Here is a 115,343-nt window from a genome sequence, read left to right on the forward strand (position 1 = left end):
CGCCAAGTCACGGTCTTTAGCATCAATCTTGTTCATTAGCTTTTCATCGACAAAGATTTCACCAGAAGTGATGTCTTCAAGACCCGCTAACATGCGCAATGTTGTCGATTTCCCACAACCAGAAGGGCCAAGAAATACCACAAACTCACCGTCATTTACCGTGAAATCAAAGTGCTTAACAACATCGACGTTTCCAAAGGATTTTTTAATGTTACGGAATTCTACTTTTGCCATTACTTGTTCTCCTCAGCGCGCTCTAGCAGCATGTTGCGATACGCGATAGCACTCTGCTTCAATGTTCTTTTTTGAGTTTCATAATCAACATAGACGATTCCAAAACGCTGTTCGTAACCAAACGCCCACTCGAAGTTATCCATCAAACTCCAGGCGAAATAGCCATCAACACGAACACCTGCACGAATAGCACTGTCTACTGCTTCTAGGTGAGTTTGGAAGTAACGAACTCGCTGTTCGTCGTTTACCGCACCATCAACGATGGCGTCATTCCCAGCCGCACCATTCTCTGTGATGTATATAGGCGGGACGTTGTCATAACGTTGATCGATTCTTACCAAAAGATCTGTTAGACCTTGTGGGTAAATTTCCCATCCAATATGAGTGTATTCAGCCCCCTCTGGTTTGATCGTTTCAATCTCATTGTTGTCATTGAAACGAGCCACATTTCGGCTGTAATAGTTAATACCAATGTAATCAACCGGTGCAGACATGATTTCCAAGTCACCTTCAAGGATCATTGGCATATTCGCCTGCTGTTTTTCTACGACTACACTTGGGTATTCACCTTTAAGTACTGGATCAATAAACCAATGGAATCCTTCCGCATCACAATAATCAGCAGCAGCTTGATCTTTTGCACTCTCTGGATAACTTGGTGCCGCGTTAAATACAACACCATGCTTAGATTCAGGTGCATTCTTACGAAGTATCGGCATTGCAAGGCCATGACCTAACATCAGATGATGAGAAGCTAAGAAGCCTTCTTTTTCCCCTTTAATGCCAGGTGCATGTTGGCCCCAACGGTAGCCCAAAAATGCCGAGACAAACGGTTCATTCAATGTGGTGTAAACATCAATTTTGTTACCAAAATGCGCACTTACAACTTCAGCATATTCAGCAAATTTATATGCCGTTTCACGGTTTAACCATCCACCACGGTCTTCGAGGTATTGTGGTAAGTCCCAATGGTACAAAGTTACATACACCTTCAGACCACGAGAATGGCACTCGTCAATTAACTGTTCATAAAATTTCAAGCCTTCTGGGTTAACCACACCGTCTTGAGGCAGAATTCTTGGCCAAGCAATTGATAGGCGGTATGCGTCTACGCCTAGGCCTGCAATCATTTCGATATCTTGCTGCCATAGATGGTAATGATCACAAGCAACATCGCCATTATCGCCTTTGTCTACTTTTCCTGGAGTCTTACAAAACGTATCCCAAATAGAAGGGGTACGGCCCCCTTCATTCACACCACCTTCAATTTGGTAAGATGATGTAGCGACACCAAAAACGAAATCTTGAGTAAGAAGCGCCGAGTCTTTCGGCAATTGGTATTTATTTATAGTCATAATTTTCTTTAACCTTTTACTGCACCAGAAGTTAAACCGCTAATCATCTGTTTTGACGCAAACAGATAGGTCACAACGAGTGGTAGAATCGAGATAGTGGTTCCTAGCATCACGGCGCCCCATGGTGTATTTGGAATACCTTGAACACTTCGTAATGCCTGAGTAATTACATAGTTTTCTGGTGAATTGAGTACAACTAACGGCTGCATAAACATATTCCAGAAGAAGACAAACTGAACGATGGCCAATGTTGCAAGGGCTGGTTTCATGAGTGGTAACACCACACTCCAGTAAGTTCTAAATTCACCAGCACCATCTAGCTTCGCGGCTTCAAGTAGCTCTTTAGGAATGGACGCCACCACGTGTTGACGCATTAGGAAGATACCAAATGGCGTCGTCGTGAACGGAAGCCATACTGCAACATGGTTATCCAACAACCCTAAGAACTTTACGATCATGAAGTATGGAATGAGGCTAAGTACAGGCGGAATCATCATTGAGCCAACAAGCATACCGAACAAAATGTTTTTGCCACGGAACTTAAAAACTGCGAACGCATAACCACCCATACTACAGAACAATAGCGATATCGTTGTTCCTAGAAACGCGACGTAAATCGAGTTAAACATTGCCTTCCAAAAAGGCATGATCTCTTGCAATTTGGCATAGTTAATTGCCAGGCTATCACCGATAGCAAAACTGATGCCTGTGCCAAAAATCTCACCGCGATCACGTGTTGATAACAGAGCCGACCAAAAAAATGGGAAGACAGTAATAATCGCCGAGACAACTAAAATCAGTCCCAGAACCACCATTAGAACCTTAGTAAAACGTTCGATAGCAATATCGCTAGGCTTAATAGCGGCCCATGCCGACGAGTTTGATGTAGTAGATTGAGCCGTCATGTTATTGCTCCCCTAACCCTTTTTTACCGAAGAAGAAGAATTGAACCAAAGTACAAGCAGCAATCAGGGCGAACAATAACCAAGAGATAGCTGAAGCCGTTCCCATTTCAAGCCATTCCCAACCTACTTTGTACAAGTACATAGAGATAGTCAGACCAGCTTGACCGGTACCACCTCCGCCACGGGTCAATACAAACGGTTCTTCGAACAACTGCAAGTTACCAATAATGGTCATCGTCACCGCGAAAAACACAAATGGACGAATCATAGGTAGTGAAATATTCCAGAAGCGGCGGAACGCGTTGGCACCATCCATACGAGCAGCTTCAAGAATGTCTTTCGGTATTGTCATCAAACCTGTGGTATACAAAACAATGTTAAAACCTGTGTACTTCCAAAATACCATGATGGCGATAGATGGTTTGATCAGCGTCGCATCATCTAACCAGCGAATCGGTTGGTAATCATTCACCCAAGCGAATGCCCAGCCAAACAGAGAACTGTCTGCTAGCGTCATCAACGTTTGGTTAATGATGCCTGAGCTTGGTGAATACATATTGAAAAAGATCAGTGACGCAGCGACCGTTGATGTAATGTACGGTAGAAAGTAAGCTGACGTTAACCAATGACGAATTCGATCACCCATTGATACAAGAATGTAAGCGACTGGAATGGCGATGAGATGTTGCGCCACACCCGATGTAATCGCTAACCAAAACGTATTATGTAGAGAACGCCATAACCACGGGTCAGTCAGAGCAATATGGTAATTTTCAAGTCCCACATACTCCATCGCACCAATCCCTTCGACAGGGTTCCATTCATGAAACGACAAGAAAACTGAAAAAAGTAACGGAAATATTCCAAATACAGAAAAAATAACTAAAAACGGCAACAGAAACGAGTACGGCGTAAGCGCTTTCAAATTTAGGCGAGAAAAAATACTTTCTCTTTTTGATGTTTCTACTGCGTTACTTATAGGAGAATTCATTGTAACAACCTCTTACCTAGGAGGCGCAAATTGCGCCCCCCAAATTTAAAACAACTTTGGCTTACAGATTGCGTGTACGACGCTTGATTAAGCGCTCTGCTTCTTCAAGTGCGGTCTTGATATCTTTGCCTTCATCCAGCACTTCCATCAATGCATTCTCTAGAACGATAGAACGCGCAACATGATCACCTTTTGCCGGTGCGACTGGCTTGATATTTTTCGCAACTTCAGCAAACAACAAACGCGCCTTCTGCCCACCTAAGAAAGGCATTTCTTCTTCGAATAGAGGATCATCGTAAGTCGTTACGTTAGCTGGGAATGCGGCAATTGTTTCAAAGTGTTTTAGCTGAACATCACGTCGAGTTGTCATGTACTCAATCAGTTTCCAAGCTTCATCTTGCTTAGTCGATTGAGTTGGGATAGATAGGAACGAGCCACCCCAGCTACCATAAATACCATCAGGTAGGTGTGATACACCCCATTTGCCGGCTGTGTCTGGAGCAATCCAGTTGTTCAAGTGACCAAGTAGCCAAGCGCCTGATAACTGAGTTGCAAACGTACCGTTACGGAAACCTTCGTACCATTCGTTTGACCAAGCTAGAATCTTGCCATCTAAACCTTTATCACGAATTTCCTTAGCAACTTCAAATGCGTGCACAAAGCGCTCAGAAGTAACAACTGGATTACCGTCTTTATCAAAATATAGACCTTCACCTTCAGGGACTGTGGTAAAAATAATTGCCTGAGCGACGTCTGCTGCTGAAGCAATCAACTGAACATTTTGCGCTTTTAGTTTTTCACCCGCTGCGATGTATGAGTCCCAATCTTTGATCGCTTCTTTAACATCAATACCAGCATTTTTGAAGATGTCAGTGCGGTAATACATCACACCAGGACCTAGGTCGACAGGCATACCATACACATCGCCATCCGCACCTTTTCCTTGAGCCCAAGCGTAAGGTGCAAAACTGTCAGCAAATTTATCCGCGCCATATTTTTCAGACAAATTAACTAAGCCACCAGAGGCAACGAAGGGACCAATTTTCTCCACATCAACGACAATCACATCACCCGCACCTGAACCCGTTGCAAGGTTAGTGGTTAGCTTGGTGTGGTGATCGCCATGGTTGTTCATCAGGTAATCAACTTTGATGCCCGTTTCTTTCTCAAATTCTGGCAGCAATACCTTCAAACTGCTGTCAAAGTCAGGGAAACCATCAAAACGGATCTCTTTATCTGCTGCAGATACTGATGCTGTTGTAGCAAGTCCCAATGCAATTGCACTTGAAAGTGCTAAGGTCTTAAATTTCATGCTTTATCCTTAGTGTAGTTATAGGGTACTCGTTTTATCCTTGACAGAATTTCGTACAACTAACGCAGGGCTTAGTTTGAAATTCACATCTGGTTTGGTCTTTTTAAGTTTTTGCAAAATGAGCTGTACCGCCTCAATGCTCATCTGCTCAATAGGAAAATTAATGGTGGTTAAAGAGGGGGTGAGATAACGAGCAAAGATGATGTCGTCAAAACCGACAAGTGAAACATCATCAGGAATCGAGTAACCCACTTCCCGCAACACCTCAAATGCTCCAAATGCCATATGATCATTTGACGCAAAAATGGCAGTGAATTGGCAATCCCTCTTCAGCAATTTTTGTGTCGCACTCACACCCGTTTCTTCAGTAAAACCCGCTTCAGAAACCAATACTTCGTTATACTCTAACCCCGCCTCTTCCAAGGCTTTTCGATAGCCTTGTAAGCGTCCTCTAGCATCAGACTTATCTAAAGGACCTGTAATGCAAGCAATTTCTGTATGCCCCATTTTTAAGAGATATTGAGTCGCGAGTTTCCCCCCAAACTCGTTATCAATATCAATACAGCTCCGACTCATCTCTGGGATAAAACGGTTCAATAAAACGACGGGGACACCCTGACTTTCCAAATTAATCAAGTAATCATCACTCAGACTCTGTACATGAAGAATCAAGGCATCAACCTTACGTCCCAATAAAAATTCAACCGCTTCACGTTGCTCCTTCTCATTATTTGAACCTGCAGTCACAACAGCATGGTAGCCGAAGCGACGCAGGTGCTCTTCTAGGCTATGGAGAATGCCCGAATAAAAAGGGCCACCGAGTTCTGGAACAACAATTCCAACGCTGCCAGTTCGACTCGACGCTAAAGCTTGGGCGATAGAATTAGGGCGATAGCCCAGCTCTTTTATCGCTTTTTCAACTTTTAACTTCTTGTCGTGACTCACCCGACTCGTACCATTAATAACTCTGGATACTGTCGCCTGAGATACCCCCGCATGCTCAGATACGTCTTTAATCGTTGCCACCGTTACCTCTACTCCCAAGACACTTGAAAACGCTTACAAACTAATTATTGAGTAATCATGGAATAGTTTTAGTGAGTATTGTCACACTAAATTTTTACGTTAAACTCAGTATTAAGAAACATTGAGAGTTATTACAGTTTTCCCCACTCCCATGAAACTGTTTCATGAATTAATATTCACTCTTCAAACCGCTTCGGTGATGACATCATTGTCACTCTTTTGCTTTTTATCCGTCTCTTCCTGCTGGCCACTCTCTTCCTGCTGTAAAATGAAACTTTCCGTCAGCTCAAATTGAATTTCCGCTAAACGCTCAAGCTTTTCACCATGCTCAGCAACTTGTGTTGAGCGCTGTGAGTTTTGCTCTGACAGCGTGTGAATTTGAGTGATATTTTCAACTACGTCACGAGCAACAGCTTGATGTGCACTCGTTGCTGACGATATTTGCTGACTGCGATGAGATACTTGGTTGAGAAGAACATGTAATTTAACGAAGCGCCCATCGACACGCTTGGCTTGTTGCATGCTTTGGTTCATACCTGAAAGGCAATCGGAAATCTGTGATGCTGCGAGATCCGTTTGTCGCTGCAAACGTTCAATTTTATTTTTAATTTCCTGAGCACTATTCGTGGTTTGGGCAGCGAGGACTCGAACTTCATCAGCGACGACAGAAAAACCGCGTCCATGGTCTCCCGCCCTTGCAGCTTCTATTGCTGCATTTAGTGCGAGCAAGTTCGTTTGCTCTGAAATGCCCGCGATGGTATCTAATATAGACGCAATACTTTTACTCTCTTTTTCCAACGCCAGATTTGTCTCTGTTACTTGATGAAGCTCTTCAGAAAGACGCTCTAACATGCCAACATTTTCAGTCATATCATTCTGAGCTTCATCAGAATGTTCAACGGCTTGCGTCACTAAGCTGAGTGTATCTTCGGTAGACTTGGCAATTTCGCTAACCGAGCACTCAATTTCCTCCATTGCAGACGCTACAGACACCGTTTGTGAGGTTTGCTCGAAGATGGCGCTATTTAGTTCCTTACTGATATTTTGATTGGTCAATGATGCACTATTGAGTTCCGCACTTGATTGACGAATTCGTTCAATAATGAGTGAAAGATGGCGCACAACCAAATTGACCTTTTCTGCCACTTGCCCAAACTCATTACTTGCTGAGTACTCTACCTCTGAAGTTAAATCTTTCGCGGCAATTTTATTCAAGGCATTAAGCAGTAACTTAGTCGCCCTACGAACCATATTCGTAAAACTCAGAACCAAACACACAGTGACCAAAATCGAGCCCAAAGAGATACTAATAAGCAGCGTGCGGGTTTCGTTAGATGCTTGTGTTGCTTGCTCAAAAAGTTGGTTAGCAATGTGATTTGCACTATGTGATAGGCTGTCAATGTTTGCTAACTGTGTATCGATATTTTCCTCTAAATCTAACCGAAGAGCACTACGGGCTTGTGTTTGCTCTACCACGGCAACATGCATTTTTATTGCACCTGTTGAATCGAATGCCAACTGTTTAAGTGCAGACATCGGCTTTTCAATTGAAGAATAGAGTGAAGAATACTTCTTGATTAGTAACTGCTCACTCTCTTCTAAGTAACGTTGGCGATTTTCTAGCCGACGCTCAACCGCACGAACCTCCGTCATATCTTGTAACTTGAACACCTCGCTAGCCTCATTTTGCAAAAGGCTAATTTGGCTGGATAAGCCGTCTAACGCTTTTAAAGCATCATCGGTTTCGGCTTGACTAAGTGCTCGCTGCAATGCATTACGAAGTTGAGCGTTTACCGATTGAAATTTAGATTGTAAAAAATAGCTCTGGTCGAGCTGATCGAGATAACGAGCATGAACAGCAATAACGTCCCTCAACAGGCTCAAGGTCTTCTCACTTTGAGCAGCAATTGGCTCAACAAAATCTTTTAGTTCTGGCCGCTGATTGGTCTGAGAAACAAACCAATTAAGTTGGGCATTATAGATCTCTATACTCTTTTCAATTGACGCAACAAATGGGGGAAGCTCATCCAAATATTGAGTAGACAAATAAGGCGTAAGGTTACGGTTTATATTGAGAAAATCGATGGTTAGCTGAGCTGAGCGTAGCATCAACGGAGTTGCATCTTGAGTAATAGATTCCATCTTTGCGGTAACATCCTGATTACCACTGACAGAAAGCCATGCTGAACTCAGCATGATCACAATTAAACACACACAACCAAAGTAGAGACGAGAAATTAACGTTTGAAAGGGCATAATCCACCAACCCATAGACAACTCCTGCCTTAATCAAAAGGACAAAAAAAGGGCACCTATGATAGTGCCCAAAAATGGAGTCAAGTTTGCTAGTATATCAGCCCCAATAAGCTGCCTTTGGGGCTAAGACATGAATGGACAATTAAGATTGACTGGTTTACCACCAAGCTTCGAACATCGCGCCGAAAGCAAGAGTATCCACATTTGTCGTTGAACCATCCGTTGTTTCAACATCACCTACTGTAGTGTAGAAGCGAAGCATTGGGCGGCTCCAAGGTAGACCACCTAGAGATAAGTTTTGAGAAAGTGTCGCTTTCCAACCGGTCACTTCTTTATCGTTGTCCCAGTCTTCCATTGCATAACCCGCTTCAAACCAAGTTGAGTGAACGTCAGTCCATTGGTATTGCGGACGCACGATAGCAGAGTATTCATTTTTCTCATCAGTATCGTTACCAGCGATATTTTTGTACGAGACAATGTAATCAATGATAAATTGACTCGATACGCCATAGTTACCTTCTAAACTGGTATATAGCACTTGCTTATCGCCTGCCAAATCAAACGCAGAATCGTCAGCACCATCAGCATACTTCACAAGGAGTTTGTTCGAACTGCCTAATCCTAGTACAGCACCTGCTTGCCATGAGTTTTCGTCTTTCTTATCATCGCCAGCTTCGTCAGAAGCAAAACCGTAGTTGAAGTAAAGATCAAGATTACCAATACCTGCATCAATACTGTGAAGTTTAGAAGTGATTGCGTAGACGCCTGTATCGTTGTTTAGACTGCCACCTTCCGCATCGACTTTACCGACAAAGCCCATGTCAAGTTTAGCACCGCCCAAGTTTAGGTTATTGAAACCCCCACCTTGACCATCGTGTGTGAATATAAAGTAATCGTTCAAACCTTGTTGTAAACGACCGTGGAAATCTCGACCAGCCCACATGTAAAGCTCTGGCTGGCTTTCAAATACGTTAGTGACACCAGCGTATGCTTTTTTCAAGCTCACACCACCATCAGAACCCCAGTCACGATGCGCCCACTCATCAATCATCACAACGAGGTTCCATTTAGCGCCACTGTCTGCTTGGAAAATTTTACCTAACTGGAATTCACCACCGTTAGCTTCGTTACCCAGACGGCCTACTGAGCGACCTGTACTACCCACATTAACATAACGGCTATCACCATCTGAATAATGCGCGCCATAACGAGCATAACCAGAGAACACAAGGCCTTCTGGTACTTTTGTTTCTGGAGTTAATACCGCTTGTTGTTGGTCATCAACATAGTCAAGCTGTACCGTTTTAGCTTCTAACTCTTGGATGCGTTTTTCTAAATCAGCAATAGTAGATTCAGCAGCAAATGCAGAGACAGAACTAAGAGAAGCGGCCACCGCTAAAGTTATTGGTAAGACTTTGAAGTTTTTCATCTTATTTCCCTGTTTTTTTATGTTTGTTTTTAATTCGATAAAATCTTAAGCAATGAAAGACTTGAAAACACATGTCGACTTCACATCCGAGAACAGAAGAAATCATCATGAAACAAACCAACAAACAGAAGAAGAAAAAACAAAATAACAATCAACAACTTAAATACATAATAGCAACAATTAAAATAATGAAATCGCTTTCTTTTCATGAGAAATGGAGAATTTTGTCACGAAATATAGCGGCAATATACGGCTAAAAAAGAACCCCTCTTTGAAACATTTCATAATCATGAAATATTCAAGAGGGGTTCTTAAATAACTCTTATTTAAAAGCTTTCTGTTATTAAAATTTGAATCTTATCCAAGTGGAAGATCGCCACCTAATGAGCATAATTATCCCTCGAACCCACTCGTCTAAAGCAATCGCCATCCATGCACCAAGAACACCATAGCCCCAGTGAATACCGAAAAGATAAGCACATAAAACGCCAATACCCCACATGCATACAATTCCAATTTGGACAGGGAATCGAACATCGCCAGCGCCTTTCAAGCCGGATATAAAAACCAAGTTAAACACCCGCCCTGCTTCCAAAATGATCGAGCCCAATAATAGTGACCCTGTCAAATAGAAGATGTCCGGTTGATCGGTAAATACCGAAACTATCGCTTCTCTAAAAAAGTAAATCGTACTCGCAGCAGTAATAGAAACCGCAAAGCTCACCAAGAAATAGATTTGAACGCGTTTAAGAATGCTTTCTATCCATCCTTTTCCTATATAGTAACCAGCCTGGATCTGAGTTGCTTGCCCTATGGCTAAAGCGAACGCAAACGAAAAACGGGCGATGTTCTGGGCGTAAGTAAAGGCAGCAAGTGAAGCCGTGCCCATTTGCACCACAAAATAAACAATCGCAATCTGAGCCATATTGTAAGAAAGGGATTCACCCGCATTCATGCCACCAATTTTAAGAATTCTGCTGTATACCGCTGGTGGAATTTGCCTTAGTGACCGCATAGGTAAGGAAATTGAACTTTTACTGAGTATCACTCCAAGAATCACCGTACCGAGTGCTTGGCTAATCACCGTGGCAATTGCAACGCCTTGCACGCCATAGACAGGCAAGCCAAAAGGTTGATATAGCGCGATGTAGTTACCAATGAGATTAATCAAACCACTGATCAAATTGACCACCATTGGCGAACGAGAGTAACCATAGCTACGCAAGATCGTCGTCAATGCAATACCAATCGTGACGTTGAACGTCATCGCGCCACTTATAATGAGATACTCTTTAGCGTACAGCTCTACTAACGCCTCAAGTCCATAAAAAGGTAGAAAATAGAATGCCCCCAGCACCGCAATCATACTCAACAACAGACCAACAGCGACAGAGAGCGCAATGCTAGCAACACCGACATCGGTCGAGTCTTGCGTTCGTTCAGAGCCATTGTATTGAGCTATTAGGATACCCGTTCCGCTACTCACGAACGTGGAAACAATAATCAGGAAAAACGACAACTGGGTAATGACACCAACCGCCGATACTGCTTTATCTGAATAACTTGAAAGCATGAATACATCACTGGTGCCTATTGCTGTTCTTAGCAGAATTTCCACTAAGATCGGCCACGTTAGAGCAACAATAGACATACGCTGATGAAGATTTTCGTTTTTGGACATCATTTTGACCTTGAAAAGAAATATGGAAACCGTCCCTGCATGAAACCGCGAGACATAGTCACTGGGCTAGATAAAAGCTTGGTAAACTCTAAACATACTCAAGTCACCTCAGGATGCTTGTTCAGCGAAAATTGATTCGCTCTTAGTAAGGCATTGATTTGAGTTTGATATCTTGGGGGTAATAAGAATATGATAGGGACTCACTACTTTCTACCAAAAACGCGACTGGAAAAAGGAAAATAGCGACATGAATACCACGTATCACCTGGAGCATCATCAACGATACCCTCATTTTAAATTTGCCTATCTCGACTGTTATCACGGCCAGGACTTTGGCTTACACAGGCATGACTATTCTGAACTCTTTTTAGTGATCAGCGGTAAAGGCAACCACTTAGTTTCGTCTTATGCTTATCCACTGAAGGCTGGTGATATCTTTGTGATCAATGGCAATATTGAACATGCGTTTCAAGATGTTGAGGACTTAAGGATTATTAACTTAATGTTTGAAGCGGGATCGCCATTTTTTGAGACGCCATCACTAAAACGACTTTCGGGCTACCAGGCGATGTTCAAAGTTGAACCTATCGCCCGTCAAAAGAATAAGTACAGAGCACAACTGACGTTAAATGACGAACAGTTGCCTATCGTGACTCAACTCATTCAAGCAATCGGCCACGAATATGAACAAGGCGAAACCGGTTTTGAAATGATGCTCACCAGTTTAATGCAGCAACTGGCTGTTACATTAGCTCGTATGTACCAGCAACAAACGCAAGACCTCCCTCAAACGACCATGGCATTAGGAAGAGCACTGATATTTATTGAACAAAATTTTACCAATATCAACTTGAATAGTCGTGATATTGCTCAAGCGGCTTTTACCAGCCAAAGGCAGCTAGAAAGACTGTTTAAACAATTCCTCAACACCTCCCCTAACCACTATTTACGAGAAATGCAGCTAAAGTATGCTTATGCACTGCTAACGAGTGGAAACGCCACTCAGATTCAAAAAGTTGCGGAACAATCGGGGTTTAGCGACAGTAATTATTTTTCCAAATGTTTTAAAAAGAAATATGCATTAAGCCCTCGCCAATATATGAAGCAAAGAATCAATCTCCAAACATAGATAGCTTAATTAACTGTAAATTTTCCTATCCGTAAACAACGAAGCACTTGTTCTTCAAAGCCTTCATCTAACGAATCAGCAATGATCTCAAGACGGCTTTCTGGGCAATCATCCAGCTCAAACTCCATCAGTCCGTCTTTCGTGAGATTGTAACCACAAATACCATTCCCAATGATCAAAACCGCTTTCCGACACTCTACTTTCAAGTCAACTAGCAGCAGTGAACCCAGTATCAATTTCCGTTTAGTCGTGAGTTGCTTATGCCGAGCAAGATAGATTTTTTTGCCTGATCCATAATCTCATCAATGCTCTTTATGTTTCGCATTTGTATAGATGACATCCAATGTAAGAAGTAATCGTCGATCAGGCTTATAAATGTGGCAGAGTACGCTCGGCACTGTTGATTACATTTATGCTCATAACTCTTCCTCCCAAACAGGAAATGGATCCGGTAACGACAGCCATGAGGCTTGACCCGCTGCGAACTCTTCGTCACTAAGTAGACAATCATCAAGTGCTTGTGTCATTGCTGTTTTATCTAATCCTTGCCCGATAAACACCAGCTCTTGGCGCATATCACCAAATGGCTCAACCCAAATGTCTTCTATAGATTTCAAATATTCAGGATCAGTTGGCCATTGCGTTTTGGGGATCGCTTTCCAAAACATACCAGCAAAACCATAGTCAGCGATTCCTCCAGCTTGGTTCCACTGTCCAGCAAATTCCGGACGGGATGCGAGCCAAAAATATCCTTTTGACCGAATTAACTTGCCAAAATGAGTTAGGTTGTGCAGCACCTGAAAGAATTTTTCCGGATGAAAAGGTCGACGAGCCCGATAACTAAAACTACTGATGCCATACTCTTCCGTTTCCGGTATGTGTTCGCCTCTAAGTTCTTTGAGCCACCCGGGCGATTGTTGTGCTCGCTCAAAATCAAATAGGCCGGTATCTAACACCTCCGAGATATCGACTTGCCCATTCTGTACCGCAACAATTCGTGCATCCGTATTTAGGGTTTTCAAAATCGCTTTTAAACGCTCAACTTCTTTAGTTTCAGCAAGATCCGTTTTGCTGATCAAAATCACATCTGCAAATTCAACTTGATCAATCAACAAATCAGAAACACTTCGATGGTCGTCTTCTCCTAGGTACTCACCCGTTTCCTGTAAAGATTGCGCCGCTTCATAGTCACGCAGAAAATTCATCGCATCGACTACGGTCACCATGGTATCTAACGTGGCGACATCTGACAGCGATACGCCATTGTCGTCGGCAAAAGTAAAGGTTTCAGCAACGGGAAGTGGCTCAGCAATACCCGTAGATTCGATAACCAGGTTGTCAAAGCGACCTTCCTTGGCCAGCTTGGTCACTTCGACTAGTAGATCTTCACGCAGCGTACAGCAAATACAGCCGTTGCTCATTTCTATCAACTTTTCTTCTTTATGATTCAACGACACCTCGTTTTTCACCGTTGCGGAATCAATATTGATTTCACTCATGTCGTTAACAATTACCGCGACCCGCTTACCGTCGCGATTATTAAGAATATGGCTTAACACTGTGGTTTTCCCCGCCCCGAGAAACCCCGAAAGCACCGTCACCGCAATTTTTTTCTGACTCATTTCACTCACTCCAAATTGATATTGTTATTATTGTATTAACGCTTTCGACGACTTGTTATTTATCGCGAACTTTCCAAATAATGCTCGATACGATAAATAGCCCAGTCACGATGAAGGCCACTACTGGGACTGTCGGTGTATCCTAAAATAAGGTCTTGACCAAATTTAGCGGTCCATGCCTATGCGAAAATCAACAGAGTGTTTAATCTCAACATGATTATCGCTTCGTCGAACCTTTGACCGCCCATACAGTTATGATACACCCTTGATAGAAATGTTATAACATAACACACAGAGTAATCAACTTTATGCCTTTGAGTCAGAAAAATTAGGCGAACGTTACGTTTAAACAAGCTCTACTTGGCGTTGTTATTCCTACGACAAGCGGTTTATGAACCACGAACAGGAGAAGTATCACGACACTCACCCGCCTTAAGCAGTGCTATCACTTGAGTGTAAGCGTTGAACTTCTTTCGATGATGAAGAAACGATGTAACCTGAGTGAATACACTTTTACTTGAATAACATAAGCATTAGGTTAGTTAATTACACTTAACCCTACATGAATTTTATTCACGTTGACTATAACAAAACTTCAATTGCACTCAGATGAATATCACGCAATCATTTAGCCATCTAGACGTATGCAAAATTAAGGCAATTTTATGTCGACGAACAATAATATTAATACCACCTCTACTCCTTTCTACGCAGACCAAGTTGGCAGCCTTCTTCGCAGTGCCACGTTAAAGACTGCACGTCTTCAGTACCAAAATAACGAAATTTCTTATCAAGATTTGGTTAGTGTTCAGCAGCAAGAAACGCGTCTGCACGTAGAGCAACAGATCAACGCAGGCTTAACAGCAATCACTGACGGGGAGTATTCGCGCGCATGGTGGCATTTTGACTTTCTAGAAGGCCTAAACGGTGTCGAAGGCTACACACCAGATGTGCCACTGAACTTTAAGGGTATAAAACCTAAAACCCACAGTATCAAGATTGTTGATAAAGTGTCATTTAATCCAGAGCATTCCTTCCTCAATGATTTTGAGTTTCTCGCTTCACTGTTAGATCCACGTGAGCATGTCGCCAAGCAAACAATTCCAAGCCCAAACATGCTCCTATTACGTGGCAAAAACGAATACGCATGCTATCAAAATAGTCGTGAACAATTCATTGCCGACCTCGCCAAAGCATACCAAGATGCGATTCAAGCATTTTATGAGAAAGGCTGTCGTTACCTTCAACTTGACGATACCGCATGGGCCTCATTCTTATCGGACGAAGGGATCTCCGGTCTCGAAGCACTTGGCTATAACACTCAAGAGTTACTCGTAGACTTTGAACAGCTTCTCAACGAATCAATCAAACATAAACCGCAAGATATGCTGATTACCATGCACATCTGCCGTGGAAACTTTCGTTCAACCTATTTCGGCTCGGGCAGCTACGACGCCGTTGCAGAAACCATTTTCGGTAAGCTTAATGTCGACGGTTTATTCCTTGAGTTCGATGACGAACGTTCCGGCGGTTTCGAAGGGTTGCAGCATGTAAAACGCGATGATTTGTTCGTAGTGCTTGGCTTAGTGACATCAAAAACACCTGAACTTGAAGATAAAGAAGCTATCAAAGCTCGCATCAATGAAGCGTCAAAATACCTTCCGTTAAACCAACTTCGTCTCAGTCCACAATGTGGCTTTGCCTCAACAGAAGAAGGCAATGTTCTATCGGAGCAAGAACAATGGAACAAGCTTAAACATGTCGTCGATATCGCCAAAGAGGTTTGGCAATAATCAGCGCTACTGACCATGATTTGAGGACAGGGAAATGTAGCAAAAAGGGTCAGACTGAGACTCTGCCCCTTTTGACTGAAATGCATTAAGAAATAGGCATTAAATTAAATTGTGTGAAAGTGGCTCTAAGCCAGGTTACATCCGCTTTAAAGGCTTAACCACGTTATCTAGGCCTTCAATTTTCAAGACTAAACATAACTTAAGCAAATCTCCCCAACTCTCCGCTGGGCCAGCCTTTTTATCGAGCCATAAAATAACAAATGTCTTTGGGAATTTTCTTTCGTTTCATTACTGTAACTCATTTGTGCCCCTTTATCAGTTAGGGCAAAAGCTCATTCATATGTTATTCATCTACTTTTAACTTACTAAACCTAATTGTACTGCGTAAGCAGCATTCTACCCTCCACATACACAAGTAATAATCACATAACAAGCTAATATTGCTTGAGTTGCATAATGGATACGAGCAAGATAGACCGAAAGCAAAGGCGGAAAAACTCCGTCTGAAAAGCGTTAGCTTATTCCCAAACCTAATATTTAAATCGGAGATAGAAAAAATGAACTTAGAGGTTATCAACCACCTAATTGATAATGAGCATTATATTATGGAAAAAGCTGCTGACTGTGGTTTGGATGGCAGTATTAGCTTAATTGTTGCTCAAATATTGAGAGGTAATAATGGCGAGTTATCGTCAATTAAGGGCAAACAAATTTACCATTATGAAAACGTAATTCGCCCTTTGCTTGAAGAAGTTGTTTGTGAAGGGCCAATAGGTTTCGTAGAGGACGAAGATGGTAACTATGAATCATCATGTATCAATGGTGGTATTGTTGATGATGAATCTTTATACCAAGCATATTTAGAAGAAGATTTTAAGTGCCAAACTTGTCGCTATGATGCAGAGAAGATGCATTAATAATGCTAGCAAACACTTCAAGAGGGACAGCCAACGCATGGCACTTTCAGTTCAAATGAGCAATTTTGCTTACGGCTGTTATGGCTGAGTTCCGTGGTTGTACGTTGTCTGCCTCTTAAGCGGACGTTATGTGATAAGGTAAATATGTCGTACAAGTTTGAAGATTGGCGAAATCGCTATTCAGAGCGTTCTGATTTATCAACTGGGCTGGTTCATTTAACACGAGCAACGGACAATGCGGCTGTTGCTGAACTTATGTTTAAAATACTGACGGAACGTACATTAAAAGGTAGCTCCACTGAGCAAGGTTTTATCGTTGGCAAACACACCGCAGTTTGTTTTCAAGACGCACCTTTGAGTTCAGTTTGTCAGAACACTTGGTTTGAGCAAAAACTTAGGACAAGCGGTCATACGAACAAAACAAGATATCATCCTTGCGGTTTCATGTTCTCAAAGCAAAAGATTTATACGAGTGGTGGTCGTCCTGTGATTTACGACAAAACTGCTGAAGCCAAGAAATACTTACCAGAGTCAGAATGGTGGCGTATTGTTAACTTTGATCTTTCAAATCCAGACTTCATCATTGACTGGACGCATGAGCGTGAATGGAGAGTCAAAGGTGACTTTGAGTTTGACGTTGATGAAGTAACATTACTTTTTACCAAGAGTACAACTTATAAGGCTTTTATTGAACTCTGTGATAAAAATGACCAACCTTTCTACAAGGTAGTTGCGGGAGTTATAAATATGCAAAATATCTTGTTCTAGAAATTGTCCATACAAACAGTTTAAGAGTGACTCCCCACGCTTGGCAATTTTGGTTTGGGTCTAGTTTAGTGTTTACGGCGTTCAATTTTAGTATCGTGGTAGCGTGGCTCATTCCTTAATTCGGCGTTAAGTGCCTAGGAGGATGTTTGAAGTTTATACGGCAATTTTGGATTTTTATCCTAACTGCGACAATAGTATTGTTGTCGTTGTACTTTGTTAATTTTAACGTGGTACACATTCCTTTATTCTCTGAAAAACAACAAGATTGGGCAAGTTTTGGTTCATATATTGGGGGTACACTTGGCTCCTTATTAGCGTTCTTAGCTTATTTGGGAATCAGAGAACAACTTTCAGAGCAACGCAACTCAATAAAGAAACAGGCTCGAGATAAGGCATTTGATGAACACGTAACTAGGATCAAAGAGAGCTTAGAACGCACCAATCAACTGTCTATCGAGAGTATGCTGCCAATTGAAAAGCATTTAGGTATTGAATTGGCTTTCTGTTTGGATAGTGAGCTTCAAAAGGTTTCTGAACAAGCTGAGCCAATTTATATTTTAGATGATGTCATCCACGCTTCACGGTTGATACAAAGTGCGGAATATATCTTTAGACGGTATCTATATCTGATTGAGCAATCAGCTAAAGATTTGAGTGAAGCCTGCCCATTAGATGAGCATAGGTGGAGTGCTGTTGTGACTTGGAGGTTGTTTCAGAAAAGAGCTAAGCTGCTTAACTATCTAGCACTGAAAGCAGAGCAAGAGCTGCTCGCTCCTAACCCTGAAATGTATAAACATGAGTATCAGGAAATACTGATGGCATTAGGGGCATATGAAAACTGGGAACGAGACTGGAAAACGATGGGTATAGGGTTTTAATTGACACGGCACTTAACAAATTGCTCAAGAGTGACGGCTAACCTTTGGCATTTTTGGTTTGGTTGAGTATGGTGATTACGGTGGCTTTGATTGGTTTTCGTGGTGTTAGCCGCACCTTAGCAAGGCGTTACTTTCCCATACCTCACCTAATCCGTTACATCCTAATTGAGCAATATAACTGACAAGGTTATGTCCAAAGGTGTGCTGACGAGGCATGTAACACGATAACGTTCTGACATGCCTAAGGTAAAATCTGTTCGCTGACTTAGTATCACCCTGAGGAATTACATCCGTTTCAAAGGTTTAACCACACTGTCTAACCCCTCAATTTTGAGAGCTAAACACAGCTTGAGCAAATCGCCTAGTTCACCACTCGGCCAGCCTTTTTTATCGAACCACAGTAAATACTCTTCTGGTAAATCAATAAGCACTCTTCCTGCATACTTACCGAAGGGCATCTGCATTCTCGCCAGTTTTATCAAGTTTTCTTTTTCTAACATAAGATTATCTGTTCAGGTGCGTTAGCAATGTTGTTTACTATTATACCCAAACCATCTGGATAGTTCTCCTGCATGATATTCCCATCCAATGTTCTCTTTATGCTAGAGTACGCGACATTAAGAACGAGTTATGAGAATAAAATGAAGTCACCTTGTCGTGCCGCATGCAAGAACAATGGCGGTATCTGTTCTGGTTGCCATCGGACAATTACAGAAATTATTCAATGGAAAGATAAAACGGATGAGCAGCGAGACGAGCTCATCGAGCAGATCACAGGTAACGACTCAACACATGACTGTCCTGAGTGTGGTAGCCAATCTCACTGCGATATCGAGGCAGGGAAAGAAACCTGCTGGTGCTTTGACGTTGAATCCAGAGAGCTACCAAAACCACAACAAGGGCAAAAATGCCTTTGCCGTAAATGCTTAGAGAAGAAGCCTATCGAATAATAAATTTTACCCAAACAACCCATGTATGGCCGTTGTTTGGGTAGAAACGTTTACTTCACCGCCAGTGCTTGGGCATCGAACTTCACACCATCCCACCCTGTTACCATAAAATTACGAATATTCTGATGGTCGTTGTTATCTGGGTGTTGTAAGACATCCTCACGGTAAAAACGACCAAAGCAAGCTAACGTCGCATCCTTGTCCAAACCGTTGAGTAAACCAAACGCAAAGATCTTACACGAACCATTATTCTCTCCGGCACCATTTTGTATCTCGCCGTTTATAAAAGACGTTGGCGTGAAATCGTAATTTGCCTCAATGACCGCGATTGTGGTTTCAAATTCGATTTTCTCTGGTTGTGACGCAAGTGCATCCAAAAATTGTTTCAGTTCCATGTAAATTCCAAATCCTCTTGCCACTGCTCTGTTTCGAACAACAAGTGACATATATGTTTCATAAAAAGCTAATACAAAGGTCATGAATAATACATACATTCAATGCGTTAACAAAATACGCTCAAGTCAATGCACCAACGTCTTTTACTCAAAAACCTGAATAATTATTCCATGCATTGAACTCTGTTGCATCAACTCAATTAGGAAAAACCATGAACACAACCGTTAAGGCAATCAGAGTATTCGCTCTTTCTTCCCTCGCCATTGCATGTAGTGTGCAAGCCGAAGAGGCAAACACAACGTACAGTTTACAATGTAAACCGACTAACGCACCGACTTCAACAGGAGTCCCCCTTAAGGGTCTAACGTTTGTCGGCACTTCAGTGGCAAGTTCGCCTTTTAACACTTCAGCGGCAGAGATTGTTACCTACGATGCGTGTACTGATAAGCTTTATGTAGTAAATGCGCAAGCACAACGCGTTGATGTGTTAGAAATGGATGACAATAGCGTACCTTCATCAAACACCTACATTGACTTAACAAGCGCTGGGAAATCAGCCGGGGTTGAGATCGGCGCCGCGAACAGTGTGGCGGTCAATGGTGGTCTCATCGCGGTTGCGATAGAAAACAGCAACAAACAACACAACGGCATCATAGCACTATACCGTTCGGACTCCCTTGAGCTCATCACAACCTATCCTGCTGGTGCACTACCAGATATGGTGGGCTTCTCTAAAGACGGTCGTTACATTGCGACCGCCAATGAAGGCGAACCCAATGGCGACTACAGCGTCGATCCTGAAGGTAGCGTCACGCTCATTGATCTAAGTACAGGCGTAAAAAGTGCGCAAGTGACTCAAATCGGCTTCAATGAGTTTGATAAAGGCAGGAAAAACGAACTACCAGAACATGTCCGCATTTCTGCGCCAAACGCAAGTGTTGCGCAAGACCTTGAGCCAGAATACTTAACGTTTGGAGCGAATGGAAAAATCTATGTCGCCTTACAGGAAAACAACGCCTTGGCGATCATCAACCCAGAAAGCAAATCTGTAGAGAAGATCGTCGCCTTAGGTGAGAAATCGTGGTCAGACTCTAAATTAGATGCATCAAACAAAGACAAAACCGTTGGTAACTTCAAAAGCTATCCTCAATTGGTCGGCTTATACATGCCAGATACGTTAGATAGCTATACGGTTAATGGGAAAACTTACATCGTCTCTGCTAACGAAGGTGATGGCCGTGAATACGGATTTACAACCACTCAAGAGCTGTGCGATCAAAAAGGCTTTAAGTGGGATGAAGATGACTACGCGGGTAGCGATGATTACGCCAGTAAACAAGGTACCTGTCTAAGCCATGTTGATGAAGTCCGAGGGAAAAAGCTTAACGTGGAGAGTGCTCACCCTCTTGCAGACGCGCTCAAGGACAACGACCAATTGGCACGTCTTAAAGTAATCAAGCCAGAAAAGACGTTGTCTGCCAACGAGAATGTACAGGCTTTTGGCGCGCGATCTTTCTCCATTTGGGATGAGAATGGCAAACTTGTTTTTGATAGTGGTGATGAATTTGCAACGTTCGCTTACCAAAATCAAGGTCAAAACTTTAACAGCACCAACGACAACAATAGCAGTGGTGATGACCGCAGCGATGATAAGGGGACGGAACCAGAAGCGATTGAAATTGCGCATATCAACAACCGCGACTACGCCTTTATTGGCCTGGAGCGCCAAGGCGGAATCATGGTTTACGATATTACCATTCCTGAGCAAGCTAAGTTCCTGCACTATGTTAATCACCGTGATTACGGCCAGCCTGTCTGCACCGAAGTTGACGACGGTGAATGTGCGAACGATACCTACAACCCAAAAGCAGGCGATTTAGGTCCGGAGTCGATCCATTACTTTACTCGCAATGACCATCACTTTATTGCGGTAGGCAATGAGGTATCGGGTACTACCTCTGTATATCGAATAGAATTCTAAGACGACAACAAATACGTAAAAAAACCACGCCCGCGTCGGTATGCGGCGTGGTACTTTGCTCTATGAGGGCAATACTATATCAGCTCATCGCACTTGGACGCACAGATAAAGTCATTCTTGTGTAACCCCTTAATCGAGTGACTCCACCATGTTACCGTCACCTTCCCCCACTCTAATAGAATTGATGGATGGTGAAACTCCTCTTCAGCCAACTCAGCTATCTGGTTGGTGAATGCCCAAGCTTGCTTAAAGTTCTTAAATTTATACACCTTCTCGAGTTGAGAAATGCCGTCTCTGTCTAGGATTTTCCAGTCTGACAGTTGCAGAAGTAGAGACTGTTGTTCCTCTGTATTTAAGGCGATGGCGTCGAGGCTACAAGCTTCGCATTTTTGTTCATTCAACATGAGCGGGTTCCTTTGGTTCAAAGAGTGGAGGAAGCAAACCAGCGTCAATCGCGAGATCGGCTTGCTTTAAAAGATTTAACTGGCTAATGCGATACAATTGTGAAAAATCATCTATCACATAATACTTGGGCTGCATGATATCGATCCGATAAGGCGTTCTTAACACCGTTTGTAAGTCGAATTCCTCACGAATCGCCTCATCGCTTTCCAATGCGTAGATGGTTTCCCCCGGAGAAGACAAAATACCTCCTCCGTATATTTTTGTACGGTTACCTTCTTTAACCAGGCCAAACTCAACCGTAAACCAATATAGACGGGCGAGATAGGCTCTCTGCTTAGACGTTGCCGCTTGACCGAGTTGCCCATAGTGTTCAGTAAATGCAGCAAAATCGGGATTGGTTAACATCGCACAGTGACCAAATATTTCGTGGAAAAAATCGGGTTCCTGTAAATAATCGAATTCCTCACGACTGCGAAGAAACGTAGCGACAGGGAATCGTTTGTTACCTAACAGATTAAAAAATCGATCGAAGTCAATGAGCGCAGGCACAGGCTCTACCTGCCAGCCTGTTGCCTCCTTCAACACTTTGTTTACTTCAGGGAGCTGGGGGACACGATCGGTTGGCAAGTTAAGCAACGCCAAACCGTGTAGATACGCATCACAAGCACGATCTTGAATCACACTCATTTGTCGGCTGACCAGATCGCGCCAAATCGCGTCTTCCTCTGGGCTCCATTCAACCTTCCCTTCCTGGTTGACAGGCTTAGAATGATACTGAGTCATGGCACACCTCGATTAACAATCCTTTTACATAAAGCCTATCCGGACTCATTGCAGCTTCCAATCCCATTGCGTCACTCTTAGCGCCTTCGCGCTGTAACATATTGTTTACAAAACTCTGTAACATCATGATTTTATTGACAGTCAATAAATTATCGCAAGTTTGACTTTATTAGATAATCCTCTCACACTTAACTTGTTAGCATTTTGTTATGAGAAGGGCAGAGGGACAATGCGCCAAAGCAATAAAGTATGGCAACCGAGCGAAAATCGTATCGACGAAGCCAACCTGACCCAGTTTATTGAACACGTAAACAAGCAGGGCAATAACATCCGAAGCTATTCGGAGTTACATCAATGGTCTTTGGACAATACCGAACAATTTTGGCAAGAGGTATGGTTGTTTTGTGACGTCATTGGTAACCCAGGTGATACAGTAAAAATTCAGGGAGACAGCAAATGGCAACAACCCATAGTGAATCGGGATACGATTTGGTTTCCTGACGCTCATATCAATTATGCCGAAAATTTGCTTAGCTTTGCGTACCAAAAGCCTGACGATTTAGCCATTTGGTTTGAAAACGAGCAAGGAGAAAAGCAAACCTATACGTGGCAATTGCTCTGCGATGAGGTATCCAGTGTTCAACAATGGCTCAAAGAATGTGACATCAAACCAGGAGATGTCGTAGCTGGATACCTGCCCTACCTACCCCAGACCATTGTCGCGATGTTAGCCACCACAAGTTTAGGTGCAACCTGGACATCAACGTCACCGGACTTTGGTGTTGACAGTGTTTTGGAAAGATTTGGCCAAGTAAAACCAAAAGTCCTATTTATCTGTGATGGCTATACGTTCAACGGTAAAACGTTCGACATGACAGATAAAAACCACAAGCTTGCAGAAAACCTACAAGGGCTTAAGCAAGTTTGTCAGATTAGTAACCTAAAGCCACATATATGCGAATGCGATGTATGTACTCAAGATTGGCAGAACGTCCTCAATCAATATTCGCCAGAATCTGTCTTTTTTCATCGCGGCCGTTTCAATGATCCATTGTTTATTCTCTACTCCTCTGGAACGACGGGAAAACCCAAGTGCATCGTTCACTCGGTTGGTGGCACCATCATTAACCATGTAAAAGAGCATCAACTGCATTGCGATGTGCAACCGAATGATCGAGTGTTTTATTACACAACGTGTGGTTGGATGATGTGGAACTGGCACGTATCCGCATTGGCAAGTGGCGCTTGCTTAGTCATTTTTGATGGTAGCCCAATCTACCCGAGCCACAAAGTACTTTGGACATTAGCGCAAAAGGCACAAGTCACTTTGTTTGGCACTTCCGCTAAGTACCTAGAAGCGATGGAAAAAGTAGGCTACTCACCGAAAGACAGCGATGATTTTCCATCACTGAAAACCATCTGCTCGACGGGCTCTGTCCTATTTCCCGAACAATTTGATTACGTGTACCGGCACATAAAAGAAGACGTTCATTTAGCGTCTATTTCTGGGGGTACGGACATATGTGGCTGCTTTGTTCTAGGTAACCCTATTTCTCCTGTTTATCGCGGAGAGTGCCAGGGCGCTGGATTAGGGGTGGATGTCAAAGTATTCAACCCGCAAGGTCACAGTATTGTCGGTGAACGTGGCGAACTGGTATGTGTTAATAGCATTCCCAACTTTCCATCCCAATTCTGGAATGACTTCGGTGAGCGCTACCACCATGCGTATTGGGACAAGTTTCATAATGTTTGGCATCATGGGGATGACGTCGAAGCAACCGAAACGGGTGGCTATATTTTCTATGGTCGCAGTGACACAACGCTAAATCCGGGTGGTGTACGAATAGGCACCTCTGAAATTTACCAGCAAGTCAATGCAATAGATGGCATTGTAGATTCGATTGCCGTGGGCAAAGAAATCGATAGAAATGAACAGATCTGGCTGTTTGTTCAGCTCGCAGACAGCGAGACATTGAGTGATGAATTAATTGCGAAGATCAAAACACAACTGAAACTTTCCTGCTCTCCTCGACACGTACCGAGTGCGATTTTTGCTATCAGTGACATACCGAAGACTCGGTCAGGAAAGCTCGTGGAACTCGCCGTTAAGCAAGTGATCAATGGCAGAGACGTTGATAACCTTGGTTCAATAGCCAATGCACATGTGTTAGATGAAATAAGAGCACGAATCTAGGCGTAGATCATGTTCGGGATTTAGCCTGGGTGTTAACGATAAGTAGACGTTAAAGACAACAAAAAGCGAGCGTTAAATCGCTCGCTTTTGGTTAATGTTCATTATTCAAAACTTTTGCTGGGGCGATATCTACGCCTGACTCTGTAGTCAAAACGCAATGCTTATCGCCTTAGCGACGACCAATACCCATTACAACCGCTATCGTTTGAGTATCTGAGGTAATGTCAAATACCTTTTTTGCTTCTACTTCTGAAAAGCCCGCTTTTTTCAGCGCTTGCTCAGAGCGAGCAACGGTAAAACCTTCACTTTCTGGATCCGCCGCCCAGTCGAAGTGCACAAAGTAACCACCGCAATTGAGGATAGAAAGTGCAATTTTTAAAGAAGCGTCCAAATCATCGACAAAGGCTAGAACTGACGAGGCGACCACAAGATCAAACTGGCCGCGAAACGCCGGATGCTGCGCGACTAAACCTCTCGACAGCACGTCTACGACCGGTTCTACGTTAGCAAGCTCTTTCTTGTCTAACTCTTCAATCATACTTTCTGATGCATCTAGCGCCACGATATCTTTTACAATCGGTGACAATAATTGGCTTAACTGTCCTGTCCCGCATCCAAAGTCTAGCACCTTAAGACCATTAAGCTGAGTTAATCGTTGTAACTGCTCAAATACTGACTGCGCAAATTTCTCTGTTGCTGGATTGGATTCCCAGTTTTTTGCTAAGCCGTCCCAATCTTGTGCCATCGTGGCCTCCATGTTCACTTCTTATGCCCCACATATCACCGTTAGACGTCAAGGTACTCACTAGCGCCTTGAGACTGTATAGGGTACCCCAAAATCGTTAAAAGGCCATAGACTTATCTGGCGAATTACTGTTTTTTTCGATAATCTTTCACAGCTTTGAGAGCACAGCGACACGCTGCTCTTCTTTCATATAAATTTTATTTTTGGTTATGTTAAATCATGAACTTAGCTCAAGTAGAAGCTTTTTGCGTTATTGCCGATTGTGGCTCCGTTTCGGAAGCCGCACGCCACCTTGAATGCAATCGAACCAAACTCAGCATGTCAGTTAAGGCGCTAGAAAAAGACCTTGGCGTTGAATTGTTTGTACGAACAGGGAATCAATTAACGCTGTCAGAAGCGGGCAAAGCGGTGTACAAAGATTGTGAGTACCTGTTGGTCACTGCGCAACGTATCCGTAAAACATGCGCTCAGGTTACTGAAGGCTTTAACGCAGAAGTCTGGGTAGCTCGTGATGACTCACTCCCTGATGACCTTTGGCAGGAGCTTTCGCATAAACTGAATAATCGCTACCCTTCTACGGCCTTTAACCTCATTTTGGCCTCTAGCGGTGACTTAGCCAACTTAGTGGTAACACAGCAAGTCGACTTCGCGTTTGGTGTTGACTATGAAAGAGTCGACGACCCGCATATTGTTTATAACCCTCTCGGCAAAATTCGTATGATGTCAGTTTGCAGTGCAGAGCACCGACTAAGTAAAATGCGCCGTGTATCCGACGAGGATTTACGCAGTCAAATGCAAGCACTGATGGTCTACTTGAATGAAAAAGACAATCCAGAATTACAACCTTTTTCAACACGTTACATTGGCTTTTCTAGCTTCGATTACATGCTAAATACCATTTTGGAAGAAGATGCCTGGGGGGTGTTGCCTGAACCACTCATCCGCCATTATTTACGTCAACAAAAACTGGCAGTCATTAAACACACTTACGGTTTAACGCAAGAAGATTACTGTATGTTCGCGCCTAATGGCCAAATCGAGCACCCAGCAATGACTTGGTTAGCTGATAAACTCAGTGATTATTTATTTGACTTCTAACTATTTCGCACTGACTGTCAATATTACTGACACCACAAATCTCACATAACTAGCTGTTTTTAAACAAATTAAATTAAACCACTCCTAATTCACTTGCTAAAAATAAAGTTAGTAGTTGCCTTAATTACCCCTAGCGACAAGAATACTGGGTAATAATACAACCAGGCATCTTTTATGTGTGACAGAACAAGTAAAAACGAAAACCACGTGCTCACTACCTCAGCCCTTTTAGCTTCGGGCTTTGCGGTCATGGGCATGGTTCTTGGCTTGGCTGTCGGCTCCATTGTCATCGTATTTGACGGTGTATATTCTTTGGTTAGCTTACTGTTAACATTATTGTCACTGGCCGCCTCTTACTACATCAACAAGCCTTCTAAATCAGTATTTCCTTTTGGAAAAGCGGTCTTAGAGCCTATCGTCATCGCGATCAAAGCCATCGTTATATTGATTGTGGTTTTGTTTTCTTTGTATTCTGCGCTCTCTGCGATTATGTCTGGTGGTCGAGAAGTTGATGCGTCTGCTGCTACCCTGTTCGGCATCGTGAATGTGTTAGGTTGTGGCTATGCGTGGTGGTTTATGGCTAAACGGAGCCGCCATTTTTCATCGGGCTTGATTGAGGCAGAGAAAAAGCAGTGGCAAATGGATACGCTACTCAGCGTTGCGGTTACACTTGGCTTTGTTTCGGCTTGGCTAGTATCGATATCTCCATTTTCCGAGTATGCTGTCTATGCCGACCCAATGATGATGATTCTTATGGGCTTTTATTTCCTTAAAGTTCCATTTGATATGCTGTGCGGAGCATTGCGTGAACTACTTATGATGGCTCCGAGTAAAGAGTTGTGCCAAGTGGTCGGGCACGATGTATTAGAAATAAACAAAGCCTCTGACCATCAGTTAAAAGTCGCGGGAATCACTAAAGTGGGGCAAGAACTACGAGTAAATATCGATCTGCGCGTTGACAATGACACGCTTGAGTTAGAAACGTTAGAGCAAACAAGACATCAGTTAACTAAGCGCCTGTCCAAGCACAAGTTTAAATTGCAGTTGCAATTAAACGTGGCGACTTTTTAGACCTTCTTTATTCCAAATCCCCTATCTAAGCTAAGCGACTAATTGGGCGCTTAGCTTTCCCCAATAATCTCACGCCGCCTCTTGGTATTTTTATTCTGCCGTTTGTTCTTTGATTACTACTCAACAGGAGATTAAAGCAATCAAGTTCATCCTAGGGCCTGTCAAAAGCAATGATTAACCCGACTTCAGATAATAAGTGCGACATTCAATGTGGTATTTTATTAAAGTGAAATTAAAAACCATACTCAAAGAGTGCTCTGGTGCTTGAACTGTATAGTGCTAGCACTCTATGCTGATTGAAACCAATGCAAACTTATATACAAGGAGTGGGAAAATGAAAAAAGTCGCAGTCATCCTCAGTGGCGCTGGTGTTTATGATGGAACAGAGTTACATGAAGCCGTTTTAGCACTCCATGCGGTTGAAAAAGCAGGAGCCACTTGGCATTGCTTCGCTCCCAATATTGACCAGCTCCATGTGATTAATCATCTCACTGGAGAAGAAACAAACGGTTCGCGAAATGTACTAGAAGAAGCCGCTCGAATCGCGCGTGGTAATATTGAGGATGTTGCCAAACTCAACGTCGACGACTTTGATGCTTTGTTGATCCCTGGTGGGTTTGGCGCAGCAAAAAATCTTACCGACTTTGCGGTCTCTGGCGCGGAATGCTCCATCAATACGCATGTTGCTCAAGCATGTCGCGGGTTCGCAAACGCCAAAAAACCTGCTGGTTATCTGTGCATTTCTCCTATCATCATTCCTATGATTTATGAGCAAGGTGTAAAAGGAACCATTGGCAATGATGAAGCGACCGCTACCGCCTTTAACCTGATGGGAGGCGAGCATATTGAATGTAAAGTGGAAGACATTGTTTTTGACGAGAAATACAACGTTTTATCGACACCGGCTTATATGTTGGCCGAAACTATTTCGCAAGCGGCAGCAGGCATAGATAAGCTCGTATCTAAGCTGATAGAAATTAGCTAATAACTTAAATCTATTCTGTGACCTCACGAAAGTGAAGTCTATTACTAACCAAACCCTCGAAAAACGTTCGGGGGTTTTTACATCTTTATACAGTTCTTTCCCTGACAAACTCCGTCGTTAGGTGCTAGCTTCTATTAATAAACATACTCAAATTGGAAGGAACCATGAGAACTATTGCTATAACTTTGCTCTGCTGCCTCTCTTTCGCAGTAAATGCCACGGAGTACAAAGTAAAAGAAATTGCTCAAGGATTTCACATTCCGTGGGGCATAGAGTTTTTAGATGAGCAGCAACTGTTGGTCAATGAAAAGAACGGCACAGTTTCATTACTCAACGTGGAATCCGGTCAGAAAGATAAACTGTTCACCGTTCCAAACGTCAATACCAGCGGTCAAGCAGGTTTGCTTGATGTTGCACTGGCACCGAACACCAATCCCAAAAAGCCACAACTCTTCTTTACCTATAGCAAACGGACTGCAAAAGGAAATACGGTTGCCCTAGCAACCGCAGAGCTTGAAGAAAGCGCATTAGTCAACTGGCGAGACCTTTTTATCGCTGATGCGTATACCGATACAAGTCGGCACTTTGGCAGCCGCATTGCGTTTGTTGAAGGTAAAGTCTATTTCTCTATCGGTGATCGTGGAGAGCGTGAGAACGGACAAAATACGCAAACTCATGCCGGCTCAATTCTGCGCCTCAACCTTGATGGTTCGGTTCCCGATGATAACCCTTTTGACGCATCGACCGCCCGTCCAGAAATTTGGAGCTATGGCCACCGAAACCCACAAGGACTCTTTTACGATAAGGCAACCAAGCAGCTCTGGTCTATAGAGCACGGTCCTCGTGGTGGCGATGAAATTAACCTAATCAAAAAAGGCATGAACTATGGCTGGGCCACCGTATCTCAAGGTCAGGAATACTGGGGCCCGCTTGATGTCGGAGACGCGAAGTCCTTACCGGGAATGGAAGACCCAAAACTGGTTTACATCCCGTCTATCGCCCCAAGCAATTTACTCGTGTATCGAGGAAATCAATACCCTGAACTGAATGGGAAAATCGTCGCAGGCGCACTTAAACTGACGCATATTAACGTTGTAAGTATAGAGAACAACAAACTGTCGGAATACACACGACTGCTGGAAGCTTTGGGTGAAAGAATAAGAGACATTACAACCAGCCCAGATGGACATATTTACTTTTCAACAGACAGTGGAAAGATATTCCGTTTAGAGAAGGCGTAGGCCGTATAATGCGTTCATTTAAGCGTAAGACACCTGTTCGTGTTAAACCATGTTTACGAGGTAACTATGACGCCCTTCCCTTTGAATATAGAGAGCATTAAAGCGGTCATTTTCGACTTGGACAACACGTTGGTCAGTTCGGATATGGACTTTAACGGGCTGCGCCACCAACTGGGCTGCCCTCCAACTGAGGACTTATTAACGTTTGTCGAACAGCTAGAGCATCCAAATCAGAGAGAACATGCACACAACGTCATTTTCGACCATGAGATCTCTGACGCGGAACATTCACATCCTTTATTGGGTTGTCACGAATTGTTGACCTATCTGAAAAGCAATCATATTAAGACAGCCATTGTGACACGTAATTGCCAAATAGCGACGCAACGCAAGTTGCAACATAACAACATTGAAGTCGAACTTGTCATTACGCGCGAATGTTATCCACCTAAGCCCGATCCATTAGCGCTGCAAATGTTGGCGAAAGAGTGGCGACTCATGCCCAGAGAAGTACTGTATGTGGGTGACTTTATTTATGATTTACAAGCCGCCTACAATGCAAAGATGCCATCTTGCCTCATCCATCATGGTAAGCAGCTATCGTTTCATCAATCCGCGTCACTTGCGGTGGCAGAGTTGTTAGACCTTCTTGAACATTTCAATGTAAAGCGTGTCATTGAAAATAACTAGAGCGTCATTAAAGTAGACTAAGGAGCACACCAGTGCTCCTTTGACCATTTTACGGATTTTAGCCTTGTAGATAAGCGTTAAGCATCCACATTAACTTTTCTTGCTCGCGAATATAATCACTCATTAACGCCGCAGTACCTTCATCTCCGGCTTCACTGGCGTTGGCTAGAATCTCGCGCTGACTAACAAGCAGAACGCTAAATCCGTCGACTAACCCTTTCACACAGTCATTTCCAGAGACAGCGTTCTGGTGCTCTTTTATCTTGCTTGATGCCAAATAGCGACTAAATGCGTGCTCTGGTGTGTGACCCAAAGTCAAAATTCGTTCAGCAAGCTCATCAATTTTGGTTTGAAGATCTGTATAAATCTCTTCGAACTTCAGGTGCAGTTCAAAGAACTGGTGTCCTTTAATGTTCCAGTGGTAGCCACGCGTATTCATGTACAGCACTTGGTAATGGGCAAGTAGCTGATTCAACTGCAGTGCTAGTTGTTCTGACTGTTGGCTATCAAGACCAATTAAGTTAACTTGTGTGCTCATCATCTAGCTCCTATGTATGATTCAATTTAAATTTGCAGCGTTTACTTCTCACTGCTGATGGAATCATTCTAGGATTGTGGACTGGGTAAAGGAATTCGGTTATGGCTATAGCTTCGATAACCAATATCAATGGATCTGTCGACGCACTTAAACAGACAATAAAATGGTATGTGAATCCAAACACTCCGCAAGACAACTGAAGAATGTTTGGCTATATGTTTACGCTGTATATTTACGCTGTTTTAAATGTGGCCATTTGCTGGTTAAGCTCTGTCACTTGTTGTTTGACTTGCATCGACGTCTCAGAGGCGTGTTGGCTGTTTGACGAAACCTGACTGACCGCGTGAGTGATATCCTCCATCAGGCCAGTAATCGATTCCGTTGCATGGGACTGCTGCTCTGCGGCGGCGGCAAGCTCAGCCATTTGTCCATTCAGCGAACTGATTTGCTCAGTGGTGGATACCAATTTTGTCACCGCTTGTTCAATATGTTCTGCGCCACGCTCTGCCAGTGACTGGCTATGCTCAATCTCTTTTACCACTCCATGAGTCGAGCGCTGAATCGCATGAATAATGCCATTAATTTCTGACGTTGATTCCGTAGTTCTTGTCGCTAGCATACGTACCTCATCAGCGACAACCGCAAAACCACGCCCTTGTTCACCAGCCCGCGCCGCTTCGATAGCTGCGTTGAGAGCCAACAAATTGGTTTGCTCAGCTAATCCTTCAATGACTTCCGTCACACGGCCAATGGCCTCACTCTCTTTACTCAACAACGTTACTTGAGTGCTCGCATTTTCTACACTGGTATACAAACTCTCCATCGTGGCTTTATTTTGCTCTAACGACTCGCGCCCCTGATCGATCTCACTGTTCGACTCAGACAGTTTGTGTACCGATTGATTGGCTTGATCGAGTGTATTGCGCGCAGCTATGGCGATTTCTTCAAGCTGCCGTCCCATTTCAACAATATTCGTTTGCTGCTGTTCAACATGGCTGGACGTGACTTGAGCCGACTGTAAAAGCTCACCCATGCTAAATTCGACTTGGCTAGCCTTACCACTGACCCCAGAAACAATACCAGCTAAAGATTCATTCATCCTATTGATGGCGTTAGTTAGAACAGAAAGCTCATCATGGCCAGTCACGGCTAATGCGGGCTGCGAGACATCACCAGAAGCAATGATTTTTGCTCTCTCGGATACCTTCTGTACCCGACGACCAATGTTATTACCCATAAACTTGGAGATAGCTATCGCTGCGGCTAAAACAAGCGCACCGGCAATCAACATAGAAGACAGCACATTTTGGATCGATTGATTGATCCCCTGTCCACTTTGATTGGCGCGTTCCTGTTGTTCGCGTACGACCGTTTCTAAGCTGTGATCAAGTGCATCTGCTGCTGGCAACAACTCGTTCGCCATCAACAAATTGGCTTTATTCCATTCAGCAGATTGGCGCAAAGCGATTACTTGCTTGGCGAGAGGAAAATAAAGTTGCTGCATTTCCTTAAACAGAGACCAAAGTGATTGGTCGTTGTCAGAAAGCCTATCAATTTTTTCATCGATTTCGGCTACTGACTGAGTATGGAACTTAATCAAATCATTATATTTATCAAGGTGATCTTGATTTCCATACAAAAGAAAATCACGTAGTGCAGACAAAGCATTTGCCAATGAAGTATAGCTGTCAGCATAGACTTTAAAAAGGCGTTTGCGATCTCCGCCAAAGGGGTTTCCAGACTCTTCATTGATCAAGCTTTGGATTTGATCCAATGCAACTTCAGCAATCGGTGCGGCTTCATTAATAAATAAATTGTGAGCTGGGAGGTTTTCTTCGCTATGACTCAACGCTATCAATTGGTTAAGTAGGTCCTTAACCGCGTTCCACTGACTCTGAATGGTTTGAAATTCCTGTTCAGGGATCAATGCTTGTAAAGTAGGCAAAGATTCATCGGTCGAAGTCATAATTGTTTGAACATTTTGGCTCAATTCTGTACCTGTCGCTTCATTTTCGCCTCCAAGCAACATATAGGCACGAATAGAGGATAACGAAGCGTGTACGGATTGCTGAATAGCCCGGCTGGTGTCTACAGTAGGCAAATCAGAAACAAGCAACGACGAAGCATGCTGTTCAACAACGGTAATATTTCGATAAGTAAATACCGATGATGCCACAAAAAGCACGGCCAACAACAAAAAGCTTAGCTGTAACTTTCTTGATATCGTAAGGTTCATCCATAAACTCCTGACAACGATGAGCGATTTAACCCCGGTAACTTCAAATTACAGAATGTCGTGCCTTATCCGTTGACAGATCCATCAGCCAAGTATTCTCGGAAAAACCAAACACCTTGAAGTTAAGTGAGTATAAATATACCAATATTTACAAAAATGTTAAATAAAATCATTGAAAATGAATGGTATTCAAGTTTTTCTTCGACTTTAGGCCCATTCATTAGCAAGATGAGCTGAACAACAAGACACCCAAACCATGACTGGTTCATGAATCAAATAAACGTGGAACCCATTGAGAGGAGCGTCGAGAATGAAACAAATCGATAACTTAACACCAGCGGAAACTAAAAAGCCCTATTCAAAATCCTCTTTAAAGAGTGCTTTGAATAGGGCTTTTCGCCTTTATGCTTCGCTTTCCGATTAAAACTTCCTTTCCCTTTCTTCGCTTTAACTACTCTCGTTTTAAACAGTTGGCTGGTGACGACGGCTTTTAGCGCGTTGTCTTTAATTTGCCCTCTGCCGAACTCAGTGTCTTGCTCAGTGACATTCAGCGGAGGTTTAGATTTATGCTTTGCCATAAAATCTCCTCAATGGTCAAACCAGATGGAACAAAAATTAAGACTTTGAATCAATTTTGTAGATTCGGTTGTATTTTATACTAAAAAAATTCACTTCGTTGTCATTTATTTGAAATCCAGTCAAAAACATGCTGGGTAAAAGGTGACTGGATACAAATAATTGACTTAAAGTGCCAATAAATGTTGACTCTCAGCGTATTTAACCTAGACTCAAAGCCGGCTAGAAAGAAAGTTCTTTGTTTTCACATTTCGTTGGATTTCTCGTGATTCCGTCGTCCTGTGGTACGCAATAGCAATTTATTTTTCCACGCTATAAGCGCCGTTGAGGCGAAAGATTACACGTTATAATTAGGAAATAGACATGTCTAACACAGCTACTGGCACAGTTAAGTGGTTCAACGAAACTAAAGGCTTCGGTTTCATTCAACAAGAAAACGGCCCTGACGTATTTGCTCACTTCTCTGCAATCACTGGTGACGGCTTCCGTACTCTAGTTGAAGGCCAGAAAGTAGAATTCGTTATCTCTCAAGGTCAAAAAGGCCCTCAAGCAGAGCAAATCAAAGTACTTTAATTTCTAAAGAATTTGATACGATAGCCAGCTTTTAAGCTGGCTATTTTTTTGCCTACTCCCAAGTAACCTGACATCAAGTGCGCTGTCACATAAACTACTGATCACGTCCATGGCTCTAAAACCAACCATTTATAAGTTTCGTATCGCGATTTCTGATATGAACAACGATTATTACGACTCCAAAAACCTGACGATCGCCCTTCACCCTTCGGAGAAGCCACAACGCATGTTGGCGAGAGTATTAGCCTACTGCCTGAATGCCCAAAATAACTTGGAGTTTACTAAAGGTCTATCCTCCATTGAGGAGCCAGATTTATGGCATGTCGCGGATGACCAAACCATTGTTGAGTGGATAGAAATTGGGGAGCCCGAGCCAGACAGAGTCAAAAAAGCCTCCCGCTTAGCGAAACAGGTCAAAGTTTACAGCTTCAACACCAAAAGCTCCGTATGGTGGGACAAAGTCATCAATAAATTTTCGATGCTGCCGGTCAGTGTATATAGCTTTGATTACGACGCTATCGATAGCATTTGTCATAGCCTTGACCGAGGGGCCAACCTGTCTGTTATGATTTCGGGTACGTCTATATTTGTTGATATTAACGATCAACATGTCGAAGTTACATTGAAGGAGTTGCAAAGCCATGACGCCTCTTAATGAATTGATTCAAGAGATGGGATTCACTGATATTCCATTTATCAAAGAGCATGCCGTGGCAAATCAACGTTGGCTGCAGCAACAAGCACCTTTATTCGAGCGTGTTTGTGAACACAAACCTAGTACCGCGCCAACTCTTCATCTTCTTGGCTTGCTAACCAAATCTCACATTGAAGCCAGTGCCTTGTATGAGCAACAAGCTCATTCTACTCAGCAGATGCAGCAAGTACTGACTGACACCTTAGGTGATGAACACGCAAGCAAGTTTACCAACCCAGTAACGGAAGATCTTATTCTTATCACCCATTTATGGCTTTACACGCAAGGGTATTTAAATATGGACTTCAGTTTGGCACACGATCATGCCCAGCAAACCCAACAGTCATTGCAACATGAACTTGTTATCAAGCGAGTTGATATCGACGCGTTTAGAACTGAGTTAATGCAAAGCTTTTACTTAGGTAAAGAAGCAAACTCAACTTCTAGCGACGGTATTTTGGGATGGGTAAAGCGGATCTTATCCTCATAAAAAGCATGGTTTTATCCATCTCGAACACCTGATAGACTCCCTCTCAAGACGCGACACGCACTCCTTATTCATGTTCATCAGGGACCTATCATGAAGTTTATTCGTTGGTTTTTAGGCAAGATCATCTTATTGCTCAATGCTGTTTTTTCACCGAGTGGGATCAAACGCAGCGCGGAAGAACAAAAAATCGTAGATGACAAAGCCAAGCAGTTTGCTCTCTATCAATTTGATGCCTGCCCGTTTTGTGTCAAAGTACGTCGTGCAATGAAACGACAGTCGGTCAAAATCGAGCTACGTGATGCGAAAAACGATGCACAGCACCGTCAAGAGCTTGAGCAGGGCGGCGGACGTATTAAAGTACCGTGTTTGCGTATTGAAAAAGATGGCGCAACCCAATGGCTTTACGAGTCATCCGACATTGTCGCCTACATCGAGAAAGAGTTTGCTTAATTTTCTCTTTCCAAACAACTGCTTCACTCAACCGAAAAGAGACAGCCAATATGGTTGTCTCTTTGCGATTTTAGCCTAGATAAAGATGAGTAACAGTTAGTCAGTCACAAGCAGCATCAGCTCAACACGTCGATTACAAGCTTTCCCACTCGAGGTCGCATTGGTACATTGCGGCACATGCTCACCAAATCCGCGCGAGAAAACACGCTGCTTTGGCATATTGGTGGCTAATAGCTGTTTCTCAACTTCACGAGCGCGTTTTTCTGATAGCGAGTCGTTAAAACTGGCAGCTCCAGTGCTGTCCGCATGACCATCAATAACAACATCCACATCACTACGATCTGCAAGGTAATACCCCAAGTTCTTTAACCAATCCCGTGATTGTCGAGATAACTGTGAAGAACCGGTCTGAAAGTGGACGCGATCATTGAGTCTCACCATTAAATGTCCGCCGCGAACCGTTTCATGGGCAATATTGTGTCTGTCCAAAAACATTTCTAGCGAAGTGACTTTCTGTGATTCCCCGACAGGCATACGTGACGCTTGGCGGACTTGAGGCGATGCAACGGCACGTGGCGCGCTGGCATACCCCCACTCTGGATGCCTCAACTCAGAGTTGGTTTTCGGGGCTGTATCCAGCATATTTCCGCCAGGCATCATTTCATCGCTGAGATTACTGCACCCAGCGAGAATGCCACATATGATTAAGATCCATTGTTTCATACCGTTACCAACATAGATAAATTCTTATTGATTGTGTCGACCTACAGCTTGATTTCTTTAGCTGTAGTCAAACACAACCCGTATATTCAGGCTTATTATACAGTTATTAAGTAATAGCCTGTCACCAATACGCATGCACTTTTTGCATATACTGTTAGCATATATTGTGCCATTGCAGACAATGAAAAATGGGTCATAGAACGATGCAATATTCATTGAGCCGTCCCCAACTTAAGTGTAACAAGTGGTTTTAATGGTTTTCGTCGCTAACGTTAACCGATAAACTAGTGAAAACATTCAAACTTAGATAAAAACATGTTTAAAACCGTTTCTAAAGGCCTAGCTATCATTGCCGCGATCGCTGCCCTGTCAGCATGTGACAACGGCAATATTCAGCCACAACAGGGTAAACAATATGACGTTTTGCCTACCTCACTCCAAGAGTTTGAGCTACCACCGCTTACTGAAGCTTTCTCTTTAACCTGTGGGCATTGCAGATCGATGGAAGAATACATTCCTCAAATCGAATCATTGACCAACCAACAGGTCCAAAAAGTGCACGTCACTTTTAATAAAAGCGCACAAATCAGCGCGATAATTTTCTACACAGCGGTAATGCAATTAGACGCAATGCCAGACAAAGCGTTTATGGCCGATCTTTTCTCTGCAGTACAAATGGGACCAGAAGCTTCAGCAGAAGAACGCCAAGCGGCAGTAGAAAACGCGTTTGAATCACGTAACCTGATTAGCCCTTATTACCTTGATGAGCCGCAACAAACGAAATTGTTTGACTACATAGAAAAAGCAGAAGCCATTACAAGCCAAGGGCAAATTAACTCCGTTCCAACGTTTATCGTTAACGGAAAATATCAAGTGCTCAGCGCTGGACATGAAAGTGTTGAAGCGATGGCCGAAACCATTAATTTTTTATTAAAACAACCTGATTAAAACTAGCTGAGTAGGCAAGGAGTTAACGTGTCTAAATTTTTGTTCCCTATTATCATTTTTGTTTTGGCGGCCTTTTTCATTTACCGCACCTGGACAAACCATAAAGCAGCAGACGAAAACTTTGCCAAAGGGCAAGCGTTCTTGTTAGAAAACGCCCAAAAAGATGGTGTCATCACGACAGAAAGCGGACTTCAATACATGGTGCTTAAGAAAGGCACTGGTGACGTTCATCCGACGGCGACCAGTAAAGTAAAAGTGCATTACCACGGCACATTAATCGATGGTACGGTCTTTGATAGCTCAGTTGAACGCGGAGAGCCAATTTCATTTGGTCTAAATCAAGTGATTAAGGGCTGGCAAGAGGGCGTGCAGTATATGGTCGAAGGTGAAAAGATTCGTTTATTCGTCCCTAGCACGCTAGGCTACGGAAAAAATGGCACTGGCCCGATTCCACCAGCAAGTACCTTGATTTTTGATATCGAGTTATTGGAAATTCAATAAACAAATATAAACGCGCGACTTCACTTATCGCGGCGTTATTTGTTCATCTTTAGCATTGCCCTACTGACCTCTAAAAACCGATATGGTGGTCCGCGAGCAAAGCAACAAACAGTGCAAACAGGTGATAAATGGAAAACTTAAAGGTTTCCATTGCACTATGTGCTTCTGGTGCAAACTTCAATTTCCAAGCGTGATAAATAAAGCCAGCGTTCAGAATCAAAGACGAGAACAGGTAAAGCATGCCCACCATTCCAACTAGCACTGGCAGAATACAAACCAGTGTCAGTAATACGGTGTACAGCAAAATCGATGTTTTGGTGTAATCAATGCCATGTGTGACCGGTAGCATCGGAATGTCCACCTTACGATACTCCTCAACGCGATGAACGGCCAACGCCCAAAAATGAGGCGGTGTCCATATAAAAATGATCATCACCAACAACCACGCATTACCGTGTAACTCCCCGGTGACAGCAGTCCAACCCAATAGAGGAGGCATCGCACCAGCAATGCCTGCAATCACAATATTTTGAGGCGTGGCGCGCTTTAGATACATGGTGTAAACAACAGCATATCCAAGCAAACTTAAAAAGGTCATCCATGCAGTAAGCGGGTTTACCCAGGCGTAAAGCAGCGTAAAGCCAATCACGCCCAATGACATTGCAAACATCATGACATGAGTCGGTTTGATTTCACCTGATGGCAAAGGACGTTTGTGGGTGCGCGCCATTCTTGCATCAACACGACGATCAATAAGATGATTGAATGCCGCAGCTGACCCCGCCATCAATCCAATACCGGTAAGCCCAATTACTGCCTGCAACCAAGGAAAACTCGCCACTGGAGCTAAACTCATCCCAACGATTGCCGTCACTAACATCAAGGCGACAACTTTCGGTTTAGTCAGCTTTATGTAAGTTGAACTCGTTCGTTTTTGGTTTCCTAGTGACAATACCGCTTCTTTATTCATAGCGAACTCCTTTCGCTTTATGGCTCCAGTCCGTTTGACCCTGCCATAGATAAAATTGACTCACACAAATGAGGCTCAGCATAATAGCGGCGCCTAGGTTATGTGCTACCGCCACATATATGGGAAGCTGAAAGACAACATTGCTAATACCAAGCAGCAGTTGACATACCAGTACGATGCCAATCCACATTCCCACCTTTTGAGAGTAATAGGCATCCTGTTTCAACAGCATGATAGAGTAAGTCAACACCACCAGCCCTGTGATAATGGCACCGATACGATGAGACACATGAATGGTCATCCTCGCAGGATATTCAAGGACGCCAAATTCATAATTATCAAATCCAGTTTGCCAAAAAGAAAACGCCTCTCTCCAAGATAAATGACTGACCCAGTCCCCTTCACAAATAGGCAGCGAGCTGCACATTAACGCCGCGTAGTTAGACGATGTCCATCCACCCAAAACGATTTGTATAAACACGACGGCAAAGGTAAGCAAAGAAAACAGACGAACCGAACTGGTCGATGGTGAAACGTAGTGGTGCCGCTGCGTGTGCAACTGACAATAAAACACCGCTTGTAACGCCAGAAGTGTGAAACCTCCCAGTAAGTGCAACATCACTATAACCGGCATGAGTTTGAGCGTTACTGTCCACATCCCCAGCATTGCTTGCCCAACGACGAGCAAACAAAGCATGATGGGAATGGAAGGATTCACACGCTCTTCTCGCACTGACATCACTGTTATTACAACAATCATAATGCCCAGAGTTCCGGCAAAATATCGATGAATCATCTCGAGCCAGGCTTTTTCATGTTCCACGGCACGGTCTGGAAAGTTCATGTTCGCTCTTAGTACATCTTCTTCATGATGAGGCACCGACAAGTGGCCATAACATCCCGGCCAATCCGGGCACCCCAACCCTGCATCGGATAAACGAGTGTAAGCTCCGAGCATAATGACCACCAATGTAAGGCATAGGCTTATTTTCACCATCCGAGTTAATGTCATCGCTTCCCCCTATCCCACTCGAGACAACTTAAGCAATTTGCGTAAATCCGCCAGCATATCTTTACTGAGCGCAACTAAATCTTCTTCAGGTTCAGGGGTATAGGACATAACTAACTGCCCTAAAGGATCCACAATCACCACCTGCCCTTGCTGCACAACTGCCGAGACCAGAGCATTCATTGTCATTGTCTCCATCCCTGAATCGACATAACCTGACAACTCCGATGTCCATAACACGGGGACGACGCGCTCTTGGTACTTACCCAGCGCTGTGTGGCTCTGTTTAAGTAAGTACAACTGCTGCTGACATTCATCATCACATTGTGAGGGGACAACATACGCGAGTTGCCATCCGTGAATCGTTTGTGGCGTTATTTGCCCTAACTGCTCAAGCGTAGTGTAGGGTTCAATCAAGGTTCCCCGGTTAGTGACACCACTGTGGTACCAGCCCTGACTCAAAATCAATTTGGCGATAATCGCAGGCAAAGCGAATAAACCAATCAATGAAATCAGGACGAGTCGTCCTCTTGTTACCTGAGATGTCATAGCTCACCTCCATGTTTACGGCTTCTTAAACCTGCCTTTCTTAACCAACGAACAAAGATCACCGCGCTGATACATAAAAATACGCCTGCCATTGCAAACCACTGAACCGAGTAGCCAAAATGCTTTGCACTGGTTAATGGCAGCGGATTCCATGGGAATGCATAAGGCCAGTTTTCCAAATTGTTCGGTTGAATAACGGCTGGCATCAACTCAATGTTTAACTGCTGACTCAACTGAGAGATATTGAGATTCTGCACCCGAATTGGATTACCTATTTCAGGCATCAATTCCGAGCTGAGCGGGTTCATCGATTTACGATATAACCGACCAGTTACCATTAGCGGAGCCTCGATTTTCATCACGTCAGGTAAAGTAGAGCGATTGTTTCCTCCAGCCACAAAACCTAATTCCAACAACGCCAGCGTATTGGGATCTTGCCCCACCGAAACCACTTGGAAAGCAAGGTAGCCAACTGTACTTTGATAAGTTTGGTTATCGAGTAAAATCACAGGCAGTGGCTCTGGCTTCACCTCTGTTTTCACTTTGACGCCAACCACACTTTCTTCACGCCAATCATTCCGTTCCAGTACGCTCTCCAGGCTCTGATAGGGCGCGTCAGCACGGGCTAATATAGATTGTTCCAGCGCTTGTTTTTCTTTTCCTCTGTCCAGTTGCCAAAAACCGAGTTTGACCAATAGAGAAAACACAACCACAGTTAAACCAATCGCAAACCAAACCCACTTTGACACCAATATCGATGAAATCGGAGGTGATATGTCCATCGTATTCCTGTTCAAATTAACGCTGGTCCTATTATTGCTTTTCATTATTTTCAACCTCGCGAGAGCGCTCATTGAAATGGTGCGTGATGACTCAGATAGCAGCGAAGACTCAGAGGAAAGCACGGATAAGAAAAACAAGTCCATGAGTCATTATCTAGGTCGCCGTGTCATGTTTTCTGCTGTGGTCATCATCCTTCTTCTTATGGCGCTTAGTCTGGGATGGTTGACGCCTAACCCCAGGCCCTACTAACTGCGCTCTGTGTCACTAAATCTATCTCTAGGTTGTCTCCCTAACGACATTAGCGATATACCAAGTCATGAGAACTTGGCGCTAAAGGACATAAACAAATACAAACAGACAGAGCCAAACCACATCAACAAAGTGCCAATACCAACTGCCCGCCTGAAACGCGAAATGGTTAGTGGGAGAAAAGTGGTCTTTGGCAATTCGGAACAACAGCACCAGTAAGAAAATCGTCCCTAGGCACACGTGCATACCGTGGAATCCGGTCAACATAAAGAAGGTATTTCCGTACACACCCGACTGAAGCGTCAATCCCATTTCCTGATACGCGTGGATGTACTCTTCCGCTTGATAAAACAAGAAAAACCCGGCTAGCACGATGGTAATTTCCAGCCAAACTATCAGGGCCATTCTTTTATCCCGCTCAAGACTGATATGCGCCATATGCAGTGTGATAGACGACAATAGAAGCAAAATAGTATTCGTCAGCGGTATCCCCTGCCAAGGCATGGCTTGTGTTGTCTCACCACCAGGTGTGGTTGTCAGCGGCCATACGGCTTCAAAACTAGGCCATAACACTTCATTGGTCATAAAGTTATTATCCGCCCCGCCCAACCACGGGACTGAGATCATTCTGGCGTAGAATAAAGCGCCAAAAAAAGCGCCAAAAAACATCACTTCAGAAAAGATGAACCAACTCATCCCCTGACGAAATGAACGGGTGATTTGTGTACTGTACTTGCCCGTTAACGATTCAGTCACCACGTTGCTGAACCAACCCGCTAGCATATATAGGAGAGACAAAAAGCCCACGGCAAGTATGATTTTTCCTATTGGGCCTACCGCACCTTCACTCTGCGTGCCCTGTACAGTCATCCCTGCCCCAACCGCAACCAGAAACAAGGCAAACGCTCCGATGATCGGCCAACTACTTTGAGCGGGCACATAATACGTCCCTGGTTTGTTACTCATAAGTTCTCTCCTTACAGACGTTCATTGGTCTGTTTCTCACTCCTTGAGAGGCTTACGGCTTGCGCTTCGCCTGTCTGAGGAGGAAGTTTGTAGAGTGTGTAAGACAGCGTCAGTGTGTGTATAGAACTCGGCACATCCGGTTCTATATAAAAAATTAACGGCATTTGGGCGTGTTGCTGCCCATTAAGTGGCTGCTGATGAAAACAAAAGCACTCGATCTTATTGAAATAAGCTGCACCATTTCCCGGAGAAACGGACGGTACCGCTTGCCCTACAAGCTTTTGTCCACTTTTGTTAAACGCCAAATACTCGGTTTGCACAACTTCTCCGGGGTGAACCTCCATTGAAATGACTTTAGGTTTAAACTCCCAAGGCATCTCTGGCTTACGTGCGCCATAAATTCAACGTGTATCGTTCGACTCATGTCTGGCACCATTCCGGCAGGTTGTATGGCCGCAACGTCACTGGTCTTCCCGTTGATGCCCAGCGCATCACACATCACGTCATAGAGCGGCACCAAGGCAAATCCAAAGCCAAACATAAGCAAGGTTGCCAACAACAACTTGATCGTGAGTTTTTTATTGGATCGACTCGGTTTCATCGCACTCACCTCACTTTGCCTTTAATCCACTTTGGGTGGGGTAGTAAACGTATGATGAGGTGCAGGGCTTGGAACCGTCCATTCAAGGCCTTCCGCACGTTCCCATGGTTTCGCGGGGGCTTTTTCACCACCACGAATGCATTTGATCACCAACCAAAGGAAGATCAGTTGCGAGAGGCCAAAGGCAAACCCGCCAATCGAGACGATTTGATTCACATCGGCAAACTGAATGGCATAATCAGGAATCCGTCTCGGCATTCCTGCCAGTCCTAAGAAATGCATTGGGAAGAAGAGAACATTGACCGAAATAATCGAGCACCAGAAATGCCAAAGGCTCAACTTGTGGTCGTACATATGCCCGGTCCATTTCGGCAACCAGTAATACGCTGCCGCCATAATGGAAAATACCGCGCCAGAAACCAGGACATAGTGAAAGTGCGCCACAACAAAATAGGTATCGTGATATTGGAAATCCGCCGGCACAATAGCGAGCATCAACCCTGAAAAGCCGCCAATGGTGAATAGCACAATAAACGCGATAGCAAACAGCATGGGCGTTTCAAAGGTCAACGCGCCTCTCCACATGGTCGCGACCCAGTTAAACACTTTCACACCTGTGGGAACTGCGATCAGCATGGTGCAGTACATGAAGAAGATTTCGGCAAATACGGGCATGCCGTTGTAAACATATGGTGGGCCCAAACAAGGAATGACAACAGAGCAATGCTGCACGTCGCGTAAACCATGGAATGATAGCCAAACAGCTTTTTGCCACTGAACGCCGGAATGATGGCAGAGACAATACCAAATGACGGTAGGATCATGATGTACACTTCTGGGTGACCAAAGAACCAGAAAATATGCTGGAACATGACAGGGTCACCACCACCCGCCGCATCAAAGAAGCTAGTCCCGAAGTATTTATCGGTAAGTACCATAGTGACCGCCCCCGCGAGAACCGGCATAACGGCAATCAACAAAAATGCCGTGATCAACCATGTCCAGACAAACATTGGCATTTTAAACCACGTCATGCCTGGCGCTCGCATGTTCACGATGGTCACAATGACGTTAATCGCGCCCATGATTGAGCTGATCCCCATAATATGGATAGAGAATACAAACAGCGCAGTGCTGTCCGGTCCATACGTGGTAGAAAGCGGCGCGTAGAATGTCCAGCCAAAGTTAGGGCCACCGCCAGGTAGAAACAGCGAGCTCAGTAAAATGAGAAAGGCAAAAGGTAAGATCCAAAAGCTCAAGTTGTTCATACGCGGCAGTGCCATGTCTGGTGCGCCAATCATCATCGGAATCATCCAGTTTGCCAGACCCGTAAATGCAGGCATCACAGCACCAAATACCATCACCAAACCATGAACGGTGGTCATTTGGTTAAAGAACTCAGGCTCAACCAGTTGTAAGCCAGGTTGAAACAATTCAGCACGAATCACCATGGCCATCGCACCACCAGTAAGGAACATGGCAAAACTAAACCAGAGGTATAAGGTGCCAATGTCTTTGTGGTTCGTCGAATACAACCAACGTGCGATCCCTTTAGGAGCATGATGTACATCGTGGTCATCATCAATCGCAATCGTAGAGTTGGCAGACGTTTGTGCTTCAACTGGCGCAGACTTCACTACTCTATCGGCTGGCTTACTCATATTTCCTCCTTAGCACTACCTTGTGCCTTAAAGGCATTGACGTCGGAAGCTTGAACTGTATCGCCCGTGTCATTACCCCACGCATTTCTCTGATAGGTAATCACGGCTGCAATTTCTTGGTCACTGAGTTGGTTAGCAAATGATTGCATCGCCGTTCCTGGGCGGCCATTTACAACGACGCCAATATGCTCTGCGACATTACCTGTTGCTACCGGACTGCCCTTAATCGCTGGGAATGCCCCAGGAATACCCTCACCACTCGCTTGGTGACAAACTGCGCAGCGGGCAGTGTATATAGCTTCACCTTGAGACATTAATTCATCCATTGATAAATCTTGCGTTAGCGCTTCTTGTGCAGCCGCTTTCTGTAATGCAATTTCTTCCTTCTTAGCCATCAGCCATTGATCAAACTCGTCTTCAGGCATGGCATGAACGACCACTGGCATAAAGCCATGTGCTCTGCCACACAACTCTGCACATTGGCCTCGATATACGCCTGGTTCATCAATCCGAGTCCATGCTTCATTGATAAATCCTGGCACCGTGTCTTTCTTCACGGCAAAATCCGGCACCCACCACGAGTGAATGACGTCATCAGAAGTAAGAAGAAAACGCACTTTGCGGTGTATTGGAAGAACAAGCGGGTTATCGACTTCGAGGAGGTAGTGCGCGCCTTTGGTTTCTACTCCGTCGATCTGCTTCTGGCTGGTCGCAAGCAAACTGTAGAATTCGACGTCTTCACCAAAATAGCTGTAGTGCCACTTCCACTGAGAGCCAGTGATTTTTATTGTAATGTCAGATTGACTGGTATCTTCCATCGCTATTAAGGTTTTGGTCGCAGGAATAGCCATCGCAACGAGGATGATGATCGGAATAACCGTCCAAATAATCTCGACTTTAGTGCTTTCATGAAAATGAGCGGCAACCGCGCCTTTTGACTTACGGTGACGAACAATGGAGTAAAACATTACCCCAAAAACGATTAGGGCAATCGCACAACAAATGTAAAAAATAAGCATGTGCAATTCATACACTTGCCCACTGATTTCGGTTACGCCCTTGGTCATGTTGTAGCTGCTTTCATTTGACCAAGTGTAAGATGAAAAGGTGATTAACATCACATTCAATGATAAGGCTAGAGTAGTTGCTAATCTTTTCAAAAGATCTCTCCTCTGCTCAGCCGCTACGCCAGCGCGAGCTTCCTTGCGTCTCGATGCAAATATCGAACAAATTTACGAAAAATCGCAGAAACTGCGATTTGGATACGGTTTGTTATATTTATGTTAAAGGCTAGTTATACTTCTAAGGTTCTTCAAGAAATAAAACACGATTAAATGTTGTTCAAACCTAAAAAATAATTTCAGTTTATCGATTGCCCTCTTTGAATTGGAATTGATAACCATTTACATTAATTAGCACAGAGACACAAAGACATGACTACAATAAAAGCGTCGAAACAGTAGGCTCCCCTGCTAAGGAAAATAGATATGACAGCACTCATTGATAAATGGCTAGAACGAGATCCGGATCCTAAAACCCGTGAAGAACTCCAGCACCTCATCGACATTCAAGATGAAGCAGAACTGAGTGATCGCTTTGGGTCTCGACTAGCGTTTGGGACCGCGGGGCTTCGCGGCAAGGTCGGTGCCGGTCCAAACCGTATGAACCGACTGGTCATTCAAGAAACGGCTACTGGCCTTGGTCACTATTTGATAGAACAGGTAGAAGAGGCTCGCTCTCGTGGCGTCGTCATAGGCTACGATGGCCGACCAGATTCTAAACAGTTCGCACATGATACCGCGTCGGTACTGACAGCTCAGGGAATCAAGGTGTACCTAACTCATAAAGTCGCAGCTACCCCTATCGTTGCCTTTGGCGTTCGTGAACTTAATGCTGCAGCAGCCGTAGTGGTAACAGCAAGCCATAATCCGCCAGAATACAATGGTTTCAAAGTCTACTGGGAAAATGGGGCGCAAATCATTCCTCCCCATGACTCCGGCATTGCAGACAAAATTGAAGAAGCAACCACTAAACCTTTACCACTCATGTCACTTGATGATGCGAAGCTTCACGGATTACTGGTTTGGCTGAACGATGACTATTACCAAACTTATCGCGACACGATTAACGCGAGCTCGCTTCTTAACGCTGACAACAATACGGACATTTCTATCGCCTATACTGCGATGCATGGCGTTGGGGCAGAAATGGCAGAAACCCTATTAGCGGACGCTGGCTTTAAGAAAGTGGCGAGTGTTGCGGAACAGCGTGAACCCGACGGCACCTTTCCAACCGTGAACTTTCCGAACCCAGAAGAAGCGGGCGCAATGGACATGGTCATGGCGCTTGGTAAATCTGTTGATGCGGATATCGCCTGCGCCAATGACCCTGATGCAGACCGCTTCGCGGTAGCCGTAAAGCGCGCCGATGGTGAATACCAAATGTTAACGGGCGACCAAGTTGGCTCACTGTTTGGTGACTACTTGTTGGAGCAACAACCTAATTCATTGGTTGGGAATACCATCGTCTCTTCCCGTCTGTTAAGCAGTATCGCCAAAGCGCACGGAGCCGAGTACTACCAAACCCTAACCGGTTTCAAGTGGCTGACGAATGTCGCCATGGAGAAAGAGACGGAACAACATCCTTTTTTGTTCGCCTACGAAGAAGCTCTTGGCTATACCGTTGGCAACACAGTGTGGGATAAAGATGGCCTGTCTGCGATTGTCGCATTTTCGCAATTAACCGGAAAACTTAAAGCGCAAGGAAAAACACTTTGGGATAAATTAGAAGCACTTTACCGCCAGCACGGTTTCTACTTTAACGCGCAACGCAGTATTGCGCTGGATCCAAACTCACCACCTATCGGTGACAAATTGCGCGCCAATCCACCTAAAGCAATCGCGGGTAAACAAGTCCTGATAACGGAAGACCTAAAAACATCGATTAGGCATTATGACGACGGTTCACAAGAGACAATTCACTTACCAGCAAGTGACGTGTTGATTTACCACTTAGATGATCAATCACGCGTGATCGTGCGCCCATCAGGCACCGAGCCTAAGCTGAAATGCTACTACGAAGTGATTACAGATTTTCCGAATAACATGACCTATGTGCAAGCTCAACAGGCCGCTGAAGACAAGATGAATACTCTGATTGAGGCGCATCAGCAAAGCCTATAAGCACGCGATGTCTACCCAAACTACTTGGAATTACAGGTAGGCGGCAAGTAGTAAAGGGATATGTGTGAACGAACAACAAGAGGCACATGATGTGCCTCTTGTTGTTTTTGAGACAACGAATTACTCTAGGGTCTGTCCGAATAAGTATTTGATCATCTGGCTGTTTCAATTCTCAATAAAATATTAGAAATTACTGCACATAAATTATGGAAAATACATTGCCTTTAGAGCAAGAATCAAAAGCCGCACTGTTTTGGCAAGGAACAATAGCTATGCTGCCACTTAGCATCGCGGTACTTCCCTGGGGGTTACTCGCTGGCTCTTTTGCTATTGATAGCGGACTCAGCCTATCGAGGGACAGGCCCTGTCTGCGATCTTATTTGCTGGTTCAGCTCAGCTCGTTGCGATGGGCATGATAAAAGCTGGCGCCGGTCTGGTCACTATGTTGCTTACCACGTTTTTTATCACGTCACGACACTTCCTCTACAGCGTCTCCATGCGCGGCAAGATCTCGCCACTTCCTCTCAAGTGGCGGTTATCACTCGGATTCCTATTAACCGACGAATTGTTTGCTATTGTGGGTCATCACTGTGACAAACAGTTTAATCGCTGGTATGCACTTGGGGCAGGTTTGAGCTTTTATTTGGTTTGGAACCTTGCCACACTCACTGGCATTGTTGCGGGTAGCCTAATACCAGAACTGAATGAGATCGGGCTCGAATTTGCGGTAGCCGCCACGTTTATCGCGATTGTCGTGCCCACCATAAAAAATCTCGCCGTACTGACAAGCGTAGTGGTGGCGTTGATCACCTCCGTCACCCTGACTTATTACCAGGTAGAAGGCAGCTTAATGATCGCAAGTCTCGTGTCGATGTTAAGTGGTTATTTTGTAGAGCAGTTCAAGGAGCCTCGCCAATGATCATGCTATCGATATTGCTTATGACGGTTCTGGTGTTTATTAGCCGTTACCTGTTTCTCGAACCAAAGCTGCCGCTACGGTTAGGGATGAGGACGCAAAAAGTGCTGAACTACGCAAGCCCTGCAGTACTTACCGCAATTTGGGCTCCTATCGTGTTTATGCCCGACGGAGAGCTCAGCCTGGAAGTACAGAATCCGTTCTTACTAGCCGCGCTCGTCGCCGTTTTAATTGCCTATTTGACCAAAAACGTATTACTCACAACGATAGTAAGTATGGTCTTGTTTCTTGTACTCAGGCTCTTATTCTAGCCTAGCTCGCCACCCATTCCGTTTCTAACAAGGTGACGTCGCCACACTTCAGTCGGCCGAGAAAAACGTCACCTTTATGCACTTCCCCAACGCCTTTTGGCGTTCCAGTCATTACCACATCACCATCTTCCAATGTTGTATAACTGCTTAACTCTTCCAAAATCGTTAGCGGCGGATAAAGCATGTGCTTAACGTGCCCTTTTTGAACATGAACACAATTGATCAACAGCTCTAGGTTGAGATCATGAATATCTAATCCCTCAAGAGAAATGAAACGTCCAAAAACAGCGGAACCGTCGAACGCTTTCGCCCTCTCCCAAGGAAGTCCCTGTTTTTTTAGTATGGATTGCAGCCCACGCTTAGTCAGATCTAATCCTAAACCGACGGCTGCATACTGCCCATTTTCAATCAGGAAACAAATTTCAGCTTCATAATGCAAAGGTTCTTGATGAAACGAACTTAAGGTCGTCGATATGGAGGTAGAAGGTTTGTTAAACACCACCATCTGCTCCGGTATTGCGTTATCAAGCTCTTGAATATGCTCGACATAATTGCGCCCGACACATACCACCTTACCGACTTCGATTTGGCTTTCCTCTTGTTGGATCTTGCTCATGACTCTTCCCTGAAACTCAAAAGCATCATGATAATCTAATCACTTATTGTGACGACACTGCTTCTCTTACCTTAAATGTTAAAAATAAGACATTCGACTCGTTTTTTTGAGTGTTTTTAAGATTGAGAATAAGATCGCGGTGATTGGCTCTCTCACACACTTAAACTGGTTGCACTGTTCGACGATTACTTATTCACAAAACTGATGGAACACAACGCCTTCCATAAATAAAAATGAAATAAAATCATCATGTAACGGACATCTCTCGTTCATTTTTTCCCTTTACCTTAGCGTCAACACATCAGGCAAGAAAGCCTATTAATAACGACTAGGGTAATAAGAAAATGAAACAAGCAGCATTAGCTACTGCAATTCTTTCAGCATTGGTAACCGCTCCATCTTTCGCAGCAACCGTTTACGACAATGACGGCACTGAGCTAAAAGTCGGTGGTCGTGTGGAGTTCCGTGGTGACTTCATTGGCTCTGGCGGTGAAGAAGTTGAAGGCACAATGAAAGACAAAAGCCGTGCTCGTGTAAATCTAAAAGGCAAAACCGATATCGGTAACGGCCTTTCCGCATTCGGTGTTTACGAAGCAGAACAAAAAACAGGCGAGAGTGAATTCAAAAACCGCTACATGTATGCGGGTGTCGGTACTGAAGCTGGCGATTTCTCAGTCGGCCGCCAAGACATGGCTGCGGTAATCATCTCTGACATGACGGATATCACCGAGTTTTCAGGTGTTCAGCAAGTCATTGATTCTTCATCTGATAAACAAGACAGTGTATTCGCATACCGTGGTGAGTTTGATGCGCTAAAGGTTCAAGCAACATACCAAGCGAACTCTGATGAAGACTCAGACAAATACGGTCTATCGGGCATGTACTCGCTACCTATGGGCTTAGACCTAGGTTTAGCCTACTCTGGTGGTGATGTTGATGCAGATAACTCAGAAGATCAAATCCTTGGTGGTATCGCCTACTCAATGGATAACCTATATCTTGCTGGTACTTACTCTCAAGGCTCATTAGATGATTCTGAAGACTTTACTGCCTACGAGATCGCAGCTACCTACAAAGTTGCCAGCAAAGTGACCATTGCCGGTATGTACACATTCCAAGAGAACGATCCTGACGGCGCAAGTGAATACGATGCTGTAGACGGTTTCGAACTTGCTGGATACTACAAGTTGAACAGCAATTTCCGCACTTACCTGTCTTACTACTTCAACCAACTTGATGAAGAGAAAGATCAAGACGGCAAAGTCATCGAAGGCGAAGATACGCTACGCTTAGGTGTTCGTTACGATTTTTAATCGTGGGTGAACTTAGCGTAAACAATCATAAGTAACGTAAAAACGCAGCAGGAACGCTGCGTTTTTATTGCAATGAACATTACTCACATTGGCGCTGGTATAAGAAAGCGACGTAATTATCACTAATCGGTTTTATACAAATAGAGGTTGTTCTGCATAAAGCCATTACATCTAAGAAACAACATTTACTGGGCGGCTAGCTTAGGCTCCATAAAACAAGCTTCTCTAAACACAAGTCTTTTAATCATTAACTTTCTTAATAAATATGAACAGTTTCGAGAGCTTATCGACACAATTATTCCCCAACTCATACTATGCTTAAGGTGAACATCATCCATATAAGGGCGTGGTTATGAAATACAAACATATTTTGGTCGCACTCGAGCTGTCTGATGAAAGTACAGTGTTGATCGACCGAGCGGTATCAATGGCTAACTATTTCGATTCCGATATTTCATTCATTCATATCGACGGCACACACGGTGAGATCTATCGTGAACTTGTTGATATAAAAGCACAGCCTGATCAGCGACCGTTGAACGAGTATTCAATGGAAAGCCTCAAAACGTTCAGTGACTATATGGACTACCCGCTCAAACATTTCTTTGTCGGTACTGGTGACTTAGCTGACAAACTGGAAGTCACCATTAAAGAGCAAGACGTCGATCTTTTGATCTGCGGTCACCACCACGATTTGTGGAGTAAGCTGATCTCCTATTCAAGACACCTGATCAATAAATCTCCCGTGGACATTTTAGTCGTACCGATTCATGACTAAAGGGACCGATTGAAGGTTACTGAATCAGTAGAAATGATCTTATCGACAAAAATGGCTCGCTATTTGAAAAAACCAGTAGCATAGATCGCTACTGGTTTTTTCATCTTTCTAATATTTCTAGGCGGGGATGAACAACATCGATGATTTTGCAGGCACTTGAATCTCAGTTCCGCAACAAACGTGTAAATCCGACATCATGTCTATCCAATCAAACTCGGTGTCTATCGAGAAGGATTGAGGTCGAGAAGATTTATTCAGTACCACGATGCCTGCATTACCGCGTTTTAGAACCAACAGATCATCATTGCCTTCCAAAACCGTCATCGATTGTCCGTGGACCAAATTGTGGAATTGAATCATCTTCGCCATTCTCGGATCATTCCACGCCCGTTGCCATCTTGGCTTCCCATCTTTCCCTGAAATTCCGCTGGTATCTAAATCAGTGTAAATGAGAGGTACGCCACCATCTCGGCCTAGTATGTAGGCATAGGCAAGCCACTCATCGTCTTCATCCATAACGAGATCAAGAAAAACATCATTATTCGGAATGTCATGTGTCACCACAAAAGTGATGGCACGTCCGGGAGACAACGCCTGGCCAAAACAGTACGGATCGATCAACCACGTCAAACTGCCCCCTTCTGCGAAGGCTTTGTAAATAGTGGTAAATAAAGGAAAATCATAGGCACACAAACTTGTTTCTTCCAAATAAGGTTCGAGAAACAACTTATACTCCTCTTCCGTTGCCCCACCGTCCGTAATGATCTCACCAAAAATGTGAACATCTTGAGTAATATCATCTGACCAAACCCGTTTTAAATGTTCCAACGACATATGTTTGGCCGCATCAATACGAAATCCTTTAACACCGATCGCTTTCAATGCTTTTAAAAAGGCTTGTTGTTGCTCAACAACATGGTCACACACCCGCAAGGTTGGTAGGCCAGGATCTTTAGGGCCACCAGTGATTCGGCCATTTTGCACTTGCCATTTGTCTTTCCAGTTTTTTATCCCAAACGCCAAAACAAAATGCTTCTCGTCAAAAAGTGGCTGGGACAAATCACCAAACAATTTAAGCGATTCGTACTTTTCTGAATCGCGCTGATATTCTTCTATCACCTCTTGACGCGGATATTGGAGATCTCGGCGTAAATGTGATTCGTTTGCCATGTGGTTGAACACTACATCTGCATAAACAAGAACACCAAAACGTTCGAGCTCTTTCACCATATGGATGAAATCTTTTGTGTTACCTAATGCATTCTCTATCACTCGATAGTCTTGAGGCTGATAACGTTGCCACCAAGGCTCCTCGACAGCACTTTTCATTGGTGGAGAGATAAGAACAGAACCGTATCCTAGCTTGCTAATCTCTTCTGCACGTTGGGCAATGTCAGCATACTTCCAATCAAATGCATGCAGAATGACATTCGCACCCGCTGATTGTGTTTCCTGTAAGCCACTCATGGTTTTCTCCTAGTCGCGTCCACTCACGATCAGTTGTTTTGTTCGTTTTTCTTTGTGAGTGAATTCAATAATCTAAATTAAATTATAAGTGCTATTCGAAAGACGCCCTCACCCTTTTATCGTTTACTCGAGGCTGAAAATTAAGGCGTAGTTGCTCCTCCTTACCACTCGCGGGTAAACACTTAGGCTCGATTTGTACGTTTGGCGAACTAGAACCAAACAAAAATTCATTCTAACTCATTGTTTTAAATTAGACTTGTCTCAATATTCATTCATGCCGATACAAATACTTATACGCCCCCTCCAAGAGTCTTAGTTGCAACTCACACTTTGCGACTCATTGATCGACACATCATAGAAAGTGGAAATGATTAACTGGGTCACATTTGGGGAGAAGGAAAGCGCTCCCGCAGAGTAAAAATCGGAAAATTACATCTAAAAATAGAAAAATGCAGAACAACATACACGATATGAGATTAACTACACCTTACCCTTGTTGAAACGGTTTCTACCACTAAATCTTTCCGTTTATTGCACAGGAACATCAATACTTTTAACATTGCATTTCCACACCGAATCGCCTCAAGATGACTTTCACCGCCATACTGAATTGCAAGGATGAGGCTTACACACTAACGGAGTACTAAATGCAATACGATGTCGTTGTCGTCGGCGCAGGTTCAATGGGAATGTCAGCCGGATATTTTTTAGCTAAGCAAGGTAAAAAGGTGCTGCTTCTCGACGCCTTTGATCCTCCTCACTCTAATGCAAGTCATCACGGTGAAACACGAATTATTCGGCACGCTTATGGAGAGGGCGAAGGTTATGTTCCTTTAGCGCTGCAAGCGCAGAAAAGATGGGAAGAATTGGAACAACTTTCTGGACAATCTCTGTTTTTAAAAACGGGCGTGCTGAACATCGGCAAACGCAGTTCTCCCTTCATATCCATGCTGACTGCCAGTGCAGAACGCTACCAGCTTCCAGTAGAAATCCTAACGGCAGACGAAGCGAATCAACGTTATCACGGCCTGAATATTCCTGCGAAATATGTCGCCTGTTTTGAATCCAATTCAGGAGTATTGAAATGCGAAGCGTGTATTCAAGCATATCGTGATTTGGCAATCGCCGAGGGAGCCACGCTCATGCCCTATCACAAAGTCTCTGACGTCCAACTTGAAGATAACGAGATTCACGTGTTAGCGAACGGGAAAACATTCCAAGCCGAGAAACTCATCGTCTCGGTTGGTGCTTGGTCAAATGATTTACTTGAAATGTTGGGCCTCAATCTTCCGGTCACGCCTGTACGTAAAACATTTGCTTGGTATAACGCACCAGAAACACTGTATGGAGAAGGAAACTTCCCAGCGTTTTCGTTCGTCACTCAAGAAGGTATCTATTATGGGTTCCCGAGTATTGATGGTGCGGGCTTAAAGATAGGCCGCCATGACTTAGGCGAAGAGCAAGACCCAAATGTCGAAATCTCGCCTTTTATTCAATCTGTAGACGATGCCGATCTTGAACAGCTATTGAGTAAGCACATGCCTAACGTCGGCTCAATTAAGTTTGGGAAAACCTGCATGTACACCAGAACACCGGACGAACATTTTCTTATCGATAGGCACCCGAGCAACCCAAATGTCATCATAGCCTCTGGCTTTTCAGGTCATGGATTTAAGTTTGCCAGCGCCATTGGCGAAGTGGTCGCAGATCTAGCACTAGATAAACCCGTTGAGTTTGACCTTTCAATGTTCACAATTAATCGATTCAATGAAGTGTTACGTTAAAATAATAGCAAGACGGCGACATCCGGACTGAAAGAGAACAATGAAATAAATTAAAACACGTTGTCGAAATTGCAAACATGTGTTGAAACAAAAAATAAGTCACCGATAAACCAACATCGGTGATTTTTCCTATATCGATTCCTCATTCTTTACATGGTCAGGCCGAGTAAACTTCAAACGAAAAGTTCGTGAAAATTAATTTAATTATACTTTTCATAAAGTTGAAACAAATTATTACACCTTAATGTTGCAAAAACCGACCACTAACTGTTAATAAAATACCTTTTATTCTCCCTAAAAAAATTAGTCATCTTGCTATCATTCTCCTCGCGAATGATAGGTTTTACTTATTGAATCAATCGTCATAAATAATGTGACCAATGCAATAATAATTACTAAAATTCTTCTTGAAGTGAATTAAATGTAGTTAATCTATTTAGTAAATAAAATTCCAAGAACTTAAAGAATTTTAAAATTTTTCATTTATTAAATATAAAAGTACATCTTACAAAAAAGGATGCTCTATGAATAACAGTGATAGCAGTTCAGTAGGAAAGTGCCGGTGATGCACGGCAGCATGACCTCCGCAGGTTCAACGGTGATGGATTGGTGGCCGAATGCATTGAACCTTGACATACTTCATCAGCATGACAAGAAAACAAATCCTCTAGGTGAAAAATTTAGCTACAGAGAGGCGCTAAAAACACTCGATGTAGAAGCACTAAAAAACGATTTAAAAGCGCTAATGACCGACAGCCAAGATTGGTGGCCAGCAGACTGGGGACATTATGGTGGCTTAATGATCCGTATGGCATGGCACTCCGCGGGGAGTTATCGTACAGCCGATGGTCGAGGCGGTGCATCAACGGGTAACCAACGCTTTGCGCCTCTTAACTCATGGCCAGATAACGGCAACCTAGATAAAGCGCGACGTTTACTGTGGCCAATCAAGAAAAAATACGGCAACAAAATCAGTTGGGCAGATTTAATAATTCTTGCCGGTAACATGGCGTATGAATCTATGGGTCTGAAAACGTTCGGTTTTGCTTTCGGCCGCGAAGACATTTGGCACCCAGAAAAAGACATTTATTGGGGCTCTGAAAAAGAATGGTTAGCGCCAAGTGGCAGTGAAGGTACCCGTTACTCTGGAGAACGCGATCTTGAGAATCCGCTCGCCGCTGTGATGATGGGCTTGATTTATGTAAATCCTGAAGGTGTTGATGGCAACCCTGATCCTCTTAAAACAGCGGCAGATATGCGTGATACCTTTGCTCGTATGGCAATGAACGACGAAGAAACCGTCGCGCTAACAGCTGGTGGTCATACCGTCGGTAAAGCACACGGTAACGGCGATGCATCTGAGCTTGGCCCTGATCCTGAAGGCGCAGACGTTGAAGAGCAAGGCTTGGGCTGGATGAACCACAAATCTCGTGGTATCGGTCGCAACACAGTCACCAGTGGCGTGGAAGGCGCTTGGACTAGTCACCCTACTCAGTGGGATAACGGTTTCTTCAAAATGTTGCTAGAACATGAATGGCAACTAACCAAAAGCCCGGCAGGCGCGTGGCAGTACGAGCCCGTCGACATTGCTGAAGAAGACAAACCTGTCGATGTTGAAGATCCTTCAATCCGTTACAATCCAATGATGACCGATGCGGACATGGCGCTGAAAGTCGATCCAGAATATCGCAAGATCTCTGAGCGCTTCTACCAAGATCAAGATTACTTCAATGAAGTATTTGCTCGCGCTTGGTTCAAACTGACTCACCGTGATTTAGGACCAAAAGCTCGCTACGTTGGACCTGATGTGCCAGCAGAAGACTTAATTTGGCAAGATCCAATCCCAGCGGGCGTCACAAACTACGATGTTGATGCAGTTAAAGCAAAAATCGCTGCGACGGATCTGAATGTTTCCGAATTAGTCTCAACCGCTTGGGACAGCGCACGCACTTTCCGTCAATCGGATCTTCGTGGCGGTGCAAATGGTGCACGTATTCGTCTAGCGCCACAAAATACGTGGGAAGGTAACGAACCTGAGCGTCTTGATAAAGTGCTCAACGTTCTAACACCGATTGCTGAAGAGTCCGGAATTAGCATTGCAGATACCATTGTACTTGCAGGTAATGTCGGTTTGGAGAAAGCAATTAAAGCAGCGGGTTACGATTTCAAAGTACCATTTGCGCCGGGTCGTGGGGATGCAACCCAAGCTCAAACCGACGTTGAATCGTTTGACGTACTAGAACCACTTGCCGATGGCTTCCGCAACTGGCAAAAACAGCATTACGCAGTCAAACCAGAAGAATTGCTGCTCGATCGTGCACAACTACTTGGTCTAACGGCGCCGGAAATGACAGTACTATTCGGTGGTATGCGTGTACTTGGTACTAACCACGGTGGCACTCAGCACGGTGTATTTACGGACCATGTTGGTACACTAACCAATGACTTCTTCGTCAACCTAACGGATATGGCCTACACATGGAAGCCAACAGGTCGCAACTCTTACGACATTTGTGACCGTAAGACGGGCGAAGCGAAGTGGACAGCGACACGTGTAGACTTGGTATTCGGTTCAAATTCAATCTTGCGCTCATACGCAGAAGTGTATGCTCAAGATGATAACCAAGAGAAGTTCATTAAAGACTTCGTTGCAGCCTGGACAAAAGTGATGAACGCGGATCGATTCGATTTGGCATAATTCATCGTTTTAGTATTCATCAGCTCCCGCTTAACGCGGGAGTTTTTTATGTTCGCTATAATCATAACAGATACAACATAAGGAGCAGCAAGATGGTCAGTGAAACTCATAACAAAGATAGAAGCAATTGGGCAATCGGTGGAGGGACCTTACTTGGACTTGGCGTCGGCATCATTTTTGTTCAATACTCTGCCCTGATATTCGTAGGAGCCCTTATTGCAGGTATTGGACTCGGCTTAATTATAGCCGCATTCATTAGTCGTAAACATTAAAAGCATTTTTTAAGATTGTAAATCTTCTTCCCCTTTACTCTTGCTAACTACCCACCATATCAACACTGTTGGATATTAGGCTTCGTTGCTCTTCAAACATAAACTCTGCACCATAGACATCCGATGAGATATTCTCACTTTCAAAACACTTAGAGTCAATGCAAGTCTCTGAAATAAGAAAGAAATATCATTCTACGTTAATCACAAAAAGTGAGATACGGCATTGCGATAGTTTCTTAGTTAATATAACCTAGAGTTATAAAAATAAGAATAACACCTCCTAGTTAAGAACTTGCTCCAGGAAAATTATATATGGACACGGCAAAGTTTTCTTCTTTCAAAGTCGTATTCGCCTACCTGATATTTTCATTAATTTGGATACTTTTTTCCGATCTCGCCGTTGAAAAAATCTTTACCAATATTGAACATTACACATTAGCTCAATCGATTAAAGGCGGGACTTTTGTCGTTTTAACATCACTGATGCTCTGGGGTCTCATATACAGCAATATCCGCGAGCTAAGAGCAGCAGATGATCTCGACCGCGTCACAGGGCTCAATAGCCCTAGCGTTTTTTATCGTAACCTCGATGTGAAACTGAATCACGCCACCTCTAATAAAAAGAAAATCCTGTACATACTGGATATCGATAACTTTAATTCAGCGTCAGCCAGCTTAGGCTTTGACGATACGAACAACTTTTTAAAAGACATTGCCGATATAATCGATAGTGCGTCTTCAACTAAGCATTTTTCTTCTCGTATACATGTCGACGCATTTGCTAGCTTTACCAAGCTTGACCAAGAAATCTCAACAGACAAGTATTTATCTTATATCCAACAACAGGTTAATCAATGTGCTCATCGGTACGGTATTGAAACGACCTGCTGTATTGGCGTAGCATTTACCCCGCAGACGGTGAAAACGCCAAAAAGCTTATACAATCCGCGAAAAATGCACTGAATGAAGCTAAAAAAACGAAGAATAGTATCCAGTACCATGACAAAGTGCTGACAGCACAGGAAAGAAATCGAAAAGCTATGGTTCAGGAGTTACACAAAGCAATAGAAAACAATCAGATTGAGGTGGTTTTCCAGCCCAAGTACCATTTAGCAAGCATGGAGCTCTCTGGTGTTGAAGTACTCGCTCGCTGGACACACGAGACATTCGGGGTTGTCCCTCCAGCAACGTTTATTGCTTTAGCAGAAGAAAACAATCTATGTGCTGCTATTACCAAGTTAGTTATTGCTAAATCATCACAACAGCTGACTCAACAGCGCATGATGGAAACTAAAATAAAGAAAGTTTCTATCAATATCTCAGCGACTGAGTTTAACTGTGCAACACACATGAAAACACTCGAGAACGTTCTTCAGAATAACCTACATATATCGCCATATTTGTGTCTTGAGATCACGGAAACAGCGGCTCTAAATGATATCGATAACTGTGCCGACATTATTAGTAAATTCAAACAATATGGCACAACATTTTCTATCGACGATTTTGGTGTCGGATACACTTCCTTTGAGATATTCAAAAAATTGGTAGTTAATGAAATAAAAATAGATCGAAGCTTCATTATGAATGTAGATACAGATGAACGCTCCGCAATTATTGTAAAAGGCATCATTGATATCGCACAGGGCTTCGGTATCGATGTGGTAGCTGAAGGCGTTGAAACACCAGAACAATTAGCGCTACTAAAACAAATGAACTGTCATCAGGCTCAAGGGTACTATTTAGGACGCCCAATGGCGATAGACCAACTGGTCACTCACTTGGGCGCATAACTCATTAGTCATTTCGAGCAATGCTCTATCCCTGCTCTATGTTCGATAAAGCACCTTCACCACGTGCCAACCAAACTTCGTTTTGACTAAATGTGGCGTAAGTACTTCGCCCGAGAAACACACTTTATCGAACTGAGGTACCATTTGACCACGTCTAAATTCACCAAGGTCACCACCTCGCTTTCCTGACGGACAAGTGGAATATTTTTTTGCCAAGGTCTGAAATTTCGCGCCTTTTTTAAGCTGTTTGATGATGTCTTCTGCTTGTTCTTTGTGTTTAACAAGAATGTGTAATGCAGCTGCAGTATTCGCCATTTATTTATCTCCCGCTAATCCGATGACGTAGTTTACTCAATCGGAATACCGTCGCCAAACATTTCGATTCAGCGTCTTTGATAAAGATAGCGTGAAGTCAGGAATAGCACGTGAAATGCTGATATACTCAACGCCCCTCACATTTCGTCGCTGAACGGTTGAAGACTCTAGTTTATCCGATAAAATTAGTTAGCTATCAGTGGTATCGACAAGGTTATTTCATGGCAAAAGTCACTAGTAAAGCAAATCAAGCCCAAGGTATGTTGCTATTCAAACTTACCTTACAACAGAATTTTGCAATAGGCACACTAAAAGTTCGTGAAATTGTACCGTACATGCCAACGACAAAAATCCCATACTCTCATCACCATGTGATCGGGACCGTTACTATCCGTAACCTCACGGTTCCTGTAATCGATATGTCTGCCGCGGTTGGTTTTCGTCCCATCAGTGAGGAGGAATACAAAAACTGCTACCTGATTGTGACGGATTGTCTGCGTACCGTCGTCGCCTTCATGGTAAGAAGTATCGAAAAAATCATCGAGTGTGATTGGAAGTCGATTGAATCTCCTCCCGAAAGTGCTGGGAAAAACATATTTGTCACAGGTATTACACGCTACGAAGATAAAACCGTACAGATGTTGGATGTTGAACTATTGCTTTCAAAGATCTATCCACAATATGAAAACGCGAAGATCCCAATGCTAACGGATATTGAACGTGAACGCCTAAAAGCATTGCGTATTCTGCTCGTTGATGATTCATCTATCGCTCGTAAGCAACTTTGTGACGCGTTGGATAGCATTAATATCTCATACCAAATATGCAACAACGGTTTGGATGCATTGAACCTGATGAAAAACCAGGCCCAAGCCAACTCACCAATAGATATCTTAGTCAGCGACATTGAAATGCCAGGTCTTGATGGCTACGAATTAGCCTTTGAAGTGCAAAATAACGCTGAGCTCAACCAGTCATACCGTATTCTGCACACGTCACTCTCAAGTGAAATTTGTGTTGATCGGGCTCATCAAGTAGGGGCACACGAAGCGCTAGAAAAGTTCAATGCGGGTGAGCTAATCGAGGCAATGCTACGTGGCGCTAAAGAATTGGAAGTAATCGCAATGGCTTCTTGAAATTAATTATACGCTCGGTAAGCCCTGCTGTAATTTGTGCGGGGCTTTTATGCGACATACTGCACTCTCGGCTATGTTGTAAGATTTATACCCAGTGTGATCATTTACTCATTCGAACAAGTGAACGACCAATTAACCACTCAAGCTCCTTCTCACCCCCCGCACCGAATTGACTATCAACCATTTTATATAGACGTTCAACACCATTTGCGGCAAAGCCATCGGCATTATCTATCGTGACTATGTGGTGGAAAAGCAACCGTAGAATGGCCAAGAATTCTGTATTATCGAGAGCTTGAATCCAGCTATCAGAAAACGCGTCTAAGTCTTTGTCAAACTCTAGATGCTTGATAAAGATTTTGAACATGCGACCGTCAAGTGCTGCAGTGAAATCGGTTTTCTTAGGGAAGTGATGACTGATACCAGTGCGCGAAACTCCAGTCTGTTGACTCAATGTTGTGTATGACATTTTGTCATATCCGAGTCGAAGCAGTTGATCGATCACTGCATCCATAATCTTATGGAGAGTCACTTCCGTATCTTCTTTACTACGCTTTGGCATTTCTAAGTTATTCTCTTTATAGATCCATCTAACTCAAGGAAAGGTGAAAAGTGAACAATATCAAGGAGTTATCAAACCCCTTTCTCCCTAAACGATTTCAAGGTTGAAATGATAATCGTATAATGACTTAACCCGAAATAGTCTTATAAATCGCGTTCCAGTTCAACTAAGCAAACCTAAATCTCTCTCATAAAGCGTGCAATAACGTTTAAATATTGATTGAAATCACATTATTTCATGAACAAAAATGAAACCTCTCTAGATCTGTTTCCAGTTTGAGTGCCTTTTTTAGTCAAGCTGAAGCATTTTTGTAGATACCGATCAAATACCTGCTAGAATAACCTTAATTTTTACAAGAGGATTCGTTATGAGTATCGATTTAGAAGAAAACCAAGTCTGTGAAGCGTGTGGCTGTGCAGGTGAAATTGGCTTTATTATCAAAGAAGGCGACGAAGTCGCTGACGTAACGATTTTCGCAGAAAATAAAGCGGCTTTAGAAGCTGAATTGGCGAAGTACATCGAACTAGCCAAATCTGTTTGTGACAATGTCGAATATAATGTTGCGGAGATGACAGAAGAAACACAGCAAGTGACTGCTCGTTTCAAATTTGAAGTCAGTGCAGAGAAATTGATTTTTGAATTAAAAACTCGTTCAATCGCACGCTAGCCTCTATTCTCAAGCGAGCACTCCTGCTCGCTTTTTGTTTACTTATCTTTGCGTTATCATCTTGCTGATTCCCTTTTTATAAAGTAACAAGCTATGCGTTGCGTACCTCTATTGTTTATACTGCTCACTCTTTGTGCGCCTATACAGGCCTATGAGCTTGATTACTATTCGAAATTTGGCCATACCGACAATTATGGCAACTTAGACCTTCGCAATAAGCCCTACACTCAATTACCCTCAGGTTTGGTCGTGAAAGGGAATATGAACATTTCTAAAACCCCCATAACCAAATTACCTAAAGATCTTGATGTAGGCGGAAGCTTGGAAGCCACCAACAGCGAACTTAAAGTTATCCAACCAGGAACGAAAATTAAGGGTTATGCGAACTTACTGGGTAGCAAAATAGAGAACTGGCCACGTGGGATTAAGCTTGGTGGGTATTTAAATTTAACAGACAATCCACTAAAGAGGCTACCGCCTAGGCTGCGCGTGAAAGGCGATCTTAGTGTCATCCGTACGCCACTGACAGAATTACCAGAAGGATTAGTGGTAGATGGGAACCTCTACATAGGTGGATCTGCTCTTACACAGTTTCCTGATACGCTGACCGTGAAAGGCAATATCTTCCTAGGTGGAAACCGGATTACGAAGTGGCCGACAAATTTAACCTTAGGTGGAGCAGTTGCACCTTAGGCTCTGCTCAAGGCATCAAATTAAGCTCCTGACGAGTTTTACAAGCAGGAGCTAACCTTCAAAAGGATCAGTTCTGATTGTTGACTGGATTTGCATAACTTGCGACGAGGTATTTCCCTGCGGCTTCAGGAAGTTGCTCCAGTTTTTGCGCTAGCTGAACCTTTATCGACTCGGTAATACTGTCATCTTCTTGCCCGGCAGCAAGTTTATTAATTGGGTACAGTCGATAGTTTTGGTGAATTTGACGATCGATTTCGTTGGCTAAAGCTTCTGGCGTTTCAAACTCTTGGTCGATCACATCACCAAACGCAACATGAATTCGGCCTTTATATCCGACGATACCTTGGATGATACTTTCAATATCTTCAAATTCACTTTTTTCGTATCGACCATGTTCCGCTTTCTCGAACAACTCTTTTGCTTTAGCGATATCGCAAGGGTCATTCTCGTAAGAGATAGAAACAGGCACAATGTTTAGGGAGCGAGTGTATTCACCAAAGCTTATTTTTTGCTTACGACCTTCGACATGGAACATTTTTAAAATGGCGGGATCCGTGAAATCATTGCCATCTTTTGCTCGCCCTTCTTTCTGGGCGATCCAAATCGAGTTTCTTGTCTCTAGAGAGTGCTTAATATAGCTCGATAGCTGCCCTAACGCCTTCATCATCTCTCGCGGTGCTTTCGCTGAACGCTTAACAATAAAGCTTTTGTTCAATCGCATTAGCTCAGTCGTACACGGCTTCTTGAGAAGGTTGTCACCAATTGCGATACGAACCGTACGGTGACCACTTTGATACAAACCATAGTTCACTAATGCGGGATCCATGGCGATATCTCGGTGATTAGAAATAAACAAGTAGGACGTATCTTTATCTAGCTTATCAAGACCAGAAAATGTCACGCCATCCGATGTTTTCTTGAGCATATCTTGTAGGTATTTCTTTACCTCCATTTGAATCGCTTCAACAGAGTTCAACTTACTCCATTTCGCTTTCAAGTAGATACGAACAATCGGACTCATCAGCGTTTTAAACCAACCGGCTTTATTCTCAAAGCGGTGATCTAAGATCGCTGTAATAAATTCATCATCTTGAATGAGACGATCCAGCGCAGCTGGTATTTCTTCGTCATTGTAAGGACGAATTTCAATATAAGGGTCGGTATTGGCTGTCATTATTCACTACATTTAAAAAAAAGCTGGCACATTTTACGCATAGTTTTGCTCAACCGCAGCAAATCAGCTCATACTTTTATCATGGTCGTACCAGTTAAGCTAGAGTAAACCACACAATTACTGTTAGTTCTTAAAACTAAACCATACCCAATGGCCCCAGATGATTAAAGTTGTTTATCGGTATTAGGGTTAAAAAATCGTGTTACACGGTTGGAATCCTATAGGTTTAGCGTTACCCTAGGCCCCAAAAACATTGGTATATAGAATGAACTACGCAATTGAATTTCACGACGCTAAATTTTCTTTTCTGAATGTCACCGCGCGTAAAAAAGCGCTTAAGCACAGTCTATTATCTGTACAAGAAGGCCTCGCGATCATCAAATTGGGTAAGCTAGAATATGCCATTGAGCCCGGTCAATATTTTTGGATTCCTCAAAATTGTTTGAGTTCTCTTACTTTTCTACCGGGCACTCGGATTCACCGTTGTGACTTCTCTATACGATTGAACGAATCGTTCGCGCAACAGGCGGGCTACCTTAAACCATCAGCTTTACTCAGAGCCGTAATGGCCAAATTAGCCACAACCGAAGACCGTTCTGAGATCCAGCTCGATCTACTTGCAGTACTTAAACACGAGGCACTCACACTTTCCCCTAAACTCTCACAATCATCATTGAGCAAAACGATCAATCAATGGGAGCCCGATTGTGAAGTAAGTATTTCACGCGAGTTGTGTTTGGTGCTCACGCTACGCGAAGCAAGAAAAATGAAACTCTCAGGTAAGTCTGAAGCTGAAATTGTAACGTTGCTTTTTAACGGGAATACGGAAGAATATGAGCAGCTTTGTTTCTTAGTCTTTGGGGATGGGCTGTAACATTAACGAGCGCAATAGAAATGAACAAGTGCAATAGAAATGAAACTGTGTTGAAGCGTCAGAAAGGGACTTCTATCTGCATCATCCAATCTGCATCGTATAGTTCGTGCCAACGATAGTCGAATCGCATTCTTGGTGCGCCATCCCCTTTGTCACCGAAACCGACACTTAGCATCAAACCGTGGTTACGAAGCCACTCTTCTGTCGTCATCTCTTTTTCTTCTTCTTCGAGATCATGTGGCATCCAAATACCAAGGCCAAAGTGGTTCTTTTGTAAGCTTTGAGTAAGGAGTGGTGTGTCTGGTGATTTTATTCCCCACTCATCCCAGTAACTTTTCGTAGGTCCATCTACTTTGGCTTCGGGTTCCTCCCAATTCAAAACGTCAGAGTTGAGCTCACTCGCCGAGTCTAAGTCTTCGTCGCAAATCGGTTGCGTATTGTCGTTGAATACCACCGACCGATCAGACACATAGTCACATGCAGAAACAGCTTGTGGGACCACAAGCAAAACGCATGCACTAAATACAGCGACTCTGAACATGACAACCTGACCTCTTACTTACCAGACAATTTAGCTACCAGACAATGTGTTTCGATACAAACCTTCGCTTACTAATAACTGGCTAACTGTAGGCGTGGTGTAAGCCTCCACACTCTCTCCATCACTTAGTGCGTTCCGAATATCTGTGCTCCGAATGTTTACTTTTTCAGGACACACCATGACCGCCCAACGCTGAGTAATTTCTACTGCCTTATAAAATTTAGCAAATTTAAAAAAATTATCAGGACCAATGATAAAAGTTATATCGGCCGTCGAGTAATTTTCTTGAATTTTTTCTAATAAAGCATGGGTCGTCACACTTTGTCCAGGTTGGTATAAAGCTTGCTCGAAGTCAGAACGTTGGATATTGGATAAGCCGAGATCGTTGATAAATGCGTCTACTAATTTGCAACGAGTGGAATAATCCAGCATTTCCTTGCCCCATGCGTGTGCAATGCTGGGTTCAAGTAGGACAAGGTCAAAGTGGCTCAGCGACTCGATAACACTTTTGTGACCTAAGCTAGGGGGATTAAATGCACTACCAAAAATGGCGATTTTTTTCATATCCAACGATTACCTAGTTTAAGAGAGTTTTCTAATCAAATGATTTCGGTATGATACTACTAGTCTTTAAAGCTTTTTGACACTAATGCGATGTTTGCAAGCCTCAATTGAGCATTTATCGAGCGATTGCGAACCATCATTTACTGCATCTACAGAGTTGGTGAACTCCCCGCCTGTACCAGTGAAGTGTCTTATTAATTTGCAGGAAAAGGAACCTCAAATGGAACAAACCATCCGTGATGAAATGCGTGTACTCCCTTCTATCGATCCGCATTTCGAAATTGAACGCCGTGTTGCTTTTATTAAGCGTAAGCTACAAGAAGCAGGTTGTAAGTCACTCGTGCTAGGCATCAGTGGAGGTGTAGACTCAACTACGTGTGGACGCCTTGCACAACTTGCCGTAGATCAGCTCAACGAAGGTTCCAATACTAACGATTATCAGTTTATTGCCGTCCGCCTTCCTTATGGTGAGCAAAAAGACGAAGACGAAGCGCAAATCGCTTTGCAGTTTATCCAACCAACGCATTCGGTATCCGTAAACATCAAACCAGGCGTCGACGGCTTGCATGCTGCGTCTGGTTTTGCGCTGGAAGGAACGGGACTTCTGCCCACTGACGAAGCGAAACTCGACTTTGTAAAAGGCAACGTAAAAGCACGTGCTCGCATGATTGCACAATATGAAATCGCTGGATACGTGGGCGGTTTAGTCTTGGGTACGGACCATTCTGCAGAAAACATCACAGGGTTTTACACAAAGTTTGGCGATGGCGCCTGTGACCTTGCTCCGCTGTTCGGTCTGAGCAAACGTCAAGTTCGTGAAGTAGCAGCAACGCTAGGCGCCCCAGAACTGTTAGTCAAGAAAACGCCAACCGCTGATCTGGAAGAACTCGCTCCTCAAAAAGCGGATGAGGACGCACTGAACCTCACCTACGACCAAATTGACGACTTCCTGGAAGGTAAACCAGTATCAGAACAAGTCAGTGCTCGTCTGGTAGCGATTTATAAAGCCACGCAACACAAACGTCAGCCAATTCCTACGATTTATGATTAAGTAAAATGAGGTCCTAGGTCCTAGAATTTTAGGACCTAGGGTCAACATAGCTCTCCTACACAGCCATGAACCTCTCTGTCTGCTGCACATTACAATCTACACGATCTGGCTAGTCTGTGATGGTGACGTCGGTTTCTGGGACGGCGCAGCAAGCTAAGACTGTTCCCATGGCTCGTTCTTCATCACTCAACGCTGGAACGTTCGGATGATCGACCTTTCCTGATTTCAATTGCACCTTGCATGAACCACATAGCCCTGCTCGGCAGCTGTTGCTGATGTCCTTACCCGCATCTTCAAGTTGGTCTAATAAGGTCTTCTGGTTGCTGCCGGTAATCATGTCACCATTAAAATCAATTTGTATACTTTTCTCGGGCTTTGCCTTAACTGGCACCACACCAAAGGCCTCTTGGTGATAATGCTCTTCCGGTAACCCTTTTTTCAGCAGTAGGTTTTTCGCTTTCTGCATGAAGCCGTCGGGTCCGCACACAAACACTTGGCGCTGCTCAGCATCTTTAATTTGTTTGATATGCGATAGACTCAAGCGTCCTTTGAGACCAAACCAATCTACGGCTGGTTGAGTCAATGAGACCTTGATCTCTAACCCAGGAAACTCACGTTTTAATTGCTCCAGCTCTGCTCGGCAAGGAATATCGGCTTCTGTACGACACTGATGGTAAAATACAACATCATTTAACTGATCATGATCGGCTAAATAGCGCACCATAGACAGCATTGGCGTGACACCGCTTCCCGCTGACAGCAATAACAAGCGTTGAGTATGATGCGGTGCCAGATGAAATTCTCCATCGGGATGTTCCGCTTCCAACACGTCTCCTACTTGAAGGTTATCAAGCAACGCGTTCGACACTCGTCCACCAGCAATTCGCTTAACAGAGATAGCATAACGACCAGGACGAGAAGGACTCGAAGACAAGGTATAACGTCTGCTAATCTTTTTGCCATCAATAACTACCTCTATCGGCAAATGCTGCCCTGGTAAATAATTTGGCAGTGCCCCTTTATTCGGTTCTAACCAGAACGTCACAAAATCTTGTGCGATTTCTTCACGCTCCACACAAGTTAATGTTATAAGTTCTGGAGCGTGGTCTGGGTAGAACTCTGGTTCTTTGTATTCAAGCACTTCAACTTTGTCACCTTGGCGAATGATGCCTTCGTTGCGCGCAACCAGGTTTTGCCCAAAGAAAACACCACCTTGTTCGTTGGAGCGAAACTGCTGCAATGTCTTTAATGGCTCTTTGCTTTCACGAAATGTACCTCTTTGCGTGTTCACAGTGGTAAGAATACAACGCTCACACGGTTTCAGAGATTCAAACTCCACTTCACCAATACGAATGCGTTTCCACGAATCTTCTTCAAAGGGTTTTGTGTCTGCAACGACCAGATTCGTCCGAAACTGGTCCATCGAATGCAGTTCCGAGCTTCTATTATTTAATTCATCCAAAGAAGCCTGACTGATCACGAGAACAGGATAGCCATCTGCAAAGCTCACATTGTGACCGAACTTCTCGCGTACTCGATTGGATTGTTCACCACAAAACAACAGTTCCACACGCTGACCTAGTACGCAGGTAAACCAGTCATCCGCCTCGTCAGTGGTCGTAAAAGCCGTAAACGTATCGCTCCATACCGTGGCTGGGATTTCCTGCATTTTGAAGTCTTGATAGCGAATCTTCAGGGGTTCCATACCGAGACTACTGAATACCACACCATCTGCGAGTAATGCAGATTTAACGGTCACCATTTGTGGGTATTTTCGTGCCGTGACCATCGAGCCATCCGCTTTGGCAAGCATAAAACGTCGATCAAAGCTCAATCCTTGCTTCTCCACCCATGCAGAAGAGACTGACACCCCTCCGACTGATTTCACCGGAAAGACATTTATTTGAGATAACATGGGTTGTGACATGACGACTTCCTTGAGGGGCTTGTTATTTGTTGGACTATTGTAAAGAGAAGTGTCGATTAATGTAAGGAGTCAAACTAACTAAATATAACCATTGGTTTTTAACCTCATGCTGACTAAATACCATTTGATAAAATGTGACACCAAACACATACTCTTCAGTCTCATTGAGAACATTAACGTATTGACTAGGAACGTACTATGGACACAAGAAAACTCATCCTCATCTTGTTGTGTATCTTTCTTCCACCTGTAGCGGTATACATGGAAAAAGGTCTAAATAAAGATTTCTTACTGAATTTAATCCTGACATTTTTCTTCTTCCTACCGGGCACCATTCATGCACTTTGGTTAACGATGAAATAGCCGACGCTGCTCCGATACATTAGAAAAATAAAAAATGGGATGAAATGTAACGTCAATTCCTCTATCATCCTGTCGCCTAAGCGCAAGCGTTTGCTTACAAGTAAAACCCTGCGTTTAGGCTCCAATCCGCAACTTTTTTAATGGTGGGAGCAATTAATGACAACACTGACTATCACTCGTCCTGACGACTGGCACGTTCACTTACGCGATGGCGATGTTCTAAAAGACACCGTTCGCGATATCAGCCGCTACAATGGCCGCGCTTTGATCATGCCAAACACAGTCCCACCGGTTACCAATACAGACATGGCACTCGCCTACCGTGATAGAATCCTTGAGCAGCAGCATGGCGAGCAATTTGAACCATTGATGTCTCTTTACCTCACCGACAACACCACACCAGAAGACATCCGCACAGCAAAAGCCACCGGTAAAATTGTTGCCGCTAAACTGTATCCAGCGGGTGCAACCACCAACTCTGATTCAGGCGTCACTAACGCTAGGAACATCTATCACGTGCTGGAAGCAATGGAAGAAGTCGGTATGTTGCTGTTGGTTCACGGAGAAGTAACGCATCATGATGTTGATATTTTCGACCGAGAAAAAGAGTTCCTCGACACCGTACTTGCTCCTATCGTCAATGACTTCCCAAACTTAAAAATCGTTCTGGAGCACATCACCACTGCTGACGCCGCCAACTTTGTAAAAAATGCGAATGATAATGTCGCGGCAACCATCACAGCGCATCACTTGCTTTTTAACCGCAACCACATGCTTGTCGGCGGTATAAAACCACACTTCTACTGCTTGCCAATCCTTAAGCGCAATACCCACCAACAAGCGTTAATCGAAGCAGCAACCAGCGGCAGTAAGAAATTTTTCTTAGGTACCGACTCTGCGCCTCACGCAAAAGGTGCTAAAGAATCGGCGTGCGGTTGCGCAGGGTCGTACACGGCTCACGCAGCACTAGAACTGTACGCAGAAGTGTTTGAACAAGAGGGTAAACTAGAAAACCTTGAAGCGTTTGCAAGCTTGAATGGACCAGACTTCTACGGCATCGCCCGCAACACCGATACAGTAACGTTAGAGAAAACATCTTGGGATGTGCCTGAATCTATGCCTTTTGGTCGTGACATCGTGGTGCCTATCCGCGCTGGCGAACAGATTGAATGGACAGTGAAATAATCTCTATATGATTTTAAGCAAAAGGGTCATGATTCACATCATGACCCTTTTCTTCTACCTGAAGACGAAGACGCTACGATTTACTGCAATCTATGCCTTGCTCTGAGCGATTTTCTTAGGCAATCAATGATCACTTACTTATCTAGGTAGATATTACGTAGGTAGGTATTACGAATCATTTTCCACGGACCTTTGCGATTAGTGTCCAAACCGCGACAACGAGCAGACCTGCGACTAATCCAATCACACCGTTGAGCAAAACAGGCAAGACCGCAGACGCAAATGTGTGCTCACCAAAGTTCATAATAATCGGTTCAACCAAGTGATGAATAGCCGGAACATTGTGCACAATGATGCCCCCTCCGACCAAAAACATCGCAGCGGTACCTACGATGGTTAGGAGCCTCATCAGTTTGGGAGCAAACGAGACCAAAGCGTTTCCGATCTTCGCGACAATCCCCTTCCCTTTGGCACGAACTTCCAAGTAGAGACCAAGATCATCCAGCTTGACGATACCCGCCACTAATCCGTATACGCCTGCCGTCATCACAACTGCAATTAAACTCACCACGATAACTTGAGTGACAAAACTCGCCCCGGTCACCGTACCTAAAGCAATGACGATAATTTCTGCAGAAAGAATAAAATCGGTGCGAATCGCTCCGTTCACTTTACGCTTTTCATACTCTGCGGCCGATTCCCCCGTCGCCAAGACGTCCTCTGCTGCATCATGAGAATGAGAATGAGGAAAGAGCTTTTCTAGGACTTTTTCCGCGCCTTCGAAGCAGAGGAAAAGACCTCCCACAAGAAGCAGTGGCATGATCAACCACGGAATAATTGCACTAATTAACAGCGCAGAAGGCACCAAAATCAGCTTGTTCTTGAAAGATCCCTTAGCAACCGCCCATACAACCGGAATTTCGCGCTCAGAGGCAACGCCCTGCACTTGCTGGGCGTTTAGCGCCAAATCATCCCCTAACACACCGGCAGTTTTTTTCGCTGCAACCTTGGACATGACGGCGATGTCATCTAATACCGTCGCGATGTCGTCTAACAGGGTAAGTAAACTTGCTCCAGCCATTATTACTCTCTTTCTATGAGCCGAACCACCAAAGTTCGGATTAAAAACAAAATGTAGCACCATAAATTTACTCAACAAAGTCATGATTTAGCAAAGAATATGATGAGAGTTCGTGTTTTTTGTTGCTGTCTATAAACCATAAGACTAGTCTTGTCTTATCCTTGAGTAGACAAAAGATAAAGTATAGATGAAAAGCGGATACACATACCCAGTTGGAACCCCAGGGCAACCTTGGGGCGATACAGAACGCAAAGCTTGGTTGGCACAGCAAGGTGTAAAAAGAAGCTATCAAGAAGAGGTAGTGAGTAAAATAGATGCTCTGCGAGATCGCTTTGATATCGAGCAATATGGTGCACTTTCCTACGATGAAAATCGTTTTCCTCTGCTTTGCATCAAAACCCGTCAATGGGACTCAGCAAAACCCGTCGTACTAATTACAGGCGGAGTACACGGATACGAAACCAGCGGAGTCCACGGCGCACTTAAGTTTGTAGAAACACAGGCAGAACATTACGCAGAGCACTTCAATATCGTGGTTGCGCCGTGTGTGAGCCCATGGGGTTATGAAGTCATTAACCGCTGGAATCCCAATGCAATTGACCCAAACCGCTCTTTTTACGCAAATAGCCCAGCAGAAGAATCCGCGAACTTAATCAAACTCGTCACCACACTTGATGATGTGCTGATGCATATTGATTTGCACGAGACGACCGACTCGGATGAAAGTGAGTTCCGCCCTGCGTTAGCAGCTCGTGATGGTATTGAATATATTGCAGGGATGATCCCCGATGGTTTCTATACCGTAGGTGACTCTGAAAACCCGCAACCAGAGTTTCAAAAAGCAGTGATCGAATCAGTAGCGAAAGTCACTCACATTGCGCCAGCAGACGAAAAAGGCGAAATCATCGGCTCACCTGTTGTCCAATTTGGCGTAATCAACTACCCAATGGTCAAACTAGGACTGTGTGGTGGCGTCACCAACTGCAGATATGGTACGACGACTGAAGTCTACCCAGACAGCCCGACAGTCACCGATGAAGAGTGTAACGACGCTCAGGTCGCAGCGGTGGTTGGTGGTCTGGATTACATCCTTTCCCAGCGAAATTAACCCGTTCCCCTGCAGAATCAGATCGAAAATGGGTGGGTTACCACTCACAAGATCATATGTTCCCAAATAACATCAAGATGCAGGGTCCACAGTGTTGTCACTTTCACAGCGTTGTCACTTAGGCCTATTTGTGATTCAAACTAAAAGAAAGAACTGCGACAAGATAGCAAGTTCTTTGACTTAGAATTAGCCCAGTGACACGCTCCCAATGAGCGAGATGACTTGAATGTGGACTCACATTCTATTCGGGTATCCTACCAAACTTCCGTATCAGGTTAAGTACACTATCCTGACACCATAATCGTTGCTTATATGAATTTTTCCATGACGAAGTTCGTTAGCGCTTCACCGCGGATTTTCACTACCTGCTCTTTCACCACTTTAAAACCAAACCTTTCATAAAAAGGACGGGCAGTAATACTAACTTCAGAGTAAAATCTGACCAGCCCCTTTGATCGACCAACGTCAAGTACATGTTCCATAAGCGCACGACCTACCCCCTTACCTTGATGTTCATGATGGCAGAAGAAGTGATCAATTAAACCGTTGTCTTGAATATCAGAGTACCCCATAATTTCGCCATCTATTTCAGCAACATATGGAGAAATAGACTTCATTTTTTGTTGCCAAACGTCCGGGTCAATATCTTCAGGAGCCCAAGCGATGACTTGTGCCAGGGAATAATCTCGAATATTAATATTTCGAACCGTGTGGAAGTAAATTTTCCACAACGAATGAGCGTCTGATTCTGCATACTTTCGGATTTTTATCATTCTAGTGTCTCCGCTATTCAGCTAACGTACGAAGCAACTATCAACTTTTAATATGTAAGAACCTTTCTTGCATCCCCAATGACTTGTCTGGAATCGAAGTCCATGGGCAGCAATATCGAACTTAGCTATCTACTGTCCTAAAACCTAAACATCAACCCAATAGAGCTGCTTTGGAACGTAATGGAAGAACAAATCAGAAACATTGTTTACTGCAAAAACAATCGATCTTTTGAAGCCACTAGTCACCGCTGTATCACTGAGCTCCTTCCATAGGGCGTAGGCTCTATAGCATCTCGTATTTTCTATAATGGTCAGGTGCTCAACTCTGCATACGACGTTTTTCAAGATGGACGAGTATAATCCATGATCACAGTATTTTGGCCAAAAATCACATTGTTCCCTATTAAGATTTTGTCATACGCACAGATGAAATCCTTATAAAAGTTTAATATAACATCAATCCGTTAACTTAGTAAAAAATACAAATAAAAACTACAAGATAAATAAAAACACATAAAAGTTATGAAAAGAGTGAGGAAGTATCATAGAAAATACAGCATTGACATTGCCATATTCTTTGTATTTGAAATATAACATAGAATAAATAAAAAAAGCCACAAAGGCAACCGCAAAAAAAACATAGCTATATATTCCATCTAACAAGGTTGAATGAAGACCTCCCCATAAAAAACCAAGAAGTATACTAGCTACTATTTTCTTAAAAAATAAACCGAATATTAATAGAACAAAAAATGAGATGATACTTTCTACAATCGGAGCAAGAATAACAAAATGTAAAAATTGTATATTGTTTCCACTTGCACTCTCACTCTCCAACCCAAGAAACCAATTAATTAAAATCTGTACAAAAACTACCAAAACAAATGTAAATATTGATACCATAAGTAGTTCAAAAAGATACCACCTATTAAAAAAAATCTTCTTCATTTGTTTACCTCAATAAGCTTATAGTAGTCATGTTTTTCTCATCCCAAGGTATCATCCTTATTTCCTAGCTATAAAAACATATGAGCACCTTCACATCACAACCATAAATACAAACTGTACCTAAATATGGGGTATTGTCCGCACCTACTCGCTTGTACGTTTTTAATAGTTCAGAACCCATAAATACTCCGTTTATTCGTTCTGATAATATTTCCCTGACTATCTCGGATGCAAATATTGCATTCCTTTCTATTTATTTCCGTAGACGAGGTGATGAATCTATAAAGAGCTCTTAATTGACTTATATTATTTTTTTCAACATACCAGTCCACAACTATTAAATGATTTCCTTCATTCCAATTCATTGGCTTTAGTGAAAATCTAGACTGTGTCATATACTTATCTAATGTCGATGAGTCGACCCAAGCCCATATTACATAACCTGTAAAATCAATATCACTGGATAACTTCAAAAATTTATATTGCCTATGAATCACCGCAGGTTTTATCCAATGCATGAATGAAGCTAAATTCAATCCTCTACGTGTATTGCATTTAGACATTATCTCTAGAAATTGGCCAATCTCATGGGTGACTTCGACTTTTGATAACGGTCCATAGGGGAACTGAGTTATTTGGCTATTTCGAAAGGAAACGGGCTTGCTCTTCATGAAAGTCATTAATAAATGTTATTTATCGTTCGTATTAGAAAAACTCAAACTGAATTGGAATTCCATACATCCTCAATAGACCTTTGATTCAGAATGCTATAAAAATGTAATAACAAACATAATTTTTACACGTTACAATAATATCCATCGCATTTTAGTATGATTTAGGTGCCCCACATCATAAACCACCCGGCCCTCAAAACATGCGTATAAGACGTTTATATTCCATGATTTCCAATGATAAGAGCACAGCCTTCAGATAACATTCTATACCCTCCATTTACGGTCTGATAATCTCAACTTCTTGAATAAAGAATAGGCTTAGGATAAGCGCTTTATAAAGCTCAGAGCAAAAGACTCTGACTTCTACCGCCCTCACCTCCATGCTCTAACAACCGAAATAAAGACACAAGGTCCCCGCACTGGAGATGAGTAAATAGCAAAATGATTGCACGCAGAACCTACTCAACAGAACCCTGCGCTGGACACATTAAGGGGATGAGTTAATAAGTCTCTTCCTGCTCTAAGTCTTCAAATGTCACTTTACTGCTGATCGGGCGTAACGCCGTTCAACAAATTATTGATAACCGACATATTGAAATGCCTCTTAGTGGTGATAGCGTAAAAGCATTCACTGACCGAGTCTAAGCTAAGGTAGTTTTTTAACAAGCCGGATTCTATTTCGTCTTGAACCACGACTTCCGGCACGACTGCCAATCCTTCTACATCCCGTGCCAAAAGACGCAACATCGCCATATCATCGACCTCTGCATAAGGGGTGACCGTGATGCCGTGCTGCTCACAGAATAAGTCGAATTGCAGGCGTATATCGTTACTTGGCCCTGGTACTAATAGATTGACTTGGTCTAACTGTTGCGGCAGAGAAAGTGCTTGTAGCGCAGGATTATTGGGCCCCACCAAGCAAACTTGTTGCTGGGCAATCAGTCTACATCGCCAAGGCCGTGATGAGTCGCTTGCAACCGGTTGATTTGATAGTACTAGATCCAGTTTATGCATTTGTAACTGCTCAAGCAAAGCCTCTTGGGTTGAGGAGTGCAGTATTAGGCGAATATTCTTTTTGCCTAAGACCGGACGGAGAAAATTTTCTTGGAAGTTACGCGATAAGGTAGCAACGGCGCCAATGCGCAATTGCTGAACGCGCGACATTTCGCCGCTATCCAGAATGGACAGCAGTTCGCCGCTGAGATTAAAGATACTATCGGCGTACTCCAATACTAAATACCCGGTCGCTGTCAGTTGTAAACTGCGCCCCTGCCGAACAAATAACATCTCGCCTAGGTGCTCTTCTAACTGACGTATTTGCGCTGAAAGCGCTGATTGCGACACGTTAAGCATCTTTGCAGAACGAGTTAAATGCCCTTCTTTGGCAACCGTCCAAAAATAACGTAAGTGGTGGAAATTCAGTGAGCGTATTTTCATTGTTCTGTTTTTTAGAACGATTTGTGAATAATTAACTATTTTACATATTTATTACTCGTCAGCAAAATACTTCTCACAATAATCATAATCCTTGTGAGGAGAAATATAAGGTGTCAGACCTGTTTACCTTTTGGTTTTTACCCGCGATTTTTTCTGCGGCAGCTGCATTGTCGTGGCTACCGAGAGTCGGAACGTGGCGCGTCGCGAAGTGGGCCACTGCAATTGCTGTGCTTACTTCAGGAGTCACCGCTTTAACCGAGTTGTATCGCTACTTAGCCAACGGAGAAAGCCAAGACTCACTTGGTTTAATTATGGCTTTACTTGTTTCATTATTAAGCTGGGTCATCGTTCGATTTTCTGCAAATTATCTTGAAGGAGAATCGGGGCAACACCGATTTGTCAGATCCATGTTGTTTACACTGGCCTGCGTCGCATTGTTAGTAACCAGTCAAAGTCTTTTGGTCATTGCAGTGGCTTGGTCTGCGACCAGTATTGGCATGCATTCTTTGTTGACCTTTTATCCTCAGCGAAAATCAGCCCAGCTGGTTGCACACAAAAAGTTTATTGTGAGCCGATTGGCCGATTTGTGTTTGATTGTCGCGATGGTATTGGTCTATCAGGATGTGGGGAGTTGGCAGCTTGATCAGATCAATCAGTACTTGGCCACTCAAGGTGTAATGGGCTCGCTTAACCTAGTCGCAGTGCTGTTTGCTATCGCTGCAATTCTTAAAACCGCACAGTTGCCTCTGCACGGTTGGTTAATTCAAGTCATGGAAGCCCCCACTCCAGTTTCTGCTTTGTTGCATGCTGGTGTCGTGAATATGGGCGGCTTCGTCCTGATTCGAATCGCTGACTTGATAGGCCTTGCGAGTGTCGCTCAATGGTTATTGATTATTGTGGGTAGCTTAACCGCATTGCTTGCGGGGTTGGTAATGATGACGCGTATTAGTATCAAAGTACGCTTGGCTTGGTCGACCTGTGCGCAAATGGGCTTTATGTTAATGGAAATAGGCTTAGGTCTTTACGAGTTGGCATTACTCCACCTGGTCGCTCATTCACTCTACAAGGCACACGCTTTCTTAAGCTCTGGACAAGCGGTGCAACATACCTTCAATGAGCGGCTTCAAGGTCGATTTCGCATGGTCTCAACGAGTGCTTTGTTGTTGGCGCCGATAGTATCAGCAGCCATCATTGTCACCTCTTTGCTCGGTTGGCAATGGATGACGGAGGAAATTGAACTCGCACCTGTGGTCATAGTGATTTTAGCTTTTGGCTTTGCCCCTTTACTGTGGTCGGTTTCAAGTTGGTCGTTAGCACTGGTGTCTGTTGCGCGAATAGCATTATTGACCCAAGCCTATTTGCTGTTTCACCTACTTTTTGCTCAAGCGATCAGCAGCCAGCCGTTCGACAACTTTATGGCAACTAGCCTGGTAATGGGCGTATTTTCAATACTTTATTTAACGCAAGGTATCGTCGGCTTGTGTTCTCATCACCCTCTCATCGCCAGATTATATAGTTGGGCGTATCACGGTTTTTTCCTGGATGAAACCTTCACCCGCTTAACCTTTAAATATTGGCCCGCTCGTTTTAACGCTAGCCAAGCACAAACATGGTATTACGACAAAATCGTCAGTGGGAGCTCTAATATGAATGTCAAACCATCAAAAGCCGTTGACTTGAGCACGGTGGTTGCTCAAGTATGCCAACGCATCACACCCAACTGGCCACTAGACCAAATGATAGCGGTGAGCCCTTATTGGCATCGGATTAATCAACCCTTCAGTCTCGTTGCTGCTTCGCTAGAAAAACAAGCGGGCTCGCCCATGAGTATGAAGGGGGAGGTGTATTTAGCGCGCTGGCAACACGGTGAGATCACTGAAGGACATTTACTGAGAGCGAATCAAGAGTTTGGTGATCGTTTTACCATTAGAGAGCTTGTTGATAGTCTCTCAGCCAATCAAACAGAATTAACGCCTGCCCCATTGCATTGTGACGCGTTGGATAGCCAGCGCGACTTGTCTCACCAGCCTGCGTGGTGCGATACGATTACCACGCAAATTTCCCAATTTTGCGCCGCGTATTTTGATGATTCATTATCAGATTGGAAAGCAGACAATACTCAAGGCCTCTACGCGAGCTGGCGTTCGGCGATCGAGCAGGACTATAGTGTCGCTCTGCTGATGAAATCAAAACAGATCAACACCCGGGCAAAGCAATTACCAGATGATAGCTTTACGGCAATAGATTGGGTACTCGATAAACTTTTATTGAATGAAAGTGATTACAAGCATTACTTAGAAGCGTGTTTATTGAGAATCAACGGCTGGGCGTCTTGGTGCGCATATCTCAACTGGCAAGCCAATTTTAAGCAACAAACTACCGATTATTTACAAGATTTGTTGGCAATTAGGCTCTGCTGGGAATGGTTGATTCTCGATTCTGCTCGCCCGATAGAGATGCTTTGGCAGCGTCAATGGAAACACCACTACGCCATGCCGAGCCAAAACCAACCGTTGATGATTTGGCAGCGCGCTGATGAAATTCGCTATCAAAGTCATTTGTTCAACGCCTTAAAGCAAAGTCACGCTAATCGTCCAGAAAAAGCGCAAATCGAGGCACAAGTTGCGTTTTGTATTGATGTACGCTCAGAAGTCATTCGTCGTCACCTAGAAGCACGTTCTGATAAAATAGCAACGCTTGGTTTTGCGGGCTTTTTTGGTATGCCAATCAGCTACAACCCAATTGGTACCAATGTTCATCGGCCTCAATTGCCAGGGCTTCTGGCCCCACAAATGCAAGTATCTGAGTGTTGTGACGCGCATGAACAGCAACATGCTTTGGTCAAGCAACGCAAACAGCAACTTAAGCGCGGGCAAAGTTGGCAACCGTTCCATCGTCAACCTGGTGCAGCGTTTACTTTGGTTGAATCAACGGGTCTGAGCTATATCACTCAGTTGGTGAAGCGTGCGTTACCGCTCCGCTCTGGTGCCAGTGTCAATAGTGAGAGTGATATTGCTTGTTCAGTACCCAAATTATCAGCTGAGGTGTCTCTTGAGCAACGAACCCAATTAGCGGCAGACATTCTCACCGGCATGGGGCTTACTCAACAACAAGCACGTCTAGTTGTCTTGGTCGGACACGGAGCACAGACTGAGAATAACCCCCAACAGGCGGGATTGGATTGCGGAGCTTGTTGTGGTCAGAGTGGCGAAGTGAACGCTAGAGCTGCGGCTGCGCTACTGAACGAACCAAAAGTTAGGCTGCAACTAGCAACATGGGAATTGAGGTTTCGAGTGAGACATGGTTTATGGCTGGGTTACATAATACCACCACTGAAAATGTCGAACTGCTCGATGTAAGACTGGTGCCAGAAACGCATCAAGCTGACATCGCCAAGCTACGTCAAAAGTTCGATCAGGCCAGTATCGCTGCTCGTCGGGAACGAGCCCCTGGGATAGGTATCAGTGTTAACAACGTAGACGATAGTAAGCTTGCAAAAGCCTTTGCCATCCGAGCTAATGATTGGTCACAGACTCGGCCTGAGTGGGGACTTACCAATAATGCTGCGTTTATTATTGCTCCTCGTTGGCGCAGTCGAGATGTCAATTTAGAAGGGCGCGTGTTTATGCATGAGTACGATCCAAACCAAGACCAAACAGGTGAAGTACTAGAGAAGATCATGACCGCACCTATGTTGGTAACACACTGGATCAATATGCAATATTTTGCCTCTAGCGTAGATAACTTTAGATACGGTAGCGGTAACAAAACCTTGCACAACGTGGTTGGTGGACACATTGGTTTATTTGAAGGCAATGGCGGCGACTTACGTAATGGTCTAGCTCTTCAATCAGTGCACGATGGTCAAGATTGGCGTCATCAACCATTGAGACTGACCGTAATCATTGATGCACCGAGAGCCGCTATCCAAGGCGTGATTGATGCGCACCAAACCGTCAGGTATTTGGTCGATAACCAGTGGCTCTATTTGGCTCGTTTCGGTGAAAACGGCATTGAGCAATATCGAAACAGTGACTGGATCGATTAGACGTCGTTTAATGATACTGACTAAGCGTTAGAGCCCATTGATCTTTCGGGGGTTAACTGTTGTTCGGATAGGAACGCCTAATCAAAAGCGTTTTAGACAAGGTAATTCGATTGAGCCTAGTTATTCTAAGTCAATGAGGCTAAACACTTTTACCCGAAACCGTTGGGCAGCGACAAATGCTCGGAGAACTTGCTGTGGCTGGGGCCAATTATGGTTCCAGCCACACGCTCAATAATTTACAACAACCGATTCTTATATTGCTCTGGTGTGACACCGGAGTATTTCTTAAACATTGCGATAAAAGGACTGGCTTGGTTATACCCCAACGTCAGCGCAACTTCTTTGACAGTTTGACCTTTGCGCAAAAGCTCCATTGAGTGTAAGTACCGAACGCGTAGTCGCCATTCAGTAAAACTCATGCCTAACTCACTTTGACAGTGGCGAGCCAAGGTTCTCTCTGTGGTGTGCACTTTTTCCGCCCATTCCGACAAGCTAATGTCATCGGTAGGCGATTCTTCTACGGCTTTCAGTATTGGCTGCAAATACTTGTTATCTGTCGTTGGTAAAAAATGGTGTTCAACTTCTTGTTTGGCTAATTGGTCGAGCAACACTTGCACTAAGCGTTTATCTTCGTCGCTTTGCGCTACATTGATATCACGCTGACGAAAATCCTCAATGATTGCAGACGTGATTGGAGTAACTTTGATCAAGCTAGTCTTCGTTGGGAAATGAGAAGTCAGCTCGGGGGCAATATTGAGTGAGCAGTATTCGATTGGTTTACGGTTGTAACTGGTATGGCGAATTCCAGCTGGCACCCAGATAGCCAAATGTGGCGGCGCTAAGAAGCGTTTATCTTCTGCATCCATTTCTAAAATTCCACCGCTAATCAATTGGACTTGTCCCCACGGGTGACTATGAACACGCGTTTCTGTGTTAGATAAAAACGCGTCGAAGTTCATAAACACTTCCGATGGCGCACGGTCAATGGTTAAAGATGGATGAAGATTTCTCGGACTCTTTTTCAAAGTCGTGTTCCAATTCGTTATTGTGTCTTTCTGAGGATACTTTTCATTATAAAGATCAGCCAGACGCTCGTCATTAATTATTGTTCATTAAGGGCCGTTACTTCTTCGCTCCCGCATTTAATGCGAAGGCTTAGTACGAAAACGTTTATCGTTTATATCGGTAAACTGACGTTGTAAACCGTTACTGGCAGGCCTTCAGAAGGTGGGGGAACACGTTGGGATTTTCTAGCCCTAAGCAAGTTGAAAAGCGAATAAAAAACCCTAGCATAAACACTAGGGGCTCGTTTTGAAAAAGATTAACGTCAAACTAAACAGCAGCGAATGCCTCGGCAACTCGTTCAACATTGTGTTCATTCAAACCAGCAAGGCACATACGGCCGCTACTGATCAAATAGATCCCATGAACTTCACGGAGTGTTTCAACCGTCTCTTGAGAAAAACCGGTGTAGCTGAACATGCCTTTCTGTTTGATTAAAAAGCTGAAATCTTTTTCAGGACTCAGTTTTTTAAGTTGGTTATGCAATGTCTCTCGCATCGCAAGAATACGACTACGCATCCCTTCCACCTCACCAAACCACTGAGCCTTTAACTCTTCAGTATTGAGCACGTTCGAAACAACAACCGCACCGTGTTTAGCTGGACTGGAGTAGTTGCGACGAACCGTTGCTTTCAACTGACCAAGAACACGAGAAGCCTCTTCATCGTTACCACAAACCACAGACAGGCCACCCACGCGCTCACCATAAAGAGAAAACGTTTTCGAGAATGAGTTGCTGACAAAACTCACTACGTCTTTTTCTAGTGCAATTTTACGAATCACATAAGCGTCTTCGACAATACCTTCACCGTACCCCTGGTAAGCCATGTCAAAGAATGGGATTAGCTTTTTCTCTTTAACGACTTCAATGACGCTGTCCCATTGCTCATTAGTGAGATCAACACCCGTTGGGTTATGGCAGCATGGGTGAAGTAACACAATACTCTCTTCTGGTAACTGTTTTAACTTTGAGACCATACCATCAAAGTCCAACATCTTCGTCTCGGGATTAAAGTACGGGTAAGTACCAACTTCCAATCCAGCACCAGCGAAGATCGCGTTGTGGTTTTCCCATGTTGGATTACTTACCCATACTTTGGAGTTAGGGAAATAATGATTGAGAAAATCGGCACCAATCATCAATGCGCCCGATCCGCCTAGGGACTGAATTGTCGCAACTCGCTTTTCCTTTAAAGCAGGATGACTTTCACCAAAGACTAAATCTTGAACCGCGGAACGGTATGGTGCTAGCCCCTCCATTGGCAGATAGATACAAGGCTGGCTTTCTTGTGTCGCTAATGCCTGTTTAGAAGCAGCAACGGATGGTAGCGTTGGAATATTACCATTTTCATCGTAGTACAAGCCGATACTCAAATTCACTTTTTCATAACGTTCATCAGCCATAAATTGTTCCATTAGAGACAAAATCGGGTCTCCGGCATACGCTTTTACATGATCAAGCATTTACATTCTCCTTGTTAATTATTTTCCTTGGGTTTGCACCAGTAACAGCGCGCTGAAGCCACCATCTTGCCGTCATTTGAGTACACTCGCCTGATAACGGTCTGCACGATGATTTAAACCAATTATGAAGTTCAATATGACGCCACAGAGTATTGATAACGCCAGTTCTGCGTAACCGACAACGGACAGAGACACTAGCATAATCGTGATGTCTACACCCATTAAGAACCAGCCCGCCCGTAAACCAATTTTATCTTGAAGATACAACGCTAGGATATTGAAACCACCAAGGCTGGCTTTGTGACGAAATAAAATGATGAATCCGGTACCAAATAGGAATCCACCAAAAATAGCGCCGTAGAGTGGATGTACGTCACTAATTTGAACAAAATGAGATTGAGTATTGGTAATAACCGAAACCAAACCGACAGCAGTAAAGGTCTTGAGGCAGAATACCCACCCCATACGGCGAATAGCTAAGTAATAGAAAGGTAAGTTAACCAAAAAGAAAACGGTACCAAACTCTAAACTGAAGTTGTAACTGAGGAACAGGGATAATCCAGCAGTGCCACCCGTGACCATCCCTACTTGCTTTAAAAACAGTACACCAAATGAAACCAAGCTTGTTCCCATAAAAAGCGCGAACACATCCTCAAACCATTTGTGCTCTGTGTTCGTCATTGTCGCCTCTGACATTATCAATCCCTTTCATAACACTTTAATCCCAGCACTGCATGTCTCCATGCACTCATTACGCATAATTAATAACACAATAAACAAAATGTGCAATTAAAAAGCACAAATCAATAGAAATGTGCATAACGAAAATTATTACGCACCAAATAAGCACTGCAATGAGTCACTGGCATGCATTAGAACATTAGGACTGAAGCGTTGCGCCGTACTCTTTAACACGTTCAAGTACAACGGAAGTTTTAATGTGAGAAATTAATTGGGTCGTAAAAATGCGGTTGATCAGTTCGTTAAGTGCATTTAAATCCGAGACTAAACATTTGATCAAATAGTCCGCGTCACCTGTGGTTTTAAACACCTCAACGATTGACGCTTGACTATCAATAAAACTCAAGAAGCTATTGGTCCTATCCGCTTCATGGTTCAACAGTTTTACTTCTATCATCGCAATCACTTCCTGCTGTAACGCATGTGGTGACAAACGAGCGTGGTATCCGAGGATCAGCTTATTATTTTCTAAGGAGATGCGTCGGCGCGAACATTGAGAAGCCGATAACCCGACCAGATCACTTAACTCTTGATTTGTCAGGCGCCCGTTCTTTTGCAGTAGTTCCAATATCTTTACGTCGTAGTCATCCAGATCATTAGCCATATCAAAAATCTCTCCTTTTAAGCTGGCCATGAGTTTAACAAGTCCCAGTAATCTCGACTACTTTTCGGTTTGCAGCTGCTCATTCATACCCAAAGAACCTCAAAATGTTTGGCGCTGTGAGAATAATTGACTCTAGTGCGTATAACTTATTCGTCGCTTTTGATTTTGATATATACAACGTGCAAAAACAGTCAAGCTTCATCTTTTCCAGATGAAAATCAATATCCATGAGCTAAATACGTTTCGATGACCGAAGGGACGCACTCCATTCACAAGCAATCGACTTTGTACCCACGTTTACCATCACGCTTCACCTGATACATCAACTGATCTGCTCGAATAAGCAGCCTTTCAACGTCGTATCCAACTTTATCTGAAGTACCGACACCAATACTCGCACCGACCGAGACCGATAGCTCACTGTTTACCGTAATAGCTTTGAACACGCCGCTTCCATCTCTTGCAAAATGTTAGGGAGTACCGTTGTATCATCCAAATTCATAGCGACAATAAACTCGTCCCCTCCCCAGCGGGCGACAATATCTTGAGGACGAGAAATTTTTATCAGTCGCATACTCAACTCTTTCAGGACTGCGTCACCCACTACATGACCATGCTCATCATTAATAATCTTAAAATCATTCAAATCTAGCCAAACAATAGCCAAGTAAGATTGACGCTCTCTCGCATATTCGCAGAGCGTTTTCAATCGCGCTTCCGCACCACGACGATTGTAAATACCAGTCAATAGATCATGGGCTGCGTTATAGTCAGACACTTTTTCTTTCTTAGCACGATCCGAAATGTCATAGACCACCAGCTCGATAAACTGTTCCAAATCGCTATGGTGCTGTTGCTCTACGTCAGATATCAACACTCGCAACCAAACGTCGTCGCCTTCGCGTAACAGGAAGTCGCGAAACAAACTATCACCGGTACGACGCACCTGATCAAGTAACTGTTCAAAATCTTCTTTATCGTCGAACAGATCGGGTAAATAGATTAACTCATCTTTTGTGCTAGCGTATTTAAGGGTTGATTTGAACGCCTGATTCGCCAAATAAACTTGGTTTCTTTGGTTCAGAAGTGCGATGCCAGCGTGTGAGTATTCAAAAATGATTCTAAACTGGCGTTCCAACTGAACAATCTGGGCATTTTTTTCAGCCTCACTTTGATAGAAGCTTGAGATTCTATTCATCAGATTATTGGTATTCCTAGCCAAAAATCCGATTTCATCCTTCGAGCTAACCTGAATATGAGTATTTGTCGCGTTACCATCAACTGAGGCACGACTAATTTGTTCTAACAATTGATTAAGAGGGCGGTAGATAACCTGTCGTAAAATCACAAACACACACATGAGGATGGTAACAAGCAAAAATGTTTGCCAAACGACTAACGACATTCCCTTCTCGCGCGCTTTTTGATCGATGAAAGCACGATCGAGAAACAGCTCCAGCTCACCGACTTTTTCATTACTAAACTGAGGAGATAGCGACACAACAATGTCGCTTTTATTGTGAGGTATTCGGCCAAGTACATGAATCATCCCAGAAGACATCGTAAAGCGTGCGCCCTGAACTTCAGGATTATCAACCAGACTTGAAACCAGCTCTGTTGCCATCACACTATCAGACAAGTACGCAGCCATAGACGCGTTATACCTAATCAGTTCAACCAGCCGATATACACGTTCTTTCGCTGACAATTGGACATTGTCATAGGCATGTTGATAACTCAAATAACTTGTCACAGGGATAAATATACTCGAAACAGCAAAAATAGAGGCCAAGAATTTCAGCCCTATACGCCGGTTAATGATTCGATAGAACGAAAATAGTTTTGATATCGCCACTCAACTCTCCGATTGAGGTTTTAGGTATATACGCAATCGCATTGGCATTACCTGATACTAATTGAACAATATCTTGCTCTTGCGGAACTTGCATTGGTGGTGTAGCCCTACCACTGAACATTAGCCGAGCCCAATACGCGTTAACTTCTGACAAAGACATACTGACCAACGATTGGTAGAACTCTCGACGAACGTCAGAAGAACTTGGGGCGTCGAGTTTCATCACAGCCCCCCCGGTCGGGAAGTAAGGGGTTCTGCCCATAAACAGATCAACAACCTGATGTTTTGTGAGTTGATCTATAGGATTATCTTTATTCACAATGACAAGCAAGTCTTGTCCCCACACTTTAGCTGGGGTACCAAAAAGCAACGCTAGTATCAAAACAAAACAATTTCTCATCGTCATCAGAATATAAAGTCCACACTAAACGTTAAAATGTTTACTTGCTCATCCGACGTATTTGTTTCCCCATCCCAGAGCATGTCTTGATTTGCAGATACCCAGCTATGGTCCCACTGGCCTTTAATTGCCACATTCTGAGCAACATCCCAACGTAAACCTAAAGAAGCCGTACTTTGCTTAACATCGACACCGTCATACCCCGCCTGTATAGGAATCCTTATAGGATCTGGCAGGTTTGGCGATGCACTTACGTTAGAACGAGTGGTTTGAGAATGTGCAGCCAAGCCGTAGATAGCGAAATTGTCAATGCGCTTTACAACGCCAACATAAGCGGATATCGAAGGAAGTAGTGTATTTAAGTCACTATCCATGTAAGAGATTTCCGATAACCATTTCCATGATTTGTGTCGGTACTCGACCCCTGCGGTATAATAATCGATAGGAGAATCATAAGAGTTAAGTCGCTTATAAGTTTCAGACGTCCCGGGGACTTGAGGGTTAGCAGCAAGAAAGCGCATCAAAGCACTGTATCTGGAATTTTTAACTGATTCTAATTTTGTCCTCGCATAAGCCGTACGCAAGATTAAATCACTATTTTCATACCGTAGTGCTATCCCTGTAAAAGGAGATAAATCAAACTCCGAGATCACTGATTTATAATTGAAAGTACTCCCCGACTGGCCATAAAAAACTTTGGCGGATAAGTGACCAGCTCAAGAGGTTGACGATACAATACTTCGACACCATCAAAATGATAAAAAGGGATCCGGCCATAAAATTCCACTGGGGGCCTGACCCAATCATAGGCATAGGCAATGTTCCCAACATCTCCGATAAGCGTGAGATCGCTGGCTATTCGACCTGCACGAATATTCCATGCGTTGTTGAAATCGTAACTTAAACTCGCCCAAGTTAATGATTCATCAAAGCTATTATTGACTCGGTCTTTTACCACAAGCTGCACAGTTGCTTTAAGTGCATCGGTAATTTGAATGTCAGTCTGTAAACCTAAAAGTGAATCAGAGAGTAAACTCAGCTCCTTTGTCTTGCCTTCTTGTGTCATATCTCGACGAAAAGCAAGTGAATCAGAATCAGAGTAGACACCACTTAGTGTACCAAACCCACGAAACTCGACCATATCGGTGCCAGAATAGCTCAAAGTCGGAAGTAACAGTCCCCCAATTAACAACCACACCTGCAACTTCATGGATACTCCTTCACCCAACAGGATACAACTCTCATTTCTGAACCAATATCACAAAAATAACACATAAGTACTATATATAAGATATCAGAAAAGCCTTCGTAAGTTTAATGAATATTATTGTTCTTTCATAAATATGTCAGACTGATCAGTCTATTAGTTACCCAACAATTCACTTAACATTGTGTTGAGGCGGATAAAATTTGAACGACATCACTTGATGGAATAGCGATTAGGCTTATAGCCAGTGTGACTTGTAAACCAATCAAAAATTGCTGGCGTTAGTCGAACAGAAGATAAAGCAAAGTCGATTGTTGGCTTGATAAAAATGGGGAGGTTAAGTAAGTATGACATCGATTCATCGAGTTGAACGTATGTCACTTATGATGGGGGATGAGCCACGGAATTCTCGCGTTGCTATTACAACCGCAACGCGAGATAACGTGTATCAAGGCTCTATATAGCTAACTACTTCAAGACCAAACCCAGATAGTGCATGGTATTTTTTGTCTGCTGATGACAGTAGGTTCATTTTAGTCACTCCCAAATCCGCGAGAATTTGTGCACCGACCCCTACTTGTCTTGATGTCTGCTGCTTTTTATTTGTTGGCACTGCATTACCAAGATCTTGAGCCTGATAATGGGCAACGCGATCCATAGTAGCATCCACGTTTTCTTTTTGTCCCAATATAACAAGCACACCTGAATCGGCCTGAATCTTTCTCATTGCCTCGCTCAATGACCAACTATTGCTACGTTCGCGTGTTGAGTGAAGGATATCGCTAAACATATCTTGAAGGTGAACTCGAACATTCGTTGGTTCTTCGCTGATATCACCTTTACATAAAGCGAAGTGCGTTTGATCATCGACCGTATCTCGGTAGGTCACCATAGTGAAATCGCCAAATTCCGTAGGCAAATGGCACTGTGAAACTTTCTCAATCGTGGTTTCGGTCTTATTTCGATACTCGATTAAGTCGGCAATGGTTCCTAGCTTGAGACCATGCTTTTCTGCGAACAATTCGAGTTGAGGCCGCCTAGCCATCGTTCCGTCTTCATTTAGAATTTCAACAATAACGGAAGCGGGCTCAAAACCGGCCAACTTTGCCAAATCACAACCGGCTTCTGTATGACCCGCGCGAACCAATACGCCACCGTCTCTGGCTGCCAAAGGGAATATATGTCCAGGCTGAACCAAATCTGTTGGTTTTGCTTGTGAACTCACCGCCACTTGTACGGTTTTCGCTCGGTCTTCAGCAGAGATGCCAGTCGTAACCCCTTCTGCTGCCTCAATAGATACGGTAAAAGCCGTTGCCCAAGGCTCAGTATGATTTGAAACCATGGGAAATAATTTGAGGTTATCACAGCGCAGCTTTGACAGTGTTAAACAGATCAACCGCGGCCATGAGTTGCCATAAAGTTGATATCTTGGGCACTAACATGCTGGGCAGCCATCATGATGTCGCCTTCATTCTCCCGGTCTTCATCATCCATCAAAATGACCATTTTACCTTGGCGATAATCGTCAATTATCTCTTCAATAGTGCTAATTGGCATAATACTTATTACCTAATTCAATCAAATGTATATTCAAGTTATTTTAAGACGCTTGTTCACCAAGAAGTAGAGATATGGACACTCAGTTAACAAGCTCCTTCCGCTAAATCGACTAATCGGCAAAAGTCTTCAGCATTCCAAGCTGAACGGCCTACAAAAACCCCATCAATATTGGCCTGTATCAATAATCCAGCAACGTTTGAATGATTCACGCTACCACCATACAAAAGGTACATTGAGTCAGCGATATTTTTTCCGTAGCTCTTTACCAACGCCGAGCGGATAGCGAAATGAATGCGCTCTGCTTCGTGCTCTGTCGCCGGAACACCATGCTCTCCTATTGCCCAGATAGGTTCGTAAGCAATAATGACTTTAGTGAGCATGTCAGCAGGCACATCATGTAATGCGATTTTAACTTGACGCACGACTGATTCTTCGGAGACATTCCAGTTTTTTTCTTGTTGACTATCACCGACACAAACCAACGGTCGCAGGCCATGCTTTAATGCGGAAAGAACCTTCTTGTTCACGGTATCATCGTTCTCGCCAAACATCTGACGACGCTCAGAGTGTCCTATTTCAACAAGATCTACTCCACAATCTTTCAGCATAATAGGAGATATTTCGCCCGTGTAAGCGCCTGCATCTTCCCAACACATATTTTGTGCCCCAACTAAGATCCCAGCAGGGTGCGCTATCTGACTCACGCTTTCAATGTAAGGAAAAGGAGGAATTACGAAGACTTGGCTTTGATTAGCCTCCTGCTGTAAATAAGAACTCACAATATCGATCCATTCGTTGGCTTCTTGACCGCTCTTATTCATTTTCCAGCTAGTCCCAACCCAAAAAGGTTTCATATATCCTCCTTATCTAATTAGATGAACTAACGAATGGTCATGCGCTCTTGGCATGAAATTCTGAGTCGATTTCTTTGATACGATTTACTTTTGGGGTAGATGGGCCGTCTGAAAACTCTGCTGCTAGCCACGTATCTAAAATACTTTTCGCCAGCTCAGGGCCGATCACTCTCGCTCCCATTGTAATAATCTGAGCATCGTTACTCTTTCTTGCCCGCTCCGCAGAAAACGTGTCATGACACAAAGCAGCGCGAATCCCGGGAACTTTGTTAGCAACGATGCACACGCCTATACCCGTGCCACATAAAATGATACCGCGATCAAACTCACCGGTACTGACAGCAACCGCGACATCTTTCGCAATATCTGGATAATATTGGTCATCGCCTTCTGTTAAGCCCATATCAACAAATTCGATATCTTTTTCAAGTAAGTGTTTTTTGATGATTTCTTTTAAATCAAACGCAGCATCATCACATCCAATTGCTATTTTCATAATTATTTCCTTTCATTTACGCGTACGGGGCCCTACGCGAAAAAATCACGTAGGAAAATTAATTAGATATTATTTGGGGGTTAATTAAATAAAATTAATTTTTGTCTTTAATGTTGTTAATAACTCTTGCTCTTGAAGATTAATATTTTCATCTGTATATATTTCTTCAAATTGTTCCAGCTCTGCTATTTTGTATAAGGAGCTATTGCCATACTTACTACTATCAGCGACTAAAACGTTTTTCTTTGCACTCTTCATCATATCTATTTTTAATGTTGACTTGTGCTCAGTCGGCGCTGTCACACCATGCTCTATATTCCAGAAATTACAGCTGATAAAAGCAATATCAGTGGTAATCGACTGAAGTAGCCTTCTTGCATGCTCACCAATACAAGACTGACTTGAACTGTCTATTTTACCTCCAAATACAATAACTTCTATTTGCTTAAACTGACTTAAATACAACGCAATTCTCAAATCGGGAGTGATAACCCTCAATGGCAAATGCGTAATATTTTTTGCTATTTCCATTGTCGTTGTGCCGGCGTCAAGAATGATGGCGTGTCCGCCTTCAATTAACTGAGAGGCTTCTTTACATATTTTTGTCTTTTCTGACTTAAATAACTCATTTTTCTCCTGGAAAGAAAGTTGAGTAGCGACAAAATTATTTAAAGTAACGCCACCATGCGTTCGACGAACCACACCTTGATCATCGAGTTCAACTAAATCTCGACGAATCGTTGCAGGTGATACATTGACATGAGGAACAAGCTCTTCCACTGTTGCAAGTTTTCTGTCCTTGAGATAGTCAACTATCTGTTTAAACCTTTGCTGTTTTTTCATTGAAAACGAATACTCACTACCAAATAAAACGATCTAATTTACCCACATAAGCGTAATGCTTGGGAAGATTGTAATTACAAGCAGGCAGCATATCAAAGTGAACAATGGGATCAGTGTCGATTTAACCACTTTTTCGACCGGAATATTGGCAACTTGACTCGCGGCAAACAAGGTCACACCTAAAGGTGGGGTAAACATACCAATCGCCAAATTAACCACCATTACGACACCAAAGTGCACCGGATCAATACCGTATAATACAGCAATAGGCGTTAAGATCGGCGCAAGGAGTAGGATTGCAGCAGACGTTTCAACAAACATTCCAACGAGTAATAGCAGCAAATTTACTGCCAATAGGAACTGTATCCCTGTTGAAAAGCTGTCGGTTGCGAAGGTTGCTAACGTTTGGGGAATATCAGAACGACTGACTAAGAAACTCAACAGGGAAGCCGCTGCAATAATCAGCATCACCGAGGTCGTAGCCATAGCAGAACGTTTAAGGATATCCGGAATGTCTTTAAATGTGATTTCTTTATAAACCACTAACCCCAAAAACAGTCCGTAGATTACAGCGACCGCTGATGCCTCTGTCGGAGTAAATATCCCGCCATAGATACCACCTAGAATGATGGTTGGCATTAATATAGCGAGTACCGCATCTTTTAGTGATGCCCAGAAGCTTTCACGACCTACAGAGTCATTTTTGCCATAACCACCGATCCAACACCAAATGATCACCATGATGATAAGCGCAGCTCCCATTAACAGACCTGGCCCAATTGCTGCGAGAAACAACTGACCAATCGATGTATTAGTACTCACGCCATACATGATAAGTGGTACAGAAGGAGGGATAACAATCCCTAAGTTCGCAGAGGATGCCTGTATCGCGGTCGCCACTTGTTTAGGGTACCCGTGCAATATCATGGCAGGTAACAAAATAGCGCCGACTGCATAAGTCGTAGCAACACTGGAGCCTGAGACAGCAGCAAAAATCATGCTAGTGATTACACAAGCCATTGCTAAACCGCCTTGGATATTACCAACCAGTGATTTAGCAAATTTGACCAAGCGCTTTGAAACACCACCTTGCCCCATGATGTTCCCTGCAAGGATAAACAAAGGAACCGCCATCAACGGGAAGCTATCTAGCCCAATAAACATACGCTGTGGGATCAAAATCAGCGGTAAATTACTAAAGAAATAAAGTCCAATCGCGCAAGCAATGATGATCGAAACAGCAATCGGCACCGATAGCGTTATAAAAGACATTAATAGAGAAACTATTGCGGTTGGCATAATTAAACCTCGCTTTCACTACGTGTTCTTAAATGATCCAACGCTAAATGCTTTTCTACATTAAGCAGGTGCCACTCAAGTAATGCTGGTATGGATAGTAATGCACCAACTGGGATACTGATGTATAACCAAAAGGCAGAAATATTAATCATTGATACATTTTGCGCTTTAACTCTCACGGCCATTTCCCACCCGTACCAGATAAGAATTGCTAAAAACGCGAGAACAATTAATGTAACCAACCTTTTTGCCCAGAGGCTTAGTGTTTCAGGCAACAAGTCAACAAAGAAGCCGATAGTAATCATGCTACCTTCCCTGAACACACAACTCATCGTCAGATAAACCATCCAAACCATCATGATTCGAGCTGTTATCTCTGACCATGTAGAAGGTGCGCCAAATACAAATCGAGTTATTACCTGATAAAACACTAATACTGCCAGTAAGCCAAGTAACACTGCCGACAACATAAGTACTGAACGGGATAAAAATCGGCTAAACCTAATGATAAGCTGCGACATCATCGACTCCTCAAGGCCAAGGGATTAACCTTGGCCTTCACTTGTTTATTTCATTGCTTTGATTTCAGTAAGACGCTCTGTAAAGCCCATTTGCTTCGCCAGTTTGTTTCTGACTGACTCGGTTGCTGCAATAAACGGAGTGATGTCGACTTTATCAATCTCCATACCTTTTTCTTTCAACTCATCAAACGCTTCATTTTCTAAGCGCTCACGAGTTTGACGCATCACAACAGCTGCTTTTTTAGCTGACGTTTGGACCCATTCCTGTTCTTCTTTCGACAGGCCATCCCAGTAACTTTGGGACATGGCAATAACTGCAGGACTGTACAAATGTTGAGTCAAAGACGCTTCTTTTTGTACTTCGTACAACTTCGACGTTACCGCTAAGTTAATCGGATTCTCTTGACCATCGATCGTCCCTTGTTGCAATGCAGTGAACACTTCAGTCCAAGACATCGGAACCGGGGATGCGCCTAAAGCCTTAAAGGTTTCGATATGCACTTTGTTCTCCATTGTACGGATCTTACGACCTTTCAAGTCTTCAGGAGTCAGGATTGGCTTCCCATTGTAAGTGATCTGTCTGAAACCATTTTCACCCCAAGCGAGCCCTTTGATTTGGTGCGCTGACATACCGTCCAAAATATCTTGGCCGATGTGGCTATCCAAAACTTTATGAGCATGATCATAACTTTCAAATACATATGGGAAATCGAATAGATAAACATCTTTATCGAAATTACCTAAAGGCCCAGTTGAAGAAATCGTCATCTCGATAATACCCAGTTGTAAACTTTCGACGACTTCACGCTCTCCCCCGAGCGCACCGGCAGGTTTTAAATCAACGGTAAAACCGTTATTACTCAACGTTTCAAGCTCTTGTTTAAACGCTTTTGCTGCTTCACCGTGCTGGGAATCAAGGGTTTGCGTAAAAGCAATGTTGATTGTTTTTGCGTGAGAGACTATCGGCATTAAAAGCAAGCTACTCAATGCTACACATTTAGAGAGTTTGTAATTGTTCATCTTCATATTATTTATCTCGACTTTGTTTCACGTTTTGTCTTTTAATTTTATTGCTTTCGTTAAGTAATTAATTGAATGCTGTGTGCAAGCTCATCTTTATTAAATACTTTTTTCCAATCAGGGTGCAGTAACTTTTCTAAACCATTATCGATAGCTTTATTACATGCATCTGAGAATTGTCCATCGATTTCATCAAAAATAACCGCTGCCAGAATGTTCATATGACCAAGTAGGAAGTCACGAGCACAGTCATATGGAACCCCCGCTTCGACCACCTCATCCATAGCTTGACGCATGGCAGTCAGCAAAGTGGCACATACGGTTTCAGAAAGACCTGGCTCAAGCATCGCCATTTGGTGCAATGACACTCGATAAGAGTCTTTAATTGGCGCGTAGATAGTTTTAGCGATATCTTCACCCAAGTCCCACGCGGAATCTGGACCTTGAAGTAAGGTAGAAACAACACTTTGCTTCGCATGTAATCCACCAAAATGGTCATTAAGTGCTTGTTCATTCAACTCTTTGTTGAAAATAACTGGATGGCAAGGGTGTGTGATGAAGTACACTAGGTCTTCACGCTCCGGTAAATGCCCTGCAAATGGTGCTGCGGCATCAAGGATCACGACCATCGTCCCAGGCTTGAGCTGATCACAGACTTGATCTGCGATCTTGCCGATCAGCGTATCAGGCACAGCTAAAATAACGACGTCCGATTGTTGCAACGCTTCGTTCTGCTCTTGCGGCCCAATTGCATCAATATCCAAAACGTCTTTTAAGCGTTGACGACCCGCGTCACTGATTTCAACATGATTAACTGTATAGTCTGATGCTTTGAGGTTTTTAGATAGGCGCATACCCATTTTGCCGCCTGCACCGATTAACGAGATAGTTGTCATAAATACTCCGTTTATTTACCGCTATTTGAAAAATAAGCCAATGCCTGTGCTAACTCTTCATGAGTCACGGCATAGTCTTGTAAGCTTTGGTTAGCTAGGCTGGAATCCCAAGCTTGCCTAATGGCTTTTACACCACCTTGAGGACCCATTGGATGGCCGTGAATACCGCCTCCACCTAGGTACATTAAGTCAATAGATTTGTTCGTGCGTTGATAAGTTTCAGGGACCTGTCCACCCCATTGACCAGAGCAAAAAACGGGGAGCGCTGCTTTCGTTTTGCCCAATGGCAGCATCATATCGTTGTAGGCTTGAATCACTGAATCGTTGTCTTGCCAGTACTTGCCATCAATGCCATTAATCTGCAGGTGATCAATACCAAGTAACCGCCAAACTTTTTGCCAAACCCGGAAAGAGATGCCCCAATCACTGCGCTCGTGAAACGCCAAGCCATTTGTATGTGCATGTAAAATCACATCACTAAATTTATTAATAGAATCTAAGCCACAAATGCCAATTTGGTTAACGTTGATAACCGCTGCATCGCCACCATTCTGAATGAGGTATTCATGATTTCGTTCAATTTCACCGATATCAGAGTGACAAATATTGAATGCATAAATGACTCGTTTCCCCGACCTTTGTTGCCATTCATCAATCACTGGCATGATGGCGTCAATCCGATTTTTAACATGAGAATAAGGGGGACTTTGTAGCTTCTCATCGTCTTTAATGAAATCAATATCCGCTTCTAACAACTGCTTAACCAGCTTCGCGCTGTCTTGTGGCGTAATCCCAATATTTGGTTTCAAAATACCGCCGATCACAGGGCCCTTATTTATTCCTAGTTTGGAATACGTGCCTTCAATACCAAATTTCGGACCACAAAATTGCTCAATAAATAGTGGCGAGAATGAGATATCTTCAATCATTAAGCTATTAATTGGCTTAATTGAAGAAACCCCTCCACACGCAATAGTAAAAATCGCGGACAGGTCATAACCCGAGAGGTCTATCGGATAAGAAATAACAACCGATCCAAAGTATTGATGACCATCAAATTGTTGTTCGACGCTTACGATATCAGCACAAAAGTTAATAAACGCTTCTTTAGACACCTCTGGAATTTTGGTGAACGTCCCCGTTGTTTGGTCGTTGCAGATTTTCTCCGCAATCTTTTCGAGACTTAAATGACTACTCAATCGATATGTAACTTCAAATCTATCCATGATTATTCCTCACCCGCCAGTAGTTTCACAAAAAAGTCATCATCCCCCATTTGGCCCCCTTTAAGGGCCACTTCTAGTCCATTGAAGTTGGCGTGTTTGGAATGCGTACGACATAAAGGAACACCTGGACAAAGCGGCGCAACAAATGTCAATGCATCAACATTTAAACTTTGTAAGCAGTAACCCGAAGTATCACCACCAGCAACAGCAATTCTGTCGATCATCCCACTTTCAGCAACTTTTGATGCAATATTGCCAAGGAATTGCCCTAACACTTGGTCAAATGATTCACACCCACTATTTTTTACTAGGTTCAACGTTTCTTCATTTGGCCCAAGCGCGGAATATACGAGAGGCGATATCTGATCAGTGAGCAACTCGGTACAATGCTCAGTAACTTCGTTCAAATATACTTCCCGAGAGTTCTCATCAATCAAGCGAGAAACATCAAGTTTGATAGGCGAAAAGCCGTTTTCAATCGCATAACTGATCTGAGCACTCGTAATCAAAGAACAGCTTCCTGATAGTGCGAGAATTCGACTTTTACCCACAATGGAGGGGCTCTCAATTCTTTCAGAATCGAAATAAATAGCATCTTCAAAACCCGAAGAAGACACAGTGAAGTGAGTCCCTGTCTGACTGTGATCTTTTATGAACGCTCCCGCTTTCGCGAGTGAAGTCTCATCAAAGCTGTCAAATAACACCACCTTTTGAGCAGCTATTAAGCTCGACAAGTGTGAATGGCTATTAACGCCGTTATACATGGCAAGATTGAAAGACACACAGTCATCACTGCCTAACGCTTGCATGTGCTTTATCAAATTCGATTCAGTCATTGGCGTCGCAGGGTGGCAACTCATTACTGGGTGACGGTCAATCGGAAAAACTTCACCTTTGTAGTCAGCAAATAGTTCACCAAAACACACGTAACGCTTGATCTTTGGCGTACCAACAAGAATCGAAGTCCAAGACGGTTCTATGGTTTGAATGCCGATTTTCATCGCGGTGGCAATATTTCCTTTGTCTACATTTGAGTCAAAGGTTGAGCAGACTTTATAGTGAACGTATTGTGGGTTAAGAGATTTAAGGAATTTAAAGACTGCCGGAAGTTCTGTGCTCATCCACTCAGTATCTTTACTCCGGCTCACTCCCGCTAGCCCCACGCATGAATAATCTTCAAATTCTTTAAGCTCAGAGGGATGGGGAATACGAAGCCACAATACCGTTTTTTTACCTTTGAGACTCAGGCTCTCTAAAACATCGGTAGAGCCTGTAAAGTCATCACCGTAATAAGCCAACTCTTTTTCACTACTTAACATTTTTCCTGCCATCTCTTTCGCTACCCATTTCACGTCTTAAAAAGAAAACAAACTCATCCTTGCCCTGTCTCAAAATGAAGATTTAAAATCATTCAATCATTTTTAATCACATTAATACTGATAATTTTTTATTCAACCTTTTATCAACAAAAAATTGACATCGCGCACAAAAAGCCTAATTCAACCAAAAATCCAGATAAAATCAGACTAAAAACTCTATATTTTCTCTAAAAACTCCAATCTTTTGAGTTTTGATCGAGTTAACAGAAAATATACAGTTGATTAAATAATATCTAAAATGATTGAGAATAATCAAAAAGGAATGAGACATGGATCAAAAACTTTCATACGAATTTGTCCAAGTGACAGAAGCTGCGGCCATCGCAAGTTACAAATACTCAGGACAAGGACAAAAAGATAAAGCTGACCAAGCGGCAGTTGATGCCATGCGCACAACACTCAACCAACTAGATATTGATGGACGCATCGTGATTGGTGAAGGTGAAATCGATCAAGCCCCGATGCTTTACATTGGTGAAAAACTAGGTAAAGGCGGGGATGCTGTAGATATTGCCGTCGACCCAATTGATGGAACACGTATGGTCGCCACAGGCCAAGACAATGCCATTGCCGTGCTTGCCGCAACGCCTAAGGGACAAATGCTGGCAGCACCAGACATGTATATGGAGAAGTTGGTCGTCTGCCCACGAGCACAAGGGGTGATCGATCTAGACCGTCCACTACTGACCAACCTCAGAGATATTGCTCAAGCTCTACACAAACCGTTAAACCAACTGCGCGTTGTCACGCTCGCCAAACCAAGGCATCAAGACTTAATTAACCAGTTGAGGGAAAACAACATTCAAGTTTTTGAATATCCGGATGGCGACGTGATTGCCAGCTTGCAAACTTGCTTACCTAATGGCCCGTTCGATGTGATGTATTGCATTGGTGGTGCACCAGAAGGAATTATATCAGCCGCAGCCGTAAAAGCTTTAGGTGGTGAAATGCAAGGCAGGCTTCTTCTGCGGAGCCAAGTAAAGGGCAACAATGAGTATAATCGTTCCTGCGATGTCAAAGAGAGTGAGCAATGTAAAGTATCCGGAGCTATTCCGGGTAAAGCTTATGTGATGAATGAGTTGGTGTCGGCTCAAAACATACTTTTCTGCGCAACAGGGGTTACTGATGGGCATCTACTCTCTGGAGTAAAAATGAAAGATAAAACCATCATTAGTGAAAGTATGTTAATTGATAATAGTGGTAGTGTACGTCTGATTCGTAACACCAAGTCAGCCCTCAAGAAAAAGCCATATCTCATCATGTAAGGTTAAACGATATCTCTGGAGTAAAAGCTTTGGTCTTAAACATCATAAGTACGATTCTAAGTCAAAAACTTGAGCACCTTCCTTGCCAACGATGGAACTCAATAAAGCTGAAACAACATAATTGGTGATGTACCGTACTTTGCATAAGAAATTTAAGCAATTTCGTAATGTGACAAATATCTGGTTAATCTCGCAAATATTGTTATAGGGTTGTGTCATTAATTCACAAAGGAATGACAGATGAGCAGTGGTCAAAGAGATATTACTCTTCGTTTTTTAGCAGAGCCTGGGGATGTAAACTTTGGTGGTAAAGTGCACGGTGGGGCGGTAATGAAATGGATCGACTTAGCGGCTTATGCCTGCTCTGCAGCCTGGAGCGGGAAGTACTGCATTACTGCTTATGCGGGTGGGATACGTTTTGTCGCCCCCATTCATGTTGGGAACCTCGTTGAAGTCAGTGCAAGAGTAGTCTATACCGGACGTACCTCTATGCACATCGCGATTGATGTGCAAGCCAGTGATCCTAAAGAAATGAAAAACCGTTTAACTACTCACTGTATCGTGATTATGGTTGCTGTTGATGAACATGGTCAACCAACTGACGTTCGTAAATGGGTTCCAGAATCAGAAGAAGACAAAGCACTAGAGCAGTCAGCGATTCGTCTTATGAATATGCGCCAAGAAATTGGTGAGGAGATGGAAGCACACGTTAAATATCTAAAATAAACCTTTCTATTGGAGCTAGGGTCTGTTGACGTTTCGTGGTTAAATTTTGTTCGGATGGGGACGCCTAGTCAAAAGCGTTTTAATCGCGGCGAGAGGTTTGTAGCCTAGTCATTCTAAGCAAAACACCTCTCAACAAAGAGTAAAACGCTTTTAGCCGAACCCTTCGGGCAGCGTTTGTGGCTCCTTTCTACTGCGTTATCGGCTTATCAGGTAGGGCAACTACATTTCAAAGCCTCTGCCTTGTATAAAGAACCCACAAACTGCTGCAAAAATCATCTCGAAACGTCAACAGACCCTAGGTTGTGAAGTAATGTCATAGTTATGCAATTTAGCTCACAGCCTACCTTTCATTGTCATAAATCTTTCACTTTGCTTTGCTTTAATCCAAGCACAAATTTGGATGACGTGAGTTTGGATCTTGGGACCAGTAAAAACCACCTTAAATGAAGAGACATTGACCAATTTAAAGTCAGTCGAATATCAATGGGTAAGGACAATGTATGTCGAGGGTTATAAAGACAACGAAATTAACCATTATATTCAGGCCTGTTTTGGTGGCGATGATACTTTCGCTAACCTCTTTCGACGTGTAGCACTACAACAAGAGAGTTTATACACGCTGCTGCAATATGTCGGTTGCGCACCTTCCAACCGCGAGTTTTGACCCCTCCTCCGCCCCCTTTTGAATATGACTATTTCTGTGAAGTGATACGCATGGGGGTATGCCGTCTCTATGTAATCCATTGCAAAGTCGTTAAGCTTATCGTGATATCAAACCAGCCCAAATTGGCATAAAAAAACCTGAGTCTAAACTCAGGTTATGGTTACAAAAACTGTTAGTGATTGAATCGTAAGGAACTAAGCTAACAGCCAGCTATGCGTAACGCCAATAAAGCAAGATATTACTGATCGGCGGCCAAACCAAAAGTGTAATATCAATGCTTGGTATAAGGGCGACCATATGGTCGCCCTTTTCTAGTTATTCTTGTCAACCTCAACGACCAATTGAGATTATCCTTTCACACCACCAGCGGTTAGACCACCAACCAACCAGCGTTGCGCAAGTAAGAATACTGCCGTAATTGGTACTGCAGAAAGAACTGCAGCCGCCGCAAAGTCACCCCATAAGTAGTTTTGCGGGTAAAGATATTGCTGCATACCAACGGCTAATGTGTATGAGTCTACATCAGAAAGTAGGAGTGATGCCACTGGAACTTCACCAATTACCATAATGAAAGACAAGATAAATACCACCGCCAAGATTGGAACAGACAACGGTAGCAGTACCAGACGGAATGCTTGCCATGGCGTTGCACCGTCAAGCGCAGCCGCTTCTTCAAGTGACGAGTCAATACTTTCAAAGTACCCTTTTATGGTCCACACGTGAAGTGCAATGCCACCTAAGTAAGCGAAGATCAAGCCGCCATGTGTGTTCAAACCAAGGAATGGAATGTACTGCCCTAACTTATCAAACAGGGCGTAAAGAGCAACCAACGCCAATACCGCTGGGAACATCTGGAAGATCATCATTGCTTTTAGAATGGTGTTCTTACCTTTAAATTTCATACGAGCAAACGCATAAGCCGATGTTGTGGATAGTGCCACGATCAAAATGGCTGAGATTCCGCCCACTTTAACCGAGTTCCATAACCAAGTCATCACTGGGAATGGAGGCGGTGTCACCGTGCCATCCGCGTTGGTTACAGAGAAACCTAAAGCGAGCTTCCAGTGATCCAGAGTTGGGTTATCCGGAATAAGACTACCCGTTGCAAAGTTACCCTCACGGAATGAAATCGCGATGATCATCAGCAAAGGGAAAATAATTAGTGCTAAGAACGCCCACATAACAATGTGTGTAGTCAAAACACGATACTTCAATGACTTACCTTGAACTATTGCCATTTTATGTCTCCTTAATCTTGAGCTACTTTGGTTACACGGAGGTTGAGAAGCGCTAACGCCCCCACCAATAGGAAGATCAACGTAGCAACAGCACTTGCTAGACCAAAGTCTTGACCACCAGCACCTTCAAACGCGATTCGGTATGTGTAGCTAACCAACAGATCTGTATAACCAGCAGGTTCAGAAGTACCAATCATGTTTGGACCACCACCTGTCAGCAACTGGATAAGTACAAAGTTGTTGAAGTTAAATGCGAAACTCGCAATCAAAAGAGGTGTTAAAGGTTTAAGCATCATCGGCAAAGTAATGCGTGTAAAGTTGGTTACAAAGTTTGCTCCATCGATAGCAGAAGCCTCGTATAGATCGTCAGGAATCGCTTTAAGTAGCCCCATACATAAGATCATCATATACGGGAAACCTAACCACGTATTGACAACGAGTATCATGGTTTTTGCCATGAATGGGTCAGAGAACCAAGCCGGACTGATGCCAAACAGGCCTTCAAGCAACATGTTGATCTCACCGAAGCTTTGGTTGAACAAACCTTTAAAGATCAGAATTGAAATAAACGCAGGAACGGCATAAGGCAGTATCAGTAGTAATCGATAGACAGAACGACCTTTTAACTCTTCCCACTGAACAACACTCGCAAGTACTAAGCCGATAACGAGAGTGAAGACCACCGTGAGTGCTGAGAAAACAATGGTCCAGATAAAGATACTGATAAACGGTTCTTTAATACCATCATCCTTCCATACACGTTCGAAGTTGTGTGTACCAATACCAACCACAAAACCAGGTGACACACTACTCCCTACGAATTGACCATTTGCGTCGATTGGTTGGTAGTAGCCCGTATCCATATTCGGACGCAGTGTTTCTTCCGTACGGTTGTTGTAAAGAGCCTCACCATCTTCTTGTAGCGTGTACAATGGAACGACCGCAGCGAACTTACGCAGGCCACTCATACGGATATCTCCACCATCTGGTAGGTGAAGATCAACCTCACTCAAAGCGCCACGATTCTGAATAATGGTTTTGATTTGCTCTTTTTCACCCGTCACTTCTGCGACTGGCTCAAGATCTAAATCTGTTGCTGAAAATCCTTGCAGCTGGAAGTTGGGCGTCGCAAGCAGTTCACCATCTTTTTCAACAACCAGTTGATGACCCTGTTCAGTTTTATATAAGGTGAATGGGTAGCTATCCCCACTTTGATAGGTTCTGTCCAAAAGTACCGTTTGTGCACGCTCGAAAGAAAGCTGATTTTTCGCACTGTAGTTAGTAAATGCTAAGCCTATGGTATACGCCAGCGGGAATAAGATGAATAAGATCATCCCTGCGATACCAGGATAAATATAACGATGAGCGTAGGTCTTTTTACTACCAAAAATGTACAGTGCTAGAGCGGTAAGAATAAGAGTAAGTAGTGCAAATGCAATCTCACCACGTGAATACATTAGAATTGTTGCGTAACCATTAATAATGCCGACAGTGCCTAAAAATGCCCATTTGATTAGCACTTTTTTGCTGCTCGGGAGATTGGCTTCAGTTGCTGTCATAGCTTTTGTACCTTGAACTGACTGCATAGGGAACCTGCTAGCGAATAAAGAATAAATATCGGAAAGTAAGGAGGAGTTACCCCCTCCTTAAAAAGGGTTTGCTAAATTTATTTAACCATTTGTTTTTCAGCATCTGCCAGAGCAGCATCAACGTCTTGACGACCATCAACAATGTTGATTATCGCGTTCTTAGCTGCGCCCCAGAATGCATTCATTTGTGGAATATTTGGCATAATTTCACCGTTCATCGCATTGTCCATTGTCGCAGCGATGCGCGCGTCAGAGTCAAGTTCACTTTGGAAAGACTTAAGTGCAACCGCACCTAATGGCTTGTCATCGTTTACTTTACGTAGGCCATCATTTGTAAGTAGATAGTTTTCTAGGAACTCCACCGCAAGATCTTTGTTTGGTGACGCAGTACTGATACCTGCTGTTAGAACACCAACAAACGGCTTAGAAGATTGACCTTGGAATTTAGGCAGCGTCGTTACACCATAGTTAACACCAGATTTCTCGATGTTACCCCAAGACCACGGACCATTGATGGTCATTGCTGTTGTACCTTGGTTAAATGCAGACTCAGATACTGAGTAATCCATATCGGCAGAAATGACTTTCTGATCAACAAGCCCTTTCACAAAATTCATCGCGTCTTTCACGCCTTGTTTTGCAATACCCGCATCTTTTACATCGTAACCAGAAGAAGTGTATTTAAACGCATAGCCACCATCAGCTGCCATTAGAGGCCAAGTGAAGTACGGTTCTTTCAAGTTCCACATGATCGCAGACTTGCCGTCTTTCTTCAGCTCTTTGTCTAGCGCCGCGACTTCTTCCCATGTTTTCGGTGGGTTTGGAACCAGGTCTTTGTTGTAGATAAGAGATAAAGATTCAACCGCAACAGGGTAGCCAATCAATTTGCCATCATAACGAACCGCATCCCATGCAAAATCAACAATACCATCTTGAATGTCTTTAGACGGTTTGATTTCTGCTAGAAGGCCTGCTTCTGCATAGCCACCGAAACGGTCGTGAGCCCAGAATACGATATCAGGGCCATCACCTGTTGCCGCAGTTTGAGGGAATCTATCTTGTAAGCCGTCAGGGTGAGCAACAGTGACTTTAATGCCCGTATCTTCTTCGAACTTCTTACCAACTTCCGCAAGACCGTTATAGCCTTTGTCGCCGTTGATCCAGATAGTAAGTTGTCCTTCTTCGATGGCAGCATGAGCACCAAACGATCCCAAAGCAACAAGAGTGCCTAGTGCTACAGCGCTTAACTTTTTCATGTTCGTATCCTTTTTATATTTTTTGATGTAGGGCTAGTCCATTGAGGTTCAGCCGTATTTCGACACATATCATCTAAAATAATCGATAGTGTCTCATCCTCCTAATCCCTACGCCCTTCTAATTATGACGTATTTTCGTGATCTTCCTCTCCACCAACCAGAGACTCAAATCACAAAATGGCCACTTACTGTGACCAATTTCACCTTTAACCAATGCGAGAATGTGATTTCCGCCCAACTCTTCCCTGGCTCGTCCTTTTTTACTCCTCCCCACCTACTCCCCCCATAATTATTTCGATTGGAGGATGTCCCAATTCACACAATCTTAGAAACTGCATCCATCCAAGAGTGGATGGTAAGAGCCCTTTTCCAGCAGTGCCTATTCGTTAGGTCCGATTAATCAGGACAAATAATGAATAAGCCATTTTGTCTTGCTGGTTTGCATTGCCATACGAGTGGAAGTCATTACGCGTGCTGTTTGTGGTTGTTATTTTTCACGGGGGAGACAGCGCTAGTAATGTAGGGGAAAGAAACTCGTACTTGGCTATGGTGGGTGGCACTTTCTAGATACATGTGTCGAAGTGCCACCCTACTTTTCTTATCAATCACCTTAAACTTACCAATTCCTACTGTTATTGCTCACGACATAATTCATATAATGATGAGTGGTAAATAATAAAAATTGATCGAGGACGAGCTACATGGCGAGTGTCACCTTAAAAAATGTTTGTAAAGCGTATGGCGACGTACTGATTTCTAAAAACGTAGACCTGGAAATACACGAAGGTGAATTCGTTGTTTTCGTAGGCCCATCAGGTTGTGGTAAATCGACCCTTCTGCGTTGTATTGCCGGACTTGAAGACATTACTTCAGGCGATTTATATATTGGTGACGAGCGCATGAATGATATCGAACCATCCAAACGTGGGGTTGGGATGGTCTTTCAATCTTACGCTTTATATCCACATTTAAACTTATATGACAACATGTCTTTTGGTTTGAAACTGGCAAAGGCAAACAAAGCAGAAATCGACAAACGTGTTGAGCACGCGGCAGAAATTCTGCAACTAGGCCACCTTCTGGAGCGTCAACCCAAAGCGCTTTCAGGTGGACAACGCCAACGTGTAGCGATTGGTCGTACTCTGGTTTCACAACCCAATGTATTCCTACTAGACGAACCTCTGTCTAACCTAGATGCAGCACTGCGTGTCAACATGCGCGCTCAAATTACTAAACTCCAACGTCAACTTGGTTGCACCATGATCTACGTAACACACGATCAGGTGGAAGCGATGACGATGGCGGATAAAATCGTCGTACTAGACGGTGGTTATGTCTCTCAAGTCGTAAACCTCTCGAGCTTTACCACTACCCACAAAACCGCTTCGTGGCTGGCTTTATCGCTCGCCTAAAATGAACTTTATGAGCGTATTCATCGATGAAGTTGAATCAGAGCGCGTAAAAGTACAACTTTCAAACGGTGTCTCATTCTGGATCCCTGTTGATGGCACAACCGTTAACCGCGGTGACCGTATGTCTTTGGGTATTCGCCCGGAGCACCTACTCTCTGCTTCTGACGCCGATGCAAGCATTCATGGTGAAGTCATGATTGTCGAAAAACTCGGTAACGAAACTCAAGTGTATCTCAACCTCGATGGTGCCGATGCTGATGTCATCTTCCGCCAGCCTGACACGTTAGCGGTCGATATTGGTGATAAGTTAGAGATTGGTATTCCGGCCCATCGTTGTCATTTGTTCCACAGCGATGGTCGTGCGTGTCGTCGACTGTTTAAAGAGAACGGTGTAGATACCGAATAACCTCTCACCGCCACTAATTCACTTAATCCCTCTTCTCAATTTAGAAGGGGGATTTTTTTATTCCACACTAAATAATTACCCATCAAAAGCGACTAAACCCATTAGACCAGATTGAAAATAAACCATAGTCTTTCTATAAAACTATTGTTTTTGGTACTTTTATTCAGTCCTTTCCCTCAAGTATTAGTTTTTTCCTAAACAGCCAAACTTAGACAAAGGTCTAAATTTCATTCTTATTTCCACTTACCTTAGCAGCGCGAATTTTTACACTTACCATCGAATTATCGTTACAAAAATTCAAAGTCATTTAATGGAATGTGTCAGCTCACTAACATTTAAGCGTTAACGACATGGCTACTGAACATTCAGGTTTTTAATGTCAGTGGCATGTTTGAAGGGAAACTAGATAATGAAACATAAAGGATTGATTCGCTCATACGAAGCGGAATTCGCATTCTTATATCGCATCCTTGATCTCGCGATCATTGTCACCTTTATGCTCTTCCTTGTATTACGGGATGCGCATAATTCGATGGACAAAGATTACGTAATATTGTCGTTCGTTGCGGGGATCTCATTTCTTCTAATGGCAGAGAGTGGCAATCTATACCGCTCTTGGCGCACAAGCTCTTTCCGAGAGCAGTTGTTTATCGTCTGTATTTCTTGGCCAGCAACATCTACTTTGCTGTTTACGATCCTCTATCTTTCTGAAGTATACCCATTATTTGATCGTAATATTTTAGCGTTGTGGTTTACGGTGACTCCGATACTACTTCTAGCATGGCGCGTGGTCTTTCGAACAACTTTGGCTTACCTAAGACAAATGGGGTTCAATACTCGAACAGCGATCATCATTGGTCAAACGCCGCATGGTATCACGTTGGCAAACGAGATCCGGAAAAACAACCAGCATGGTGTCGTATTTGATGGGTTTTATGACGAGCGCTCAATTGACCGACTTCCAAAGTCAGAATATGCCGTACAAGGCTCTGTCAACGCCGCTCTAGAGAGAGCCAGAAACGGAGAAGTTGATTACGTTTATATTGCGATGCCAATACACGCAAACGAGCGTATCGCATCGCTGCTAAATCAGTTCTCTGACACTACAGCCAATACCTATTTAATCCCAGACTTTTTTACCTACAACTTGCTTCACTCGCGCTGGGATCAAATTGGTAATGTCCAGACGCTCAGTGTATTTGATACGCCATTTGCTGGCATCTCATCTTGGGTAAAACGCTTAGAAGACATTATCTTATCGAGCATTATTTTACTGATGATTTCACCAATTTTGCTCGCGATTGCTGTTGGCATTAAGTTGACATCTAAAGGCCCTGTTATTTTCAAACAGCATCGGTATGGTTTAGACGGCCGAAAAATTGCAGTATGGAAATTCCGCTCTATGACAACGATGGAGCAAGGTGCAACGGTAAAACAAGCAACCAAAAACGATCCGCGGATTACTCCTTTCGGAGGTTTCCTACGTCGCACGTCGTTGGACGAACTACCACAGTTCATCAACGTCTTACAAGGTACGATGTCTATCGTTGGACCAAGGCCTCATGCGGTGGCGCATAACGAAGAGTACCGACAAATCGTTGACCGTTACATGTTGCGTCACAAAGTGAAACCAGGCATCACTGGTTGGGCACAAATCAATGGTTACCGAGGCGAAACCGATACGCTCGATAAAATGGAAAAACGCGTTGAGTTCGATTTGGATTACATCCACCACTGGTCAGTATGGATGGACATCAAAATCATCTTCCTCACTGTATTTAAAGGCTTTACCGGTGCAAATGCATATTAAGGCAAATACCATGAAGACGACGACTTCTGCCATTGTTCTGTTCGCATGGTCAAACATAGTCGTTTGGCCGAGTGTTGTATTGGCGGATCCGATGGCCTATACAACCGAATCAGGTATCGAGCTCATTCCCCAAGTCAAAGCCTTTTATGAAGGGGATGACAACGTGAATAAAGACGAAGAAGATGCTCAATCGGTCAACATTTGGGGTATTGAGCCAAGTTTGTTAGTGCGTATTGAACGCAATCAATACCAAGCGAGTTTAACTTATAAATTAAAAGCAGGATTCTCATCCGATGATAAAAATGACTTCGATGATCACCTGCTTAAATTTAATAACTTCTTTGAGTTTAATCATCGCAACCGCCTTGTTGTCGACTATCGCTTCAGCGCCCAGCACGAAATCAGGGGTGAGGACATTACCGAAGGCAATGGGGACGCTGTCGATACACCAATTCGCTTCCATAGCAATGATTTGACAACCAATTACATATTTGGCTCACAGGGGGCAAAAGGTCGATTCGAATTCGGGCTGGATTACCGTGATAAAACTTATCAAAACTACCGAGAAGGCCTAACCTCAGCGCCAAATGCGAAGACGAAATACAACGACTTTCGAGCCCCAGAAGCGCACGTGGAGTTTTACTTGAGAGCCACCCCGCAGACCTATTGGCTAGTGGGTACTCGACAAATAATTACCGAGTACCAACACCAGAACCCAGCGCTATCGAACAAAGATAATACTACTGGGTTTTATTACACTGGCGCACAATGGGAAGTCACGGGCAAAACGCAGGGTATCGCCCGGTTAGGCTATCAAATCAAAGACTTCGACAGCAACGAACGGGAAACCTTTAAAGGCTTCAGCTGGGATATCGGTTTTGAATGGTCACCTCAAGAGCAAACACTCTTCACGGTAAAAACCACTCAAGCCGCGATCAGTCCAGATCAAGATGGTGATTACAACGTACAAACTCGCTATCGATTGGACATAAAGCATGACTGGAGTAGCTATTTATCCACGCAGTTGGGGGCGTTGTACCAAGAAGACGATTATACCGGGCTGCTGGCAGGAACCACATCTAGAGACAGCGAACGTTACTCGCTATTCGCTGGCATCGACTACCAAATTAGGCGCTGGATACTATTGCAGGCCGATTGGAAATATCAAGATAAAACATCTGAGCGTTCAGGCTATAGCTTTGACCAAAATGTTTGGACTTTAAGCGCTCAATTTTCGCTGTAAAAAGGAATTCTAATGAACCCATTAATTAAGTTGATAAGCTTGGTGTTATTGCTGTTTAGCACAGTTGCAACGGCGGACTCTAATGAACAAGATTATTTGCTCGACACCGGTGATACGATTTCGGTGCAAGTTTATGGTGAAGAAGACCTCTCCATCTCCAATATACTGATCACATCTGATGGATACTTTGATTACCCATATTTAGGCCGAATTAAAGCTATCCAAAAAACACCTAAGCAAATCAAAGAGGAAATTGAAGCCGGCTTAAAAGGCGATTACCTCATCAACCCTAAAGTGATGGTGACCATCAATACTTTTCGCTTGTTCTATGTCAACGGAGAAGTACGGAAACCCGGAGGATTTGAATATCGTCCAGGGTTAACTATTGAAAAAGCCATCGCACTGGCAGGTGGTCTCACAGACAGAGCCTCACGCAACAGTATTAATCTAACTAAGCACAAATCCGGTCAAACCATTGAAGGTGTCAACATGCACCTTAACGTTGAACCGGGCGATATTGTATTTATTGATCAAAGCTTCTTCTAAGTGACAGGTAATCAAATGAACAGAACTCATCAAAACAACAACCAGATGAACAGAGTAGAACTGATTCGTTTTGGCCATCACTATAATACTTTGAAAAAAAACTGGTTAAGTATTCTCGCTTTTACTGTTGTCTTTTCATTAGCGTGTACTTGGTATATTTATTCAAAAACATCCATATACCAAGCAACAGCGACGCTGTTGATACAAGAAGAGCAGAAAAGTGCGCTGTCGATAGAAGAAGTCTATGGCGTTGATACCACTAAGAAAGAGTACTTTCAGACTCAGATAGCCATACTACAGTCAAACCATATTGCCGATAAAGTTATTCAGCAATTAAACTTAACTCAATATCCTGAGTTCACTAATACGGGTGGCTTTGAACAAAAAATTGATGAGATTAAATCCATCCCTTTAGTTCAAGATTTGTTGAACGTTGCGCCAAACCCAAAAGAAACGTCTCAGTACTCAGATTCTTACTATCGTACGCTCCATACGTTTAAACAAAAACTGACGATAGAACCCGTACGCAACACACAAATGGTGAGAATTAAATTTAGTTCTGTCGATCCTAAGTTAGCGACGAAAATCGCCAACGCCGTTGGTCAAGCCTACATTGATGCCAACTTTGAAGCGAAACTGGTCGTGACGCAAAATGCCGCAACTTGGTTGACAAACAACTCTCAGAAACTTGAAGAGCGCTTAAAAGACTCTGAACGAGCCCTTCAAGATTTCTTACGCCAAGAAGATCTTATTGATATCAACGGTATCGATGATATCTACGCCAATGAGTTGGAAGAACTCAACCGTAAGTTGAATACTGCCGTCAATAGCCGTATTGAAGCTCAATCTCTAATTCAACTGTTGAAGCGTAAGTCATCACAAAGCTTGGATAGCCTTCTGTCTATTGATGAATTTGCCAACCAAGCTCAGATTCGCGATCTAAAACTTTCTGAAGCACAAGCGGAGAAGAATTTATCTGAGCTGTCGCAGCGGTACGGTCCTAAACACGATCGCATGGTCCAGGCGAAAGCACAGTTGGAATCCATTCAGCGTCGCACCCAACAGCTGATTCGAGAAATCTCTAATAGTAAGCAACAAGACCTGCTTTCCGCCAAAGCTCAAGAAGACATGTTACGCGCAGAATTAGAGCGCAAAAAATCCGAGTTTCAGTCACTGGGCTCTCAAAAAGCGCGTTTTGAACAGTTAAAGCGTGAAGTCGAGTCAAACAAAGAACTTTACGAGGCATTCCTAAACCGCGAAAAAGAGACCAACGCAACCAGTGACTACAAAAACGTAACGGCACGCTTTACCGACAAAGCGATCATACCTCTGTTTCCCGTTGCACCTCAACGCATGAAACTGGTGCTTATCGCGACCTTCTTCGGCTTTGCGCTTGCTTGTGCACTAGTGATCATTCTGGAAACCATGCGCGAAGTAATTAGAAATGCTTCCGATGTCGAAGATAAACTAGGCGTATCTTGCTTAGGTTTGATTCCTACCGTTAAGAAGCGTGCGTTAAAAACAAATGGTCTTACCTACACTGCCTACTTAGACAACGAAGAAAAAGTATTCAGTGAAGCCTGCCGCTCTGTTCGAACCTCATTGCTATTGCGATTGACAAACTCGAAGCAGAAGGTATTACCTTTCACTTCAGCAATACCAAAAGAAGGCAAAACGTCGACAAGCATTAATATTGCGGCATCCTTCTCTACGATGGAAAAAGTACTGATTGTCGATTGTGACTTGCGTCGACCAGCTTTAGCCAAACGATTCGGTATTCCTGAATCTAACCCTGGACTGACCAACATATTGAGCATGGATACGGCAATTAAAGATTGCATCGTCAGAATCGATGATGCAAACCTTGATGTGTTACCAGCTGGGCTTATTCCACCAAACCCGCAAGAGTTATTATCGTCTGAACGTTTTAATAAGTTGATGGACTACCTTCAGAGCAAGTACGACCGGATCATTATCGATACACCACCGCTTTTATCAGTGAGTGATGCGTTAATTCTTGGCACTTATGCAAACGGACTTATTACGGTTATCCGCTCTGAGTCAACAAAAGCGTCACTGGTAAATATCGCATTGTCTAGACAGTTGCAGCACTCAATACCTTCACTTGGCGTCCTGCTTACACAGACAAAAGCCAAATCAGAAGAGACGGCTTACGTACAAAAGTACGCGTATTAATAACGGGGCGTCTGGTACTGAAAGATCAAAGGTTAAAAATTTTAGACGCCCGTATTGATTTATCAAATGGATAAAGTAAGCCCAAAAATAAAAGCTTGGTAGAGAAATGAAAATACTGCATATCATTAACGACTTATCTAATAATGGGGGAGCTCAGCGCTTTCTCGTAGACCTTGTTGTTAAACATAAACCACACTACGAAGTGAAAATACTGGTTCTTCATAATGACAATGACTTCGAAGGTGTATTAAAGGAAAACGGCGTCAGCTGTTACTACTGGTCTTCATTATCTCTAAAAGAGAAGTGGAATATATTACGTTGGCCTGATTTAATTCATAGCCATTTATTCCCTTCTATCTATGTAGCTTTGTTAGCCATTGGCAAAAAGCGCGTACAAACAGAACACAATACGACCAACCGACGTAGAGATTACCCTGCTTTTAAGTTTATGGAATACCTCATGTATCAAAGACATGAGAGAACAATATGCATAACGAATAAAGTTAAGGAGGAGCTGGTTAAGTTTTTACCACGCTATAAAGATCGCTACGATGTAATTTATAATGGCGTTGATCTAAAACGCTTTTCTAGAGAAGCGAAATCGTACAGCCAAGTACAACAAGACGGACCGATCAATATTGGTATGGCAGGTCGACTACATGGCTATAAAGACCACCCTACTCTAATACGCGCCATCGCTAATTTGCCAGAGAAGTATCACCTACATCTAGCAGGTGATGGCGACAAAAAAGAAGAACTTCAGGCGTTAGCCGTACAATTACAATGTGATCATCGCGTACATTGGCATGGTGTTATTTCTGATGTGCCTACCTTCTTATCAAAGTTAGATGTGTATGTTCAGTCTTCTATCATTGAAGGGTTCGGTCTTGCGGCGGTCGAAGCGATGGCGGAAGGACTACCCGTTTTCGGTTCAAATGTACCCGGACTGGATGAAGTGATTGGGAATGACACCTACCTATTTGAACTTGGTAACGAGAAACAACTTGCCAATAAGATCGAGCTGATTTGTGGTGATGCCGCCCATTATGAATTGGCCACCAGCTATTTTGTAGAACGTTGCCACTCGTTTACTCTGGAGCAATTCAGAGAAAGTTATTACAAAGCTTATGATGAACTGTATGCCAGCAAGTAATCGTGTTTCTGTCATTGCGGCGATGGCGTTGGCGTTATTCTTTGTGCCAATAAAAATCAATGCCGGAGGTATAAACCTAGCACCCAGTGATATCGCGAGTCTTTTATCGCTGGGTCTGAGCGCCCTAATCGTACTAGAAGGCAAAACCCACAGACTGTTCCATCCTTGTATCGGTTTTTTACTCCTTTACTGTGGCTATATTTTCTTAAACGGCATGCTTAATAGTGTGCCAGTCATGCCACTCATCACCGAAACGATTCAATGGCTAGCAATATTAAGCTTACTCGGGGTGCTCTACGCTTACGGCGCATTCGATGATGACCGCGTTATGGTCTATTTTGCTTACTTACTGTTTATAACCTGTACTCTGGTCGCAATGTGGCACTTTGCTCAAGGCTACCAAAGTGGCTTTAAGCTTTTGGGAGTCAGCAAATACGCATTTGGTTTACTCTGCTCGTTGCTTTATCTGTATCGAGATAAGATCCGTGCCTTTCCTGTACTCATGGTTATTGCTATCGTTTTTTTACTGTTATCGCAAGAACGTAAAGCGCTGCTAGGGTTTTGTTTACTGTTCTTATTTGACCAGCTATACCTCAAGAACCTCGTGAGGAAAACACTAAATGAAACATACACGTGGACAATACTGCTCGCACTGTCTTTAGTGGTTTTCGCTGCGGTATCAACCACACTTTATGTCGGCTTTGACGAACTGGCCGACACATTAGAGATAACCCAAGAAGACATCATTTTTGCGAATCAAAGCGAAGCTCGATGGGTCTCTAACTTACATCGGAAACTGCTCCTAGCGA

Annotated in this window: 106 protein-coding genes and 8 pseudogenes (2 of these 114 only partly in view); 50 read left to right on the plus strand and 64 right to left on the minus strand. The window is 43.5% G+C overall.

What is annotated here, in order from left to right; all coding sequences use genetic code 11:
- From SU60_RS01515 to SU60_RS01555, 9 genes are all read right to left on the minus strand, one after another.
- Window positions 1-234, minus strand: partial view of an ABC transporter ATP-binding protein gene (locus tag SU60_RS01515; RefSeq protein ID WP_041153992.1) — the 5' portion only. 858 nt of this gene lie to the left of the window's left edge; 234 of the gene's 1,092 nt are visible here — the first part of the coding sequence; it begins with the start codon at window positions 232-234; its stop codon lies beyond the left edge, outside the window.
- Window positions 234-1,583, minus strand: a complete 1,350-nt coding sequence (locus SU60_RS01520) for a GH1 family beta-glucosidase (RefSeq protein ID WP_041154111.1) — start codon at window positions 1,581-1,583, stop codon at window positions 234-236. Before SU60_RS01520 ends, SU60_RS01515 begins: the two co-directional genes overlap by 1 nt.
- 14 nt (window positions 1,584-1,597) lie before the next feature.
- Window positions 1,598-2,404, minus strand: a complete 807-nt coding sequence (locus SU60_RS01525; protein WP_415679421.1) for a carbohydrate ABC transporter permease — start codon at window positions 2,402-2,404, stop codon at window positions 1,598-1,600.
- Window positions 2,405-2,495: 91 nt separating this feature from the next.
- Window positions 2,496-3,485, minus strand: a complete 990-nt coding sequence (locus SU60_RS01530) for a carbohydrate ABC transporter permease (RefSeq protein ID WP_041153994.1) — start codon at window positions 3,483-3,485, stop codon at window positions 2,496-2,498.
- A gap of 61 nt (window positions 3,486-3,546) precedes the next feature.
- The gene (locus SU60_RS01535) at window positions 3,547-4,797 is read right to left on the minus strand and encodes an ABC transporter substrate-binding protein (RefSeq protein WP_041153995.1); all 1,251 of its coding nucleotides are present in this window, start codon (window positions 4,795-4,797) and stop codon (window positions 3,547-3,549) included.
- 18 nt (window positions 4,798-4,815) lie between these two features.
- Complete coding sequence (locus SU60_RS01540; RefSeq protein ID WP_041153996.1) at window positions 4,816-5,823, minus strand: LacI family DNA-binding transcriptional regulator; 1,008 nt, start codon at window positions 5,821-5,823, stop codon at window positions 4,816-4,818.
- Between the two features lie 183 nt (window positions 5,824-6,006).
- Window positions 6,007-8,094, minus strand: coding sequence for a methyl-accepting chemotaxis protein (locus tag SU60_RS01545; protein ID WP_245228331.1), 2,088 nt, complete (start codon window positions 8,092-8,094; stop codon window positions 6,007-6,009).
- Window positions 8,095-8,236: 142 nt separating this feature from the next.
- A complete protein-coding gene (locus SU60_RS01550; protein WP_041153997.1) occupies window positions 8,237-9,508 on the minus strand; it encodes a carbohydrate porin in 1,272 nt (423 codons plus the stop codon).
- Window positions 9,509-9,851: 343 nt separating this feature from the next.
- A complete protein-coding gene (locus SU60_RS01555; RefSeq protein WP_415679408.1) occupies window positions 9,852-11,192 on the minus strand; it encodes an MATE family efflux transporter in 1,341 nt (446 codons plus the stop codon).
- 244 nt (window positions 11,193-11,436) lie between these two features.
- On the opposite strand from SU60_RS01555, the gene SU60_RS01560 reads away from it, so the two are divergent.
- A complete protein-coding gene (locus SU60_RS01560) occupies window positions 11,437-12,318 on the plus strand; it encodes a helix-turn-helix domain-containing protein (RefSeq protein ID WP_041153999.1) in 882 nt (293 codons plus the stop codon).
- 5 nt (window positions 12,319-12,323) lie between these two features.
- Here SU60_RS01560 and SU60_RS21890 read toward each other — a convergent pair whose 3' ends face one another.
- Both SU60_RS21890 and zigA read right to left on the minus strand, forming a co-directional pair.
- On the minus strand, window positions 12,324-12,497 hold the full coding sequence (locus SU60_RS21890) for a hypothetical protein (RefSeq protein WP_164833020.1): 174 nt from the start codon (window positions 12,495-12,497) through the stop codon (window positions 12,324-12,326).
- Window positions 12,498-12,734: 237 nt separating this feature from the next.
- Window positions 12,735-13,940 carry a zinc metallochaperone GTPase ZigA gene (gene zigA, locus SU60_RS01570; protein ID WP_041154001.1) on the minus strand — a complete coding sequence of 402 codons (1,206 nt, stop codon included), beginning with the start codon at window positions 13,938-13,940 and terminating at the stop codon, window positions 12,735-12,737.
- 665 nt (window positions 13,941-14,605) lie between these two features.
- Between zigA and SU60_RS01575 the strand changes: the two genes are divergently transcribed.
- The gene (locus SU60_RS01575; protein ID WP_209419656.1) at window positions 14,606-15,733 is read left to right on the plus strand and encodes a 5-methyltetrahydropteroyltriglutamate--homocysteine S-methyltransferase; all 1,128 of its coding nucleotides are present in this window, start codon (window positions 14,606-14,608) and stop codon (window positions 15,731-15,733) included.
- A 135-nt stretch (window positions 15,734-15,868) separates the two neighbouring features.
- Here the strand turns inward: SU60_RS01575 and SU60_RS21105 are convergent.
- Window positions 15,869-15,991 (minus strand): annotated as a pseudogene (locus tag SU60_RS21105) (putative quorum-sensing-regulated virulence factor); the annotation flags it as partial.
- Window positions 15,992-16,173: 182 nt separating this feature from the next.
- On the opposite strand from SU60_RS21105, the gene SU60_RS01580 reads away from it, so the two are divergent.
- From SU60_RS01580 to SU60_RS01590, 3 genes are all read left to right on the plus strand, one after another.
- Window positions 16,174-16,650 carry a hypothetical protein gene (locus tag SU60_RS01580; protein ID WP_245228332.1) on the plus strand — a complete coding sequence of 159 codons (477 nt, stop codon included), beginning with the start codon at window positions 16,174-16,176 and terminating at the stop codon, window positions 16,648-16,650.
- Between the two features lie 255 nt (window positions 16,651-16,905).
- On the plus strand, window positions 16,906-17,418 hold the full coding sequence (locus tag SU60_RS01585; RefSeq protein WP_245228333.1) for a hypothetical protein: 513 nt from the start codon (window positions 16,906-16,908) through the stop codon (window positions 17,416-17,418).
- A 146-nt stretch (window positions 17,419-17,564) separates the two neighbouring features.
- Window positions 17,565-18,296 carry a hypothetical protein gene (locus SU60_RS01590; protein WP_245228334.1) on the plus strand — a complete coding sequence of 244 codons (732 nt, stop codon included), beginning with the start codon at window positions 17,565-17,567 and terminating at the stop codon, window positions 18,294-18,296.
- A 284-nt stretch (window positions 18,297-18,580) separates the two neighbouring features.
- Here SU60_RS01590 and SU60_RS01595 read toward each other — a convergent pair whose 3' ends face one another.
- Window positions 18,581-18,796 carry a DUF3820 family protein gene (locus SU60_RS01595; RefSeq protein ID WP_005375557.1) on the minus strand — a complete coding sequence of 72 codons (216 nt, stop codon included), beginning with the start codon at window positions 18,794-18,796 and terminating at the stop codon, window positions 18,581-18,583.
- Window positions 18,797-18,937: 141 nt separating this feature from the next.
- Here SU60_RS01595 and SU60_RS01600 point away from each other — a divergent pair, with 141 nt between their 5' ends.
- Window positions 18,938-19,246 (plus strand): cysteine-rich CWC family protein, encoded by a 309-nt coding sequence (locus tag SU60_RS01600; protein ID WP_041154004.1) that lies wholly within the window; start codon window positions 18,938-18,940, stop codon window positions 19,244-19,246.
- Between the two features lie 50 nt (window positions 19,247-19,296).
- On the opposite strand, the gene SU60_RS01605 is transcribed toward SU60_RS01600, so the two are convergent.
- The gene (locus tag SU60_RS01605) at window positions 19,297-19,641 is read right to left on the minus strand and encodes a HopJ type III effector protein (protein ID WP_041154005.1); all 345 of its coding nucleotides are present in this window, start codon (window positions 19,639-19,641) and stop codon (window positions 19,297-19,299) included.
- Window positions 19,642-19,853: 212 nt separating this feature from the next.
- Here SU60_RS01605 and SU60_RS01610 point away from each other — a divergent pair, with 212 nt between their 5' ends.
- Complete coding sequence (locus tag SU60_RS01610; RefSeq protein WP_041154006.1) at window positions 19,854-21,623, plus strand: choice-of-anchor I family protein; 1,770 nt, start codon at window positions 19,854-19,856, stop codon at window positions 21,621-21,623.
- Window positions 21,624-21,697: 74 nt separating this feature from the next.
- Here SU60_RS01610 and SU60_RS01615 read toward each other — a convergent pair whose 3' ends face one another.
- Together SU60_RS01615 and phhA are read right to left on the minus strand one after the other, a co-directional pair.
- Entirely contained in the window at window positions 21,698-22,027 is a 330-nt protein-coding gene (locus SU60_RS01615; protein WP_041154007.1) for a 4a-hydroxytetrahydrobiopterin dehydratase, read from the minus strand.
- Entirely contained in the window at window positions 22,017-22,811 is a 795-nt protein-coding gene (gene phhA, locus SU60_RS01620) for a phenylalanine 4-monooxygenase (protein ID WP_041154008.1), read from the minus strand. Before phhA ends, SU60_RS01615 begins: the two co-directional genes overlap by 11 nt.
- 229 nt (window positions 22,812-23,040) lie before the next feature.
- Here phhA and SU60_RS01625 point away from each other — a divergent pair, with 229 nt between their 5' ends.
- A complete protein-coding gene (locus SU60_RS01625; protein WP_041154009.1) occupies window positions 23,041-25,005 on the plus strand; it encodes an acetoacetate--CoA ligase in 1,965 nt (654 codons plus the stop codon).
- Between the two features lie 169 nt (window positions 25,006-25,174).
- Here the strand turns inward: SU60_RS01625 and SU60_RS01630 are convergent, their stop codons facing one another.
- Entirely contained in the window at window positions 25,175-25,750 is a 576-nt protein-coding gene (locus SU60_RS01630) for a class I SAM-dependent DNA methyltransferase (RefSeq protein ID WP_041154010.1), read from the minus strand.
- A 219-nt stretch (window positions 25,751-25,969) separates the two neighbouring features.
- On the opposite strand from SU60_RS01630, the gene SU60_RS01635 reads away from it, so the two are divergent.
- From SU60_RS01635 to SU60_RS01655, 5 genes are all read left to right on the plus strand, one after another.
- Complete coding sequence (locus tag SU60_RS01635) at window positions 25,970-26,848, plus strand: LysR family transcriptional regulator (RefSeq protein ID WP_041154011.1); 879 nt, start codon at window positions 25,970-25,972, stop codon at window positions 26,846-26,848.
- 174 nt (window positions 26,849-27,022) lie between these two features.
- On the plus strand, window positions 27,023-27,919 hold the full coding sequence (locus SU60_RS01640; protein ID WP_041154012.1) for a cation efflux transmembrane domain-containing protein: 897 nt from the start codon (window positions 27,023-27,025) through the stop codon (window positions 27,917-27,919).
- Window positions 27,920-28,253: 334 nt separating this feature from the next.
- Complete coding sequence (gene elbB, locus SU60_RS01645; protein WP_041154013.1) at window positions 28,254-28,904, plus strand: isoprenoid biosynthesis glyoxalase ElbB; 651 nt, start codon at window positions 28,254-28,256, stop codon at window positions 28,902-28,904.
- Between the two features lie 164 nt (window positions 28,905-29,068).
- Window positions 29,069-30,145, plus strand: coding sequence for a PQQ-dependent sugar dehydrogenase (locus tag SU60_RS01650; protein ID WP_041154014.1), 1,077 nt, complete (start codon window positions 29,069-29,071; stop codon window positions 30,143-30,145).
- 66 nt (window positions 30,146-30,211) lie between these two features.
- Window positions 30,212-30,835, plus strand: a complete 624-nt coding sequence (locus SU60_RS01655; protein WP_041154015.1) for an HAD family hydrolase — start codon at window positions 30,212-30,214, stop codon at window positions 30,833-30,835.
- Between the two features lie 58 nt (window positions 30,836-30,893).
- On the opposite strand, the gene SU60_RS01660 is transcribed toward SU60_RS01655, so the two are convergent.
- The 3 genes from SU60_RS01660 to SU60_RS01670 form a co-directional block, all read right to left on the minus strand.
- Complete coding sequence (locus SU60_RS01660; RefSeq protein ID WP_041154016.1) at window positions 30,894-31,373, minus strand: Dps family protein; 480 nt, start codon at window positions 31,371-31,373, stop codon at window positions 30,894-30,896.
- 232 nt (window positions 31,374-31,605) lie between these two features.
- On the minus strand, window positions 31,606-33,609 hold the full coding sequence (locus SU60_RS01665; RefSeq protein ID WP_041154017.1) for a HAMP domain-containing methyl-accepting chemotaxis protein: 2,004 nt from the start codon (window positions 33,607-33,609) through the stop codon (window positions 31,606-31,608).
- Window positions 33,610-33,953: 344 nt separating this feature from the next.
- Window positions 33,954-34,187, minus strand: a complete 234-nt coding sequence (locus SU60_RS01670) for an alternative ribosome-rescue factor A (RefSeq protein WP_041154018.1) — start codon at window positions 34,185-34,187, stop codon at window positions 33,954-33,956.
- Window positions 34,188-34,548: 361 nt separating this feature from the next.
- Between SU60_RS01670 and SU60_RS01675 the strand changes: the two genes are divergently transcribed.
- From SU60_RS01675 to SU60_RS01690, 4 genes are all read left to right on the plus strand, one after another.
- Complete coding sequence (locus tag SU60_RS01675) at window positions 34,549-34,758, plus strand: cold-shock protein (RefSeq protein WP_005375625.1); 210 nt, start codon at window positions 34,549-34,551, stop codon at window positions 34,756-34,758.
- A gap of 109 nt (window positions 34,759-34,867) precedes the next feature.
- Window positions 34,868-35,413 carry a YaeQ family protein gene (locus tag SU60_RS01680; RefSeq protein WP_041154019.1) on the plus strand — a complete coding sequence of 182 codons (546 nt, stop codon included), beginning with the start codon at window positions 34,868-34,870 and terminating at the stop codon, window positions 35,411-35,413.
- Window positions 35,400-35,942 (plus strand): hypothetical protein, encoded by a 543-nt coding sequence (locus SU60_RS01685; protein ID WP_041154020.1) that lies wholly within the window; start codon window positions 35,400-35,402, stop codon window positions 35,940-35,942. Before SU60_RS01680 ends, SU60_RS01685 begins: the two co-directional genes overlap by 14 nt.
- A gap of 90 nt (window positions 35,943-36,032) precedes the next feature.
- Window positions 36,033-36,392: a glutaredoxin family protein gene (locus SU60_RS01690; RefSeq protein WP_041154021.1), complete on the plus strand. Its 360-nt coding sequence runs from the start codon at window positions 36,033-36,035 to the stop codon at window positions 36,390-36,392.
- Between the two features lie 96 nt (window positions 36,393-36,488).
- Here SU60_RS01690 and SU60_RS01695 read toward each other — a convergent pair whose 3' ends face one another.
- Window positions 36,489-37,115 (minus strand): OmpA family protein, encoded by a 627-nt coding sequence (locus SU60_RS01695; RefSeq protein ID WP_041154022.1) that lies wholly within the window; start codon window positions 37,113-37,115, stop codon window positions 36,489-36,491.
- Between the two features lie 315 nt (window positions 37,116-37,430).
- On the opposite strand from SU60_RS01695, the gene SU60_RS01700 reads away from it, so the two are divergent.
- A complete protein-coding gene (locus SU60_RS01700; RefSeq protein WP_041154023.1) occupies window positions 37,431-38,063 on the plus strand; it encodes a thiol:disulfide interchange protein DsbA/DsbL in 633 nt (210 codons plus the stop codon).
- A gap of 27 nt (window positions 38,064-38,090) precedes the next feature.
- Window positions 38,091-38,564: a BamJ family beta-barrel-assembly machinery protein gene (gene bamJ, locus SU60_RS01705; protein WP_041154024.1), complete on the plus strand. Its 474-nt coding sequence runs from the start codon at window positions 38,091-38,093 to the stop codon at window positions 38,562-38,564.
- 70 nt (window positions 38,565-38,634) lie between these two features.
- Here the strand turns inward: bamJ and cyoE are convergent, their stop codons facing one another.
- Genes cyoE through SU60_RS01725 form a run of 4 tightly spaced genes read right to left on the minus strand, consistent with a single transcriptional unit; the run spans window position 38,635 to window position 41,874 of the window.
- On the minus strand, window positions 38,635-39,534 hold the full coding sequence (gene cyoE, locus SU60_RS01710) for a heme o synthase (RefSeq protein ID WP_041154025.1): 900 nt from the start codon (window positions 39,532-39,534) through the stop codon (window positions 38,635-38,637).
- Entirely contained in the window at window positions 39,527-40,546 is a 1,020-nt protein-coding gene (locus tag SU60_RS01715) for a COX15/CtaA family protein (RefSeq protein ID WP_041154026.1), read from the minus strand. Before SU60_RS01715 ends, cyoE begins: the two co-directional genes overlap by 8 nt.
- A gap of 9 nt (window positions 40,547-40,555) precedes the next feature.
- A complete protein-coding gene (locus tag SU60_RS01720; protein ID WP_041154027.1) occupies window positions 40,556-41,092 on the minus strand; it encodes a hypothetical protein in 537 nt (178 codons plus the stop codon).
- The gene (locus SU60_RS01725) at window positions 41,089-41,874 is read right to left on the minus strand and encodes an SURF1 family protein (RefSeq protein ID WP_128814585.1); all 786 of its coding nucleotides are present in this window, start codon (window positions 41,872-41,874) and stop codon (window positions 41,089-41,091) included. Before SU60_RS01725 ends, SU60_RS01720 begins: the two co-directional genes overlap by 4 nt.
- On the opposite strand from SU60_RS01725, the gene SU60_RS01730 reads away from it, so the two are divergent.
- Window positions 41,867-42,124 (plus strand): DUF2909 family protein, encoded by a 258-nt coding sequence (locus SU60_RS01730; RefSeq protein WP_041154028.1) that lies wholly within the window; start codon window positions 41,867-41,869, stop codon window positions 42,122-42,124. The two genes, SU60_RS01725 and SU60_RS01730, sit on opposite strands and share 8 nt — an antisense overlap.
- Window positions 42,125-42,205: 81 nt before the next feature.
- Here the strand turns inward: SU60_RS01730 and SU60_RS01735 are convergent, their stop codons facing one another.
- From SU60_RS01735 to coxB, 4 genes and pseudogenes are all read right to left on the minus strand, one after another.
- A complete protein-coding gene (locus tag SU60_RS01735; protein WP_041154029.1) occupies window positions 42,206-43,090 on the minus strand; it encodes a cytochrome c oxidase subunit 3 in 885 nt (294 codons plus the stop codon).
- Between the two features lie 11 nt (window positions 43,091-43,101).
- A pseudogene (locus SU60_RS01740) lies at window positions 43,102-43,691 on the minus strand (cytochrome c oxidase assembly protein).
- A gap of 21 nt (window positions 43,692-43,712) precedes the next feature.
- Window positions 43,713-45,352, minus strand: a pseudogene (gene ctaD, locus SU60_RS01745) (cytochrome c oxidase subunit I).
- A complete protein-coding gene (gene coxB / locus SU60_RS01750; protein ID WP_041154030.1) occupies window positions 45,349-46,512 on the minus strand; it encodes a cytochrome c oxidase subunit II in 1,164 nt (387 codons plus the stop codon). Before coxB ends, ctaD begins: the two are co-directional and overlap by 4 nt.
- Window positions 46,513-46,839: 327 nt before the next feature.
- Here coxB and SU60_RS01755 point away from each other — a divergent pair, with 327 nt between their 5' ends.
- The 3 genes and pseudogenes from SU60_RS01755 (at window position 46,840) to SU60_RS01765 (ending at window position 49,761) form a co-directional block, all read left to right on the plus strand.
- Window positions 46,840-48,534, plus strand: a complete 1,695-nt coding sequence (locus tag SU60_RS01755; RefSeq protein ID WP_041154031.1) for a phospho-sugar mutase — start codon at window positions 46,840-46,842, stop codon at window positions 48,532-48,534.
- 206 nt (window positions 48,535-48,740) lie between these two features.
- Window positions 48,741-49,453 (plus strand): annotated as a pseudogene (locus SU60_RS01760) (AzlC family ABC transporter permease).
- Window positions 49,450-49,761, plus strand: a complete 312-nt coding sequence (locus tag SU60_RS01765) for an AzlD domain-containing protein (protein ID WP_041154032.1) — start codon at window positions 49,450-49,452, stop codon at window positions 49,759-49,761. The pseudogene SU60_RS01760 and the gene SU60_RS01765 overlap by 4 nt, the downstream one beginning before the upstream one ends.
- A 1-nt stretch (window position 49,762) precedes the next feature.
- Here SU60_RS01765 and SU60_RS01770 read toward each other — a convergent pair whose 3' ends face one another.
- The gene (locus tag SU60_RS01770; protein WP_041154033.1) at window positions 49,763-50,377 is read right to left on the minus strand and encodes a fumarylacetoacetate hydrolase family protein; all 615 of its coding nucleotides are present in this window, start codon (window positions 50,375-50,377) and stop codon (window positions 49,763-49,765) included.
- Between the two features lie 344 nt (window positions 50,378-50,721).
- Here SU60_RS01770 and SU60_RS01775 point away from each other — a divergent pair, with 344 nt between their 5' ends.
- Together SU60_RS01775 and SU60_RS01780 are read left to right on the plus strand one after the other, a co-directional pair.
- A complete protein-coding gene (locus tag SU60_RS01775) occupies window positions 50,722-51,690 on the plus strand; it encodes a porin (RefSeq protein ID WP_041154034.1) in 969 nt (322 codons plus the stop codon).
- 352 nt (window positions 51,691-52,042) lie between these two features.
- On the plus strand, window positions 52,043-52,468 hold the full coding sequence (locus tag SU60_RS01780; RefSeq protein ID WP_041154035.1) for a universal stress protein: 426 nt from the start codon (window positions 52,043-52,045) through the stop codon (window positions 52,466-52,468).
- Between the two features lie 117 nt (window positions 52,469-52,585).
- Here SU60_RS01780 and SU60_RS01785 read toward each other — a convergent pair whose 3' ends face one another.
- Window positions 52,586-53,935 (minus strand): alpha-amylase family protein, encoded by a 1,350-nt coding sequence (locus SU60_RS01785; RefSeq protein ID WP_041154036.1) that lies wholly within the window; start codon window positions 53,933-53,935, stop codon window positions 52,586-52,588.
- A gap of 647 nt (window positions 53,936-54,582) precedes the next feature.
- On the opposite strand from SU60_RS01785, the gene solA reads away from it, so the two are divergent.
- The 5 genes from solA to SU60_RS22820 all read left to right on the plus strand — a co-directional run bounded on the left by solA (window position 54,583) and on the right by SU60_RS22820 (window position 60,482).
- Window positions 54,583-55,719 carry an N-methyl-L-tryptophan oxidase gene (gene solA / locus SU60_RS01790; RefSeq protein ID WP_041154037.1) on the plus strand — a complete coding sequence of 379 codons (1,137 nt, stop codon included), beginning with the start codon at window positions 54,583-54,585 and terminating at the stop codon, window positions 55,717-55,719.
- A 565-nt stretch (window positions 55,720-56,284) separates the two neighbouring features.
- Window positions 56,285-58,417, plus strand: a complete 2,133-nt coding sequence (katG, locus tag SU60_RS01795) for a catalase/peroxidase HPI (RefSeq protein ID WP_052481450.1) — start codon at window positions 56,285-56,287, stop codon at window positions 58,415-58,417.
- 92 nt (window positions 58,418-58,509) lie between these two features.
- Window positions 58,510-58,689, plus strand: coding sequence for a hypothetical protein (locus SU60_RS01800; protein ID WP_041154039.1), 180 nt, complete (start codon window positions 58,510-58,512; stop codon window positions 58,687-58,689).
- 312 nt (window positions 58,690-59,001) lie between these two features.
- Window positions 59,002-59,652 carry a diguanylate cyclase domain-containing protein gene (locus SU60_RS22815; RefSeq protein WP_425337365.1) on the plus strand — a complete coding sequence of 217 codons (651 nt, stop codon included), beginning with the start codon at window positions 59,002-59,004 and terminating at the stop codon, window positions 59,650-59,652.
- Between the two features lie 77 nt (window positions 59,653-59,729).
- Window positions 59,730-60,482 (plus strand): EAL domain-containing protein, encoded by a 753-nt coding sequence (locus tag SU60_RS22820; RefSeq protein WP_425337366.1) that lies wholly within the window; start codon window positions 59,730-59,732, stop codon window positions 60,480-60,482.
- 36 nt (window positions 60,483-60,518) lie between these two features.
- Here the strand turns inward: SU60_RS22820 and ppiC are convergent, their stop codons facing one another.
- Complete coding sequence (gene ppiC, locus SU60_RS01810) at window positions 60,519-60,797, minus strand: peptidylprolyl isomerase PpiC (RefSeq protein ID WP_005375342.1); 279 nt, start codon at window positions 60,795-60,797, stop codon at window positions 60,519-60,521.
- A gap of 221 nt (window positions 60,798-61,018) precedes the next feature.
- Here ppiC and SU60_RS01815 point away from each other — a divergent pair, with 221 nt between their 5' ends.
- Window positions 61,019-61,933, plus strand: coding sequence for a chemotaxis protein (locus tag SU60_RS01815; protein ID WP_041154040.1), 915 nt, complete (start codon window positions 61,019-61,021; stop codon window positions 61,931-61,933).
- Between the two features lie 100 nt (window positions 61,934-62,033).
- Here the strand turns inward: SU60_RS01815 and SU60_RS01820 are convergent, their stop codons facing one another.
- Window positions 62,034-62,495 carry a TetR/AcrR family transcriptional regulator gene (locus SU60_RS01820; RefSeq protein ID WP_041154041.1) on the minus strand — a complete coding sequence of 154 codons (462 nt, stop codon included), beginning with the start codon at window positions 62,493-62,495 and terminating at the stop codon, window positions 62,034-62,036.
- 367 nt (window positions 62,496-62,862) lie between these two features.
- Here SU60_RS01820 and SU60_RS01825 point away from each other — a divergent pair, with 367 nt between their 5' ends.
- Window positions 62,863-63,162 (plus strand): YfcZ/YiiS family protein, encoded by a 300-nt coding sequence (locus tag SU60_RS01825; protein ID WP_041154042.1) that lies wholly within the window; start codon window positions 62,863-62,865, stop codon window positions 63,160-63,162.
- Window positions 63,163-63,255: 93 nt separating this feature from the next.
- Window positions 63,256-63,855, plus strand: a complete 600-nt coding sequence (locus tag SU60_RS01830; protein ID WP_041154043.1) for a hypothetical protein — start codon at window positions 63,256-63,258, stop codon at window positions 63,853-63,855.
- 67 nt (window positions 63,856-63,922) lie between these two features.
- Here SU60_RS01830 and SU60_RS01835 read toward each other — a convergent pair whose 3' ends face one another.
- Window positions 63,923-65,029 carry a 1-acyl-sn-glycerol-3-phosphate acyltransferase gene (locus tag SU60_RS01835; RefSeq protein WP_041154044.1) on the minus strand — a complete coding sequence of 369 codons (1,107 nt, stop codon included), beginning with the start codon at window positions 65,027-65,029 and terminating at the stop codon, window positions 63,923-63,925.
- Between the two features lie 265 nt (window positions 65,030-65,294).
- Here SU60_RS01835 and SU60_RS01840 point away from each other — a divergent pair, with 265 nt between their 5' ends.
- The gene (locus SU60_RS01840; RefSeq protein WP_041154045.1) at window positions 65,295-65,903 is read left to right on the plus strand and encodes a hypothetical protein; all 609 of its coding nucleotides are present in this window, start codon (window positions 65,295-65,297) and stop codon (window positions 65,901-65,903) included.
- Between the two features lie 58 nt (window positions 65,904-65,961).
- Here SU60_RS01840 and SU60_RS01845 read toward each other — a convergent pair whose 3' ends face one another.
- Entirely contained in the window at window positions 65,962-66,444 is a 483-nt protein-coding gene (locus tag SU60_RS01845; RefSeq protein ID WP_041154046.1) for a hypothetical protein, read from the minus strand.
- A 30-nt stretch (window positions 66,445-66,474) separates the two neighbouring features.
- Complete coding sequence (locus tag SU60_RS01850; protein WP_041154047.1) at window positions 66,475-67,008, minus strand: nicotinate-nicotinamide nucleotide adenylyltransferase; 534 nt, start codon at window positions 67,006-67,008, stop codon at window positions 66,475-66,477.
- Between the two features lie 220 nt (window positions 67,009-67,228).
- On the opposite strand from SU60_RS01850, the gene nadE reads away from it, so the two are divergent.
- Window positions 67,229-68,059 (plus strand): ammonia-dependent NAD(+) synthetase, encoded by an 831-nt coding sequence (gene nadE, locus SU60_RS01855; RefSeq protein WP_041154048.1) that lies wholly within the window; start codon window positions 67,229-67,231, stop codon window positions 68,057-68,059.
- Window positions 68,060-68,168: 109 nt separating this feature from the next.
- Here nadE and SU60_RS01860 read toward each other — a convergent pair whose 3' ends face one another.
- A complete protein-coding gene (locus SU60_RS01860) occupies window positions 68,169-69,986 on the minus strand; it encodes a hybrid-cluster NAD(P)-dependent oxidoreductase (protein ID WP_041154049.1) in 1,818 nt (605 codons plus the stop codon).
- A gap of 198 nt (window positions 69,987-70,184) precedes the next feature.
- Here SU60_RS01860 and SU60_RS21110 point away from each other — a divergent pair, with 198 nt between their 5' ends.
- A complete protein-coding gene (locus SU60_RS21110) occupies window positions 70,185-70,349 on the plus strand; it encodes a YqaE/Pmp3 family membrane protein (protein ID WP_041154050.1) in 165 nt (54 codons plus the stop codon).
- Window positions 70,350-70,505: 156 nt separating this feature from the next.
- Window positions 70,506-71,534, plus strand: coding sequence for a dihydroorotase (gene pyrC, locus SU60_RS01870; RefSeq protein WP_041154051.1), 1,029 nt, complete (start codon window positions 70,506-70,508; stop codon window positions 71,532-71,534).
- Between the two features lie 175 nt (window positions 71,535-71,709).
- Here pyrC and SU60_RS01875 read toward each other — a convergent pair whose 3' ends face one another.
- Window positions 71,710-72,615 (minus strand): DUF808 domain-containing protein, encoded by a 906-nt coding sequence (locus SU60_RS01875; protein WP_041154052.1) that lies wholly within the window; start codon window positions 72,613-72,615, stop codon window positions 71,710-71,712.
- Between the two features lie 187 nt (window positions 72,616-72,802).
- Between SU60_RS01875 and SU60_RS01880 the strand changes: the two genes are divergently transcribed.
- A complete protein-coding gene (locus SU60_RS01880) occupies window positions 72,803-73,723 on the plus strand; it encodes a M14 family metallopeptidase (protein ID WP_041154053.1) in 921 nt (306 codons plus the stop codon).
- A gap of 308 nt (window positions 73,724-74,031) precedes the next feature.
- On the opposite strand, the gene SU60_RS01885 is transcribed toward SU60_RS01880, so the two are convergent.
- The 4 genes from SU60_RS01885 to SU60_RS01900 form a co-directional block, all read right to left on the minus strand.
- Window positions 74,032-74,496 (minus strand): GNAT family N-acetyltransferase, encoded by a 465-nt coding sequence (locus SU60_RS01885; RefSeq protein WP_041154054.1) that lies wholly within the window; start codon window positions 74,494-74,496, stop codon window positions 74,032-74,034.
- A gap of 492 nt (window positions 74,497-74,988) precedes the next feature.
- Window positions 74,989-75,444, minus strand: a complete 456-nt coding sequence (locus SU60_RS01890) for a hypothetical protein (RefSeq protein WP_041154055.1) — start codon at window positions 75,442-75,444, stop codon at window positions 74,989-74,991.
- 170 nt (window positions 75,445-75,614) lie between these two features.
- Window positions 75,615-76,124 (minus strand): toxin-activating lysine-acyltransferase, encoded by a 510-nt coding sequence (locus SU60_RS22825; protein ID WP_041154056.1) that lies wholly within the window; start codon window positions 76,122-76,124, stop codon window positions 75,615-75,617.
- Window positions 76,125-76,658: 534 nt separating this feature from the next.
- Window positions 76,659-77,549, minus strand: a complete 891-nt coding sequence (locus tag SU60_RS01900) for a LysR family transcriptional regulator (protein ID WP_041154116.1) — start codon at window positions 77,547-77,549, stop codon at window positions 76,659-76,661.
- A gap of 116 nt (window positions 77,550-77,665) precedes the next feature.
- Between SU60_RS01900 and SU60_RS22830 the strand changes: the two are divergent.
- A pseudogene (locus tag SU60_RS22830) lies at window positions 77,666-79,159 on the plus strand (NADH-quinone oxidoreductase subunit L); the annotation flags it as partial.
- A 144-nt stretch (window positions 79,160-79,303) separates the two neighbouring features.
- Window positions 79,304-81,603: pseudogene (locus SU60_RS22835) on the plus strand (YbcC family protein); the annotation flags it as partial.
- A gap of 236 nt (window positions 81,604-81,839) precedes the next feature.
- Here SU60_RS22835 and SU60_RS01915 read toward each other — a convergent pair.
- From SU60_RS01915 to SU60_RS02000, 19 genes and pseudogenes are all read right to left on the minus strand, one after another.
- Window positions 81,840-82,628 carry an AraC family transcriptional regulator gene (locus tag SU60_RS01915; protein WP_041154057.1) on the minus strand — a complete coding sequence of 263 codons (789 nt, stop codon included), beginning with the start codon at window positions 82,626-82,628 and terminating at the stop codon, window positions 81,840-81,842.
- Window positions 82,629-82,935: 307 nt separating this feature from the next.
- The gene (locus SU60_RS01920; protein ID WP_041154058.1) at window positions 82,936-84,129 is read right to left on the minus strand and encodes an amino acid aminotransferase; all 1,194 of its coding nucleotides are present in this window, start codon (window positions 84,127-84,129) and stop codon (window positions 82,936-82,938) included.
- Between the two features lie 72 nt (window positions 84,130-84,201).
- Window positions 84,202-84,825, minus strand: coding sequence for a YitT family protein (locus tag SU60_RS01925; protein ID WP_052481452.1), 624 nt, complete (start codon window positions 84,823-84,825; stop codon window positions 84,202-84,204).
- Window positions 84,826-85,009: 184 nt separating this feature from the next.
- Entirely contained in the window at window positions 85,010-85,474 is a 465-nt protein-coding gene (locus tag SU60_RS01930) for an Lrp/AsnC family transcriptional regulator (RefSeq protein ID WP_041154059.1), read from the minus strand.
- Window positions 85,475-85,743: 269 nt separating this feature from the next.
- Window positions 85,744-85,920: a diguanylate cyclase domain-containing protein gene (locus SU60_RS22535; RefSeq protein WP_084735523.1), complete on the minus strand. Its 177-nt coding sequence runs from the start codon at window positions 85,918-85,920 to the stop codon at window positions 85,744-85,746.
- Window positions 85,899-87,329 carry a sensor domain-containing diguanylate cyclase gene (locus tag SU60_RS22540; RefSeq protein ID WP_128814587.1) on the minus strand — a complete coding sequence of 477 codons (1,431 nt, stop codon included), beginning with the start codon at window positions 87,327-87,329 and terminating at the stop codon, window positions 85,899-85,901. The genes SU60_RS22535 and SU60_RS22540 overlap by 22 nt, the downstream gene beginning before the upstream one ends.
- The gene (locus SU60_RS01940) at window positions 87,289-87,735 is read right to left on the minus strand and encodes a type 2 periplasmic-binding domain-containing protein (RefSeq protein WP_052481453.1); all 447 of its coding nucleotides are present in this window, start codon (window positions 87,733-87,735) and stop codon (window positions 87,289-87,291) included. The genes SU60_RS22540 and SU60_RS01940 overlap by 41 nt, the downstream gene beginning before the upstream one ends.
- A complete protein-coding gene (locus SU60_RS01945) occupies window positions 87,735-88,250 on the minus strand; it encodes a hypothetical protein (protein WP_041154061.1) in 516 nt (171 codons plus the stop codon). Before SU60_RS01945 ends, SU60_RS01940 begins: the two co-directional genes overlap by 1 nt.
- 128 nt (window positions 88,251-88,378) lie before the next feature.
- A complete protein-coding gene (locus tag SU60_RS01950) occupies window positions 88,379-88,939 on the minus strand; it encodes a hypothetical protein (RefSeq protein WP_041154062.1) in 561 nt (186 codons plus the stop codon).
- 445 nt (window positions 88,940-89,384) lie between these two features.
- Window positions 89,385-90,493, minus strand: a pseudogene (gene ribB / locus SU60_RS01955) (3,4-dihydroxy-2-butanone-4-phosphate synthase).
- 86 nt (window positions 90,494-90,579) lie between these two features.
- Window positions 90,580-91,350, minus strand: coding sequence for a triose-phosphate isomerase (locus SU60_RS01960; RefSeq protein ID WP_041154063.1), 771 nt, complete (start codon window positions 91,348-91,350; stop codon window positions 90,580-90,582).
- Between the two features lie 37 nt (window positions 91,351-91,387).
- A complete protein-coding gene (gene rpiB / locus SU60_RS01965) occupies window positions 91,388-91,846 on the minus strand; it encodes a ribose 5-phosphate isomerase B (protein ID WP_041154064.1) in 459 nt (152 codons plus the stop codon).
- 84 nt (window positions 91,847-91,930) lie between these two features.
- On the minus strand, window positions 91,931-92,689 hold the full coding sequence (locus tag SU60_RS01970) for a DeoR/GlpR family DNA-binding transcription regulator (protein ID WP_041154065.1): 759 nt from the start codon (window positions 92,687-92,689) through the stop codon (window positions 91,931-91,933).
- Between the two features lie 33 nt (window positions 92,690-92,722).
- Window positions 92,723-93,988 (minus strand): TRAP transporter large permease, encoded by a 1,266-nt coding sequence (locus SU60_RS01975; protein WP_041154066.1) that lies wholly within the window; start codon window positions 93,986-93,988, stop codon window positions 92,723-92,725.
- Between the two features lie 2 nt (window positions 93,989-93,990).
- Window positions 93,991-94,512 carry a TRAP transporter small permease gene (locus SU60_RS01980; protein WP_209419657.1) on the minus strand — a complete coding sequence of 174 codons (522 nt, stop codon included), beginning with the start codon at window positions 94,510-94,512 and terminating at the stop codon, window positions 93,991-93,993.
- A gap of 42 nt (window positions 94,513-94,554) precedes the next feature.
- Window positions 94,555-95,535 (minus strand): TRAP transporter substrate-binding protein, encoded by a 981-nt coding sequence (locus SU60_RS01985; RefSeq protein WP_052481455.1) that lies wholly within the window; start codon window positions 95,533-95,535, stop codon window positions 94,555-94,557.
- Window positions 95,536-95,588: 53 nt separating this feature from the next.
- Window positions 95,589-96,425, minus strand: coding sequence for a phosphogluconate dehydrogenase C-terminal domain-containing protein (locus SU60_RS01990; protein ID WP_041154067.1), 837 nt, complete (start codon window positions 96,423-96,425; stop codon window positions 95,589-95,591).
- A gap of 11 nt (window positions 96,426-96,436) precedes the next feature.
- Window positions 96,437-97,651 carry a RuBisCO large subunit C-terminal-like domain-containing protein gene (locus SU60_RS01995; RefSeq protein ID WP_041154068.1) on the minus strand — a complete coding sequence of 405 codons (1,215 nt, stop codon included), beginning with the start codon at window positions 97,649-97,651 and terminating at the stop codon, window positions 96,437-96,439.
- Between the two features lie 2 nt (window positions 97,652-97,653).
- On the minus strand, window positions 97,654-98,970 hold the full coding sequence (locus tag SU60_RS02000) for a four-carbon acid sugar kinase family protein (RefSeq protein WP_041154122.1): 1,317 nt from the start codon (window positions 98,968-98,970) through the stop codon (window positions 97,654-97,656).
- A 329-nt stretch (window positions 98,971-99,299) separates the two neighbouring features.
- On the opposite strand from SU60_RS02000, the gene glpX reads away from it, so the two are divergent.
- The 3 genes from glpX to SU60_RS22200 all read left to right on the plus strand — a co-directional run bounded on the left by glpX (window position 99,300) and on the right by SU60_RS22200 (window position 101,685).
- Window positions 99,300-100,295: a class II fructose-bisphosphatase gene (gene glpX, locus SU60_RS02005; RefSeq protein WP_041154069.1), complete on the plus strand. Its 996-nt coding sequence runs from the start codon at window positions 99,300-99,302 to the stop codon at window positions 100,293-100,295.
- A gap of 240 nt (window positions 100,296-100,535) precedes the next feature.
- Window positions 100,536-101,021, plus strand: coding sequence for an acyl-CoA thioesterase (locus tag SU60_RS02010; RefSeq protein WP_041154070.1), 486 nt, complete (start codon window positions 100,536-100,538; stop codon window positions 101,019-101,021).
- Between the two features lie 418 nt (window positions 101,022-101,439).
- Entirely contained in the window at window positions 101,440-101,685 is a 246-nt protein-coding gene (locus SU60_RS22200) for a hypothetical protein (RefSeq protein ID WP_041154071.1), read from the plus strand.
- A 347-nt stretch (window positions 101,686-102,032) separates the two neighbouring features.
- Here SU60_RS22200 and malG read toward each other — a convergent pair whose 3' ends face one another.
- The 3 genes from malG to malE form a co-directional block, all read right to left on the minus strand.
- Window positions 102,033-102,923, minus strand: coding sequence for a maltose ABC transporter permease MalG (gene malG / locus SU60_RS02020; RefSeq protein WP_041154072.1), 891 nt, complete (start codon window positions 102,921-102,923; stop codon window positions 102,033-102,035).
- 11 nt (window positions 102,924-102,934) lie between these two features.
- On the minus strand, window positions 102,935-104,509 hold the full coding sequence (malF, locus tag SU60_RS02025; RefSeq protein WP_041154073.1) for a maltose ABC transporter permease MalF: 1,575 nt from the start codon (window positions 104,507-104,509) through the stop codon (window positions 102,935-102,937).
- 80 nt (window positions 104,510-104,589) lie between these two features.
- Window positions 104,590-105,768, minus strand: coding sequence for a maltose/maltodextrin ABC transporter substrate-binding protein MalE (gene malE / locus SU60_RS02030; RefSeq protein WP_041154074.1), 1,179 nt, complete (start codon window positions 105,766-105,768; stop codon window positions 104,590-104,592).
- A 701-nt stretch (window positions 105,769-106,469) separates the two neighbouring features.
- On the opposite strand from malE, the pseudogene malK reads away from it, so the two are divergent.
- The 7 genes and pseudogenes from malK to SU60_RS02065 all read left to right on the plus strand — a co-directional run.
- Window positions 106,470-107,586 (plus strand): annotated as a pseudogene (gene malK, locus SU60_RS02035) (maltose/maltodextrin ABC transporter ATP-binding protein MalK).
- A gap of 409 nt (window positions 107,587-107,995) precedes the next feature.
- A complete protein-coding gene (locus SU60_RS02040; RefSeq protein ID WP_041154075.1) occupies window positions 107,996-109,396 on the plus strand; it encodes an undecaprenyl-phosphate glucose phosphotransferase in 1,401 nt (466 codons plus the stop codon).
- Between the two features lie 10 nt (window positions 109,397-109,406).
- A complete protein-coding gene (locus tag SU60_RS02045; protein ID WP_041154076.1) occupies window positions 109,407-110,639 on the plus strand; it encodes an outer membrane beta-barrel protein in 1,233 nt (410 codons plus the stop codon).
- A gap of 12 nt (window positions 110,640-110,651) precedes the next feature.
- A complete protein-coding gene (locus SU60_RS02050; RefSeq protein WP_041154077.1) occupies window positions 110,652-111,185 on the plus strand; it encodes a polysaccharide biosynthesis/export family protein in 534 nt (177 codons plus the stop codon).
- 15 nt (window positions 111,186-111,200) lie between these two features.
- The gene (locus SU60_RS02055; protein WP_041154078.1) at window positions 111,201-113,381 is read left to right on the plus strand and encodes a GumC family protein; all 2,181 of its coding nucleotides are present in this window, start codon (window positions 111,201-111,203) and stop codon (window positions 113,379-113,381) included.
- Window positions 113,382-113,487: 106 nt separating this feature from the next.
- Window positions 113,488-114,534, plus strand: a complete 1,047-nt coding sequence (locus tag SU60_RS02060) for a glycosyltransferase (RefSeq protein WP_041154079.1) — start codon at window positions 113,488-113,490, stop codon at window positions 114,532-114,534.
- Window positions 114,512-115,343: the 5' portion of an O-antigen ligase family protein gene (locus SU60_RS02065; RefSeq protein WP_052481461.1), read on the plus strand. It continues 380 nt past the right edge of the window; the window shows 832 of its 1,212 coding nt (coding positions 1-832); the start codon lies at window positions 114,512-114,514; the stop codon falls past the right edge of the window. Before SU60_RS02060 ends, SU60_RS02065 begins: the two co-directional genes overlap by 23 nt.

Origin of the sequence: Vibrio mytili, from assembly GCF_000830505.1 — a bacterium.
GTDB lineage: Bacteria > Pseudomonadota > Gammaproteobacteria > Enterobacterales > Vibrionaceae > Vibrio > Vibrio mytili.

What these genes read in the sequence shown, in the direction of transcription:
- SU60_RS01525 (WP_415679421.1), bottom strand. Translation starts at nt 2,404, where the DNA reads ATGGTGGTTCTGGGACTGATTTTAGTTGTCTCGGCGATTATTACTGTC.
- SU60_RS01530 (WP_041153994.1), bottom strand. Translation starts at nt 3,485, where the DNA reads ATGAATTCTCCTATAAGTAACGCAGTAGAAACATCAAAAAGAGAAAGT.
- SU60_RS01535 (WP_041153995.1), bottom strand. Translation starts at nt 4,797, where the DNA reads ATGAAATTTAAGACCTTAGCACTTTCAAGTGCAATTGCATTGGGACTT.
- SU60_RS01545 (WP_245228331.1), bottom strand. Translation starts at nt 8,094, where the DNA reads ATGGGTTGGTGGATTATGCCCTTTCAAACGTTAATTTCTCGTCTCTAC.
- SU60_RS01550 (WP_041153997.1), bottom strand. Translation starts at nt 9,508, where the DNA reads ATGAAAAACTTCAAAGTCTTACCAATAACTTTAGCGGTGGCCGCTTCT.
- SU60_RS01555 (WP_415679408.1), bottom strand. Translation starts at nt 11,192, where the DNA reads ATGATGTCCAAAAACGAAAATCTTCATCAGCGTATGTCTATTGTTGCT.
- SU60_RS01560 (WP_041153999.1), top strand. Translation starts at nt 11,437, where the DNA reads ATGAATACCACGTATCACCTGGAGCATCATCAACGATACCCTCATTTT.
- zigA (WP_041154001.1), bottom strand. Translation starts at nt 13,940, where the DNA reads ATGAGTCAGAAAAAAATTGCGGTGACGGTGCTTTCGGGGTTTCTCGGG.
- SU60_RS01575 (WP_209419656.1), top strand. Translation starts at nt 14,606, where the DNA reads ATGTCGACGAACAATAATATTAATACCACCTCTACTCCTTTCTACGCA.
- SU60_RS01585 (WP_245228333.1), top strand. Translation starts at nt 16,906, where the DNA reads ATGTTTAAAATACTGACGGAACGTACATTAAAAGGTAGCTCCACTGAG.
- SU60_RS01595 (WP_005375557.1), bottom strand. Translation starts at nt 18,796, where the DNA reads ATGTTAGAAAAAGAAAACTTGATAAAACTGGCGAGAATGCAGATGCCC.
- SU60_RS01600 (WP_041154004.1), top strand. Translation starts at nt 18,938, where the DNA reads ATGAAGTCACCTTGTCGTGCCGCATGCAAGAACAATGGCGGTATCTGT.
- SU60_RS01605 (WP_041154005.1), bottom strand. Translation starts at nt 19,641, where the DNA reads ATGGAACTGAAACAATTTTTGGATGCACTTGCGTCACAACCAGAGAAA.
- SU60_RS01610 (WP_041154006.1), top strand. Translation starts at nt 19,854, where the DNA reads ATGAACACAACCGTTAAGGCAATCAGAGTATTCGCTCTTTCTTCCCTC.
- SU60_RS01615 (WP_041154007.1), bottom strand. Translation starts at nt 22,027, where the DNA reads ATGTTGAATGAACAAAAATGCGAAGCTTGTAGCCTCGACGCCATCGCC.
- phhA (WP_041154008.1), bottom strand. Translation starts at nt 22,811, where the DNA reads ATGACTCAGTATCATTCTAAGCCTGTCAACCAGGAAGGGAAGGTTGAA.
- SU60_RS01625 (WP_041154009.1), top strand. Translation starts at nt 23,041, where the DNA reads ATGCGCCAAAGCAATAAAGTATGGCAACCGAGCGAAAATCGTATCGAC.
- SU60_RS01630 (WP_041154010.1), bottom strand. Translation starts at nt 25,750, where the DNA reads ATGGCACAAGATTGGGACGGCTTAGCAAAAAACTGGGAATCCAATCCA.
- SU60_RS01635 (WP_041154011.1), top strand. Translation starts at nt 25,970, where the DNA reads ATGAACTTAGCTCAAGTAGAAGCTTTTTGCGTTATTGCCGATTGTGGC.
- SU60_RS01640 (WP_041154012.1), top strand. Translation starts at nt 27,023, where the DNA reads ATGTGTGACAGAACAAGTAAAAACGAAAACCACGTGCTCACTACCTCA.
- elbB (WP_041154013.1), top strand. Translation starts at nt 28,254, where the DNA reads ATGAAAAAAGTCGCAGTCATCCTCAGTGGCGCTGGTGTTTATGATGGA.
- SU60_RS01650 (WP_041154014.1), top strand. Translation starts at nt 29,069, where the DNA reads ATGAGAACTATTGCTATAACTTTGCTCTGCTGCCTCTCTTTCGCAGTA.
- SU60_RS01655 (WP_041154015.1), top strand. Translation starts at nt 30,212, where the DNA reads ATGACGCCCTTCCCTTTGAATATAGAGAGCATTAAAGCGGTCATTTTC.
- SU60_RS01660 (WP_041154016.1), bottom strand. Translation starts at nt 31,373, where the DNA reads ATGAGCACACAAGTTAACTTAATTGGTCTTGATAGCCAACAGTCAGAA.
- SU60_RS01665 (WP_041154017.1), bottom strand. Translation starts at nt 33,609, where the DNA reads ATGAACCTTACGATATCAAGAAAGTTACAGCTAAGCTTTTTGTTGTTG.
- SU60_RS01670 (WP_041154018.1), bottom strand. Translation starts at nt 34,187, where the DNA reads ATGGCAAAGCATAAATCTAAACCTCCGCTGAATGTCACTGAGCAAGAC.
- SU60_RS01675 (WP_005375625.1), top strand. Translation starts at nt 34,549, where the DNA reads ATGTCTAACACAGCTACTGGCACAGTTAAGTGGTTCAACGAAACTAAA.
- SU60_RS01680 (WP_041154019.1), top strand. Translation starts at nt 34,868, where the DNA reads ATGGCTCTAAAACCAACCATTTATAAGTTTCGTATCGCGATTTCTGAT.
- SU60_RS01685 (WP_041154020.1), top strand. Translation starts at nt 35,400, where the DNA reads ATGACGCCTCTTAATGAATTGATTCAAGAGATGGGATTCACTGATATT.
- SU60_RS01690 (WP_041154021.1), top strand. Translation starts at nt 36,033, where the DNA reads ATGAAGTTTATTCGTTGGTTTTTAGGCAAGATCATCTTATTGCTCAAT.
- SU60_RS01695 (WP_041154022.1), bottom strand. Translation starts at nt 37,115, where the DNA reads ATGAAACAATGGATCTTAATCATATGTGGCATTCTCGCTGGGTGCAGT.
- SU60_RS01700 (WP_041154023.1), top strand. Translation starts at nt 37,431, where the DNA reads ATGTTTAAAACCGTTTCTAAAGGCCTAGCTATCATTGCCGCGATCGCT.
- cyoE (WP_041154025.1), bottom strand. Translation starts at nt 39,534, where the DNA reads ATGAATAAAGAAGCGGTATTGTCACTAGGAAACCAAAAACGAACGAGT.
- SU60_RS01715 (WP_041154026.1), bottom strand. Translation starts at nt 40,546, where the DNA reads ATGACATTAACTCGGATGGTGAAAATAAGCCTATGCCTTACATTGGTG.
- SU60_RS01720 (WP_041154027.1), bottom strand. Translation starts at nt 41,092, where the DNA reads ATGACATCTCAGGTAACAAGAGGACGACTCGTCCTGATTTCATTGATT.
- SU60_RS01730 (WP_041154028.1), top strand. Translation starts at nt 41,867, where the DNA reads ATGTCCATCGTATTCCTGTTCAAATTAACGCTGGTCCTATTATTGCTT.
- SU60_RS01725 (WP_128814585.1), bottom strand. Translation starts at nt 41,874, where the DNA reads ATGGACATATCACCTCCGATTTCATCGATATTGGTGTCAAAGTGGGTT.
- SU60_RS01735 (WP_041154029.1), bottom strand. Translation starts at nt 43,090, where the DNA reads ATGAGTAACAAACCAGGGACGTATTATGTGCCCGCTCAAAGTAGTTGG.
- SU60_RS01755 (WP_041154031.1), top strand. Translation starts at nt 46,840, where the DNA reads ATGACAGCACTCATTGATAAATGGCTAGAACGAGATCCGGATCCTAAA.
- SU60_RS01765 (WP_041154032.1), top strand. Translation starts at nt 49,450, where the DNA reads ATGATCATGCTATCGATATTGCTTATGACGGTTCTGGTGTTTATTAGC.
- SU60_RS01770 (WP_041154033.1), bottom strand. Translation starts at nt 50,377, where the DNA reads ATGAGCAAGATCCAACAAGAGGAAAGCCAAATCGAAGTCGGTAAGGTG.
- SU60_RS01775 (WP_041154034.1), top strand. Translation starts at nt 50,722, where the DNA reads ATGAAACAAGCAGCATTAGCTACTGCAATTCTTTCAGCATTGGTAACC.
- SU60_RS01780 (WP_041154035.1), top strand. Translation starts at nt 52,043, where the DNA reads ATGAAATACAAACATATTTTGGTCGCACTCGAGCTGTCTGATGAAAGT.
- SU60_RS01785 (WP_041154036.1), bottom strand. Translation starts at nt 53,935, where the DNA reads ATGAGTGGCTTACAGGAAACACAATCAGCGGGTGCGAATGTCATTCTG.
- solA (WP_041154037.1), top strand. Translation starts at nt 54,583, where the DNA reads ATGCAATACGATGTCGTTGTCGTCGGCGCAGGTTCAATGGGAATGTCA.
- katG (WP_052481450.1), top strand. Translation starts at nt 56,285, where the DNA reads ATGCACGGCAGCATGACCTCCGCAGGTTCAACGGTGATGGATTGGTGG.
- SU60_RS01800 (WP_041154039.1), top strand. Translation starts at nt 58,510, where the DNA reads ATGGTCAGTGAAACTCATAACAAAGATAGAAGCAATTGGGCAATCGGT.
- SU60_RS22815 (WP_425337365.1), top strand. Translation starts at nt 59,002, where the DNA reads ATGGACACGGCAAAGTTTTCTTCTTTCAAAGTCGTATTCGCCTACCTG.
- SU60_RS22820 (WP_425337366.1), top strand. Translation starts at nt 59,730, where the DNA reads ATGGTTCAGGAGTTACACAAAGCAATAGAAAACAATCAGATTGAGGTG.
- ppiC (WP_005375342.1), bottom strand. Translation starts at nt 60,797, where the DNA reads ATGGCGAATACTGCAGCTGCATTACACATTCTTGTTAAACACAAAGAA.
- SU60_RS01815 (WP_041154040.1), top strand. Translation starts at nt 61,019, where the DNA reads ATGGCAAAAGTCACTAGTAAAGCAAATCAAGCCCAAGGTATGTTGCTA.
- SU60_RS01820 (WP_041154041.1), bottom strand. Translation starts at nt 62,495, where the DNA reads ATGCCAAAGCGTAGTAAAGAAGATACGGAAGTGACTCTCCATAAGATT.
- SU60_RS01825 (WP_041154042.1), top strand. Translation starts at nt 62,863, where the DNA reads ATGAGTATCGATTTAGAAGAAAACCAAGTCTGTGAAGCGTGTGGCTGT.
- SU60_RS01830 (WP_041154043.1), top strand. Translation starts at nt 63,256, where the DNA reads ATGCGTTGCGTACCTCTATTGTTTATACTGCTCACTCTTTGTGCGCCT.
- SU60_RS01835 (WP_041154044.1), bottom strand. Translation starts at nt 65,029, where the DNA reads ATGACAGCCAATACCGACCCTTATATTGAAATTCGTCCTTACAATGAC.
- SU60_RS01840 (WP_041154045.1), top strand. Translation starts at nt 65,295, where the DNA reads ATGAACTACGCAATTGAATTTCACGACGCTAAATTTTCTTTTCTGAAT.
- SU60_RS01845 (WP_041154046.1), bottom strand. Translation starts at nt 66,444, where the DNA reads ATGTTCAGAGTCGCTGTATTTAGTGCATGCGTTTTGCTTGTGGTCCCA.
- SU60_RS01850 (WP_041154047.1), bottom strand. Translation starts at nt 67,008, where the DNA reads ATGAAAAAAATCGCCATTTTTGGTAGTGCATTTAATCCCCCTAGCTTA.
- nadE (WP_041154048.1), top strand. Translation starts at nt 67,229, where the DNA reads ATGGAACAAACCATCCGTGATGAAATGCGTGTACTCCCTTCTATCGAT.
- SU60_RS01860 (WP_041154049.1), bottom strand. Translation starts at nt 69,986, where the DNA reads ATGTCACAACCCATGTTATCTCAAATAAATGTCTTTCCGGTGAAATCA.
- SU60_RS21110 (WP_041154050.1), top strand. Translation starts at nt 70,185, where the DNA reads ATGGACACAAGAAAACTCATCCTCATCTTGTTGTGTATCTTTCTTCCA.
- pyrC (WP_041154051.1), top strand. Translation starts at nt 70,506, where the DNA reads ATGACAACACTGACTATCACTCGTCCTGACGACTGGCACGTTCACTTA.
- SU60_RS01875 (WP_041154052.1), bottom strand. Translation starts at nt 72,615, where the DNA reads ATGGCTGGAGCAAGTTTACTTACCCTGTTAGACGACATCGCGACGGTA.
- SU60_RS01880 (WP_041154053.1), top strand. Translation starts at nt 72,803, where the DNA reads ATGAAAAGCGGATACACATACCCAGTTGGAACCCCAGGGCAACCTTGG.
- SU60_RS01885 (WP_041154054.1), bottom strand. Translation starts at nt 74,496, where the DNA reads ATGATAAAAATCCGAAAGTATGCAGAATCAGACGCTCATTCGTTGTGG.
- SU60_RS01890 (WP_041154055.1), bottom strand. Translation starts at nt 75,444, where the DNA reads ATGAAGAAGATTTTTTTTAATAGGTGGTATCTTTTTGAACTACTTATG.
- SU60_RS22825 (WP_041154056.1), bottom strand. Translation starts at nt 76,124, where the DNA reads ATGACTTTCATGAAGAGCAAGCCCGTTTCCTTTCGAAATAGCCAAATA.
- SU60_RS01920 (WP_041154058.1), bottom strand. Translation starts at nt 84,129, where the DNA reads ATGCTTGATCATGTAAAAGCGTATGCCGGAGACCCGATTTTGTCTCTA.
- SU60_RS01925 (WP_052481452.1), bottom strand. Translation starts at nt 84,825, where the DNA reads ATGTCAGAGGCGACAATGACGAACACAGAGCACAAATGGTTTGAGGAT.
- SU60_RS01930 (WP_041154059.1), bottom strand. Translation starts at nt 85,474, where the DNA reads ATGGCTAATGATCTGGATGACTACGACGTAAAGATATTGGAACTACTG.
- SU60_RS01940 (WP_052481453.1), bottom strand. Translation starts at nt 87,735, where the DNA reads ATGACGATGAGAAATTGTTTTGTTTTGATACTAGCGTTGCTTTTTGGT.
- SU60_RS01945 (WP_041154061.1), bottom strand. Translation starts at nt 88,250, where the DNA reads ATGCGCTTTCTTGCTGCTAACCCTCAAGTCCCCGGGACGTCTGAAACT.
- SU60_RS01950 (WP_041154062.1), bottom strand. Translation starts at nt 88,939, where the DNA reads ATGAAGTTGCAGGTGTGGTTGTTAATTGGGGGACTGTTACTTCCGACT.
- SU60_RS01960 (WP_041154063.1), bottom strand. Translation starts at nt 91,350, where the DNA reads ATGAAACCTTTTTGGGTTGGGACTAGCTGGAAAATGAATAAGAGCGGT.
- rpiB (WP_041154064.1), bottom strand. Translation starts at nt 91,846, where the DNA reads ATGAAAATAGCAATTGGATGTGATGATGCTGCGTTTGATTTAAAAGAA.
- SU60_RS01970 (WP_041154065.1), bottom strand. Translation starts at nt 92,689, where the DNA reads ATGAAAAAACAGCAAAGGTTTAAACAGATAGTTGACTATCTCAAGGAC.
- SU60_RS01975 (WP_041154066.1), bottom strand. Translation starts at nt 93,988, where the DNA reads ATGCCAACCGCAATAGTTTCTCTATTAATGTCTTTTATAACGCTATCG.
- SU60_RS01980 (WP_209419657.1), bottom strand. Translation starts at nt 94,512, where the DNA reads ATGATGTCGCAGCTTATCATTAGGTTTAGCCGATTTTTATCCCGTTCA.
- SU60_RS01985 (WP_052481455.1), bottom strand. Translation starts at nt 95,535, where the DNA reads ATGAAGATGAACAATTACAAACTCTCTAAATGTGTAGCATTGAGTAGC.
- SU60_RS01990 (WP_041154067.1), bottom strand. Translation starts at nt 96,425, where the DNA reads ATGACAACTATCTCGTTAATCGGTGCAGGCGGCAAAATGGGTATGCGC.
- SU60_RS01995 (WP_041154068.1), bottom strand. Translation starts at nt 97,651, where the DNA reads ATGGATAGATTTGAAGTTACATATCGATTGAGTAGTCATTTAAGTCTC.
- SU60_RS02000 (WP_041154122.1), bottom strand. Translation starts at nt 98,970, where the DNA reads ATGTTAAGTAGTGAAAAAGAGTTGGCTTATTACGGTGATGACTTTACA.
- glpX (WP_041154069.1), top strand. Translation starts at nt 99,300, where the DNA reads ATGGATCAAAAACTTTCATACGAATTTGTCCAAGTGACAGAAGCTGCG.
- SU60_RS02010 (WP_041154070.1), top strand. Translation starts at nt 100,536, where the DNA reads ATGAGCAGTGGTCAAAGAGATATTACTCTTCGTTTTTTAGCAGAGCCT.
- malG (WP_041154072.1), bottom strand. Translation starts at nt 102,923, where the DNA reads ATGGCAATAGTTCAAGGTAAGTCATTGAAGTATCGTGTTTTGACTACA.
- malF (WP_041154073.1), bottom strand. Translation starts at nt 104,509, where the DNA reads ATGCAGTCAGTTCAAGGTACAAAAGCTATGACAGCAACTGAAGCCAAT.
- malE (WP_041154074.1), bottom strand. Translation starts at nt 105,768, where the DNA reads ATGAAAAAGTTAAGCGCTGTAGCACTAGGCACTCTTGTTGCTTTGGGA.
- SU60_RS02040 (WP_041154075.1), top strand. Translation starts at nt 107,996, where the DNA reads ATGAAACATAAAGGATTGATTCGCTCATACGAAGCGGAATTCGCATTC.
- SU60_RS02045 (WP_041154076.1), top strand. Translation starts at nt 109,407, where the DNA reads ATGAAGACGACGACTTCTGCCATTGTTCTGTTCGCATGGTCAAACATA.
- SU60_RS02050 (WP_041154077.1), top strand. Translation starts at nt 110,652, where the DNA reads ATGAACCCATTAATTAAGTTGATAAGCTTGGTGTTATTGCTGTTTAGC.
- SU60_RS02055 (WP_041154078.1), top strand. Translation starts at nt 111,201, where the DNA reads ATGAACAGAACTCATCAAAACAACAACCAGATGAACAGAGTAGAACTG.
- SU60_RS02060 (WP_041154079.1), top strand. Translation starts at nt 113,488, where the DNA reads ATGAAAATACTGCATATCATTAACGACTTATCTAATAATGGGGGAGCT.